Raw genomic sequence first — 113,717 nt, 5'->3', positions numbered from 1 at the left:
TGTAATCATTGTAAAAGCGAGCGTCGATAGCATCGCTACAATAAAGAGCATGTTAATGTTTGTCCGAATACGTGATGCTAGATCGGAAATCCAAAGCATATTAATTCGTTTCATATAAAACGTTCTTCGCGTTTTTAAAATACGAATAAGTAAAAAACTAATTTGTGAAAAGAAAAAGTATGTTCCAGCTGCAATAAGCGATGGGATGACAAATATACTAGAGACGGCATATAAAAGCCCAATGATGTCACCTAGCGACATAAAATACAACGGATTTGCGGCTAACGCATATCCACATATTAAACACGTCGCACCAAATAGAGAGATGAGCACGGATGCTTTTCTTTCTTTTTGTTGTGTTCCTTCTTTTAAAAGACGTACGGCTTTTCTCGTACGAATGAGCATCGGTGTAAAAGATGATACGAGAATGAAGAGCCCAAGAAAGATGATGATAGTTAAAACGATAGCACTTGTAGGCGGATATAAATATAAACCAGGTACGTGTGTAATTTTGGCGGTAACTAATAAAAAGAACTGTGAAAAGACAACTCCAAGTTGAATGCCAAAAAATATAGAAAGAGCACCAATTAACATATTTTCTATAAATATGAGTCGCTTTAATTGTTTTTGAGATATGCCAAGTACTGTTAAAATCCCGAACTGTTTTTTTCGTACTTTTAAAAACGTCCCGATTGAATACAGTAAAAAGAAAAATGAAAAGAACACAATGACAACTTCTGAAATTGTCATTAATATGTTCAGAGAATAATTTACGTCTGTCATATGCAATTTCGGATGAAATAAATAAACTGCAAATGAGAAAAAGATTGCGATGGAGAACGCACTGCTTACAAAATAGGCGAAATAAGCTCTGGCGTTCCGCGTCACGTTTTTAAATGCAAACTGCCAAAATGTCATTCACCTGAACCTCCTGATAGGGTGAAGATGAGAAGAGCATAAGAAATACTCTTTTCATCAAGTTTGTTTTAAATATTTTGTCCACTCGTGTATTGTGATAATTTTTGCATATAAAGTGAACGAATGAATATGAAAAATACGATTTCAACGAATCCAAAAATAATAAGAACGGCTGAAACCTCTTTGAACAGAGATAAACCAATTACATCTTGTAGCATTTTTGTTGCAAACATTGTATGAATGGATGCCATAATGTACGGAATGAAAAATAAAATACTAAGTTGAATGGTTGCAGATCGTTTCATCTCTGTATCTGTTACACCGATTTTAGAAATCGTTATATATTTCTCTTGTTCGTTCGTCAAATCCGTATACATTCTAAAGTAAAGAACGCTACCAGCTCCAATGAAGAAAATAACTCCTAAAAATGTCCCAATTAGGAAAAATGCAGCACTGCCTGATGTTATTTTGTATAACGATCCTGCTGATTCAAAGGAACGAATAAGAGGTCCTTCATACTGGGATTTATTTCGATCTTTTTGCACTTTTTCTATAAAATTATCAGCAATTTCATATGTCTGTTCCCAGTTTTGAATTTTGTAATTGTATGCTGATATATGCTTTACGGTGCTAGGTAAGTTATTTACGATAACATCAGGCAAAACTATCGTTTGATATGAAAAGCCAGATGGAATTGCATTCACATGCTCATAGCCTTTCACTCGTAATTTCGTATTTGTACTAGAGAGTGTAATGTAATCTCTTTTGTAGCTTTGCTCAAATTCGTTGAATATGGTGTTATAAGATGTCCCTGTTAGCACATATGCTTCGTTATCATCCATAAATAGTTGTTTCATTCGTAAAGAATCTGCAAGTTTGTTATAGTCACTTTGCTTAATTGCGTATACGTCATTATAAATAGCTATATCTTTATCTTCTTTTAGTGGTGTTTCATATATATCAGCTTTTATTTTTTGATAGGGGAAATGCTCTTTTTGTAATTGTTGCTCAAGCCAATTTAAATGCTCTGTAACAAAAGGGTTCGCATCATAAGAAAAATAAGAAATTGGAAAAGGAGAAGTTCTATTCACCTCTAGCTTAATAAATTTCCCGAATCCATATAGAAACGTAATCATTGTGAAAGCAATTGTAGATAGCATCGCTACAATAAACAGCATATTAATATTCGTTCGAATACGGCTCGCTAAATCCGAAATCCAAAGCATATTAATCCGTTTCATATAAAACTTCCTTCTTTTCTTTAAAATATAAATAAGTAAGAAACTAATTTGTGAAAAGAAGAAATATGTTCCAATTGTAACAAGCGTTGGGATAACGAAAATACTTGAAACCATATATATAACACCGATTTGCGGGCTTACTGATACGAAATATTTAGGATTTCCAGCTAACGCATAACCACCAAATAAACAAATCGCACCAAATAATGAAACAAGTATGGATGGTTTTCTTTCTTTTTGTTTTCCACCATTTGTTTTTAAAAGGTGTACTGCTTTTTTTGTACGAATAAGCATTGGTGTGAATGCAGATACAATGATAAAAAGACTAAGGAAAACAATGGTTGTTAAAATAAACGCGTTAGTAGGCCCGTATAAATATATTCCTGGAACATGGGTAAGTTTGGCTGTTACTAATAAGAAAAATTGAGAAAAAACAACTCCAAACTGCATGCCGAAAAAGATAGATAAAATCCCGATTAACATATTCTCCATAAAAATAAGACGATGTAATTGTTTTCTCGATATTCCTAAAATGGTCAAAATACCAAATTGTTTTTTTCTAACTTTTAAAAAAGTACCAATGGAATATAGTAAAAAGAAGAAAGAGAAAAATACAATTACTACTTCTGAAAATATCATTAATCCTGAAATTTCAGAGGTCATGTCAAAGTTTTGTAATTTCGGATGGAATAAGTAAACAGCAAACGAAAAGAACACAGCAATGGAAAAGGAGCTACTTACAAAGTAAGCAAAATAAGCTCTTGAGTTGCGCGTGACGTTTTTAAATGCAAATTGCCAAAATGTCATAGATTATACCTCCGGCTAGAAGATATAGAAGTAGTTGTATTGCAAAAAATGTATGAGAGTGAGTTCTCATACATTTTGCTTGCATATGTTACGATCATGCTTCGGTCACCTTCTCCGTATGTTCTGCTTGATTATTTGCAGCGTTGTGGAAGATGATTTTAATCGTCGTTCCTTTACCAACTTCAGAATCTAGTTTGACAGAGTGACCTAAATAATCACAAATTTTACTTACAATATAAAGGCCCATACCAGTAGATTCTCCGAATGCGCGACCGTTTTTCCCAGTGTAAAATGGTTCAAATACTCTTCGAATATCTTCTTGCGGAATACCAACACCTTCATCGCGAACTTCTAAAATAATATCTTTTCCGTTTCGGTAAGCAGATAAGAATACCTTCTTTCCGCGTTCCCCAGAGTAACGAACAGCATTTGTCATTAACTGATAGATGATAAATTTTAGCCATTTCGCATCAGAAGCAACTTTTAAATCAGAATGGACTTCTAAAACAGGGAAGACACCATTACGAATGAATAGTTCTTTTAATCCGTTAATATTTTTTGTTACCGTATCTTTTAATGAAATCGTCTCGACATGGAAATCTTCATGGAAGTTATTTAACCTAGCCATGTATAAAGCCATATCAAGTCCTTGGTTTAGACGCTCTAATTCTTTTTTAAACTTTGGAATTAAATGCTCGTCTTCCATTTCTAGCACCATAAGCTGCATAACAGAAACAGGTGTCTTCATTTGATGTACCCAATGGTTAATGAATAATTGATGTTCTTGTTGTTTTACTTCATACGATTGTAGTTCTTTTTGGAATAAACGGTACTGCGTACGTACGAGTTCATTGACACCGTGAGGCATCGGAGCAGTTGCTCTTTCAATAAACGCATCTTCCATTTTTTCTGGTTGCTCACTTAATCTATGGTACATTCTACGATTGCGAACGTAACGATAAGCGAGGAAACAAATAAATAAGTATAGGCTTAAAACGACGAAGTAAAATTTATTATTTTGAAATCCGTCTACTGCATCATAAAGAACGAAAATGATACCGAAGTTTAATACGTACAGTAGAAAAAATGCAAAATGATCACGTAAAAATAGCTTCATGCTTATTCACTCCAAGTTGCGTTAAAGCGATATCCAAGTCCACGTACTGTTTCAATAGAGTTCTCAATGCCAAGCTCATTAAACTTTTTACGAAGACGTGTAATGTTTACGTTTAATGTATTTTCCTCAACGAAACTTTCGTCATCCCAAAGCGCAGCTAATAAATCTTCACGGCTCGCTGTACGAGGGAATTTAGATAATAACATTTCTGCTAAAATTGCCTCTTTCTTCGTTAAAAGAACTTGTTCAGATCCAAAATGAATTTCTGGACGTTCAGGGAATAGTTTTAAACCTTCTACTTCAACGATACGTTCAGAAATATTTGGTGCATAATCACCGTAAATACGGCGTAATTGTCCTTTAATTTTTGCCATTACAACGTCGTAGTGGAATGGTTTTGTAATGTAATCATCCGCACCGCTTTCAATTGCCATAATTTGTTCCATCTCACCAGCACGCGCTGAAATGAAAATAATTGGACAAGTAGATTCATGACGAATTTGACGGCACCAGTAGAAACCATCGAATTTCGGTAAGTTTACATCAAGTAAAACAAGATGTGGTTTCACTGCGTTAAACGATTCCATAATATCATCGAAATTCTCCGCTACCACAGCCTCATAACCGTACTTCTGAATGTGAGATTGCAGTAATGATGAAATATTTGGATCGTCTTCAACGATTAAAATTTTATACATATGTATATTCCTCCTCAAAAAAACAATTGTAGCTATAGTGTATCATGTGTTTCAAGTCTTTTCATTATGTTGAAAGATAAGCTAGTAAACAGTATAGGTTAAAAGTGAGAAAAGTAAAAAGGGCGCTGGATGAAATTGACAAATAACGGTAATTGGTTTAATATTTAGATAAATATCTAAATGTCTAATTATCGAAAGGAAGAAAGACATTGAATCAAGCATTCAAAGCATTAGCAGATCCAACAAGGCGAAAAATTTTAGACTTATTAAAAGAAGGCGATCTAACCGCTGGTGAGATTGCTGAACATTTCAATATGACAAAACCAAGTATTTCACACCACTTAAATGCACTTAAAAATGCTGAACTTATTCAAGATGAAAAGAAAGGGCAATTCGTTATGTACTCTTTAAACACAACGGTCTTTCAAGATTTATTGACTTGGGTGTTTACATTTACGAATAAGGGGGAAGAGGGGAAATGAAAAAGCATCTTTTTGCAATCTTATTAATTGTTATAACTTGTTTAGCTTGGGCGTTTGCTTGGCCACATTTACCGGATACAATTGCAACGCATTGGAGCGGCGGTAAAGTAGATGGATATTCTTCTAAATTGTATGGAATGCTTTCTATGGTTGGAATTATGATTGTTTTATATATTTTTCTAAACGTGTTACCAAAGATTGATCCAAAGAAAGCGAACTACGAGAAGTTTTCTAAAGCTTTTATGATGATGAATAACGGGATACTACTGCTACTATTTGTAGGGAATATAGATATTATTACAAGTGGATTAGGATACAATTTATTCATTAATCGCGTGCCGGAATTATTAGTGGGTATTTTATTTATAGTCATCGGAAACTATTTACCACAATGTAAACCAAACTACTTTGTAGGTATAAAAACACCGTGGACATTAAGTAACGAAGAAGTGTGGAGAAAAACGCACCGTTTTAGCGGAAAGGTGTTTGTTGCATTGGGGATCATTATGATTTTAAGTGTTTTTGCACCAGTGGCGTGGAAATCTTTCGTAATGGTTGGAATTATTATTGGTGCAGTAGGATTAACGATGGGATATTCATATATTGCTTATAAAAAAGAAATAGGGGCCTAATAAAAAATTATGGGGGAGAGAGGATGAAAAGACACGTAGTACCATGGAGTTTAATTATTGGCATTGCAATTGGATGGTATATTGTATGGACATATTTACCAGAACAAATTCCACGCCATTATAATGCAGCAGGAGTAGTAGATGGATATTTTTCTAAAATAGAAGCAAGTTCATTCTCGATAGGTAGTATGGTAGTGCTCTATATGATATGGCTAGTTTTTGGATTCATAAAAGATAAGTCTACACAGCAATCCAAAGTTCTTTCAGCGATTAATTATGCCATTCTCTTTATCGGATTTGGATGTAACATATTTGCACTATTAGCAGCGTCTAATTATATTGCATCGGGCTCAATTGCATTTAATTTTGGACTTGGAACATTGTTTCTTGTACTAGGTAATTACATGCAACAAACGAAGCCGAACGGGTTAGTAGGCATTCGAATGGACTGGACATTAGAAAATCCTGTAGTTTGGAGAAAAACACATAGATTTGCTTCGAGGGTATTTGTAATAGGTTCACTTTGTATATATGCCGGGGCTTTGCTTCCAGATCCATTTAATATTTTTATGGGGATTGGAATCATATTAATATGTATTATCGTATCAACAATAAAGTCATATAGTATTTATAAAGAAGAGTTGAAAATGTAAATAAAGCTGCTTTTCCTTTTAGGGAAGAGCAGCTTTGTTTTTTTTATCACTTCTTCAAAACCGGTATCCAAATTTCACTTTTAAAGTTTGGAGAAGATATATCTTTCTGTTCATTCCACAATATTTCCGGTCCTTCCGCTAGTTCATAGTTCGAAGAAGGGAACCATTCAGAATAAATACGTCCCCACACATTTTGTAATGCATCAGGAAATAGACCGACAGCTTCAAATATAGCCCATGTTGAAGCTGCGACTTCAAGTTGCGCGAATTGCTCTGGACAATCCTTTGTTGTGGCTACTCCAATATAGTAATCAAGTTCTCCTTTTTCCTCCATTCTTCCTTCAGAAAAATTAGTAGAAGCACTAATAATTCCAGTAGGTTCAATGTTCGAAAGGGACTTTAATGTTTGAATAGACTCTGGGTTTAAACTTTTCCACATAGAAGCAATTTCTTTATTTACACCGTTAAAAACGATTGGTACTCGTTTTGTAATACCTATAATTCGAAATGGCTCTTTTTCTTCAATTCGATAATTCATTTCATTTCCTCCTTGAATGGATAATTGGAAGGTCATTGGTGAATAAGCCTTCAAAGAATGGCTACTATTTCGGGCTTCTGAAGGTGTTATATCGTGCAAGTTTTGAAATGCACGAGCGAATGAATCTGGTGAGTTGTATCCATATTTTATAGCGATATCAATGACTTTTACATTGCTGTTTTTTAGTTCAAAGGCAGCGAGAGTAAGACGTCTACAGCGAATATAATCAGATAGTGATATACCTGCTAAAAACGAAAACATTCTTTTAAAGTGATACTCAGAACAAAGAGCTAGCCTCGCAACTTCTTTAAAATCAATTTCATTCGTAAGGTTATCTTCAATATAGCGCATTGCAGCATTCATATTTTTAAGTGAATCCATATTATGACCTCCTCTGTACATAGAATAGCAGGAACGAAATAGCTCCATCCGACATTTCGTGCACAACTTTGTAGGTGCATTTTTCACCTTACAAAATTGTAATGTTCCTGTAAGGAGAATGAATGGATGGTATGATATCCCAATGTTATAGTAACAAAGTACTTTAATTCATTACGTTAACTTTTTGATTTCTTTACTTATGTGCCTTACATAACTGTCATGTTTGTGTAAGAAACATCGATAGTGGCAAGAGTAGAGAGTGTATATAGTTGAAAATAGAGAATAGAAGAAATGAGGGATGTCGAGATGAAAACAGTATTAGAAGCAAAAAATATTGAAAAAGTATATGACACGGGTGGTAATAAATTTGCAGCGTTAAAAGGTATTAACTTACAAGTAAAAGAAGGTGAGTTCGTTGGAATTATGGGACCTTCTGGTTCTGGTAAGACGACTTTACTAAATGTTCTTTCTACAATTGATAATGCGACGAACGGTGAAATTTTAATTGATGGAAAAGATATTGTGAAAATGAATGATGATAAGTTAGCATTATTCCGCCGCGATCATTTAGGCTTCATTTTCCAAGATTATAACTTATTAGATACGTTAACAGTGAAAGAGAATATTGCTTTACCACTTGCGTTATCAAAGGTGAAAGCGAGTGAGATTGATCGCCGCGTTCTTGAAATCTCAAAGAAATTTGGCATTGATCATATTTTAAGTCAGTTCCCATATCAAGTATCTGGTGGACAGAAGCAGCGCTGCGCAGCATCACGTGCAATCGTTACGAATCCAAGTATGATTTTCGGGGACGAGCCAACTGGAGCGCTTGATTCTAAATCTGCAACAGATTTACTTGAAAGTATGAAGTCATTAAATGAATATGATAACTCAACAATTTTAATGGTAACGCATGATGCATTTGCAGCAAGTTATTGTAAACGAGTTATTTTCATTAAAGATGGTGAACTATATAAAGAATTGCACCGTGGTGAATCAACGCGTAAACAGTTCTTCCAAAAAATTGTTGACGTAATGTCTTCTATTTCTGGAGGTATGGCTGATGACCTTATCTAGCATTGCCCTCCGCAACATACAGCGGAACTTTAAAGACTACTTTGTATATTTCGCATCTATGATTTTTAGTATCGTTATTTATTTTACATTTAAAGCACTGCAATATAATTCACAAATGGAAAAAGCAGCAGAAGCTTCTAAAAAGATTAGCGGAGCGTTCCAAGTTTCCAGTGTGATGCTTATCATTTTCGTAGCAGTGTTCATTATATATTCGAACGGATTCTTTACACGTAAACGTAAAAAAGAAGTTGGCTTATATTCGTTATTAGGTATTCGTAAAAGACAAATTGGTAAAATGCTCTTTTATGAAAATATGTTAATGGGATTAATGTCATTAGTAATCGGGATTGCGATTGGTAGTGTCCTTTCGAAATTATTCCTTGAGTTATTAGTAAATATGATGGGATTAAATTTAAATGTTCATTTTGAAGTACCGATGGCTGCTATTATTGATACAGCAATTATTTTCTTTGTGATTATTTTATATACATCACTTCAAGGATATCGTTTAATTTATCGCTTTAAGTTAATTGAACTTTTCCGTGCAGAACGTGAAGGAGAAGCAATGCCAAAAGGATCTGTCATCATGGCATTAATTTCAGTTTTCTTAATCGGTTCAGGTTATTTTTTAGCGCTAATGTACATGAAAGCAGTTATGTATGCAGACTTTATGGTCGTTGCATTATATATTTTATTAGCGACAGTAGCAGGGACTTATTTACTGTTCATGTTCTTCACAGTATTTGTATTGAAACGTGCAAGAAATAATAAGTCAGCATTTTATAATGGTATGAATATGGTAACGACATCGCAGTTACTATATCGTATTAAAGGAAATGCGAAATCATTGGCGACAATCGCTATTTTAAGTGCAGTTACATTAACAGCGGTTGGTACGTCAGTTACGATGTATTACAATACATTTACGCAATCAAAAGTTGCTGCGCCGTATAGTTATTCCTATGAGAAAAAAGATGCAGCATTAGATAAAAAAGTAAATGAAATACTTGCTGGAGAGAAGAATAATCACCCAGTCACATATGAATCAGAAGTTGAAATGATTCCTGTGAAAGGAACATTTAAAGGTGAAAGAGCTGATCAAGTTCTGAACACACACTATAATGTTACGAATCAGTACCAGCTTATTTCTCAATCAAGCTTTAATAAACATGTGAAACATTTAGATGTAGAACCTGTAAATTTGAGTGCGAATGAAGCTTTCGTATATGATAGCTTATATATTGAGAAACTTGATTTTGGTCCTCTTTATACAGGAAATACAGCTGTATTCCCTGTTGGAAATGAGTCAAAAGAATTAAAAATTAAAGGTGTAAATAATAGAAGCCTTACAAATTTAAATGAACTATTTGTAATCGTTCCTGATAAAACATATGAGCAAGTGAAACAAGTAAACGAAACGCGTACTGTAAAAAATATTGATGTAAAAGGTGAGCGAAATAGTAAAGAGTTAACAGCAAAATTAGCAAGCATTATGCCAGCTGGAGAATCAGAAGTTTTAAAACCATTTAACGATTTCTATACAGGATTCCAAATGGGGCTTGAAACGACAGGCTTAATGATGTTTATTGGGTTATTCTTAGGATTAGTATTCCTATTAGCAACAGGCTCAATCATTTACTTTAAACAATTAACAGAAGCAAGTGCTGACCGTGATCGTTACATTGTCCTTCATAAAGTTGGTGTAACGAAGCAAGAAATGAAGAAAGCTATCGCAAAACAAGTAAGCTTTATCTTCGCTATTCCGTTAGTAATCGGTATTTTACACAGTTTATTTGCACTAAAAGGTTTATCAAATATATTACCATTTGAAATTATGATTCCGCTTCTCATTAGTATTGGAGTATACGGTGTCATCTATATTGGATATTACTTCTTAACGGTTCGTTCTTATTATAAGATCGTGAGTGCGAAGTAATAAGGGGCAGCTATCGCTACACGCGATAGCTGTTTTTTTTATTCTTCATAAAATCTTAAGAAACTTCCTCAATTTTTATTAAGAAACGATAGTTATACTTAGACACAAGTTAAAAACTATCGAACGAATGAGGAGAGGTTTACATGCAGCTCATTACATTTTTACATGAATTTATAAAGCATCCAAAACATACTGGTGCAATTGCGCCAAGTTCAAAAATATTAGCAAAGAAAATGGTCGATGTAATTGATTTTAATAAAGCGAAATGTATTGTAGAGTTAGGGCCTGGCACAGGGGTTTTTACGAAAGAGATTATGAAGAGAAAAAAGAAGGAAACGATATTTCTTCTTATTGAAATTAATGAAGTATTTTTCAAAGAATTAAAAAGAAAGTTTAAAGATGAGCAGAATGTCATTGTTGTACACGGTTCAGCTGAAAATATAAAGAAGTATATGGGGGAGCACAATATAGAATGCATTGATTACGTTTTATCAGGGTTGCCTTTCACTTCTTTACCAGAAGAAGTTTCAAAGCGCATTTTAAATAATGCGATGGAAGCGATACATGAGAATGGTGAGTTCATTACATTTCAATATTCACTTGTGAAAAAAGGGTTTATACAGCATTTCTTCCCTGAAATTACACTAGAAAAAGTATGGCTTAATTTCCCGCCAGCCTACGTCTTTAGTTGCAAAAAAGAACTAAGGAGAGCATATGCATAATGGAATTACATGAATTATTATCTTATATTGAACAATACGGTTATTGGGCTTTATTTTTCTGTTTATGGTTAGGGATTATCGGTATGCCAATTCCAGATGAAATGATTGTTATGAGTGGTGGTTTCGTATCTTCAGTAGGTATATTAAGTGTTGTTCCTTCATTCGTATTAACATATTTAGGTGTTGTATCAGGGCTTTCTTTAGGATATATATTAGGGAAGGTTTTTGGAACGAAGGTACTCCATAAATTAATGAAAAAGAAAAAAGCGAAGTATTTGATGAAATCACAAGAAATGGTTGATAAATACGGACAGTACGCGTTAGTTACAAGCTATTTCATACCAGTTGTAAGACATATCGTACCGTATTTAGTTGGGATGAATAACATGTCATTTCGGATATATGCTTTGTATTCCTATACGACAGGATTTGTTTGGACACTCGTTTATTTTGTGCTCGGTTCTTTATTTGGACAACATATTGAAAGGATTGTAGCAGCTGCGATAGAGTATGGTTTGTATTTTGGCGGGAGTATTGCATTGATTGTGAGTGTGTTTTATTTTTACAGACAAAAAAGAAATACAGTGATGAGTAAATAAAGGAGGCGGCAGCCTCCTTTTATTATTAATATGGCTTTATTTATCGAAGTGCTGATGCAAAGCCCTGTGACATTAAGAAAAAGTTAAGAAACCGCACGAGTTTTTATTAAGAAATGCTCTCTATACTTAGAAAGGTCTTATAGAAAAACATAATGAAAGGCGGAATATAGATGAAAAGATTTATTTTAGGATCATTACTTGTCATCATAGCAGGAGCGGCATATTTGTTAAATGGGAGTGCTACAGTAGATTCCATGAATCCGTTTCTTAAATTAGAATATCGTTATGCGGTAATTGATAACGATGGAAAAGATTTAGGTGGAAATAAAGGCCGTGCATACACAGTGAACACATATGATAAGGATGGAAACGAAAAAGAGATAACAATTGATGGAGTGGATACATTACAAAAAGGTTCCTACTGGCATGTAATTACGAGAGGAAAGTCTGTGCACGATAAGGTACAAATAGAAGAAGAAATAATTCCTGATGGCGCGAAGGTGAAGTTAGGATTGTAAGTATAAACCCGGTTCTAGATGAGAGAATCGGGTTTGTTATTTTATGGTAAAATGATAAAGGGGGAGGGCGAGAGGTATGCTACTCATTGTTAGCCTTATATTAATTGGGATTATGTGCAGTATGAGAATAGTATCCTTACATATGATAGAGCGACAAATGATAGAAGAGCGATATGTATATTGCCCAAAATGTGATGCGAAAATTAGAAAAGGGAATTCGGCTCCTTTTTGTTCGAAATGTAATTTAATATTTTAACTATATTAAATCCAAAATCAATTCTTATGATTTTGGATTTTTCTTTTTAAGAAAATATTAAGAAACCCCATTACTATTTGTTAAGAAAATGTATCTATACTGAATTCTGTTGCTTAAAGAGAACATCACGAATTATAACAGGAGGTACAAATAGATGAAAACAATGTTAGAAGCGAAAGGGATTTCGAAAATATATGATACAGGCGGGAATACGTTTGAAGCGTTGAAAGATATTCAACTGCAAGTGAAAGAAGGAGAGTTTGTCGGTATTATGGGACCGTCTGGTTCTGGTAAGACGACACTTTTGAATGTTCTTTCTACTATTGATACGGCTTCAAAAGGTGAGATTTTAATTGATGGAAAAGATATTGTGAAGATGAATGATGATGAATTGGCACTTTTTCGCCGTAATCATTTAGGATTTATTTTTCAAGATTATAACTTATTAGATACGTTAACAGTGCGAGAAAATATTGCATTGCCACTTGCTTTATCAAAGGTGAAGGCGAGAGAAGTAGAATCTCGCGTTGAGGAGATTGCAAAGAAGTTTGGGATAGATCATATTTTAAATCAGTATCCGTATGAAGCTTCAGGCGGACAAAAACAACGCTGCGCGGCATCAAGAGCGATTGTAACAAATCCAAGTATGATTTTTGGAGATGAGCCAACTGGTGCGCTTGATTCGAAGTCAGCGACGGATTTATTAGAAAGTATGAAGACATTAAATGAAAAAGATCTTGTAACGATTTTAATGGTAACGCATGATGCGTTTGCGGCAAGTTATTGTAAACGAGTTGTATTTATTAAAGATGGAAAGTTATATAAAGAATTACATCGCAAAGAGATGACAAGAAAACAGTTCTTCCAACAAATTATTGATATGATGTCTTCAATCTCTGGGGGTGCGGCAAATGAGCTTATCTAGCATCGCCCTTCGTAATATAAAACGAAATTTTAAAGATTATTTTATATACTTTGCTTCCATGATTTTTAGCATCGTCATTTATTTTACGTTTAAGGCGTTGCAATACAATTCACAAATAAGTGAAGCTGGAGATAACATTGGACGAGGATTCCAGCTTGCGAGCGTAATGCTCATTATTTTCGTTGCAATATTTATTATATATTCGAATGGTTTCTTTACACGAAAGCGTAAGAAAGAAATAGGTCTTTATTCTTTACTCGGTATTCGAAAAAAAGAAATAGGTAAAATGCTGTTTTATGAAAATATGTTAATGGGTTTATTATCATTAGTAATCGGAATTGTAATTGGTAGTTTACTTTCAAAAGGATTCCTAAAGCTACTTTTAAATATGTTAGAGCTACATGTAAATGTTCATTTTGAAGTACCAGTTGGAGCGGTTATAGATACAACAGTTATTTTTTGTCTCATCATTTTATACACATCGTTTAAAGGATACCGCGTTATTTATCAATTTAAGTTAATCGAGCTATTCCGTGCAGATAACGAAGGCGAAGTCATGCCAAAAGGTTCGAAAATAATGGCTTTCATTTCTTTATTATTAATTGGATCAGGTTATTTCTTGTCAGTAACGGCTATTAAAAATGTGAGCGGTGATAACTTTATGCCCCTTGCACTTTACATTTTATTAGCGACAGTACTTGGAACGTATTTATTATTTATGTTCTTTACCGTTTTTGCATTAAAAAGAGTGCGAAATAAAAAATCCGCATTTTATAACGGAATGAAAATGGTTACGACGTCTCAGTTACTATACCGCATTAAAGGAAATGCAAAATCGTTAGCAACAATTGCCGTATTAAGCGCAGTAACGTTAACGGCGGTTGGAACTTCTGTAACGATGTATTACAACACATATATGCAGGCGAAGAAATATCATCCAGTTAGTTATTCTTATGAAAAGAAAGATATGGAATTAGATCGTAAAGTAAATGAGATTTTAAAAGAAGGACAGAATGAAGTCATTCATCAATATGAATTAGAGACGGTAAAAGTAGTAGGAGAATACGGTGATGGCACTTCATTACAATCAAGAACAACAGAACTTATCGCGCAATCATCATTTAATACAATCGCAAAATATTTAAATGAAGAAACTCTAGATTTAAAGAAGAACGAATTGTATGCATTTGATGGCATGTACAGTGAAGGTAAGAGAGATAGTGGCGTATATAAAAATCGAAAAGCTACATTCCCAATTGAAGAAGTAGCACCAGTACAAGTGAAAGATGTACAAGCAAAAAACATTACAAACTTATATGAACTTCTAGTTGTCGTTCCGGATGAAGTGTATGAGCAAGCAAAGAAGACAATTGGCTCTCATACTGTGAAAAATATTGATGTGAAAGACGAAAGAAATAGTAAAGTGTTAACGGAGAAATTAAAGAAAGTAATATCGGAAGAAGATGCAGAAGGAAGAGAGCAATTCAGTGACTTCTATACAATATTCCGCAGCGGTATTGAAACGTCAGGGTTAATGATGTTTAGTGGTATATTCTTAGGACTTGTATTTTTACTTGCAACAGGCTCTATTATTTATTTCAAAAAATTAACAGAAGCACATGCAGATCGTGAACGTTACATCGTTCTTCGAAAACTCGGTGTCACGAAAAAAGAAATGAAAAAAGCCATTGCGAAGCAAATGAGATTTATCTTCTTTATTCCTTTAGTAGTTGGTATATTACACACTTTATTTGCGCTCAAAGGATTAGCGACAGTTATTCCGTATGAAATTGCAGTTCCGTTACTAATTAGCATCGGGGTGTATAGTGTTATTTATATTGGTTATTATTGCTTAACAGTTCGTTCTTATTTCAGGATTGTTAGTAAATGAAAATAAGGTATACAGTTTTTGAAAAAGCGAAAGAGAGCGTAGTGAAAATTATGTTCTCTTTCGCTTTTTTTAGTTAAAATGAGGTGTGCATGAAAATGGTATTTAAATGGAGTGTTATTTCTTTCTATGGGAATGGGTTGGCTTGAAATTGATTAAGGCGTATTAACAAAGATGTTTCATCATGTTAGTGAAGTGGCTTGGAAGTTAAACCATAAAGTGCTACTGATGAACGATAAAGGAAAAACTGTATGGATGTTAACCTTTTTAGAGAAAGATATCCCATTATTATGAAGTCTTTCGCAGAGATGGATCGAGAAGTTTTGAGGGTTTTATTACCTGATGAAAGAGGGATTCTTCCTACGAGTCCAGAGTGTGATAAATGTTATAAGACTCAATTGGATGATATCGAGGAGAGTTGATAAAAAAGAGCTTGAAACTATTCAAGCTCTTTTTTTATCACTATTTATGTCCTAAAATATGCTCAATCTCATGCAAACTTAATTTACTTGCCTTAGCAATCGTTTCAAGTGGTATACCAAGATCATACATATTCTTAATCATTTGAAATTGCCCCTGTTGGACTCCCTCTTTTCGACCTTTTTCAATGCCCTGTTGAATGCCTTTTTCAATACCCTTTTCAAGCCCTTTTTTAATTCCTTGTTCCATTCCTCTTTTAATTCCTTCTGTCTCTGCATGGGCGAATTTTGCTGCTTCATCCATTAAAACTTTCTCCCTTGCGTCATAGGCTTGTCGGAAAGAAGAATCCTGACTCATACGTTCCCATTTATTTATTGCTTTTTGTAAAATAGGGTCTTGGTTCATAGCAATATCCTCCAATAGTTTAGTTAAGTGCTCATCCTCATTTGCTGAAAGCAATAAAAGCCAACGAACAAATGGATCTTTCCACGGATTTACTTTTTCTTCATGCCATTGTTCAGTTAACTTTGGAATTTCTATAATGCGGATTTCTATGTCTTCACTCAGGATTTTTTTTTGTTGTGTATTCCATAATATGCTCGTTGTATGGAAGGCTGGGTGTTCCGAAAACATTACGAAGTTTAGTAAGTTTATGGTGATGGTTTTGTGAAGTGCACTGTAGGGCATCCCTTTTTGTAGTTGAGATGTGTATAGTCTTCCCCAATAATATAAACTGCGTTTAACCATATCGTGATTATTATTGAGTTGTATTTCTACATTGACTTTTGTTCCTGTGTCTAATGTCGCTGAAATGTCTAAAATAGATAACTTATCCTCTTCATATTCCCTGTGTAAATGTGGATCTTCTAGTTGTAGAGAAGCAATGGGCGACTCTAAAGACTCTTGTAACATAGCATTTAAAAATGCAATTAGAATATCTTCGCTACCATTCGTACCAAACAATTGTTTAAATGCAAAATCAATGCGTAAATTAACTAACTGTTGGTTGAACAAAGTTTGTCCTCTCCCTTATATGAAGGTGCTTCTTTCCTTCATTGTACATAAAAAGAACTAGAGTATGCAAACAAGCCATTCTTCTATTTTATTAGAGGTTGTTTAGAGCTTCCTATCATTGATTACCACGAAAATTTCATATGGACTGTGTGGGTATCACTTAGTAAAGAAAGTTATGATGAAGTATTAGAAAAGTGGGATGAGAGAGGCCGAGAAAATAGTGATCCTTATTTTGGTTGGTTATCTGTAGAAATACCAGTTTATCCAGAAACATTAAATTTAAAAACAAATGTACATATAAGAGAAGTTGGAACGGCACCGTATGTTGAATTAGAGCCAACCGAGCATCCTTTAGCAATCGAACAAAGAAATGGAATTACTTTAGAGAGAGTTAAAGAAATACAAGAAATGATTCAAAGACATAGCTAGATTAGAAGAGAAAAAACGAGTGCTAGCACTCGTTTTTTTCTTTACACAACCGCAGGATTATAAATCATCGTAAAGTGTCCTGGTAATAATTCAATGTGACAAGGTGTATGAAGCGAACTTTCTCCATCTGTATCTACTTCTTTTTCTTCTTTCGTTTCAATATGAATGGATTTTGCTTTTACGTGGAAGATGTCATTTTCATTTGAATCCTCGAATAGTTTCTTTCCGATGTAATCTTTAAATGCTTGAATACCTGTTGATTTGACTACGAAAATATCAAGTGTTCCGTCATCACATTTTACGTTCGGAATAAAGGATGGAATACCACCAAGATATTCACCATTTCCAACCATGACAAGGACAGCTTCGTCTTCATATACTTGTCCGTCATAAGTAATTTTTACTGGGAATGTTTCAGCATTTTTTACAGTTCGAATTGTGCTTAAATAGTAACCGATTTTACCAAGCTTTGCTTTTTCATCTGCATCGATATTGTTTGATACTTCAGATACGAGACCAATCCCCCAGAAGTTTAAGAAATGTTGTCCATTTGCTTTTGCAACGTCAACTGGTTTTATATGTTCTTTTGTAATAAGTTTTGCCGCTTCTGCAATGTTTTGCGGAACGCCAAGTGTGCGAGAGAAGTCGTTGCAAGTTCCGCCTGGAATGATTGCAAGTGTAGGTCTAGTTTCAAGAGGTGCTAAGCCATTTGTGCATTCAAATACAGTGCCGTCACCACCAAAGACGATAATTAAATCTACTTTACTAGCAAACTCTTGGCAATATTTTGTTGCATCACCTTGCTTTTTCGTATGAAGGATATGTAAGTCAGGAAAAGCTGCGGCAAGAGATGGTACGATTTTCGTTAAATTTGTATGTAAGTCACCTTGTCCAGCTTTCGGATTTACGATGAGGAGTACTTTTTCAAATTTTGTCTTTGTCATTTTTTTCTCTCCCTTTGTCTTTTACGAATTGTGATAGAAAATAAACTTCCACCAGTAATTGATGAAAGTTTATTTTATTATATTATTCCGTTACAACTGAAGCGATAAATGGTAAGTTACGATATTTTTCTGCACAGTCGATACCGTAGCCAACGATAAATTCGTCTGGAATTTGGAAGCCAACATATTCAGCTTTTAAGTCCACTTTACGACGCTCAGGTTTATCAAGTAGCGTACAGAATTTTAACGCTTTTGGTTTATGCATAAAGAAGTGATCTTTTAAGAAGTGAAGTGTTAAACCAGAATCGATAATGTCTTCTACGACAATTACGTTTTTGCCAGTAATGTTTACGTCGATATCTTTTAGTAGTTTCACTTTTCCTGTTGTTTCTGTTTGATTTCCGTAGCTAGATGCAGAAATAAAGTCAATTGTTACATCATTTTTGATGTGACGAATTAAATCAGCAGCAAATACGAATGAACCTTTTAATACTGCGATAACTACGATTTCTTCTCCTTCAAAGTCACGTTCGATTTGAAGTGCTAATTCTTTAACTTTTGCTTGTAATTGTTCTTCAGAAATTAAAGTGTCTTTTATTTCAATATTCATTGTAATCCTCCTACAGTGTAAAACTTGCGAACATTTCGACTGTAAAGGATAGAATAGAAAAAGTCAAAGGAGATAGTAATTTTTTACAAAGATAACGACAAAATCATCTGATGATATGATATACTAAGTATATTAAGAAAACGCTTCCATAAAGGGTGAATATGATGAAGAAGAAACAGTACACAAGTGTAACATTTATAAAAGCATTACTTTTAACAATTGTTCTTGGCCTGTTGGCTTACGTAATTGATGTACCTGCGATTCGTATTTCATTAATTGGAATGACTTTAGTGTTAGGAGCAATTTCGCACGGTATGATGTCGCAGCTAAAAGAAGCTGGACTTGATGATATGAGAGATCATATAGATAAAAAGTAAGAAACCTTCATTATATAGAGTGAAGGTTTTTTTGTTTCTTACAAAAATGTAAGGTAGTTGTAAGGCAAATCGATAGTTGCATAATAGCATTTTGGATAAACTATGGGTGTAAGGTAAAAGGCAAGCATATTTTAGGTAAATTAAGTTTTAGGCACTCTATATGTGAAAAAGGAGTAGGAGGGCATGGAGAAACGTTGGACGACCTTTTCTTTTTTAGCGACTAGTAACACCGTAATGCTAGATGGAAAAATGGATTTTTTGCACTTGTTTGATCGTGAAGATGATCATTCTTCTTCTAAATTTACAATGAAATGGAATAAATGGAGCGAGAGTTGTAGGTTTGAAGAAGAGGCCCCTAACGAAGAGCAAAAGATTATTTTAACAAACCCTATTAAAGCGTGGGTTGTTCAACGTCGTAAGTGTAACGTCAAAAATCACTTCAAGAAAACTGAGCCGAGACAATTAGTTATCGCTCCAGCCCGTTCTACTTCCAAATCACGCGAAAGTAACATGTAAATAATTGAGACACACACCCGAAAAAAACATCGTACATATTGCGATGTTTTTTTCTTTTTCTACAATGAAATCTTTAAATGAAATATATTTCATCTGCATCTTATATTTATATCTCTTGCTTATTCTAGTAATACATCCGGTGCGAGTTGATGTGAATAAAATATAAGGAGAGAATGAAAATGAAAAAGAGACTATTACCAATTTGTGCAATGGCACTTTTAACAGTAGGATATTCTTCAGTAGCGAGTGCAGATACTGGAACAGTAACAAAGGAAGAAGCGCAAGTGCAACAAGATAAAGCTAAAAAAGAAGAAGCAATTAAGGAACAGCAAAAGAGTGATGAGGAGAAAAAGCAAGCAGCGCAAGTACAAGAAAAAAGTGATATGGCTAAAAAAGAGGAAGCAATAAAAGCTGAGAAAAAAAGTGAAGAAGAGAAAAAGAGAATAGCGCAAGAACAGTTAAAAAACGATATGGCAAAAAAAGAAGCAGCGATAAAAGCCGAGCAAAAGAATGAAGTAGCTAAAAAAGAAGTAGCAAAGCCAGTTGTACAAGGTGAAAAATTACCAAATACAGCATCAAATAATGTAGCAATGATGGGATTAAGTGCATGTCTTGTAGCGGTAGGTACATTATTTGGTTTGAATCGTCGCAATAAGATTAAAGCGTAAATAAAATATTTTCCTATAAAGAATGGGATAATTTCATATATTAAAAATGGTAGGTTACTCCTACCATTTTTGGCATGGAGGAATGAAGAATGAAGTTACTCAATTATATCGGTATCATATTGATGGCTATAGGGCTATTCATGGGATCCTATTATGCTGTGGAATGGTATAAAGGAAGAAGCTCTGCCGGGCAATTAACTGCAGAAGAAATAAAGAGTCTTAAAAATATACAAGATACTCAACTTTCTCGTGAAACACCTGTAACTTCTCAAGTGCCTTCTTCTCAAACAGAACATAAAGAAGGAGAAAAGGTAGCGATGTTAAACATACCAAAAATAAAGAAGAAGTTTTCTATATATTGGGGAGCGGATGATACGACTTTGAAAAAAGGAGTGGGTATGTTCGTTAGTGATTTAACGACAACTCCATCTGGAGGGGGACATACTGTACTAAGTGGACATCGAGATACTGTATTTACAGATTTAGGAGAGTTGAAAGAAAAGGATACCCTTGTTTTAGAGTATGATAATAAAACGTACACATATGAAATTCAAAAGACATGGATTACTCATGCGGATGATCGTACTGTTATTATAAAAAAAGAAGAACCGATATTAACACTGACAACTTGTTACCCATTTAATTATATAGGGAATGCACCAGATAGATATATTATCGAGGCGAAGTTAACTGGCAGTTATTCAAAGTGAAATTATAGTTTCTGAAAGCGGGAGGGGGATATATAAATTATGTCAAAAAATATTTTAATTGTTGAAGATGAAGACATATTACGTGAAATATTAAAAGATTATTTTTTAAGTGAGCAATATGTAGTGTTTGAAGCGAGGGACGGGAAAGAGGCTTTAGTTGTATTTGAAGAAGAAGAGGTTGATTTAGTTATTTTAGATATTATGTTGCCAGAACTCGATGGATGGTCTGTTTGCCGAAGAATTCGAAAGACGTCCGAGGTGCCTATTATTATGCTGACGGCGCGCGTAGATGAAGACGATACGTTACTTGGTTTTGAACTTGGGGCAGATGACTATGTGACGAAGCCGTATAGTCCGCCAATTTTATTAGCAAGAGCGAAAAGGTTATTAGAAAGCAGAAAAGTGACAAAGCAACTTTTAGAGAATGAAGATGATACATTATCAATCCACGGTATTCACGTTCATTTTCCGTCTCGCACTGTTACGGTAGATAGAACCGATATTAATTTAACGCATACAGAATTTGAAATATTAGCGTATTTCATGAAAAATCAAGGAATTGTTTTAACGCGAGAGCAACTCATTTCAAGAATTTGGGGATATGAATTTGCTGGCGATGATCGAACGGTGAATAGCCATATTCGTAATTTAAGAAATAAATTAGGAGAGAAAGCAAAGTATATTACAACTGTAGTACGAACTGGTTATAAATTTGAGGGGAATATATGAGAAAAGGGATTGTTCTAAAATTATTTACTCTTACAACAGCATTATGCATGTTAATTTTAGCGACGATATTTATTGGACAAACGATATTTTTTAAACAATATTATGCGAATCGAAAAGTGGAAGATATTAAAGTGAATTTAAATTCCTTTGAGAAGAACTATTTAAATCATGCAGGAAATGCAGAAGAAATTCAGAAACTAGAGCAAGACTTTTTAAGAGAAAATAATACGTGGATTACGACATTAGATAAGAACGGGAATTTAAAACATGCAGATGATTTTTATTTTGAGGTAACGATAGATCGTAGGCAACAAAAGAGCTTTGGACAACAAATATTTAAAATTCCTTTAGGCAATCTCGTCAATATAGAGGAGATTGATAATAAATTATCGGAGCATTTTTTAGGGCAAGAAATTTATTTTTCTGGATTGAGAAAAGAAGATAGTTTTATTCCATTCTCTTTTTCTTTATCTAAGCAGAATTTAAGCGGATCTAATAAACCGTTAGAAAAAGCATTTAATGAGAAAATGAGTAAATTAAATGAGGAGAAAAAGAAAGCAGCTGTGGAACAAGTTGGTAAGGAAAAGAAGCCGGCTGTTCGGGAGCAAGCTGCTCAAGAACCAGATGTTTACATAGGAGGGCGTGTTACGAAAGTACAGTTTCCAGATGTAAAAGGCCCCGTAAATCCAATTTATAAAAACACTTTATTTTTGGATAGTATAAAAGAATTTCAAACGGATGTGTTACTAAAAGAGAGTAATCAAATAGAGTATTCAACAAAGACAATGGACTACGAAAAGAATGATATAAAATATAAATTATTAATGAAACCAATAAAAGAAAAAGACGGATCGGTAACATATATTTATGCGATGGCTTCTTTACAGCCGGTAGATGAAGCTGTACAAATGGTGCAAGATTATTATATCTATATCATTGCATTTGTAGTCGTTCTTATTTTTTTAGCTTCGTTCTATTACTCAAAACAAATTGCAAAGCCATTATTGAAAATAAATGATACAACAAAGAAAATAGCGCATTTAGACTTCACAGAAAAAATACCGATTACTTCGAAAGATGAAATTGGAGATTTATCGAAAAATATTAATGTGCTATCAAATAAACTCCATTCGCATATTGGACAGTTAGAAGAAGATATTGAAAAGGAAAGAAAGTTAGAAAAGACGCGAAAAGAATTCATTTCTGGTGTTTCACATGAATTAAAAACACCGCTAAGTATTATGAAAAGCTGTATTTCTATTTTAAAAGACGGGGTAGCTGAACATAAAAAAGAGTATTATTTTCAGGCAATGGAGAGAGAAGTAGACAAAATGGATACGTTAATTTTGGATATGCTTGAGTTAGCTAAATTTGAATCTGGTACATATAAAATGAAAAAAGATTCGTTTTATATTGATACAGTAATTGAAGGTATATGTGAACATCTATCTGTGGAAATAGAGAAAAAAGAACTTCATATTCATAAAAATATAAGTTCATTTGAAGTGATTGCAAATCAAGGCCGGATTGAACAAGTCATCGTGAACTTCATTACGAATGCTATACGATATACACCAAATAAAGAGGATATTATTATTTCTACAATAGATGAGAAGAATCGTATAAAAGTGTGCATTGAAAATAAAGGTACTCATATTGAAGAAGAGCAATTAGATAAAATTTGGGATCGTTTTTATCGCGTGGATACAGCTCGTCAGCGTTCACAAGGTGGGACGGGGCTTGGGCTTGCTATTTCAAAGAATATTTTAGAACTACATGATGCTGAATATGGGGCAGAAAATACAGAAGATGGTGTATTATTTTATTTCTATTTACCGAAAAAAGCGTAGACAATATGATCTATGCTTTTTTAATTTATTTTCATATTATCTTTACCTAATCTTTATTTTTAATCAGTATAATTTGTTTAGAAAATGAGGTTATGTAAGGAGTCGATGAACCGTGCATAGCAATTGGCTAAGTATAATGGTATTTATTTTCTTTTGCGCATTTATTGTATTTTTAATTGATATTACGATATGAAAAAAGAGCGCTCATTAAGCGCCCTTTTTTTGTGTATTCATTTGATAAGCACTGATGCTCTTGAATAATCGTGGTGAAGTGATAAATAAAAATATAAGTAAAACGGTACATAAAATAAAAGAACCAAGCATTGTACTTCCATTTACGATTAATGAATATAACACAGCTGATTGACCTTTCGGCGCATATTGTCCCCAGAAAATAATGCCGGCAATAAAGTGGCAGAAATAGCGAGCAAAGCTACCGATAAATGTAGCAAGGATAATATAAGCAAGGACTTTCTTACCCTGATTTTGTTTTGATGAAGGTTTGTCTTTACGGTTACCTAAATTTGATTGTTCTAAGCTATTTTCATTGGATGTTAAAAGTGCTTTTTGAATTGGACGATAGAATAAGCCAGCAAATCCGATAAAAGCAAAGGCAATGAAGTACTCAATGAATGCTTGAACAGGTGTTAAAATATAAGCATCTCCCACGACAATTTGTAATAGTCCCCAAACTAAACCGCCTAAGAAAGCTGATTTAAAGCCCCAGCGGTAAGCAATAATAAAAATAGGAATCATAGCGAATGAGATAGAACCGCCTGTTGGAAGTTTAAGTGATAATGGTAAAATATCGATAATCATGGCGAAGGCTGCAAGAATAGCAGATTCGATCATCGCTTGTAAATTGGTGTTACGCATGTTGTCTCCCCCTAAATCCAAGTTGTACAAAAAAGAATAGATATCATAGGAGGATACGAAATACGTAAATAAAAATGAGGTATGTATTTCGGACGTTTGCACAATCCCTGCGTTAGCATTAACTAACAGGTTCGAAGGGTCGGAACGAAGTGTTCCCTCTCAGCGGCATGGCTCCCCCAGTGATAACGAAATTCTTTATTTGTTATTGTTTATTGTAAGCGAAATGGATGAGAATGGCAAACGAATACAGTATGACAATAATTGAAATAGAATTGTAGCGAAATGTTAATAAATATGAAGCAAAAGGGTATAGTACAAGAGAAATTGGGTGTGGTATAATTTTTTTGAAAATAATTATCATTCTCTTCTGAGGGGGAAGGTTATGAGCTTAGTAGATATTAAAATTGGAGAGAAAGTGTTAGTAAAAAGTATTCAGTCTTTAGATCAGCTATTAAAGCGTAGACTAGCTGCTTTCGGTCTTGCTGAAGGAAGCGAACTTCGCCTGAAACAGAAAGCGATGTTCAAAGGTCCTTGTACATTGGAGTGTCGTGGACAGTTAATTAGTATTCGTCATTGTGACGCGAAAATGATAAAGGTGGAATTAGCGTGAATAAGGTAGCTTTGCTAGGGAATCCGAATACAGGGAAGACATCATTATTTAATGCACTTACTGGTTCTTATGAATACGTAGGAAACTGGAGCGGTGTAACAGTAGAAAAGAAGATTGGTAAATTAAAAGATAGACAAGGAACATTAATTGATTTGCCAGGTGTGTATGATTTAAATCCAGTTTCACGTGATGAAGGTGTTGTAACAAACTTTCTATTAACAGAAGAATTTAATCATATGTTAAATATCGTAGATTCCTCGCAGTTTGAAAGAAATATGCATTTAACGTTGCAGTTAATTGAATTTGGTAAGCCAGTCTCAATTGGTTTAAACATGGTTGATGTGGCGAAGCAAAGAGGAATTGTCATTGATGTAAAACGATTATCAGAGCTATTAGGTGTAACAGTCGTTCCTGTTGTTGCAAGAAGTGGAAAAGGCTGTGAAGAACTGCTTACGACTCTTAAAGAAAATGACAAAAAAGAGAAAAAGCCATTCCTTATTTCATATGGTGTACAAATGGATGAAGGAATTGGAGAAGTAATTGCTCTTTTAGAGACAGCGAATTACGAGCATCCGAGATGGTTAGCACTTCAATTTTTAAGCAATAACGAAGTAGTAGAAAAAGAAATGAAAGCATTACCAATTTATAAGGAACTCATAGCCATTCGATCTCGCTTAGAAGGAAGACTTGATTGTACGTTAGAAGAGCACATTTACAAAACTCGTGAAGCGTATATTGAAAAGTTAAAAACAAATGTTATGAAGCATGAGAAAGAAGGGAAAATTCCTTTTTCAGAAAAAATTGATAGATTAATTACACATAAAATTTTAGGACTTCCAATCTTTTTAGCAGTTATGTTTTTTATTTTTCAGGTTACGTTTACGTGGATTGGTACACCTTTATCGGATATGTTAGATGAGTTTTTTGGTGGCCAGCTTACGGATTGGGTGACGGCTGGACTTACAAGTATTGGAGCTTCTGATTTTATTCAAGCACTAGTTACAGAAGGTATTATTGCCGGTGTTGGTGCTGTATTAGTATTCGTACCACAAATCTTTGCACTATTCTTTTTTATTTCATTATTAGAAGACTCAGGGTATATGGCGCGAATTGCAGTTGTTATGGATAGAATTATGGAGTTTTTCGGCTTAAACGGAAAAGCTTTTATTCCGATGATTATCGGTTTTGGATGTAACGTTCCAGGTATCATGGCTGCGAGAACGATTGAACAGGAAAAAGAACGTTTACTTACCATTTTAGTAACACCATTTATGTCTTGTTCAGCACGATTACCTGTATATGCATTATTTGCGGGCGTATTTTTCCCGCATAGTCAGGCGACTGTTGTATTTTCTTTATATGTTGCAGGGATTGTTCTTGCGTTATTAGTTACAAAAATTATGTCTCTTACAATTTTGAAAGCGGAAAAGTCTATTTTCGTAATTGAATTACCGCCTTACCGTGTGCCACAAGCAAAAACATTATGGCTAAGCACGTGGGAGAAAGGAAAGGGATTTGTTCGTAAAGCTGGTACATTCATCTTTGGTGGTTCGGTTGTTATTTGGTTATTAAACTATGCAGGTCCATCAGGATTCGGCGTTGATATGGGAGATAGCTACTTAGCGATGATTGGTGGATTTATCGCACCATTATTTGCACCGCTCGGCTTCGGAACGTGGCAAGCTGCAGCATCCCTTTTAACAGGATTTTTAGCGAAGGAAGTTGTCGTTTCTACAATGGCAATTATTTATGCAGTTAAAGAAGATGTGCTTGGAAATGTAATGGGAGCACATTATACAGCATTATCAGCTTATGCATTTATGTTCTTTATTTTATTATATGTTCCGTGTTTAGCGACGGTAGCTGTTATTAAACGTGAAACAGGATCAGCGAAGTGGACGATTTTCTCAGTCGTTTATCCACTCGTAGTTGCTTATGTATTAACGCTCATTATATACCAAGTTGGATCCTTACTCGGATTCTAGAAGGAGATGTATTGTGATGATGGTCAATATTATAATTGGAGCTATCATTTTTGGTTATGCAGCATATACGTTAGTTAATTTTGTAAAGAGAAGTAAAAAAGGAAAATGCGCGGCATGTTCTTTAAATAAGTCATGTCAGTCGCAAACTTGTAGCCCGGATATGGAGCAAATTGCTCATAATAAATAGAAAAAAGCTTTGCGAATTTCGCAAAGCTTTTTTGTTTTACTTTTTAATTTTTACAAGTTGAGAAGCTTCTACGCCTTTGTAACCAGGGAATTCTTTACTTGGGTCTTTATCAAATTTTAATACACCTACAGATTTTTCATCACCTTTTACATTGCTGTAAGTTGCGTCATCGACAATCGCATACATATCTGTATATGCACGACCACTTCCGATAATTGTGTTGCCTTCATATTTTAATTTTGCCCCATCAAGTGCAGCATTTTCTACTTTTTCTTTTGCAAATAATACACCTTGTTCTGTTGTTACAGCTGGTAATTTATCAAGTGGTTTCGTGTTGTCTTTTTCATCAACTTTGTTAAGTAACTCTTTTTTCACTAGTTCTTCACCAGTTTTCTTATCCATTACAAGAACTTTTTTACCATCTAATGTTGTCATTTTCATTTTATAGAAGTCTTTTTCTTTCACTTCTTTTTTGTTTTTATCTGTAATTTGCTGAACTTGTTCTTCTGATCCGTACAGTACAAAGCCGTTCGCTTTCTCTCCTAATAAAGAACAACCTGATAATGCTCCAAGTGAAATTGCTGCTGCTAATCCGATTCCTACTAATTTTTTCATGATGATTTCTCCTTTTATATGTTTTATAGTAAATACAATTTTTGTATTAGTGCTTACATGTGAAGAAGCTTGTTTGTTGCTTCTGGTATTAGTGTATAAGAAATATCGGAATGCAACTATCGAGTTAGCTTACAGTAACATTACACTTATGTAATTTAGTGAAATTGCACAAAAGTAAGTTAATTTCAAAGAGGGATAATGAGAATATATTAGAAATACAATATTGTATATAGAATGTCATATTATAATGGATGTATTTTGGAAATAACATGTAAGGACATATTAGTTTTGTTATAATAAACACATAGGCTGTAAAATGAATATTCTTTACTGTAAAGGGAGATTTTTCAGTTTTCCAAGTAGTGAATTTGAAATATGAGGTATATCATAGGAGGAATTTAGATGTCTGTATTTAAACGATTAAGAGATTTAACAATGTCAAATGTGTATTCGTTAATTGAAAAAGCGGAAGATCCAGTTAAGATGACTGATCAATATTTACGCGATATGCAAGCCGATGTACAAGAGGCTGAGAAAAGTGTAGCAGCTCAAATCGCACTTGAGAAGAAATTCAAAATATTATTTGAAGAGCAAGAAGCACTTGTGAAAAAACGTGAAGAGCAGGCTCATACGGCTGTTCAAGCTAATAACTTAGATCTTGCGCGTCGTGCATTAGAAGAAAAACAAAATGCAGAGCAAAAAATGAATGAGTATAAAGCAAGCTACGAGCAAAATAAAGCTGCTGCTGATAACCTGCGCCTAAAGCTAGAAGAAATGCGTAAGCAATTAAATGAGCTGAAAAATAAACGTGAAACACTTGTAGCGCGTGTAAATGCGGCGAAAGCACAAAAGAATATTAATCAGGCGATGTCTGGATTTGATTCAAACTCAGCAAAAGCTGGTTTAAGCCGTATGGAAGAGAAAGCCCTTCAATTAGAGGCTGAAGCGGAAGCAAGCGGTGAAGTTTATAAGAAAGAAAAATCATTAGATGATGAATTCGCAAGCTTAAACAAAAATTCTGCTGTTGACGATGAATTAGCTCGTATTATGAAGCAGTATGAGAAATAATATAGAATAAAGACAAATGAACCGACATGTCTAAATATATTCATGTCGGTTTTCTATTATATTTTAGAGGAGGTTTTGCAATGACATGGATGAATGTAGTTGCCATGCTTGTATGGACTGGAGCGAGTGCAGTACTTTTATTTGCAATTATGTGGGTTGATTCAATTTTTACAAAATACAATGATTTAAAAGAAATCAAAAATGGAAATACAGCTGTAACAACTCGTTTTATTATGAAATTATTTGCACAAGGGTACATTTTATCTCAATCGATAACGAAAGCAAATGATTTATGGCAAGCACTTCTTGCATCAGCAGTTTCTTTCGTTATTTTATTAGTGGTAGAAATGTTTATCGAATTCGTATTAAAGAAAATGTCTGGTCTTGATTTAGAAGAAGGTACGAAAGAAGGTAGCGTTGCACATGCGATGTTAGCCGGATCATTACATATTGTTGGTGCACTAATTTTAGGTGCTTGTTTATAAAGAGAAAAGGAGGGGTAGATCATGAGTTTATTTAAACGAATTAAAAATATAATGAAAAGCCCAGAGCCACCGAAGCCGGAAAAGAGTCTTTTAACGTTAGCTCCTGGCGATATGATTGAAGTTTCATTAGTTATGTATGAATTAATTGGGAAAACGAGTATGCATTCGCGTAAGGAAATTGTTTTGACATTGCAAGATGGAAAAGATATTCGTTATTTAAAAATTGAAGACCGAGAAAATACGTATTACAAATTATATACTCCAATTGATGGTCGCTTAGATTCAATTGATGAAATTCCGACGACAATTGAAATGGATGATACCGAGTATCATATGGAAGAACAATATAACGGACGTGTTGTTGTGATGGGAAAAACTCCATTCTCAGCTTCAGAAGAACAGTATATATGGGAATTCCAATCAGATAATCGGAAATTATTGCGTATTGAATGGCAAAATGGTCGCACAATGATGTATGAGGGAGAAGCAATCATTCCTGCTGATGTACAAATTATAAGAGCAACGTAAGGGGGCGTAATCATGTCAAACCGATTGTTTACCATGATTAAATCGTTTGTGATCCCTATACTTGCTATCGTTATATTACTTGTTGTTGCTGGTTATGCCTTATCAGGTTGTCAAGGCGGGCAGACAAAGTCGATTCAAGACCGTTATCCACTTGAATCTGTTGCCAAGGAAGGTAAACAAGAATCTTACGTGTATAGGGCCGCCAATCGGTCAGTTCCTGAAGTCGCAAAGGAACTCATTAATGAAAGAGAACCGCAGCAAGCATCTAAAGAAGACGAAAATCAAATGTTCCTCGTTTATTCTGATAAGATTTATAACCTGCAAAAGGATAAAGAGAAACCATCTGATACGTTAATTGAAATAAGTAATAAAGAATTTGTCCGTCAAAATTACCAACCGTCCTTCTTGCAAGGATATATTATGGGTAGCATATTAAACGATATATTCGGTTCACGAAAATCATCATACGGTGATTATCGAGGATATAACGATAGACAAAATCATAAACCAGTTATTCCAGAGAGACCACCTACAAAAGAAGAAAAGAAAACCCCACCTCCAATTACGAAGGAAGGGAAAGGGTCTATCATTAAGCGAGGCGATAATGTAGATTCGAAACCATCAGTAGGTGATAAGGGAAGTATTACTGAAAAAGGAAGTAATACGACGCCCCCACCTTCTACTGGAAGCAAGGGTAAAATTACAAAAACACCAGGCGGTTCAAGCGGATCAGATGTGAAGCCAAAATCATCTATTAAAACGCCGCCAAGGAATACATCTCCTCCGAAAACGAGGGTCGGTGGTTCAGGAAAAATTACGAAGAGAAGATAGTGTAGAGACCGAAAAGTGGAATTTGCTTTTTGGTCTTTTTTTGTTATGGGAATTAATTCCTCTCATGTGGTACGATTTAGGCATAAGGGAGGAAGTAAAAATATATCAGCGATTATTGAAATATATCGACTTACCGACAAAAACTGACAACGATAGCAACTTAATAATAAAAAGAGGGTGTGCCAAAATTTTGGCACACCCTCTTTTTCATAACGATTAATGAATATCACGTTTCTTAAAGTTACCGCCTTTTACTTCTGCTACGTCATAAACTGTAATAAAGGCGTGTGGATCGATTTCATTAATAAGTTCTTTCATTTTACTTTCTTCTAAACGGTTAATTACACATGAAATTTCTTTAAACTTCTCTCTTGAATAACCACCGTATACTTCGTTATATGTTGCACTTCGGCCTAAACGATCGCGAATTGTTTCTACCATTAATTCAGGCTCTTTTGTAATAATTTTAAATGCTTTTGAACCACTTAAACCAACTTCAACGATATGAATCACTTTCGAAGCGATAAAGTAAGCAATTGCCGAAAGGATAGCTCCTTGCAGGCCGAATACCGTTGATACGAAAATAAATACGAACATGTTTAAGAATAAAATAAGGTCACTCGTTCCAAATGGTAACTTACGAGAAAGCAATACAGCAAGCATATCGATTCCATCTAATGCCCCACCGTTACGTAATGCTAGTCCCATACCAAAACCGATGATAATACCACCAACAACTGTAACTAATAATGTATCGCCTTCAATAATAGCTGGTATTCCGTGCATGACAACGGTACCTACTGCTAATGAAGCAATTCCGATAATAGAATAAATCGCAAAGCTTTTACCGATTTGCTTATACCCTAACCAAACGAAAGGAATGTTAATAACTGCGATTAGAGCTCCTAATGGCAATCCAAATAATCTTGAACTAACGATACTTAAACCAGTTACACCACCGTCTGATACGTTATTTGGAATTAATACTGCTTCTAATCCGTACGCTGTGATAAATGCCCCAATAATAATCATCAAAGCTTTTGAAGCAATTCTTAGCTTATTGGGCTTGTTTTTGATAATTTTCTCCATGTAATTTCCTCGTTTCAAACTAGTTTCTTATTTGTTACGTAATTCACACCTAAATTTTATTTTAACATTTAATTTGAAAAAATTCTCCTTTAATGGATGTATGCAGGGAATATTATCACCATATTATCTTTAAAATATTTTTGAAATCAGTATAAGAAATCCCATCCTTTCAAAGGATGGGATGCTATTAAGAAAATATAAAACTAAGTACTGATACGAATAAAGCGAAACCTAAAATAGTTCCACATATTTTCATATGGCGCTTGCGTCCCATTACGACAATCGCAACATATTCACGGATCATTGCGTTAGGCCAGTAATAAAATGCAGTTTTTGATCCAATACCTTGGCTATTAAGACCGGCTTGTCTTGCATATATACCAGCACGGAAAAGGTGGAAATTATTCGTTGTAAAAATACTTTTATATTTACCTTCTGGTTTTAAAGAATCCATAATTTCTTTAGAGAACAGCATATTTTGATATGTGTTTACAGAGCGATTTTCCTGGACTGTATGTTCAAGAGGAATTCCTTTTTCAACAGCGTAACTTTGCATCGCTTCCGCTTCTGGAAGACCTTCATCTGGACCTTGTCCACCAGAAAAAATAATTGTTGGTGGTGTATTAACAGCGGCTTGTTTCCAATAGAAGTCAATCGCTTTATTAATGCGGCTTGCAAGTAAAGGTGGTACTTTATCATTAATTAAGCCGCTACCAAGAACGATGATGAAATCTTGATTACGTCTTGGTCTGTTGAATTGGTATAAAAAATATGCACTTAAGAAGTTAGATAAGTGTATAAAGAAATATATGCTTATAAGAGAAATAGCTGCAAAAATAGGCTCTAAATGCGATGAAACCAAACTTGCTGGATTTATAATAGGGAGTAACATAAAGAATAACATCCCTAAAGCAGCAAGGAGTGTTAAACAGTTAGTGAACCGTCGTCCTTCTCGCTTCATTAAAATTCTAGCATTAAGAAATAGCCCAAACATTAAAGCAACAATACCGAAAGGAAGCATAATGAGAAGTGCTAAAAAAGGTAAAAATATAATGTAGCGTAGGACATCACTATCTGAGTTCAATGATACAATCACACAAAAAAGAAGGAAAAAACAGATAAAGGCATTAAATAAAAAGCCGTTTATTATTTTTCGCGGATCTTTTAAATATGAGATAAGAAAAATAATAAATAATATAAGAGGAATAATTCCGAAATACATCATAAATATAGTACACCTCAACTTGTATAAGAATTTGACATACCTTTTATATTACATGATTTTATAAGTGAAAATGAAAGAAAAAGGATTTTGAATTTTCTCAATAAAATATATAGATACGTATGTTACAATATATTCAAAGCGATATATTAAAAGTAAAATGGTTGAAAAGGCACTTAGTAGAGTGCTTTTTCTTTTTGTATGCAATTGTGCATATTATATTTTTTTTCAAATGAAGAGGATTACAATATAAGTTGTAGACAGACTTTATAAAGCAGAATTTCATACAAACATTTCCCTCTACTTTTTGTATCTAACAATCGTATAACAATAAATAATTCTGTTTTATAGTGTCTGTTTTTGAAAGGTGTCTTTTTTGAAGGCACCTTTTTTTATTAGTATAGATAGTTTACACTGTTAGCATAGTGTAAACTATCTATACTAAACATTAGCAATCTTCCGTATAAACATTATCAATTTACTATATATTCCAGTGGTGTTAACCTACATATGAAAGGCTTTCTTTTTCAAAATATTACCCCTAATAAAATTTTGAAGAAGTCAACTGTCTCCAAACTTGTCTTTATGCTTAAAGAAAAAGCACTCAAATTGAGTGCTTTTTCTTATTGAAACATGCTATTTTTCTAGGCGATTTTCATAAAATAAAAGTAAAGAAATGAAAGTGGGTGACAAAATGCCGGCAGTTGTGGAAGGTGTTATTATTGAAAACTGCAATGGAACAATTAATGTAGGTGACAAATATAACGTACAGCCGATTGAAAAGACGAAGGCTTATAATGGATCGGGATCATCAAATACAGGAATGAAAGTACAAACGTTTAGCGGGATTAGTACAGCTGATGTATGGGATAATGATGCGAATGATCAGGGGATACAGTTTACTTTATAGTACAGTATGTAAAATTGCATAAAATGATGAAGTTGCCCTATGATACAATCTAGCTGTGAGCTGTTAATGATTCTTCTGTAGTATAGTTGTTAGATTAGGAATATAACATCTTATCGAAAATCATACGTATAAAAAAGACACTTCAAATGAAGTGTCTTTTTTTACCTTAGTGATACCCTTTAGCAGAGTCTTTATGAATTTTATTTTTAAATATACTGTAGCTCCAAAGCTGATATCCAATAACGATTGGTACCATGACCATTGCAACGAAGAACATAATTTTTAAGTTTAATTGACTACCAGCTGCGTTGTATAACGTTGTACTGTATGCATCGTTAATACGAGATGGTAACATTCTTGGGAACATACCTGCAAAGCCAGTTGTCATAAACATTGCGATTGTTAGGCAAACGAATGTGAATGCAAGGCCAATTTTATGTTTGTACACCATAATTAGTGCGAGTACACTCATTAGCATTGCAAGTACTGGAAGAATGAATAGTACCGGATATTCCGTAAAGTTTTGGAATAAGTTTGTTCGATTAGCAGTCGCTACATAGAAAATAGCTAAAATGATAGCAGCTGCCATTGAAAACGGTCTTGCGATTTTATAAGCACGGTCGGATACTTCACCAGTCGTTTTAATCATGACCCAAAGGGCACCGGATACGACAAATATAGCAGTGAAGAAAAGACCACCTAATATACCGTAATGGTTTAGTAAGCTAAGTAAATTTCCTTCATAGCCATTTTTTCCGATTTGTAGTCCGTAATACAAGTTAGCAAATGTAACACCGAATAAAAAGGCGATTAAGAAACTGCCAATTGCAAATGCCCATTTACAAGTTTTTTGCCAAATTGGTGAATCATCTTTATGCATGAATTCCAGTCCAGCGGCACGAGCAAATAGTGCAAGTAATACTAAGAATAACGGTGTATATAAATAACTAAACATATTAGCATATGTGACTGGGAAGGCAGCAAATGTTGCGCCACCAGCTGTAATTAACCATACTTCATTACCGCCCCAGAACGGGCCAATTGCTTCTTGTAATTGATTTCGTTCTTGTCGATCTTTCGTAACGAAAGGAAAAATCATTCCGTTACCAAGTGCATACCCGTCAAGAATGAAGTAAACTGTCCAAATCACGCCCCATAAACCGAACCAGATGATTGCAAGCATATCATGAGACATGAGCCACACCTCCCTCAGTAGCAGGTTCTTCTAATGCGGCAGGTCCTTTTTTCGCGAACTTCAGCATTAAGTATACGTCTGCGATTAAAAGTAAAGTGTAGAATAAAATTAAACTAATTAATGAGAACCAAATTTGTGGAACAGATATAGGCGATACAGATTCTGCTGTACGCATTAGTTTATATACTGTCCATGGTTGGCGACCTACTTCAGCGACAATCCATCCTGCGTTAATCGCAATATAAGGAAGTAAGACAGACCATATTGTAATTTTTAAATAACGTTTTGAGTTTTCTAGTTTTCCTTTTCGGTTTAAATAGAAGCCATACCAAGTTAATGCCATAAAGAACATACCGAGTGCAACCATTAAGCGGAAGCTATAATACACGAGGTTAACATTTGGACGTTCATCTTTCGGAATATCCTTTAAACCAACAATTTCGCCATCAAATGAGTTTGTATAGAAGAAGCTTCCGAGTTTTGGAATCGTAAGGAATTCAAAGTTCTTCTCATTTTTTACATCAGGAATTTGAACAATTGAGAAGCCTTGTCCTTTTCCAGTTTCCCAAACTGCTTCCATCGCAGCTCCTTTTGCGGGTTGATATTTAGCTGCTGATACACCAGATTGATGTCCCATAAACGGTGTAATTGTTGCGGCGAATAAGCCTAACATTAAGCCGAACTTAAATGATTTTTTGAAGAATTCAACTTCATTTTTACGTAATAAGTGATAGGCACTAATTGCCATAACGAAGAAAGCACCAACAATATAACAACCAACTACAGTATGGAAGAACATATTCCAAGCGTATGGATTCGTAACGAGTGCCCAGAAATCATTTAATTCAGCGCGGCCGTTACGTACTACGTAGCCAACAGGGTTTTGCATAAAGCCGTTTGCTGTAATAATCCAAAGGGCGGAAATATTTGTTCCAAGTGCAACCATCCACATGCAGAAGGCACGGAACTTTGGTGAAATTTTGTCTTTACCGAATAACCATATTCCCATGAAAGTAGATTCTAAGAAGAAGGCAACAAGTGCTTCGATTGCGAGAGGTGATCCGAAAATGTCTCCCATATATTTGGAGTACTCAGACCAGTTTGTTCCAAATTGGAATTCCATTGTAATCCCGGTTATAATCCCCATTACGAAGTTAATTGTAAATAATTTACCCCAGAAATTTGCCATTTTGCGGTATGTTGGATTCAATGTGCGGGCGTATTGAGTTTCCATACATGCCACCAAAATAACAAGTCCGATTGTCAAAGGTACAAATAAAAAGTGATAAAAAATAGTAATTGCAAATTGAAAACGACTCAGTAACAGAACGTCGGACATAATAAATATTCACTCCTTTTTTACATTATCTACAATCAGTTTATAGTGAAAATACGTTTAAAGTATGTGAAACTTGTTACAAAGCTGTGTGTATATTTTGAAAGAATTATGTCGATTATCTGAAAATATCTTGTTTTTACTATAAAGCGATATCCTTTTTGAGTTTTTCATATTTTGGTACACTATTTATGTAGTGTAAACGAGAGAAAAGAGGGTCCTTTACTATGAAGTCATTAGAAGAGATTTTGCAGTACAATGAGAAATTTGTTGAAGAGAAAAAATACGAAGAGTATGAAACAGGAAAATTCCCGAATAAAAAAATGGTAATTATCTCTTGTATGGATACTCGTCTTGTTGAATTATTACCAAAAGCAATGAATATGCGTAACGGTGATGTGAAAATTATTAAGGTAGCAGGAGCTGTTATCTCACATCCATTCGGAAGTATTATGCGTAGTATTTTAGTTGCTGTATATGAACTTGGTGCTGATGAAGTTTGTGTAGTTGGTCACCACGATTGCGGTATGGCAAAAATTCAGGCAAGCAGTACAATTGAGAAGATGAAAGAGCGCGGTATAACAAATGAGAAATTAGATACACTCCGTTATTCTGGAATCGATTTAGAAAGATTCCTACAAGGGTTCTCTAGTGTAGAAGAAAGTGTAGAACATAGCGTATCGATACTTCGCAACCATCCGTTACTTCCAGAAGAAGTACCTGTTCACGGTCTTGTTATCGATCCTGAAACAGGAAAATTAGATTTAGTTGTGAATGGTTACGACAATTAAGAATTTACTTTGTCATCCTTTTTATCTGGGACAGGATCAAATCCTCCCGGGTGGAAAGGGTGACATTTTAATATACGCTTACAAGTAAGCCAAAAACCTTTGAGTGCACCATGTTTTTGAAACGCCTCTAATCCGTAATGAGAACAAGTCGGATAAAAACGGCATGTTGGTGGTGTCATCGGAGAAATGAATTTTTGATAAAAGCGTATAATCCCAATAAAAATCTGTTTCATAACGGTCTCCTTTTCAGCATATTCTTAAAGTATTATAGCACGACTGTACATAATACTTTACTAATGTGCATTTCCGTTATATCATATTGGATATAACGGAATTAAATTAAAAGCGGGAGAGATGTTGTATGCCATCAGTAGAAAGCTTTGAATTAGATCATACGATTGTAAAGGCACCTTATGTAAGACATTGCGGAGTTCACAATGTAGGTAGTGACGGTATTGTAAATAAATTTGATATTCGTTTCTGCCAACCGAATAAACAAGCAATGAAACCAGATGTTATTCATACGTTAGAGCATTTATTAGCATTTAATTTACGTAAATATATTGATCGTTATCCGCATTTTGATATTATCGATATTTCACCGATGGGCTGCCAAACAGGATATTATCTTGTAGTAAGCGGAACACCGACAGTACGAGAAATCATTGATTTATTAGAACTAACATTAAAAGATGCGGTTCAAATTACAGAAATTCCAGCTGCAAATGAAACACAATGTGGTCAAGCGAAGCTTCACGACTTAGAAGGAGCACAACGCTTAATGAACTTCTGGTTAAGCCAAGATAAAGATGAACTTGAGAAAGTGTTTGGATAAAAAGGAAAACTGCCTGTGAAAGGGCAGTTTTTTTATTGTACTAAGAGCGAACATACTCTTCTTTTTTATGAAAATATATTAGATACTCCAACATATAAAACAAAGGCAGAACCGAGAAAATAAACAAATGCTTTTGCTTTTTCCCGTTTCTTCATTTCATCAATTCCAAAAAGGATAAACATAATACTTAAAAGGATAAACACGTAAGGTAAAAGAATAGTGAAGTTTGCAAAGAAGCTAAATAGGGCGAGAGAAAGAGCGATAGTGGCGATTATGATTTGAATGTTTTTTAACATGGAATCCCCCTTAAGTAGAAAGAAATAGTTACTGAGAGAAAATAATTATAAATGCTAAATTGATCGAAATTTTATTCTACATGTAGCGAAAGAGTTTGATATTAAAAAGAAGAATATGAGACTAGAAACGAAAAAATACGGGATACTCATTAATTCCTAGAAGAATAAAGGAACAACTGAGAATAAATTGTACGTATGGGAGAAGTGAAAAATTATCGGTAAAATGGACATAAGTGCTTAGAGTGAGTAAGAGAAGCATGAAAAATGCTAAAAAAATCCGTAATATAGTTAGAGTTAGCATCGTATAGCCCCCTTTAGACCATTTACTAGAATATTTCTGTGAAACCAATAAATAAAGCAGCGGCTCCTGCTAGTAGAGCGAGCACACTACCTCCTGTTTGCTGTTTTCCTCTAAACTTATGGTGAGGGCCATACCTCCTAAAAAGATGAACATATAAGGGATTATTTCTCTATTACCAGTAAAAAATCCATAGATTGCTATAGATAAGGCAATAAGTGATAAAGTAATCCGTCCCCATTTTAGCATAAAAGACCTCCTCTATTTTATGTAGGTAATAATGAGAACAATCCAAATGAAAGCACCGGCAATAATACAAATAAGTCCAGTTGCTGATTCCCTTTTCTTTATTTGTTCAAATGCGATGAGAAACATTAAAGCCCCTAATAGAAATTGTGAAAGAGGTAAAGAATTATTTTGACCTGTATATAATCCAATTGCCGACATAACGATCACAGTGAGTGCTACTATGATGCGAAGTATACGAAGCATATTAGGAATTCTCCTTATTCTTTTTTGTATAAGGATTGTCTTCTAGTTTATCGACGGAATGTTTATAAGCATAGCCTTTATTAATTGTCATGACGGAGAGTACGAGGATGATTAGGACGATGATAATACCGATAATTAATATTTTGAACATAAAATCCCTCCTTTTCTTTATTTTACATAATTTTGTAATTGATGAAAACAATAGAAAATAAAAGGATGAAAGAAGGGTGTTACATGGAGACGAAAAAAACATATTATATATCAATAGGAAACGGTCAAATTTCACAAGTGAAGACGGCGGATACGTATAATTTTGAGATTTCCGCAAATGATGAGGAAATTACGGAATTAAGAGAGCACTTTGATCAAGCATATGTAGAAGATTTAGGGTCATTTGTACGCTCCCACGTTCCATTTGTTGAGTATCATCACGATTCAAATAATGACCGATATGATGAACAACTACAAAAAGCATATAAAATGATTTACGATTTAGGAAATCATGAGACGAAAGAATTAGTCGCACAAATGGGAATAATCAATGGATTGTAATTGGATAATATTATGCAGAAAAGCGAGAATATGCTACAATTTGTGGTAGGAAAAACTTGTAACCATCAATAGGGGAGTAATGGCATGTACAAATTTAAAGATTATTACCACAACACTGTACAATTATCGTTTGAACGTTATCCATTTTCTCCTGAGCCAAAGCATGTTTGGGTTGTATGCCGGTACGGGGATCAATGGTTATTAACGCATCATTTACGTCGCGGTCTTGAATTTCCAGGTGGTAAAGTAGAACTAGGGGAAACACCGGAAGAAGCGGCAGTTCGAGAGGTTCATGAAGAAACCGGCGGCATAGTTTCTGATTTAACTTACTTAGGACAATACAAAGTATCTGGAAAAGACAAAATAATCATTAAAAACATTTATTTTGCAACAATTAGTGCGGTAGAAGAACATACGCATTACGAAGAAACGAAAGGGTCTGTTTTATTAAAAGACATTCCTGACAACATTAAAACGAATAGAAAATTTAGCTTTATAATGCGCGATGACGTATTAGCGCGTACGATGAAACATATAGAAGAAATCGGCTGTTTTACGAAGTAAAGTAGCCGGTTTCTTTTTTTGTATGTAAGAATAAATGTAAACATATCTTTACATTATTTTGGGGATATTATACAATTTTGTAAAGATATATTTACATTTTAGGAGGGGGAAGATGGATAAAAGAAAAGAAACGACTGTTACTGTTTCGATGGTTAAATTAAACTTTTCTTTATTTTTTATAATAATTGCTTTGTCGTTTGGAATTGGTTATTTGCATATATTTCTTTCAGGTGGGGTTCAAGTCGAAGTTACATTATTAACGATGTTTCTTTTTATTATCGCAATGATTGTTCTCGTTTGTATTCATGAAGCGATACATTTAATTGGCTTTCGCTATATCGGAGGTGTTCCGTGGAGTGAACTAAAATGGGGCGTTAATTGGAAATTAGGTGTTGCATATGCTCATTCTAAACAGGCGGTTACAGTAAAGCAAATGAAGAAAGTGTTAATGCTTCCGTTTTTACCAACTGGAATTTTGCCAATTGTATTGGGATTAGCTATGAATCTGGAGCCACTCTCATTTTTAGGAATTCTACTAACAGCAGGGTGTATCGGCGACATTGCCGTATATCAAAAAGTTTCAAAGTTTCCAGATGATGCGCTAGTAAAAGATCATCCGAGTAAACCGCAGTTTACAGTATATGAATAATAAGAGGAGGCGTTTTTGAACAACTGCCTCCTCTTATTATTTTTTGTCGGTAAATCAATATATTGTGAAAATTGTTGATATAATTTAATTACTATTATTGTATTTTTATCTCCATCTCCACCTCTAAAAACGAAAGCACCTCCAACAAATCATCTACGATACGTGAATGCTTAAAATCACCCCAAAACGAATCTTTTTTCCAAACACCAAGAATCCCTACTTGTTCAGAACCAAGCACATCGTTTTCTGGATGATCTCCAATATAAAGACATTCTTCTGCCTTCACATCTAGTCTTTGCAAAGCACGTTCGAAAATTTCAGGGTGAGGTTTTTTAATTCCTTCAGCTTCTGAAACGAGAATGGTGTTTGTATACGTATGTATATGTAGTGCTCGAAGGTTGCTCATCTGAAATTCAGTAAAACCGTTTGTGATAATACCAATTTTAATGTTTCGCTGTTTTAACTGTTGAAGTAGTTCATGCGTGTTTTTGAAAGGAATACAATGATGTTGGAAGTTTGTAATATAGTCGTGTAGTAGTTGCTCTTGCGTTAAAGTAGTAATGTTGTATTCGGAAAGGAGAGTAGCATATACTTTATCCTTCCACGTATAGCCATTATTATCGAGTTCAAGAAATCGAGAACAATACTCTGATTTCTCTATACTCATCAAATGTGAGGAGAAGCGATTATATTGCTCACAAATAAATTGTTCTAAAGATTGGCGTCGATCTAATAGTGTTCCATCTAAGTCGAATAAGATTGCACGAATCATGAGAAGCCTCCTTGCAGTTTTTATAATTAATTATCGCATATTCGCAAAAAAATGATTATGATATTTTGTAGAATGGAATAATGGGGGATTGTATGAAGAAACTGTATGGCAAGTTAGTGTGTTGTATTATAGCAAGCGGTTTAGTTGCAGGATGCGATAGTGCTATCGAGGTTACAAAAGAAAAAGAAATTTGTAAAACAGAAGAAGAGTGCACGCAAATAGGAGATAAAACATTACAAAAAGTATATAAAAAGATAGAGGGACTTTCAGAACTTGAAAAAGTAGAGGATTATGACATAGAAGAGTATGAAAGTATGAATATGAAAGAGGCGGAACAGAAAAAAGAAGAGGATGACAATTACTTCTTTTTAGCTTCTTATTATATCGATGATGAAGAAATTGTAGATCCTTATTTTGAGAGATTGGATCGTAAGAGATTGAATAAAGTTTTTGCAGATGACGAAGTAGCAAAAGATGATTTGTTAAGTCAGCGACAAGATAGAGAGTATCATGAAACCTTATGGGACATGTATCGCACTCTCGTCCCAGTGAAATATCGTGAGAATATAACAGGATTTGGTCTAATAACGGATGGTTATGATGGCGTTGTTGCCCATGTCATGCCAAGTATAGATGATCCGAGAGATTGGGTGCTTAGTTTAGACGTGCTTGATTCTGGGGTGAATATAGATGAAGTGATGAAAACATTAATTCATGAAACGGCTCACGTATTAACGATTGGACATAAACAAGTACCAGTGGATAGAAAGTATTTAGAGGCGTTTGATGAAGAGAAAGACATTTCATCATATCGAAATAAATGTAAAACGGTGTTCGTGAAAAATGGATGTGTGAGAAAAAGTTCGTATATTAACCAATTTTATAATGAATTTTGGAAACCAATTGAGCAAGAGTGGACAGAAAAGAAAGTAGAAGAAAGTGAAGAGGCACAAATTGAATTTTATAAAGAAAAGCATGATGAGTTTGTATCGCTATATGGAACAACAAATGTAACGGAAGATATCGCAGATACATTTACAGCGTTCATTTTACAAGATTCAAAAAAAGTGAAAGAAGGAACAGAGTTAAAATATAAGAAAATTGCTTTCTTCTATCAGTTCCCTGAGCTTGTAAAAATGAGAGCGGAAGTGCTGTCAGGATTATATGATGTTTCGAAAACGATAGAACAACAAAATGGAGACTAATGTGAGTTATGCTTTCGATATAGTTTCATTAAAGAAAAGCGTGAAGAATTTTTAATTCTTTGCGTTTTTTCTTATGTTGATAAAATTGAAAATTCTGTATTTTTATCAAAAAGAAGAAGGAACTGGAGGCACAAAAGAGAATTAGTATAAAAATGTCACAATTTAGACACAATTATAATGCGCGTGTTGTAGGGACTATAAGTTTACTCTCGAGGAGGTAATGAAACGTATGAAAACGATTCTTGCTGTTGCTGGTCTCATTTGGGTAATGTCTCACGGTTTTCCGATTTTTGAAGGGGAGCAAATTCGTAGTGCTTTGAATGAAAAGTTTAATGATTATCATGTGATAGATCGAAAAGATAATGTCGTTACAGTACGTGTGAAAGACTGTTTCCATACAGTTACGGTTGCGGATGGAAACATTACAAATGAAACGAAAATGTGTGATAAAAGGTAAAAGAAAGAAGCTGACTATAGCGCACTGTTTTGAGTCAGCTTCTTTTTCTTTTTCCAATTAGAATTTTTTCAAATGCCTCAACAAATACATACATAAGAGTTGCAAGAACACATGTGAGTAGTACGCTAAGTAAGACGAGTGTGAAGTTAAAGACTTGGAATCCGTAGCTAATTAAGTAGCCAAGTCCTTGTTTGGAAACGAGAAGTTCTCCGAAAATAACACCAACCCAGGATAAACCAACATTTACTTTTAACGTTGAGATAATTGCTGGAAAGGATGCAGGGAGAACGACTTGCTTATAACATTGCCATTTATTTGCGCCAAATGTATCCATCACTTTTATATAGTTAGAATCGACTTCTTGAAATGCACTGTAAATAACGAGAATGGTAATGATGATGGAAATGATTACTCCCATTGCGATAGAAGATGAAATGTTTGGACCGAAAATAACGATGATGATTGGACCGAGTGCAACTTTTGGCATTGCATTTAGGACGACGAGGTAAGGATCAAGTACGCGGGCTAGAAGTGGCATCCACCAAAGAAACGTGGCAATAATAGCACCGAGTACCGTTCCGAGAATGAAGCCTACTCCTGTTTCCAGCAATGTCGTCCATATGTGGACCCAAAGTGAACCGTCGATCCATTTCGTTAAGAAGAGATCCCAAATACTCGAAGGAGAGCTAAAGAGTAAAGGATCAATCCATTCTTTTTTGCTAGCTATTTCCCATAGTGCAAAGAAAAGAATAAGTAGTAAAAGCTGTAATGAGCGAGCAATCCAAGCACGCCTGCGTTCTTTCTTTCGAAATTGTTCATGTAGTTGTTTTATATTATCCAAGTCGTTCCAGCTCCTTCCATATATCTTGAAAGAGGGCTGGGAAATCGTAGTGATGGCGTGCTTCTAACGGTGATAAAGAACGGATACTTTCCGGGACGATAAAGATTTTCGCGATTTTTCCAGGATTCGCTTGAAGTAAATAAATACGATCACTCATCGCAATCGCCTCTTCAATATCGTGAGTAACAAGTAGTGATGTTTTCTTATATTTATTTAGTAAGTTGAAAACGAGTTCTTCTAGTTTTAATTTCGTTTGATAATCGAGTGCGGAGAATGGTTCATCTAGTAATAAAATTTTCGGATCAGTTGCTAACGTTCGAACGAGAGCGGCACGTTGACGCATACCACCGGATAGTTCACGAGGATATTGTCTTTCTACCCCATGTAGACCGACTTGCTTTAAAAGATTTAAAGTATGTTCTTTCATTTGTTCATCATAAATCCTTCGAATATGAAGTCCAAGCATAATATTTTCTTCAATCGTTTTCCACGGGAATAAGTAATCTTGCTGCAACATATATCCCATAGATGATGTTTTCGTTGTAATTGGTTCACCATCTAAAAAGACAATACCATCAATTGGATCAAGTAACCCAGCAATGATTGAGAGGAGCGTTGTTTTACCGCAACCACTTGGGCCGAGTATAGAAATAAATTCGCCTTCTTCCACTTGTAAGCTCATATCTTCAAGAATAAGTTTGGCATTCTCTTTTGCAAAAAAGCAGTGAGAAACGTTACGTATTTGTAAAAAACTCATACACTTCGCCTCTATTTCTTAATAACGCTTTCGGCAATTTTTGTATTGACGAGCGCTTCATGTGGGACTTCTTTTTGTAATTCACCAGCGTCTTTCATAATCGTTTGGAGCTGTTTCCATTCTTCCGCATCTAGTAGTGGATTTGTCGAATAAGAATGTTGCTTTTTATACCGTTCAATTACTTTTACTGTAATGTCTTTTGAAGTGTCTTTAAATAGCGGGGAAACAGCATCAGCAATCTCTTCTGGACTATGTGTATCAACCCATTGCTGTGCTTTATAGAGCGCACGTGTGAACTTTTCAGCAGCAGCTTTATCTTTCTTTAAGAAACTTTCTTTTGCCATGAATGTTGTATAAGGAACAGTACCAGATTCATTTCCGAATGAAGCGACGATATAACCTTTACCTTCTTTTTCGAATATGCTTGCAGTCGGTTCAAAGAGCTGGACAAACTCTCCTGTACCAGATGCAAAGGCATTTGCAATATTAGCAAATTCGATATTTTGAATTAAGTTCGTATCTTTACGAGGATCAATGCCATTTTTCTTTAAAACGTATTCCCCAACCATTTGCGGCATGCCGCCTTTACGCTGTCCTAAAAATGTAACACCTTTTACGTCATTCCAATTAAAAGAGTCTAGTTTTTTACGTGAAACTAAAAATGTCCCATCTGTTTGTGTAAGCTGTGCAAAGTTAATGACAGGGTCTTTCGCTCCTTGTTGATGAACGTAAATAGACGTTTCAGAACCGACGAGAGCAATATCAATTCCGCCAGATAATAGGGCGGTCATCGTTTTATCGCCACCAGCTGTTGTTTGTAGGTCAATATTTAGTCCTTCATCTTTAAAAAATCCTTTTTCAATCCCGACATATAATGGGGCATAGAAGAGAGAATGGGTAACTTCGCCGACGCGAATGTTTTGGGTTTGTTCTTTCGTACTTTCTTTTTTACTACTACAAGCAGCAAAAGTAAAAACAGCTAGTAATATGATGCAAAAAATCGCGATTAATTTTTTCACTATATAACACCTCCCAGAAGTCACTCTACAAGCATGATATGTAGGTAAGTGCCCATATGTGAGTGTAGATAGCAGGAATTTTTTTGGAGGTAAAGAAGTACAAATATAAGGGGTGATAAAATGGAGTACGAATACGATGATAGCGTACATTTACATCTTGATTATTTCGGGACAGAATGTGATATGGAATCGATTGCTTATAAGAGGAAGAATGAAGACGTATGGGATGTGTATTTTAATTTTGGAGTATACGGTATTCAGAAAGACGATGTAGAGTTAGGTAGGTTTATGGATGAATATGCCGGTTATTACGTTTTTTCTGTACATGCTCGCGACCTTAGTTGGGAATTTGGAAGTGCCCAGTTTGAAGAGTGGGTTTTGAAAAATCGGATAGTAGAAAAAACGCTACAAAAATAGGAGGGATTTTGTGATTGGATTTCTCATCTTATTATTTATTTTTGTGGCCGGATTTTTTATTATGCAAATGCTTATTTACCGATTTGCAAAGAAAAACATCCATAAATATACAAAAATAAAGTGGCTACATATGAATATGAAAAAAGGTCCGAGATTAGATTTTTTTGATTTTGTAGTTACAGTACTCGTATGTATCGTATGGAAAATATGGCTGCTTCCTTTTATATAATACACATGCTAATCATCTTCTCTTTTATCATAAAATAACGAAAAGAACCTGTCTTGTGGCGGGTTCTTTTCGTTATAGTAATAGTTGTTAAAAACGTACAACGCTTGTTTATTAATTCTTTCGTATTTTCATGTCGAATCTTTAATAGCATTAAGGATTTCTAAAAAATAGTTATTATATCATAAAGTGGAGTGCTGAAATTAAGTTTTTCAAGAATGAGTAATTTGTATGCCACAATTTAACTATTGATTAAGGAAGTATTAAGGAAATATATTTATAGTAGAAGCAAGTTTGCAGACGAAATATAGGATATATGTTATTTTAATACAAATAGTTTTTTCGATGCGAGGTGAAATTAATACATAGAAAAGAGGGAATGAATTGAAGTTTGGTTTTACACTTTTTCATCTTCCAAAAAGAAATATATTAATTTCTAGCATTATAAGTAGTATGGTGACTTTATTAGTAATAACTATGCTGTTTATGATTTTAAAGGTTTTCAATTTAGACATGATGAAAGATCATTTAAATCAAAAGCTTGTTTTAAGTGTTATGATGATTTTCATATGGGGCATAACGTTTTATATTACGCATTTCAATAAAAAAGAGATGCCTATACTTAGAGCATCCCTACGAGTGCATTTTATATTATTTTTGCTAGCTCATACAGTAGCGTTATTTTATATTGTCATGCAAGTTAATATGAGTTTCATAGAGGCAATGAATTGGATTTACTTTTATAATATGCAGTTTATATTAAGTTTTGCAGTAATTTATGCAATATATATTCTTGTATATAATTTAATAGGTAAGGTTTTTCTAAGTATGGTTTTAACGAGCTGTACGTTAGTCATTTTATGTATTGTGAATTATTTGAAGCTTATTTTCAGAGGTGATCCGTTATATCCTTCTGATTTTACACAAATTACGCATATGCAATCTGTTATACCGATGGTGATGGACTATTTTAGTTGGAGTTATATTTTTGTCATTATCTTAAGTATCGTAGCTTGTATTGTAGCAGGGATATATATGAGAAGGTATATTCAAAATGTAAAGATTCATCTAGGAATAAGAGCCTTATTAGTAGTAGGGTCTATTTTTGTTCTATATGCGTATGGTAATTTTGCGAATACATTTATGAATAAAGTATTTCAAAAATCAGGTGTAGATTTTGTTTTGTGGAATCAAAATGAGAACTATGCTTCAAATGGTTTTGTACTTGGGTTTATTAGCAATTTAGATACAACAGTTATGGAAAAACCAAAAAATTATTCTAAAGAAAATATGCTTCAAATAGCAAACGATATAAAAAAACAATATAGTGGAAATATAGGGAGCCAAAAGAAAAAAGAGAAACCGAATATTATTTTTGTAATGAGTGAATCGTTTTGGGATCCGACGAAAGTAACTAACCTTTCTTTTAGTGAAGATCCTGTACCAAATTTACATCATTATATAGAAAACTTTCCTGGTGGACAAACTATTTCTCCTACATTTGGGGGAAATACGGCGAACGTTGAATTTGAGGCATTAACAAGTTATTCAATGAGTTTGTTAAAGCCAGGTTCTATACCATATCAGCAGGTTATTACAAATAAGAAAGAAATTCCATCAATCCCTACGGCGTTGAAAAAAGAAGGTTATTATACAAGTGCAATTCATTCATTTGGTCGCACATTCTTTAAACGTGACGATGTATATAAGGTGTTAGGATTTGATAAGTTTAATGCAGAGGACACGATGGAAAATGTGGATATTGATGGAGATTATATTAGTGATTTAGCGATGAGTAAAGAGATAATTGCTGAGTTAGAGGAACAAAAACAACCTACATTTATTCATGCAGTTACGATGCAAAATCATTTTCCATTTACAGAGGGCCGATTTGGTGAAAACCTAATCGAAATTAGCGGTCTAGAAAATGAAGATTCAAAGGGAGAATTAGAGACGTATACAGAAGGATTAAGACGTTCAGATGAGGCTCTTCAATATTTAATAGAGCAACTAGATAATTTAGATAGACCTACATTATTAGTATTCTTTGGAGATCATCTTCCATCATTAGGAACAAATAAATCTTTTTATAAAGAAAATGGGTATATAACGAATGAAAAAACACCGAATGAACGTTTAGCGATGGCGCAAACGCCGTTATTAATGTATGCAAACTTTGATATGCCAAATGATAATTTAGGTTTAGTAAGCCCAATTCATTTTTCTAATCTTATTTTTGATTATGCAGGATTAAATAAATCCTTATTTTATCAATTTTTATCGGAATTTTACAAGGAAATACCAGTGCTTAGAGATGAATTAAAAGTTGATAAAAATGGAGAAGTAATCAATGATTTAACAAAGAAACAAAAAGAAATGTTAGAGCAATATAAAATGCTCCAATATGATTTACTCGTCGGAAATCAATATAGTAAAGATATCCTCTTTAAATAAAAGAAACAAAAAGAACTTGTATAACGATACAAGTTCTTTTTTCATAGTATTTAACGGGGTAACCAGACAAGCTGGGTTTAGGGAGTCTTACCTGTACATTTAGTATATATGAAAATGTAATCGTTTTATTTGTGTATTTGTGAGAAATATGTGAATTTTATGTTTTATGAAAAATCGATTATATTAACTTTCGTTCTTGTATTGCAGTTGTTATGCATGTAAAAATTTTATCAGTTCTTTATTTAATTCATCCGCTTGATCGATTGGTGAACCATGACCACTATTTGTAAGAGCATGTAACTGAGAATTTTTAATTCGTTGTTGCGTAAGCTCAGCACTTTTGTAAGGAATTAGTTGGTCGTGAACGCCGTGGAAGATTTTTGTTGGGACGTTAATTTTATTTAAATCTTTCGTTACATCTTCATTTGCAGCTGCTTGTAAAATTTTTATAAGGGCATAAGAAGCGGACTGCATACCGAGATAAGAAAACCATTCAAGGGTTGCAGCCCCTAAGTTTCTATTAAAAAAGGATAAAGATACATCATTTAAAAATTTTGGTAAATTAGCATACATTTGATTAATGAGAGCATCTGCTTGTTCTTTCGGTACACCGTAAGGGGACTCTTGATTTTTAACGAAAGAGGGGGAGACAGCGTCAATTAATGCGAGCTTAGAAATGCGGCGCCCATTATAGCGAGACATATAGCGAATAGAAAGAGCACCACCAACTGAGAAACCGACTAATGTAGCGTTCTCTACTTGAAGTGCTTCCAGAACAATTGCGATATCATCGGCTAATCGATCATACGTGTAACCAGTCCATGGCTTATCAGATTGTCCATTCCCTCGTATATCCATGGCGATACAGCGAAAGCCATGCTCAGGTAAAACATTGAGTTGATATTGGTACATTTGATGATTTAAAGGCCATCCGTGAACGAAGAAAACAGTCTTACTATCTGGACCAGGATTAACGTCTTGCACAAAAATATGCACATCTTTCTCGACAGTAACAAACATAAATGTCCCCCTATTCTATGAATATACTCGATCCCAAAAGCGTTGTTTTGTCATAGCTTTAATAAATTCATTTGCTAGTCGCGTAGAGTCTTGTTCTATTAAAACACCAGGCTTTCCTTCGATATTTAAAGATTGAATAATAGAAGAGCCGTTTTGGAAGGAGCCAATCGGCTTAAAGTGATTATATGATTCTACGACAAATGAACTTGCGTTGTTAAGAAAATGATCATCCATCTTTCCGCCGATAAGAAGTAATCCATCATAAAAGAGTTGTGAGCCTGTTAAGAAAGTATCATTTACTTCCCACTGTCCATTTGGCGTTCCCTGCACTATGCCTAATCGTTCGGAAACGATCACTGGTTGAAGACCTACTTGTTTGAACTGATTTATTATATATTGTGCGCTTGGTCCATCATATCCATTTGCAACAATGACACCTACTCGTAATGTATTAGGACTAAAGGTTGTATTTGCCATACTTAGTGCTGGAGATGATTTTGTAACGGTGGATTCTTGCATATTTGGGACTTTTGCTCCGAGAGATTCTGCAACTAAAGTAGCCAATTCTGTACTAATATGTCCAATCATATCCACGACTTGTTGGCGGACAGATTTACTTTTGACTTTTCCTAATTCAAAGGAGAAAGCCTGCATAATATGGATTTTTTCGACGTGACTCATACTATTCCAAAATAAACGAGCTTGAGAGAAGTGGTCTTTGAAGCTAGCAGCAGTTTCTCTTGTTTTATGACCAGATACAGTAGAAGGATATGTAACGAATCCCCCATTTGTTCCAGGTACAGTATAAGGAGAATTATTTGCTAAGGAATTGTTATGGTAGGCAACTTTTCCTTTGTCGATTATATATTTAGACGCACCATCTCTTTGGTTGTTATGAAATGGGCATATTGGACGGTTAATCGGTAGTTCTTGATAATTTGTACCAACGCGTGCTAATTGTGTGTCTGTATAAGAAAAGAGTCTACCTTGTAAGAGAGGGTCATTGGTAAAGTCAATACCACGGACGATACTTCCAGGGTGTAGTGCCACTTGTTCAGTTTCAGCAAATACATTATCTACATTGCGATTTAAGGTCATTTTCCCAATGATTTTAACGGGAAAATCTTCTTCAGGCCAAATTTTCGTTGCATCTAATATATCGAAGTCGTATTTAAATTCGTCCTCTTCTTCTAAAATTTGAATGCCAAGTTCGTACTCAGGATAGTTTCCAGCATTAATATTTTCCCACAAATCACGGCGATGGTAATCTGGGTCAGCACCACCTAGTTTTTGTGCTTCATCCCAAATTAACGAATGAACGCCAAGCTTTGGCTTCCAGTGGAATTTCACGAATCGTGACTTTCCATTTTTATTAACTAGACGAAATGTATGAACGCCAAATCCTTGCATCATTCGAAAGCTTCTTGGAATTGCACGATCGGACATAATCCACATCATCATTGCAGCTGATTCTTGATTGTTGGCGATGAAGTCCCAAAAAGTATCATGTGCTGTTTGGCCCTGTGGAATTTCATTATGTGGCTCTGGTTTAAGGGCGTGAATAAGATCAGGAAATTTAATGCCATCTTGAATAAAGAAAATGGGAATATTATTTCCTACTAAATCAAAATTTCCTTCTTCTGTATAAAATTTAACGGCGAATCCTCTTACATCTCTATTCGTTTCATTTGCTCCTTTTGATCCAGCTACTTCAGAGAAACGAATAAAAAGCGGTGTTTTTTTTGAAGGGTCTTGTAGAAAGTGGGCCATTGTTAGCTCTTCTAAAGATTCATATAACTCAAAAATGCCATGTGCTCCGTATCCTCGTGCGTGAACGACTCGTTCTGGAATTCGTTCACGGTCAAAGTGAGAAAGTTTTTCTCGCATAAGGAAATCTTCTAGAAGGGTAGGGCCACGATCACTGGCAGTTAAAGAGTTTTCATCGTTTGAAATTTTAATACCTGTATTTGTTGTCATCTCCTTTCCTTCATTTTCACGCATGAAAGATTGGAGTTGTTCGGTCTTTTTATTTTTTTTGCCATCCATAAAAAACACCTCCCATAATATACGTATTATTGTTTATGTTTTTTATGCTTGTATATAGCATGAAGATATTGCATAGTTGGCATGATTTTCCTCAAATGTTCGATTTATCTTTGTTTGTCTATGAAAATCATTTATTATAATAAATGGTATTCTTCGAGATATTATTTTGAAGGGGTGTTGAAGTGAAAGAAAGTTTTCTATCATATAAAGAAGAAGAAAGAAATGCAAAAATCCTTTTATGGGTGTTATATGTCATTGTTATTGTATATCAAATTTTCTATGCAATCGTATTAGAAGATAAATCAATAATGGATAAGGGATACAACATAATATGGCAAGTTATTTGCGGAGTAGCAATACTGTGCGTGAATATATATTTAATGAAAAAAGAGAAGGCAAACCTTGTTAAATATGCATGGATATTTGCATACATAGGGATAGAACTCGCTAATATATTTTCGTATGTTTTTTATAATAAGGCGGCGTTTGATGCGACAAATATAATAGAAATTATTCTCATTTTCTTTGTACCTATATTTTTAAATAAAAAATTCTATGTGTTTTTACTTTCCTCTATTGTAGGAAAATATTTAATTTATTTATTTGTATTAGAGGAAGTAAAAGCATTTATGTTCCTTATTATGTATACACTTATGTTAATAGCTGCATATATCATTTTAAACCGATTTTTACAATATCTTTCAGCTGTAAAGGAAAGTATTGCGATTGCTAGTGAATCACAGAAATTAGCAGTAATCGGAAAAATGGCAGCGACGGTTGGACATGAAATTAAAAATCCACTTGCTTCATTAAAAGGATTTACGCAATTACAACGAGAGAAGCATGAAGAGGATCCTATTTATAAACGTATGATTTTTGAAATAGAAAATATGAATAATATGATAAGTGAGTTAATGGAAGTTGCTACATGCAAACCTTCTATTTATAAGAAACATGATGTAGGAAAAATTGTATTACAAGTAATAACAAGTCTTCGTGAAAAAATAGATGAATTAAACATTCAGTTTATTTCTAATGTGGAAGAAAAAACAATAGAAGTTGAATGTGATGAACGAAAAATAAGAGGAGTCTTTTTATATACGATAAAAAATGCTTTAGAGGCAATGGGACAAGGTGGTATATTACATTTACAATTAGAAAATAAAGGGAAAGAATTTGTAATGATCAGTGTGATCGATAATGGTCATGGTATTAAGCAAGAAAACTTACCCCGTGTTACAGAGGCCTTTTATACAACGAAACAAGATAAAATTGGTCTGGGACTGACGGTAGCGAATCGAATTGTCGCCGAGCACCTTGGTGAGTTGCATATTTCAAGTGAAAAAGATACTGGAACGAGAATAGACATCATTCTCCCAAGGAAGTGTGGAAATACTGAAATCCAAGTGGAAGAAAAGCTAGGAGTTACCATATGAATAAAGGCTATATATTTAAAACTGAAGAAATAAAGGCGCTGAAAGCATTTTTAAGTTTATTTTTTATTATATTTTTCGTATATGATCTTGCCTATGAATTTATCGTACCGTTAATCGGTGGAGAGCAAGAAGGTGTAGGAGAGTTTGAAGATGGTTTAGGTTTATGGCTTTACTTTTTGATGGTGGTATTGTTTTGCATTGGAATATACTTTATGAAATGGAAGAATGCTTTTGCGGTAAAGTATATTATTCTAATTGGCTATAATGTATTAGATTGTATCCATAACATTATGATTTATTATGGTAGCGATGCAGAATTTGACGGTGGAAATATAGTAGAAGGATTTTTTATTTTGTTTGCACCAATCTTTGTGAATAAAAGATATTTCTGGTTAGTTCCAGCGATACTTATCGGAAAGTATGCTCTTACAGGAATCATTATTCAATCTTCTCTCGTTTTAATCCCAATGGCATTATATAGCGTATTTACTATCATATGTTGGATTATATTTTTAAGGGTTCAGTCTTACGTTCGTACGCTTGAGATGATGGACAAAGAAATAAAACAGACAGAAAAACTAGCAGCTGTTGGAAAGATGGCAACGGTTATTGGTTATAAGATTAGAAGACCTTTAGCAAACTTAAAAAAACTTGTGAATAAACAAGCAGACAAGCATCCAGAGGATAAAATTTATAGTGATATTATGAAACAAGAAGTAGATCGGATTCATATAATTGCTACAGAACTTAGTGGATTTGAGAAATCTAAATCACTAGAATCAGAAACTCATAACATACAAGAAATTATTTCTTATGTTATTCGAGTTATGGAAAAGCCAGCTTTAAAACAAGGAGTTTACATACAAGGTATTTACAGTAAAGACTTACCATCAATTACATGTGATGAAAAACGATTAAAACAGGTCTTTTTTAATTTAATCAAAAATGCAATTGAAGCAATGTCAGTTGGCGGAACAATTACGATTAAAGTTACTGTAAAAGATGGAATCATCGTTCAAGTGAAAGATGAGGGATGCGGCATTCCGAAAGATAAAATTCCAAAGTTAAATGAAGCCTTTTATACAACGAAAGAAACAGGAACTGGTCTAGGTTTAGTAGTTACAGAAAAAATTATTAAAGACCACAACGGTAAAATAAGTTTTGAAAGTGAAGTTGGGGTTGGAACGACGGTTGAAGTTATGTTACCACTGCATTAACTACAAAAAACATCACTTATTTGGAAGTGATGTTTTTTTATTTTATCTCGCTATTTGTGTATAGTAAAAATCTCATTTTATCGATAAAGAATGTATGATGTGTTTCTAGCATCAAAATGTTTTTTGAAAGTTTTCAATATGGATTTCCTAGAAAAAATTCAGATTATAAAAATTAATAGTTTTTTTCTAAAAAAACTATTTTCTTTTTTGGGTTTTAATGGTATATTCAAAACACGATAAATAAATACCTATATTTGGCACACTATTCGAAAGGATAGGTCGCAAAGCTAAGAGTCTAAAGTAATGAAAATTACTATGATAGTCTGGTTGCAGTTTGGATTTTCACACATAGTTGTATGTATGAAAATCGAAGAGGCAACCGGATTTTTTTATTGTCTCAAAAAGAAAAAATAAATGGGCACACTATTCGAAAGGATAGGTCGCAAAGCTAAGAGTCTAAGGTAATGAAAATTACTATGATAGTCTGGTTGCAGTTTGGATTTTCACACATGTTGTGATGTATGAAAATCGAAAAGGCAACCAGGCTTTTTATTTTCTAGGAATATACACTATGATTGTAAATTTAGCTAGAAAATAAATTTAATGTTCGAAATATTCGGTATATAGGAAGCGAGGGAGGGAAGTACATTGCAAAAACAAATAGGGAAATTTGGGCGTATACTTCTCGCTGGAGGAATATTATTTACACAAGTTGGTGTGCTAGACTACTCTGCAACGAAAGTTTATGCGGTTACAAACGACGAGCAAGGACGTTTTATCGTTCATATGGATAAACAAGAAATAAAAGTTGATGAAAATGTAGTATTAAAGATTACAAATACAAATAAACAAGATGCTAATATCGAGCTGAAATTATCTAATGAGCAGCTGTTTAATGAAGCAGAAACGAAAAAAATGAATGAAAACAATAAAGCGATTCAAAACATTTCAGTAACAGAAGATCACATTGTAAAAATTGAAAAGAATGAACAAAGTAATTCTATCGGTGACGTATATGTAGTCATTCAAATGAAAAAAGCTGGAGAGTACAAATTTGAACCGATAGTGAAGTTTGAAGGGAATGAAAAGAAAATTGAATCTCCTTCTCTACATGTTGTAGAGAAAAAAGAGGCTTTACATGTAGCTATTTCTGATGAAAATCGAAAGGTTTCAGAGGAAGTTGTGAAAAAAGAAATCAGTGAAACAGTGAAAGTATCGGAAGAAAATAAAAAACAAGAAATAAATGCTACTAATGCTGAAATTCCAAAAGAAACGAAGACTTTAGCGAAAGAAAAGGTTAATGAAGAACTCGTATCAAAGGAAAATGAATTAAAAGAGAGCAATAAGGTCAACGAAAATAATCAGGAATTACCTGCTATTCAAGCTGAGAAGGTATTAAAGAGCCAATCTCTACTAGCTGCTAGTCCTGTTACAAGTATTCTTAAATATCCAAATGTAAAGGTAATAAATAATAGAACAGGTGAAGGGCCTTCTATCTCGGGTAAATATGCTTTTAGATTTGTTTGGAGCCCACAAGTAACATATGAGGTAAAGGGTAGTAGCGATGACAGAACTGGTCAAAGTCAATATACATTTAGAAATTCAAATAGAGAACAGTACGTATTAGTAAAAAAAGCTGGTGAATATCAAGGGAAATGGATTGATGTCCGTATTAATATTCACTCTATGACAGCTTCATCTGTAGATGTTAAAACACCAATAACTAAAGGTGATGCAAAAAACTTTTTACAATTATATGGGAACGGAAGGTCAGGACAAACTTATAATGCTTCCTTTGAATTTTATGAGCACGGAACAAGTAAAAAAGTACCATTAACGGCAATGTGGAATTTTAAAAGGATAAATAGTTATAAAAATGTTACGTTGCGTAATGATGGTAGTCATTTAACGAATTTATACGTGTATGATACGAGTTCAATTAGGTATCAAGATAAAGGGAATAATAAAATAGAGTTTTCTGGAACAGCAGGCCCAGTAGCTACTCCAGAAGCAGATATGACAATTACATTTGATAATTTAACAGAATTACCGCTAGAAGTTAGATTAAATGCTTCAGGTGTTAATGTAGCATACGACCAATTAGCGATCGCACAAATTGAAATTCCAGCTCCAAGTGTAATAGGAGATATTGTGGAAGATAATTCCCGTCAACTTTCTTATAAGGTATATCAAAATATGCCTGCTCAATCGAAAGATATTCACTATGCGAAATCTTTTGTATTAGAAAGTGAAGTGAATAAGGATTTTACTGTGAATGATGTTTCCATTCAAGATGTGGAGAGTGGAGATGATGTAAGTAGCTTCTTTGATATTAATAGGAAAAACAATAAAGTCACTGCAGTTGCGAAAGAAAATGCGCTAAAAACAGAAGAATTCAACGGGAAAATTTACGAGATGACAATTACAGGTTCTCCTGTAAAAGGTGCCGATGTAATGAAATATTACAAAGGTGGTTATCTTGAAATACCGGTGTCAGCTAAAAATTATTTAGATGGCGATAAGAATGGGCAAGATAGTAATCGAGATGGAATCGCAAAAATAAGGTATAAAGGTATTCCAATTGGGAAATCAGTCCCACAAAAAGTAGTGCAAGGAACAGATTTAACAAAAATGGATATTTCTAAATTTGTGACAGATTTATCTGTAGATACGAATTTGGATGTAGATAAACCAATATCAGTAGTGAAGTTAATCAATATTCCGGATACCAAAATAATAGGGAATCATACTGTAACGGTTGTAATTGAAACGAAGCAAGGTGTACAAGCGGAAATTCAAGTTCCAGTTACTGTTGTTGATGGAACTTTAAAGTTAGTAGACGTACCAAAAGAAATTACCTTTGGAGATTTAACAATTCCATCGAAAACAACGACATACGCACCGAAAGCGATCTCAAATCCTTTAAAGGTAACCGATGATCGTGTTAAAAAGCAAAAATGGAGTGTATATGTAAAGGAAATTACACCGTTAACTTCAGCACAAAATGACACATTGACAGGAGCATTGATTTACAAACGAAATGGAAAGGATACACTTTTAAGTACTTCTAGTATAGAAGCATTCTCGTATACTTCTAAAAACGACGAGGAGGTTTCATTAAATTGGAAGGAAAACGAGGGAATTCATTTACAAGTAAAACCAGGGCCGAATGTCAAAGCAAATACAAAATATGTCGGACAGCTAGAATGGACATTAACCGATGCTCCTCTCTAAAAATATATGAAATATATAAATTTTAGAAAGGAGAGAGTAATGAAAAAAATAGTTGGTATTATCGTTTCCACATTTATATGTGTGCCGTTTCTTATGGCAAATGTAGTAACGGCTACAAGTGCGAATTCAAAAGCAGGTATTACATTTTCGAATAGCTATACACCAAATACATCAACTGATCCGACAAAGATAAATCCAAAAAAAGAGACAGTTGATAAAAATAAAAATGGAGATAAATATTTACCGAAAACAGGAGGCCAGACACGGGACTTCAAACAATATATAGGATTGTTTTCTATTGTTTTATCTCTATATGTATTCAAAAGAATTAGGGGAAAGCAAGTGTATTCAAAATAAAAAATAGATGAAAACAGAGAAAAGGGGAAGGTACATATGAAACTAGCAAAATTAGCATTAATTGGTGCAGTGTCATTAACATCAGTTGCAGCAGTAGGAACTTCAGCATTTGCGGAAGAGAAAGCAAATATGAAATCTAAAACAGATGTAATGTTTATTGAAGATACAAGCATAACAGATCCAAATAATCCAGAAAATCCAAATGAAAAAGTTACACCAGAGAACCCTGGTGACCATGAAAAAGGAACAAAAGGTCCATTAAGTATTAACTACGTTTCTAACTTACACTTCGGCGAGCAAGTTATCTCTGGTAATGATCAAACGTACTTTGCAAAATTGGATAAGGTGAAACAAGGGGGCAAAACAGTTGAAGTACCTAACTTCGTATCTGTAACAGATAACCGTGGTACAAATGCAGGATGGAAATTGAAAGTAAAGCAAAATGCACAATTTAAAAGTGGTAATAGTGAGTTAACAAATGCAGCTTTAAGCTTAAGTAACCCAGCTGTAAATTCTGTAACTGATGCACAATATGCACCTACCACATTTAAAGATAAAGTAACACTAGCTCCAGGTGGAGATGCGGTGGAAATTGCTACTGCCGCAAAGAATAAAGGTATGGGTGATTGGACGACTGCATTCGGTAAAGGAGCAGAACAAGGTAAGCAGAGTGTGAGCTTATTCGTGCCAGGTACGACAGCAAAAGAAAAAGGTGCGAAATATTCAGCTGAGCTAACTTGGACTTTAGAAGATACACCAAACTAAGCTTGTATAAGATTGAAAATTAAGAATAAATGAATTTTAAAAAATAAAGGAGTATAAAACTATGAAACTAGCAAAATTAGCATTAATTGGAGCGGTAACATTATCATCAGTATCAGTAGGGACGTCTGCATTTGCAACTGAGAAAGATGGCGGGAAATTAGATTCAAAAGCATTCATTAAATTCGAGAAAAATACAGATAAAATTGATGTTGTTAATCCAGAGAATCCAGATGAAACTGTAGATCCAGTTGATCCAGATAAAAAAGGTACAGATGGTCCACTAAGTATTGATTATGTATCTAACTCCAACTTTAAAACACAAAAAGCATCAGGGAATAACGAAATCTACTTTGCAGAATTAGATAAAGTAAAGAAAAAAGTAGACGGTTCTGTAATTGACGTGCCAAACTACGTTCAAGTAACAGATAACCGTGGTACAAATGCAGGATGGCATTTAACAGTAAAACAAAATGGTCAATTCAAAACTGCAGATGATAAAGCGTTGGATGGCGCGGCATTAACATTAAAAAATTCAGCTTTGAAATCAAATGCAGGTAGCGATGCACCAACAGCAGAGCAATCTATCACATTAAATCCAAGTGGTGCAGCATCTGATTTAATCGATGCAAAAGAAAATCAAGGTATGGGTACGTGGGTAAATACGTTCGGTAAAGATGCAACAGAAGCGAAACAAAGCGTAGAGTTATCTGTACCAGGTAAAACGAAAAAAGAACAAACACAATACACAACTTCACTAACTTGGGAACTAACAGACGCTCCTATGTAGGTAAGAGGAATTTTAAGATAAAAGAGGAAAATGAGAAGAGATAAGGGAATGGCTTTAACCTTATCTCTTTCTTGTCTATAAAATGGATATGAAGGGGACTACATAAGAGATGGTAAAAAAACTATTTACTAGCTTACTATTAATTACATTCTTCATGATAAACGCTTTTTCAGTATATGCAGCTGAAATGAAATTTGCTGTGACAGCAGTTATACCAGAAAATCAAATTGATAAAAATCAAACGTATTTTAATTTGAAAATGCAACCTGGACAAAAGCAAACAATTCAAGTCCAAATGAAAAATGATACGAATAAAGAAGTTGTGGTAGAATCGTTTGCTAATACAGCAATTACGAATAGCAATGGTATTACAGATTATAGTACAGTAGAACCAAAAACGGATTCTACTTTGAAATATCCGTTTTCTAAAATTGCTAAAATGCCCAAAGAAACGAAAGTCCCAGCTAACAGCATAGTGACAGTTGATATAAACTTGGAAATGCCAAGTGAGTCGTTTGATGGTGTTATTCTAGGTGGTTTATACTTTAAAGAAAAAGAAGATGAGAATGCAAAGAAAAAAGATGAAGGTGTGCAAATTGAAAATAAATATGCATACGCAATTGGTGTTGTTTTAAAAGAAACAGATGCTGAAGTAAAACCAGACATGAAATTAAACGAAGTAAAGCCAACACAAATTAACGGGCGTAACGTCGTTACTGCAAATTTACAAAACGTAAAGCCAGCAATGTTAAAAAATTTAAGTGTTGATGCAAAGATATATAAAGAAAAAGGTACGGACGTTTTATTTGAAGCGAAAAAAGAAAATTTAAGAATGGCGCCAAACTCAAACTTTGATTACGCTATTAGCTGGGAAAACAAAGCATTTGATCCAGGAACGTACCGAGTAGAAGTGAAAGCTACTGATGGCGATCAAAAATGGGAATGGACGAAAAAATTTACAATTGAAGGCAAGACAGCTGATAAGTTAAATGATACAGCGGTAGAAGCGAAAAAAGACTACACACTATATTACATTATCGGCGGAGTACTACTGTTAATTATATTATTAGTTCTTGTGTTCTTCTTAGGTAGACGTTCTAAAAAAGAGGACGATAACGAAAAATAATATATTGATAGTGTAAAAAGAAAATAATGGATGTTTTACTATGAAAAATATATAATGGCTTTGTCTGTTATTTGTTGTAGTTCATTTATATTTCTATTTGTTGACCCGAATTTCGGGTCTTTTTTTATGAAATGAATTGCTATATATCGGTAATTAGAAAAATAGAATATACAGCACTTGCAGTAATTCCAGGGGTAATATAAAGGGATATAGCATCTCCTCTTGCAACTGGGTTTCCAGTTGTAATACTAGTCCAAGTTACAGTAGCGGGACCTACTGCCGGAGTAGGATTAAATACTTGAATTTGTCCTGCTCCGCTATCCGTTGGTTTAATGGAAAATACCATAGTTCCGGTAATTTTGTCAGTAGTAGTTAAGGTAATAGTAGATAGGATGTAGCTAGAAGAAGGGGTTGTGAGGTTTGTTGGGACATTTCTGCAAATATTAATCGTATAAATAGCAGCAGGTAAATTATTTATATTTATAGACGCAGAAAAGCCGACAATACTACCGGCTCCAGCAGTGACATATGGAATAACATTGGAGTCAATTCCAGGAGAACCCGCTATACGTTGAAAACCAGCATTTGTTCCTTGAAAAACAATACTTTTTGCTGAAGCGCTATCGGCAGATCCCGTAGGTCCAGTAATGCCCGTAGGTCCAGTGTTCCCCGTAGGCCCAGTGATGCCGGTAGGCCCGGTACTACCGGTAGGTCCACTTTCTACTAATACGATATAATCTGGAGATATATTAGGAAACCCTTGAGGTGCATCTTTTTTTACAACATAGCCACTGCCCGTATAAGTGACAACTTGTCCTTTTTTATAGTTGGGAGCCGCTGCTAGACTAAAGGTGGTAGTACTTTGGAAACCAGCTCCGGAAGGTCCAGCATTACCCGTAGGTCCGGTGTTCCCCGTGGGTCCAGTGTTCCCCGTGGGTCCAGTGTTCCCCGTGGGTCCGGTGTTCCCCGTGGGTCCGGTGTTCCCCGTGGGTCCAGTGTTCCCCGTGGGTCCAGTGTTCCCCGTGGGTCCAGTGTTCCCCGTAGGTCCGGTGTTCCCCGTGGGTCCAGTGTTCCCCGTAGGTCCGGTGTTCCCCGTGGGTCCAGTATTTCCGTTAGAACCGCTGTTGCGTCTGCCATCGCAACTAAAAAAATTACGTGGGTACATATATGTTCTCCTTTCTATATTTTCAAAATCTAGTTTTTAAAATAGAACTAATATATATATATTATGAATTCTATAATTTTGTGTGGCAGATCGTCTTTTGTGTCTAGATTTCAAAAGATAGCGGGAGGAGAATTAAGTAGTGTTAGAGCCACCATTTTTCCTGAGGAAGTAAAATAACATCCACATCAAAATTCTCTTTAAACCAATCATACATCAATGTCTCTTTCACTAAATATTCAGAGGCAGAGTGTGACACACCAATTAGAGACATATTCGTTTCTTTTACATAATCCATAATGAGCGAGTATTTATGTCTGCCGTAATCATTGTCGATATGGCAATGGATTTCTCCTGTAATATATGCGTCAGCACCTTTTTCTTCTGCTTCCTTCATTAAAGATACAACATCGCCACATCCAGCGATAATTGCGATTTTTTTGATGGAATCATGTCGTTTACCTTCGAAGTCTGTGTAAGGAATCTGGAAGAGTTGTTTTAGATGTTTTTGGAGTGCTTCTGTTGATGTTTCATCTATTTCACAAATAAGGCCAACTGGTTCTTGTTCTGGACCTCCATATGCAAAGTCGTCCACTACAGTAGCGTTTAATGCTTTTGCAATTGAAATACTCGTTCCATGTGTTTGATGAAAATCCATTGGTACGTGACATGTATATATAGAAAGTTGTTTTTCTTTTATTCCTTGCAAATATTTTTCAGGAATTGGTATGAAACCGCGGCCTGATCTTCCAAGCGGATCACCGCACTCCATTACAAGGGGATGGTGCATAAAGAGTAAATCACCGGGTGTGGATTGTGAAATGAATGTTTCAAGAACGTCATCTGTAGGGAATACAGCTAAAAATACTTTGTTTACATTTTCAGATCCGTGCATCATAAGGCCGTTAAATAAATCTACAAAATTTGCTTCGAAAAATTGTTGCCAAGGAAATTTGATAGGATCATATACGGCTGGGATAAATCGACTAAAGGCACTATCTTTTCCGTATTTTTCAATTTGGAATAAGTGATCGAGTGATTGCTCTATTTTTTTTAAGGCTGGCATGTTTGATAATCCTCCTTAAGATGATTCTTGCTTTATGAGTTGTTTGTATTCTTCGTAGCAAAATAAGAAGCGGATAGGAAACAAATAAAACCTAGAATCCAGCTAATAGAAGGAGAATAGGGAAGTACATGCTGTAATAGCATTCCGCTAGAAATGAAGAAACTACTAAATACACCTAATAACATGGGATATCGTTGTAGTTTGAACACAGATAGTAAACGTCCTTTCTCCTGCATGAACTACTCATAAAAGCTCGATTGCTGAAACTTTATCACATACATTGTATATTAGTCTTAATTTTCTGTATATAAATTTTAAGAAAAATGATGATACAATATATGAATGATAAGAGAAGAGAGGATGAAGATTAACATATGTACGTTACTGTAACAGAAGCAGCATATAAAAAGATTATGGATACGATTCCAAGTGAAGCGAAATATATAAAGTTATTTTATGATAATGAAGGTTGCGGTTGTGTTATGAGCGGAATCATCGATTTAGTAGCTGTAGCAGAGAAAGATGAGCGCGATGTGGATATTGAATCAAGCACAATGAACTTTATCGCTGATCGTACAAAGCTTGTATTTATGGACGATAAGTTAACGGTTGATTGGCATGAAGGTGGAGGAACTTTTCAGTTGAAGAGCCCAAGCCAGTTTTATAATCCAAATATGAAATTACACGTTCTAGTATAGTAAAGGAAGGGTGAGTCCAAAATGTATTTTGGACTCACTTTTTTTATTTTATAAGTCGATATATTGAAAAAATCGCTGATATAAATGGAGTTGCGCTGATATATTTGGGAAATCGCCGATATAAATGGAGTTGCGCCGATATAATTTCATTTACCAAAACGTTTCATATAATAAAAAGATTTTTTCACATAATGAAATGTACATTTGATTGAATTTTCTGTATAATCTTCTTTGCGGAGGGGATACGCATGAGAAGATGGGGAATTGAGTTATTAATTTTAAGTGTTGTTATTATTTGGGGGATTAACTATACAATTGCGAAGTATGGACTTTTAGAATTTACAGCAATTGAGTTTACTGCACTTCGTATGATGGCGGCGGCACCGCTTCTGTTACTCCTTACCTTTTTTATTGAAAAGTCGGTTTATATGGAGCGAAAGGATATACCTAGATTAATTATCGTTAGCGTTGTAGGTATTGTACTGTATCAAACGTTATTTATGGAAACTGTCAAATATACATCCGCTACAAATGCCTCTTTACTCATTTCTATTTCACCTATTTTTACAACTGCATTTGCGATTTTCTTGAAACAAGAAAAGTTTTCTTCTCGAAAGTTAATCGGTTCTATGACTGCCTTTGTTGGTGCAGCCTTAGTTTTAGTAGCAGGACATTCACTTACTAGTTCTTTTTATGGCAATGGAATTGGCCTTATTACATCAATATGCTGGGGGCTTTATCCTGTTTTAGCAGGACCATTAATTAAAAAATATTCAGCATTACGTGTTACTGCATGGTCTGCATTAGTGGGTGCGATTCCGCTATTATTGTTAAGTGGTCCGCATGTGTTTGTCATGCCATTTCACATTACTCACGGAATGACACTATTTGCTTTACTATATTCTATTTTCTTTGTAACAGTATTCGGTTTAGTAATGTGGTATGTTGGAGTTCAAAAAATTGGGGCGTCACATACGATGGTATATATGTATATAACGCCGCTTGTAGCGGTTCTATTTGCAGCTGTCTGGGCAAATGAATATGTATCGTTTCAACAAATCATCGGTGGAATTATCATTTTTGTCGGTCTATGGTTTGTGAAATCGGAGAAAGTAAAAGTTCATTCTATTGCAGGGGAACCTATATCAAAATAGGAAAACAGATCACCTATGATCTGCTTTCCTATTTTTTTATTTTTGGTAAGAAGATGAGAAATAAGATAGCAGTAATAAGTGGAATTAAGTTTAAAAATGGAATACGGAAGAGTGTAATAAGAATAATACCTGGAAGAAGAACACCGAGGACAGCGTAAAAAATGCTATGATTTTTCGTGTACCAATACAATGAAAGTCCAATAAGTGCAGGGATAATGAGGTGAATGAGAGCCATTAAAAAATAAATCATTAGACGCCCCCTTTATTTGTGTGCTTATTACATCATATCCGTATGTTCATAGATTGATATCATTTTTTTCATAAATGGACGAAAAAAGTTTGAAAAACCGTCACAAAATATGAGAATATGATGTTTGAAATCTTGTATAATATTATTTTCTAAAAACATTTAAACAACATAAACATACTGTTTATGTTGTTTTTAATTTGAATGAAATGAATGTAAGGAATATGAATTTGAAAGAAATTTTTTGTTGGATAGATAAGAACGAATGAAGAGAGGTACAGCATGATTAGTATGTCACTAAGATCATTTAAAATCCAATCGTATTATATACTAGGTATTTTGTTACTAGGTTGGATGTTAACACCGTTTTCAGCACATTTTTTAGGCGCTGGAATTGGGCTTATTGTAAGTATGTATTGCGTTTGGCTTTTAGGCAGAAGAATTGAGAAGCTTGGAGATAGTATTGTAAAGAAGACGAAAGCACCGACACTCGGTATGTTTAACCGTTTTGCAGCTGCCATTTTGGGTGCTATTATTATGTACGAAATTGAGCACCACATGGTTATGTGGGCGTTTGCAGTAGGGATTATGGGTGGGTATTTCTTAATCGTTGTGAATTTAGGTTACTATAGCATGAAAGATGAGAAAGAACTAACAAAGAGCTAAAAAGATAAAAGACTTCTTTTTAGATGGAATAGATGATCCAGTCACGAATAGAAGCGGTCAGGGCCTTTTTTAGCCCCATACGATGTGAAACCCGAGAGATGTAGTGAGTAGGGATATAATGTATATATTCGAAGCTGTAATTTTATAATCTAGGTCACAGATGAAGAGATTAGCGTTTCACTTTATATAAGATATAGAAAGAAGCTTACGTTTTCACGTAAGCTTCTTTTTTATGTAAGTGTGTGTAACCGTTAAGCCGCATTGGGTTTTGTCGGTGAGTACGCGAAACTTTACGGTTACACGACACTTATTCATATGAGTAAAGGGTTATTCCAACAGAAAGTTTTAATTTAAGCGATTGGACCGCCTAAGTTAATAATGTCTTCAGATACGCTGTCGAACTTTTTGAAGTTAGCTTTGAATTCATTTGCAAGTTCGATTGCTTTTGCTTTGTAAGCAGCTTTATCAGCCCAAGTTTGTTCAGGCATTAACACTTCGTCAGGTACACCTGGTACGTGAAGTGGAACTTCAAGACCGAAGATGTCATGTTTAGCTGTTTCAGTTTTCGCAAGTTCACCGTTTAATGCTGCTTGAATCATTGCACGAGTGTAACCTAAGTTCATACGTTTACCAACGCCGTATTCGCCACCAGTCCAGCCAGTGTTTACTAAGAATACTTTCGCATCGTGTTTCTCGATTTTTTCACCAAGCATTTCAGCATAGCGAGATGCATCAAGTGGTAAGAATGGTGAACCGAAGCAAGTTGAGAATGTTGCTTGCGGAGATGTAACGCCGCGCTCTGTTCCTGCTAGTTTACTAGTGTAACCACTTAAGAAATGATACATAGCTTGCTCTTTTGATAACTTACTGATTGGAGGCAATACGCCAGATGCATCAGCAGTTAAGAAAATAATTGTATTTGGGTGTCCAGCAACACTTGGCAGTACGATATTGTCGATCGCATGCATAGGGTATGCAGCACGAGTATTTTCTGTTAAAGTAGTATCGTTGTAGTCGGCGATACGTGTTTGGTCATTAATGATAACGTTTTCTAAAACAGATCCAAATGTGATTGCATCGAAAATTTGTGGTTCTTTCTCGTGAGAAAGGTTTACACATTTCGCGTAGCAACCGCCTTCAATATTGAATACACCGTTATCAGACCAACCGTGCTCATCATCACCGATTAATTTACGGTTTGGATCAGCAGATAATGTTGTTTTACCTGTTCCAGATAAACCGAAGAATAGTGCTACGTCGCCTTCTTCACCTACGTTTGCAGAGCAATGCATAGAAAGAATATCTTGTTCAGGTAGTAAGAAGTTCATAATAGAGAAGATTGATTTTTTCATTTCTCCAGCGTATTCTGTACCACCAATTAGTACAATACGTTTTTCGAATGAAACCATAATGAATGCTTCAGAGTTTGTACCGTCAACAGCTGGATCAGCTTTGAAGTTCGGTGCAGAAACAATTGTGAACCCTGACTCATGAGTTGTTAATTCTTCTTCAGTTGGACGAATGAATAATTGATGTACAAATAAATTGTGCCATGCATATTCGTTAATAACTTGAATTGGTAGGCGGTAATTGCGGTCAGCGCCTGCAAATCCTTTGAAGACGAATAACTCTTCTTTTTCTTTTAAGTATTCTAAAACTTTAGTATATAATTTATTAAAATGTTCTTCAGAAATCGGTTGGTTCACAGCTCCCCAAGCAATTTTGTCAGCAACCGATGCTTCTTTCACAATAAATTTATCTTTAGGAGAACGTCCTGTATATTTTCCAGTTGAAGCAGAAACGGCACCAGTCGAAGTTAATTTCCCTTCATTTCGCATTAATACTTTTTCCACTAATTGCGGAACACTTAGTTGAATCTGTGCATTGCTTCCGTTCAATAATTCGTGTAAACCAATTTGGACATTCACAGTACTCATATTTATATACCATCCTTTTCATTTAATGAAATATTTCTCGTAATCCCCAACAAGAGTATAACACAATTATATAAATAATGTATACTATTTATTTCTTTTTGTTTGTGTGAATGCATTATTTCCCTATTAATATTTCATTTCAGGCGTATTGAGAAAAACTTTCAGGAAAATGTGAATATTAATTGACAAATGAATATCATTTCTTTAGTATAGGTTGGGACGGATACTCTCTTATCCCGAGCTGGCGGAGGGACAGGCCCGATGAAGCCCAGCAACCTCACTTGTAGTGGTAAATACAGGTGAATAGGTGCTAAAACCTGTGCGAGGCTACAGGTCTCGAACGATAAGAGCGAAGGGCAAAAAGCAGTATGCAAGTAGCAAATTAAACCTTTCCTCTATGTAAAGTAGGAAAGGTTTTTCTGTATGCTTGTGTGGGAGAATAAATGTATGTCGCAGTTTGTGGCAAATTAAGGATGAGTTCCGTACAATATATACAATTACTGTAGGGAGGTTTACCACATGACAAAAAAACGTCATCTGTTCACATCTGAGTCTGTAACTGAAGGACATCCAGATAAAATTTGTGACCAAATTTCTGATTCAATTTTAGATGCGATCTTATCAAAAGACGCAAATGCACGTGTAGCTTGTGAAACAACTGTAACAACTGGTTTAGTATTGGTAGCGGGGGAAATTACGACTTCTACTTACGTAGATATTCCAAAAATCGTTCGTGAAACAATTCAAGGCATTGGTTACACACGCGCAAAATACGGATTCGATGCAGAAACTTGTGCAGTTTTAACATCTATCGATGAGCAATCTGCTGACATCGCTATGGGTGTTGACCAAGCGCTAGAAGCACGCGAAGGTCAAATGACTGACGCTGAGATTGAGGCAATTGGTGCAGGAGACCAAGGTTTAATGTTTGGTTTCGCATGTAATGAAACACAAGAGTTAATGCCACTTCCAATCTCGCTTGCTCACAAATTAGCTCGCCGTTTAACTGAAGTACGTAAAGATGATACATTATCATACTTACGTCCGGATGGAAAAACGCAAGTTACAGTTGAGTATGATGAAAATGGTAAACCAGTACGTGTTGATACTATCGTAATTTCTACACAACATCACCCAGATGTTACATGGGAAGAAATCGATCGCGACTTAAAAGAGCACGTAATTAAAGCTGTAGTACCAGCAGAATTAATGGATGGAGAAACGAAATTCTTCATTAACCCAACTGGCCGCTTCGTAATTGGTGGACCACAAGGTGATGCTGGTTTAACAGGACGTAAAATCATCGTTGATACTTACGGTGGATACGCTCGCCACGGTGGCGGTGCATTCTCTGGTAAAGATGCAACGAAAGTTGACCGTTCTGCAGCATATGCAGCTCGTTATGTTGCGAAAAACATCGTAGCAGCTGGTCTTGCTGAAAAAGCAGAAGTACAACTTGCATACGCAATCGGTGTAGCACAACCAGTATCAATTTCAGTTGATACATTCGGCACTGGTAAAGTATCTGAAGACGTACTAGTAGAGCTAGTTCGTAACAACTTCGATCTTCGCCCAGCTGGTATTATTAAAATGCTAGACTTACGTCGCCCAATTTACAAACAAACAGCAGCTTACGGCCACTTTGGACGTACTGATGTAGATCTATCATGGGAACGTACAGACAAAGCAGCAGCTTTAAAAGAGCAAGCTGGTCTATAATATATGAAAAAAAGCTTTGCGCGGTGAGCGCAAAGCTTTTTTTATTTATAATTACGTTGGAATAAAGCGAAGAGTTCAATGTCATGCCAATTGCCATTGCGGAATATAGCTTCTTTACAAGTTCCTTCATGTTGAAAACCGAGTGATTTATATAATTTAATTGCTCTATCGTTAAAAGAAAATACTCGTAAAGAAAGGCGATGTAAATTTAATTCTAAAAATGCATAATCCAATAATAAGGTGAAAGCTTCCTTCCCATAACCTTGCCCCCAGTAACCCTTGTTACCAATATCAATAATACATTCAGCGTTTCGGTTATACGAATCAATATGAATTAAAGAAGTAATACCAATTGAAAGATGCGTAGATTTTTCTTCAATGATATAGCTCTTAGAGTCCGAAGAATGAATAAATTGCTGGCAAAGTTTTTCTGTGTCTTGAAGGGAATATTTATCAAGAGTGAGAGTGGTTGAACTCATAACGTCTATATCATTATGCCATTTATAATATGTTAGAATATCATCTTCGGAAAACTTTCGTAACTGGATACGGTTTGATTCAAACAATGTAAGTCCTCCTCTTGTATTTCCTTTTCACATGATTTACAAAGGATTGATTTCTTCTGGAACATATGTAATCAACCTTTCATTTGACGTGCTTTACCTGCGCAAAAGGCACTACTTAGTAAAAATAGTGTCGCGAATATAATGCTTACTAATGTAGCGTATGGAATTGCGCCTTTTAAGGAAAAGCCGACAGTGATTGAAGCGATGAATAAGAGGATAAATGTTGTTGTTAATTTTTTATAAAGTTCCATACTATGTAGACCTCCAATTTATTTTTTAGTATAAGTTTTAAAATTGAATTCTATTATGTAGAAAATATAAAGAGTAGCTAAAGATGTGTAGTCTAGGAGTATAAGAAAGGGCACTTTCCTTTTTGTGGGTTAGTATACTTATATTGTATCATGGCGCATGATTGGCTTCATACATAATTGTGTAAAGGTATGTATGATAAAATGAAGAAAAGTCTTTAAGAAAGGAAAGATAAAAAATGAGTGTAACTGAACATAAAAAACAAGCTCCAAAAGAAGTGCGTTGCAAGATCGTGACGATTTCCGATACACGTACGGAAGAAACAGATAAGAGCGGACAACTATTACATGAATTGTTAAAAGAAGCGGGACATAAAGTAACTTCTTATGAAATTGTAAAAGATGATAAAGAAAGTATTCAGCAAGCAGTGTTAGCTGGTTATCATAAGGAAGATGTAGATGTTGTATTAACAAATGGCGGTACTGGTATTACGAAACGCGATGTCACAATTGAAGCAGTATCAGCGTTATTAGATAAAGAAATTGTTGGATTTGGTGAGCTGTTCCGTATGATTAGTTATTTAGAAGATATCGGAAGCAGCGCAATGTTAAGTAGAGCGATTGGTGGTACAATTGGGCGCAAAGTAGTCTTCTCGATGCCAGGGTCTAGCGGAGCGGTTCGCCTTGCGATGAATAAATTAATTTTACCGGAATTAGGTCATATTACATTTGAGCTGCATCGCCAATGAGTAAGTATGCTGGAATTGTATTAGCAGGTGGTATGTCGAGTAGATTCGGTGAGCCGAAAGCGTTAGCAATTTGGAAGGGAACTACTTTTGTTGAGCATATTGTGAAAGTGATGGGAAATACTTTGCAAGACATTGTAGTAATTAGCCATACTGATATAAAAGAGCGAGTAGAGCAATTCGTACAAGTACCTGTTATAGAAGACATTCCGCACTATAAAGGGAATGGACCGCTGGCCGGCATTGTATCAGGAATGGAATACATAGAAGCAGATTGGTACGCTATTATGCCTTGCGATGCACCAAACGTGTCGCATGAATGGTTTACCATTTTACTAGAGCAAACGAACAATGAATATGATGCGGTTGTACCTATTATTAATGGAAGAAAACAACCGCTACTTGCGGCGTATCATAACCGCGTGAAAGAAAAGATTTATGCTTTACTTCAGGAAGAAAAAAGAAGTATGGGGCAGCTTTTATCACAATGTAATGTGAAGTATGTTTCTGGAGAAGATGTACAAGCGAATGCGGATTGGTTTATAAATGTAAATACGAAAGAAGAATATGTGCAGGCTCAAAAAGACCTTTCAAATGAATGAAAGGTTTTTTTGATATACAGAATTGGGGAACAATTGCTGTATAAAGGTATGTGAGTGAGTTGATTTTAAGGGGAATTCTTAAAATCATTATACAGTTAAAACACTGTATAACCATATATTAATTTTTATGGGTTTTTATTACAAGTCTGTTTAGTTATGTTTATTTTTGATATAATTAATATAGAAATAAAACAATGCTTAACCTTATGTATCATTTATTAAACTAAAATTTATGACCATGTAATAAACTCCCTTCGTTTTTTGAAGGGAGTTTTTCTATTTAAGCAAGCAACTCTGATGCGTTATGCTGAAGGACTTCTTCATATTGGTTAAGCAAGCCACGAAAGACCTCATCCCAGCTCTTTGATTTCGCAAAAGAGGAAGATTCTATTCCCATCTGCTCAAGTTTTTCTTCATTTTGTAATAAAAAATAAATGGATGATAGAAATGCATCTTCATTTTTAGGCGGACAAAGAACTCCCGTTTTTCCATCTGTAATAATATTTTTAACCCCGCCACTATTTGCACCAATAACAGGTGTACCGCATGCGAGTGATTCAAGTACGACATTTCCGAATGTTTCAGTAGCTGATGGAAACACCATTATGTTAGAACAAGCATATGCTTCAGCTAAATCCCCGCCTTGTAAATAGCCAGTAAAAGTGATATTTGTTTTCGGAACAGCTTCACGTAAACTTGTTGCTAGAGGACCGTCTCCTGCGATGAGCCAATGAATATCGTTTCGAGTATGTGCTGTTTTAACGATAAGGTGTTGCAGCGTATCAATATCTTTTTCAGGAGCAATTCGTCCAACATAGGAAAGGACATACTTCGCTGTAATATTATATTTTTTTCGGAATAGGTCTGTATTGTAAGCTGGATGAAAGAGTGTGCAATCTACACCACGTCCCCATATAGAGAGGGTCTGAAAGCCTTTATTTTTTAATTGATGTAATGTTTCAAAGGAAGGTACAAAATTTTTTTGCATATGACTATGAAACCATTTTAAATAGTTCCACAGCATATTGGAGAGGAATTCGATTTTGTAATAACGTAAATAGGCATCGAAATCAGTATGATAAGAACCGACAACTGGGATGTTTAACTTTTTTGCATAATACAATCCACAAAGTCCCATGTTGAAAGGTGTGGCAATGTGAATAATGTCAGGTTTAAAGGAAAGTAGTTCCCGTTTAATACGCGGAGTAGGAAAAGAAAAACGACATTCTGGATATAATATTGTTAACGGGATACTTCTCATCTTATTCACATTCGCTACAAAATTATCTTCAGCTGTATGCTGAGGGGCGAAAACAGAATAGGCGATCTGTTCTTTCTGAAAATATCGTGTTAATCGCTCTAACGTTTTCGCAACCCCGTTAACTTGTGGCGTAAAAGTATCGGTAAAAATGGCGACTCTCATCATATCACTCCTTTATGTGAAAAGTGGGATGAATTGATAAAAAGAGATGATGCCAGAGCAAGTGCCAAGGCACATACCGACGAATACATCTGACGGATAGTGAAGTCCTAAATAAATACGTGAAATACCGACGCATAATGCTAACGGTAATAGGAAAGCAAGTAAGCTTGGATTATAGCAAATAAATGGAATGAAGACAGAGAAAACGGCTGTTGTATGACCAGACGGGAAAGAGTGGTCTTTTAATGGATGGACTGGATATTTTGCATCCTGAATTGTTAAATAAGGACGTTTTCGTGGATACCATCTTTTTAATATTTGTACAGGAATATGGCTAATTGCTAAAGAAATAGCAGTTGCAATTGCTGCTTGATGTAAAGTACCTTTTGCAAAAATTAAAAAGAAAAGTGTGAGTGCGATGGAGAAAGTCGCGCCACCGATATGAGTAATATTGCTGAAAAAGATATTTAATGTTTTTTGATCAAAGTAGCGATTAATTCCTTTGAAAATGTAACATTCTATTTTATATAATCCACTGACCTTCATGAAAATTCTCCTCCCTCGTTTACATATATATGGAGATATTAGCTTTTATTTTAATAAGATTTTGTTGAGGGAGTAATAATGTTTTGTAAAGAAAAAGTTAGATTTTATATAAAAAAAGCTGCCAATCTTATGGCAGCGGAAATTTACTTCTGTAATGATTTATAATATTGACCTTTTTCAACGTATTGCGTGCGAATACGCTCCATATCTTTACGGTCTTCTGCTGTTAATTCACGAATGACTTTCGCGGGACGACCGAAAGCTAACGTGTTTGGTGGAATTTTCTTTCCTTGTGAAACGAGGCTTCCAGCGCCGATAAAAGCTCCTTCGCCAATTTCAGCACCATCTAATATAATGGATCCCATTCCAATTAAAGCATCTTTTTTAATATGACAACTATGTAAAATAACTTGATGCCCAACTGTAACATCATCTTCTAAGATAAGAGGATACTGAGGGCTTTGATGGAGTGTACATTGGTCTTGTACATTTACTCGGTCTCCAATGATCGTTGGTGACACATCACCACGGATGACTGTATTAAACCAAATACTTGATTCCTCGCCAACGTAAACATCGCCTGTAATCGTAACATAGTCAGCGATAAAAGCACTACTCGCAATTTTCGGTTTTTTTTCTTTGTAAGGATATATCATGTAAAGTCTTCCTTTCCTAGAGACTAGTTTTAGTGTATCAAATTATGAGAAAGAGTGAAATGGAGGAGAGCCGTATGTGGAATTATGAAGCGGAGGAAGCAAAGGCTGTCATTGTTATTGTGCACGGCGCAATGGAATATCACGGACGTTACGAAGCCGTTGCGGAAATGTGGAATCATATCGGCTACCACGTCGTGATGGGGGATCTTCCGTCACATGGAACGACTTCAAGAAATAGAGGACATATTGATTCATTTGATGAATACATAGAGGAAGTTAAACTATGGGTGAAAGAAGCAAGAAAGTATAGGTTACCTATTTTTCTATTCGGTCATAGTATGGGTGGTCTTATTGTCATTCGTATGATGCAAGAAACGAAGAGAGAAGATGTAGAGGGTATTATTTTGAGTTCGCCTTGTTTAGGGGTAGTGACTGGACCCTCTGCTCCGCTTCAATTTGCTTCAAAAATATTAAATGTTGTGGCTCCAAAATTGCAATTTGCAACGAATCTTACGGTGGAAATGTCAACACGTAACCACGAAGTGAGAGATGCAATGGAGAATGATTCTTTGTTCTTGCGCAAAGTATCAGTACGTTGGTATAGTGAATTGATTAAGTCTATCGAAATCGCTCATAAAAAAATAGATGATTTTCCAGATGTTCCGCTCTTGCTAATGCAAGCTTGTGAGGATAAACTTGTAGATAAAACACGTGTCCGCACTTGGTTTGATAATGTTAAAATAAGTGATAAGGCTTTTAAAGAATGGCCGAATTGTTATCACGAGTTATTAAATGAGTATGAGCGTGATGAAATTTTGAGTTATATTCAGTCATTTACTGAAATGCATGTCAATAATATAGTAAAAACAAACAAATAAATCATTATTTGTACATTTAATAGAGGAGATGAAGGAAGAAGTGAACGTACCGAGTAATCCCATAACGCTCATGGCGAAAGTATACCGTGATGTGTTTCCGGTTGTACACCATGAGCTAGCGATGTGGAAAGAGCGTGCCTACCATATTCCGAATGATGAGCTTCATAGTCAGGCAATCGCAAGTATTGAGCATAAAACGTTTCATTGTGAGGGCGGTGGCATTTTAGCTCTGCTAGCAAATGAACACCGAGAAGAATGTATTCGTTTTATCGTAGCGTATCAAACGATCAGCGACTATTTAGATAATTTATGTGATCGCAGTACATCACTTGATCCAAATGATTTTGCCGCACTGCATGAATCGATGTTAATGGCATTATCACCTGAAGTAGAAGGTGGCGGTAATTATTATCGTTATCGTGATGATCAAGATGATGGTGGTTATTTAGATGAACTTGTTGAAACATGCCAAGATGTTTTAAAGAAAACGAAGCACTATGACAAAATTGCTCCTGTTCTTCATGAACTTGCTTGTTATTATTGTGATTTGCAAATTCATAAACACGTGAAGTTAGAAGAAAGAGAGCCGCGCCTGAAAAATTGGTTTGAAGCACATAAAGAAAACTTACCTGAGATGAGTTGGTTTGAATTTTCAGCATGTGCCGGTTCTACACTTGGAATTTTCTGTCTTGTAGCATATGCATTTCATGATGAATTACATGATGAAGATATTGCGAAAATTAGACAAGGGTACTTCCCTTACGTACAAGGACTTCATATCTTACTTGATTATTTCATTGATCAAGAAGAAGACCGTATAGGCGGAGATTTGAATTTCTGTAGTTATTATGAAAACGAGCAAGCGATATTAGATCGGATGAAACACTTTGTAGAAGAAGCGGAGAAGAGCATTGATGATTTGCCTCATGCGAAGTTTCATCGCCTTATAAGCCGAGGGTTACTTGGTATTTATTTATCAGATCAAAAAGTATCAGCACAAAAGAATATGCACAAAATGGCACGGCGCATTGTAAAGTACGGAGGCCTCACTTCACGATTCTTCTATTGGAACGGGAAGATGTACCGAAAGAAAACAGCGCAGTGATGAAGAAAACCACTCATGTAGAGTGGTTTTTTGTTATAATATGGTAAAGGTGGTGGTGGAAATGAAGCGATTGTTTCAAAAGCTATATGACAATATTGAAGTAACATTACTTGTGCTACTTTCCATTTCATTTGTAATTGGAATGTATATGATGATGAAGAAAACCGGCGGTCCTACAACGATGGATTATGTAGCTCAAATTATCATTGCATTGATTATTATAGTAGATATTGTTTTTTTAATAAGTGGTAGAAAAAAAGAGAACAGTAAATAAAAAGCATTTGTACACGATGGTACAAATGCTTTTTCATTATGATCGTATTTTTAAAAATACATATATGAGAAGTTCAATTGCAAAAATAACTAAAACAGATAGTCCAAATAAAGGCATGACAGCGCCTAGTATCACCATCATGATAAAGAAAACGAATATACTTTTCTTATCTCTTTGTTTTGGAGGTGCTGCTAATTTTCCTTTCGGCTTTCTTGCTAACCACATTTTTATTCCGTAATAAATGAGAAGTAGTAGAGATAATGTCGTTAGTAAGCATAATATTTTATTTGGCCATCCGAATAAATGTCCTTCATGAAGCGGGATACCGTAAGTGAACCATTGTGCAAGTAATCCATAATCACGATAGTCCGTTTTTGAAATGAGCTCCCCGCTATATTGGTCAAAGTAAGCTGTTATCTCTTCATTTGGTGCAACATGCATACCTGTAATACCAGAACCGCTCGATTTCGAAACAGTGAATACACCTTTCGGATCAGCTGGTAGTGAAATAACATATGGCTTCTTTATTTCAATTCCTTTTTGTAATTCATCGACAGAAATTGCTTTCGGTTCATTTGAATTTGATTCAGGCGGAGCTTCTTTTCTTGTTGCCCACGGCAATTCTTTTACCTTTGATTCAGGCGGAGCCATGTACAATTTTGGATATCCGAGTGATTCATTTGACGATGCGATTTTATAAATTTGGTTCCCCATAAATCCTGACCATGGCAATCCAGATGCGACTAGCAGAAAGAGAGGAATTGTAAATATAATACCGATAATAGAATGACGTCTTTTTGCTTTTTCTCGCTTATTGGATGATGGTGTGTTTTTGAATTGTCGTATACTCATGTACAATCCGGTTACGATTAAAAAGATTGTCCAGCATGCCGCGAGTTCTACAGTATAGTTTACGACAGTGCCACCAACTAAAAGAGAACTATGTAATTCCCTCATTATATTGGCAAATGTTTCACTTGCGTTTTGATCCCCAACAATTTGATTATTACTATCTAAATACACATATTTTTGTTGCCCAGTATACTCATTTGCAATTGTAAGTCTCGTATTATAATCCCCATTAAACTCACTAATTTTCGCCACGCTATAATGTGGATATTTTTTCTCTGTTAAGGAAATAGAATCAGACATCGAAATAGATTCTGTTTGAGCACTCTTCCCAAAATATAAATCTTTATAGATGAAATCTTCAACTTCCTCCCGAAATAAATACCCAATTCCGCTCAGTGACAACGTAATAAGAAGCGGCGTAATAAAAAGCCCAGCATAAAAATGCCAACGCCAAAAAATGTAATGAAGCGAACGATTTACTTTCATACTTTCAGTTCCCCTAACCTTCCCTATATGAATAACTACTTATTTAATATAGCGAGATTAAGTGTGATTACTTTGAAAGAATTGTGAAGAAAGTTAAAAGTTTTTAGGATGATTTTCATAAAACATAAAACACATTTCAAAAGGGATGTTTTCTATGTTTATGAAGATTTCTTTGTATTTGATAGATACATCCTAACAACCGCATTAGCAAGACATTGAGAGGAATCAACAAAATCCTCACTCGCCACCACATTCAAATCGGTGCATGCGATAATTACCGTATCAACTTCCTCTCTCAATTGTAAAACGAGCGCATTCCACAATTCGCGAGCTTCTTCAACCTCCCCAGATTTAATATAAGTAATGATTTGATTAATCATTTCCTGCCATTTTTCATGATGAATGTACTCTATATTACGTTTTGCAATCCCATCTTGGTAAATCCCAGCTTGAACAGTTGCTTCTGTTGCGAGAAGAGCGACTCTTTTTGTATTTTCAGGAATTGCTTGTAACGTTTCATCGACTATATTTAAAATCGGGATAGAAAGCGAACGCTGTAATTCTTCAAAATAAAGATGCGCCGTATTGCACGGCATAGCGATAAAGCTTGCGCCAGTACTTTCAAGTTTTTGTGCTCCGTCAATAATCGCCTTTTTCATCGCTTCGTGATCAATAGGGCGATCCATGTAAAACGGTGTTGGGCACGAATAGATCATCATATGAGGAAAGTCCATATCATACTTTGCTCCGTATATTGTTTGGCACCTTGCTACAACTGTATCGACGAATGGCCCAGTTGATTTTGGTCCCATTCCTGCTAGTATTCCGATCATTGTTTCGTCTCCTTTAAGAATGTTTACATCCATTATATAGGAGAATAACAAAAAGACGTGCAGTGAGTACACGTCTTTTTTTGTTATGTTTTGTCGAACAATCGATATATCCGAGAAATCGTTGATATATTGTAAGTTATGATAGATATATCGAAAAAATCGTTGATATATCCCGGGTTACGATAGATATAATTGAAAAATCGTTGATATATTACCCCGCATTAACGGGCAGTAAAACTCCCACCTTAAAATTCGCCTGGAGCAAAGAGGTTAGGTGGGAGATAAACTGCCCATAAATGCCCGATTGGTTCAACTAATAATCAGTGGGGATGCCCCCACTGATTAAAGTTTCACTTTATCGCTTCTCAATCGCCACAATAAATGGCGGGTTATTTTGTTGATTAATGAAGCCATATCGCAGTACGTGTGCTTGTTTTTGGTCTAGTTCTTCGGCAAATTTAAGTACAGCGTCGCGTTCTACTTGTCCTTCTGGGTGTCCGTGGTAAATAACAAGGACGATGATACCTTCAGGTGCCATTACTTCTAATAATTGTTCGATCGCTGAGATTGTTGAGTTCGGTTTTGTAACGATATGCTTGTCTCCGCCTGGAAGGTAACCTAAGTTGAAAATTGCGCCTGTTACTTTTCCTTTTGCATCTTCTGGTAATACGGATAGAAGTGTATCGTGACTATCGTGAACTAAAACAGTACGTTCGAAAAGTTCTTTTTCTTTTAGACGAGTTGTTGAGCTTTCAATTGCCTCTTTTTGAATATCAAATCCAAATACTTTTCCGTTATCTCCAACGATTTCAGCTAGGAAGCAAGTGTCATGCCCATTGCCGAGTGTTGCATCTACAGCGTAATCGCCTTCTTTTACTGCTGTTTGCAAGAGAGTGCGAGCAAACGGTAATACACGTTCTAATTTCATTTTTGTTTCTCCTCATTTGCATATTTTCCTTGCCAGCTTCCGCGGCGTACAAATTCTGCATCAATGGAATTTAATACTTCCCATTTATTTAAGCTCCACATTGGACCAATCATTAAATCAGGCGGACCGTCACCTGTGATACGGTGCACAATTACGTCTTCTGGAATAATTTCAAGTTGGTCAACAACGAGACTTACGTAATCCTCAAGAGAAAGGAACTCGAGTTGTCCTTTTTCATATTGCTTCACCATTGGCGTTCCTTTTAATAAGTGAAGTAAGTGGATTTTAATTCCTTGTACATCAAGCTTCGCTACTTCACGAGCTGTTTCCATCATCATGTCGTAATCTTCAAGTGGAAGGCCGTTAATAATATGAGAACAAACTTTAATGCCATGCTTACGTAATTTATTTACACCTTCAACGTAAGAAGGATAATTGTGAGCACGATTAATAAGATTTGCAGTACGTTCATGGACGGTTTGTAGTCCGAGTTCAACCCAAAGGTAAGTGCGTTTATTTAAGTCCGCTAAATATTCAACAACATCGTCCGGTAAACAATCTGGACGAGTCGCAATAGAAAGACCGACAACGTCTTTTTCTGCTAGAAGCGGTTCGAATTTTTCTTTTAACACTTCAAGTGGTGCATGTGTATTTGTGTACGCCTGGAAATAAGCGATACATTTTCCATCTTTCCACTTTGAGCGCATTTTTTCTTTCATTTCATGATATTGCGTTATAACATCATCGCGGCGATCGCCAGCGAAGTCACCAGATCCAGCAGCACTGCAAAATGTACAACCGCCATAAGCAACTGTACCGTCACGGTTCGGGCAATCAAAGCCAGCATCTAATGAAACTTTAAAGATTTTTTCACCAAATTCATTTCGTAAATGATAATTCCATGTATGATAACGTTTATTGTCGTTTGTATATGGAAAAGGGTTTTGAACCTTCATTACTTTCCCTCCTAAGCCGAGTCAAAATGAAACAAAATCCATTATAACATACTCATAAGGTTCAGATGGAAGGGACACACTAAAGGGGAATTGAAGCAAGGAGGGACAATTATGGCAGAGCGTCAATCACTTGAATCGTATATTACACAAGCGGAACAAGCGGTGGAATATGCGAAAGAACAATTAGACCAAGGTATGAGACAAGAGCATTATAATACGATGGAGTATTCGGATGCGCAGTTACAATTAGAACAAGCGTATAACGATTTACAAACGATGCAACAACATGCAAATGATGAGCAACGTGAGCAATTAAATAGAGCACGTATGGCAATTCGCCAATTGCAACATCAAATGATTATTACACCGCACTAATAAGGAGTGAATGTAATGGCGAAACGTTCAGATCAAAATAACCCAGAACAAAAAACGCAAAATGGACATAACGCTGAGTTTTCGAATGAACTTGATCCGATTGTTCAAGTAAAACAGCGTAATAGTAAAAAAGGACAACCTCAAAAATCGAAACAATCAGAGTAGACCAGGTCGCAATATGACCTGGTTTTATTTTGCTATATGACAATAATGTAAGATTCCTGTAAGGTTTGTCGATAGTTGTGAGCAGCTTTCTCCAGTAGAGTAAGAAAGGATTAAGTTTTATACAAGGAGTTGCTTTATGGGGAACAATATTATAAACAAGCGAATTGATGAGTTAGATTACATTCGTGGCTTTGCACTACTAGGGATTATTTTAGTAAATATTTTAGCACTACTTAATATTAAAACTCCAGATCCTAATACAGTAGATGCTAGCTATCAAAGGTTTCTATACTTATTTGTAGAAGGTCGTTTCTTCTCGATTTTCTCATTCTTATTTGGAGTGGGATTCTATATATTCATTACAAGAGCGATTGCGAAAGGGAAAAATGGATATGTTCTATTTTTCCGCCGCGTAGTTGCATTATTTATTTTTGGTTTGATTCATTACATGTTTCAGCCTGGAGAAGCGTTAACGTTATATGCAATTTGCGGATTAATCGTTTTACCGTTTTATAAAGCGAAAAAACAAGTGAACTTAGTAATTGGTCTTATTTTGACAATAGCCTTTAGTGTAATGGGTGTTAAAGAACTATTACCACTTGGTTTAATTTTATTAGGTCTTGCTGCAGGACAATATCGTGTATTTGAAAATCTTTCGCAAAATATAAAGAAAGTCGCTATTTTTACAGGCATTATGTTTGTTTTAAGTGTCATAGCTGTATGGTATCAATATGGACACGTGCCTGCTGGCCCATTTGTAAATATGATATTGATGAATGAAGACGGAACAATGGATGCTGCAAGCCAGTTTCTAAAAATTGGTATTACTGTTGGACCAATTATTTCAGCTTTCTATGTAGGAGCATTAATTTTATTACTTCAGTTAAAACCAGTTCAAACATTATTAGCACCATTGAAATACTATGGTCGTATGGCTTTAACAAATTATATCGGACAAACGGCAATGATTTTAATTGCCGGTAGTGTATTTAACTTTGCAGGTAACTTAACTTACATGCAGACTTTATATGTATGTATTGCAATTTATGCAATTCAAATTGTATTTAGCGTAATTTGGATGAAAATCTTTAAAATGGGTCCATTAGAATGGATTTGGCGTGTTATTACGTACTGGACGGTAACACCTTTAAAGAAATAGAGAGAGAAGTGGGCTGTTCCTTTTGTGGAGCAGCCTATTTTTATTTTCAGCTTTTGTAGTTGCGCCGATATATTTGAAAAATCGCCGATATAATTTCATTTACCGATTCGATATGTCACTAATATTCAAAGTAGTAAAAGCCAAACTTACACGCCCACCTTCTTTATATTACAAAAGTGTAAGGTAAATGTAATGTTAACAAATAGCAGTTCACCTCCAAAAGGCGCAAAATAGGTAATGGAAAAACAAGCGTAGGAGGATATATATGACGAAACCAGTTGTAGACGTGAAAAACGTTCAAAAAGTGTACGGTAAAAAAGGTGAGAACCAATCACACGCGTTAAAAGGTGTGTCATTCTCAATTCAAGAGGGTGAGTTTGTTGGAATTATGGGACCATCTGGTTCTGGTAAAACGACATTATTAAATGTAATTTCAACATTAGATAAAGCAACGGGCGGCGTTGTTGAAATTGCGGGTACGGATATTACAAAAATGAAGCAAGGTGAGCTTTCTGATTTCCGTTCACAAAAATTAGGATTCATCTTCCAAGATTTTAATTTGTTAGAAAACTTATCTATTTATGAAAACATTGCACTTCCACTTTCCTTGCAAGGTGTTCCATCACGTAACATTGGACCAAAAGTCGAGAAAGTAGCGGATATGTTAGGGATTACAGAAATACTTCAAAAGTACCCATCTGAAGTATCTGGTGGGCAAAAGCAACGTTCGGCAGCAGCGCGTGCTTTAGTGCATGAGCCGGCAATTATTTTAGGGGACGAGCCAACAGGAGCGCTTGATTCTAAAAATGCAACGAGTTTACTTGATGCGATGACAAACTTAAATAAAGATCAAGGCGTATCTATTATGATGGTTACACATGATCCGTACAGTGCAAGTTACTGTCAGCGTATTTTATTCATTCAAGATGGTGAGCTATATAAAGAAATTCACCGCGGCGGTACACGTGAAGAGTTTTATAAAGAAATTTTAGATGTGCTTGCGGACTTAGGCACACAAAAAGCGTAAGAAGGGAGGTTCTAGAGCATGTTATTTAAACTTTCCATGTCAGGGCTAAAAAGTAAGCTGAAAGATTATATCGTCTTACTTGTTGGTCTTGTCATGTCCATTTCAATTTTTTATATGTTTCAAACATTAGCGTTAAACGAGGCCTTCCTTAAGGAAAATTCTACTATTGGTCAAATTGGATTTGTATTCCAAGCAGGTTCATTTTTACTAGCTATTATAACGTTCTTCTATATTTTGTATGCGAACTCTTTCTTACTATCTCTTCGTCAAAAAGAGTTTGGTATGTATATGATGTTAGGAGCAAAAAAGCATAAAGTTACATTACTTATGTTTATTGAGACAATTGTATTAGGCGCCGCGTCTCTTGCAATTGGAATTGCAGTTGGTGTAGGACTTGCAGAAGGTATCGGTCAATTATTAATGAAACAATTAGAATTTGCTGGTGAAGGCTATAAAGCATTTTATCTGCCATCTATGACTGTTACGTGCATCTTCTTCTTTGCACTATTTGTATTATCGGCAATTATGAACAGTATTAAATTATCACGTATTTCTGTCCTGCAACTTGTACATGCAGACGCACAAACAGAACGTGTTGCAGTAAAAGGAAAAATGACAGGTGTAGTTGCATTCCTTGCGGTTATTTTATTAGGAATGGGCTATGCATCAATGATTTACATGGAAAAACTAAGAGAAATGGGAATCATTATTGCATTAATTACAACGACAGCTGGTACTTACATGCTGTTTGGATCACTTCTCCCGGTCTTTATTAAAAAGTTAAAGAGTAATAAAAAGCGTAGTGAAAAAGGACTTAACGCTTTTACATTTGCACAATTAAATTTCCGTATTAATAGTTTAACGAAGGTGCTTGCGACGGTAGCAATGTTAGTTGCGCTCGGAGCTGGTGCAATTTCAGGCGGTATGGCGTTTAAAAATAACGTTATAAAAATGGTTGATGGATTTGAAATTTATGATTCAGTAGTTCATAATCCAACGGCTGAAGAAAAGAAAATTTTAAATGGTATTACATTTAAAGAGAAAAATGAATATCGTTACAAAATCGATGATAAATACGTTTACTATGTAAAAGAGGATTTAGAGAAAAATCGTCCTGTAATAAGAGATATGGAAAATATGAAGTCGATGAAGGATGGCGTGAAAACGAAAAAAGTCTCAGAGGAACTACCAGTAGGTGCAGTTGCTAGAGAAATGAATGAAAAAGATGCGAATGCGAAAGAACTTCCACAAGAATGGGACGAGGCTTTCAGAACAATCCAACCATTCTATGTACATCAGGATCATGCAATTAAAATTGTAAATCAAAAAATGTACGATGAGATAAATGGTAAAGAAGGTATAGCATTTATCGGAAAAGTAGATGATTTCTTAACATATGAAAAAGAATGGAAAAAAATTGACGAGTTGCAACTAGATAAATATAAAAATGTAAAAGCTGAACAAATGAATAGTAAACATCAAATGTATGACATGTTCTACGGCTTTGCGAGCGGAACAGTGTTTATGGGATTCTTCCTTGGAATTGCGTTCTTAGCAATGATGGCAAGCTGTCTTATGTTTAAAATTCTTTCTGGTGCATCAAAAGATATTACGCGTTATCAAATGCTCCGTAAAATCGGTGTGCGCCGTGAGTTATTAACGAAATCGATTTATAAAGAGTTATTCTTAGTATTCTTATTCCCAGCAATTGTGGGTATCGCTCACGTATTAGTTGGTATGAATATTTTCGGATTTATTTTAATCGATCCGTACTTCCGTATTTGGGTACCAATCGTAATTTTCGTAGTTATTTATGCGATTTATTACTTCATTACAGTTCAATTGTATAAAGGAATTGTTCTTCCGAAAGAAGATTAATAATAAAAACCGAGCAAAAACGCTCGGTTTTTATTATTTTCAGAAAAAACACTTTAATGTTACTGATATATATAATATAATGCAAGTAAGTAACGTAATATAAAAGTAGAAGTAGCTGTATAAGGAAAGGAGGAATCCAATCTGTAGAAAGAAGCTGAACTTTTATCCCCACATTTTTTACCGCAACGTATTTATACAATCGTAAGTTTCCACATTGAAAGTTTTCAGAACCACCTGAGTATATTGTGAAAATAATGGATAACACATGGAAATCTCATAGCATGATAAGGTAAAATGGACAACATAATGAGAAAATTACCGTTCATAAGATGAGGAGAATACATGTATGGAAGTTGTAGAGGCATTAAAAGATATAAGCCAAATTGAGGCTATGAAAAAATATTTAAAAGAGCACTCCCAGCGAGATTATCTTTTATTTGTTATTGGAATTAACACAGGATTAAAAATTACAGAATTACTTAGCATGAAATTTGAAGATGTATTAAATGAAGATGGGACTGTTAAAGAGTTTTATACTCTTCCTGTGAAAGATGAAAAATTCAAACAAGATATTTATTTAAATACAAAAGTAAAAGGAGCGCTTTTAGATTACGTACAATCTATTGGCGTTAAAAGAGAAAATTACGTATTTCAATCTAATAAAACGCCAAATTCAATTACGCGCCAACAAGCGTATCGTGTAATTCATAATGCTGCAGAAGCAGTTGGAGTTGTTGGTAAGATCGGAACGAATTCAATGCGAAAAACATTCGGATTTCATGCGTACAAAAGAGGGATAGCGATTGCGCTGTTGCAAAAACATTTTCATCACGCGACTCCATCAGAGACGCTAAAGTATTTAGGTATTTCAAAGGATGAGACCTTTAAAACGGAGATTGATGTCGATTTATAAAAGCCGTAACTAAAAGAATTAGGAGGCAGAAAATATGAATATTAGAGAGAGTGAACTGCCGGGTATTGGATGTAAGTTTGAAGTGATTACAAAAGGTAATGAAAAGATGGTTATCGTTATTCATGATGATGGCCGAAGAGAAATGTACCATTTTGATGCTGATCATGAGGAGAGTATTTCAAGCGTCTCTCTTCGTGATTCCGAAGCGAGACAAATTGCAGCTATATTGGGCGGAATGGTATATAGACCACAAGCTTTAGATACGATTGAAATGGCCTTTGAAGGATTATCAATTGAGTGGTTTAAGGTGGAAAATAATGCACCAGTCGTACAAAAAACAATTGGTAGTTTACATGTCCGAAACACATATAACGTAACGATTATTGCCATTTTGAAAAAGAATATGAAGAAGTTCTTTAATCCAGGCCCAGATTCTATCATTGAAGCTGGCGATATGCTCGTACTATCAGGTGAAAGACATGAAGTAAAAAGAATTATTAATGAGTTGCTTTCAGTAGGAGGGGATTCATAATCGATGGATACTTTAATCTTTGAAGTTGGGACTGCGTTAGTATTAGTCGCTTTTGCAGCTATTCTCGCTGCAAAGTTAAAGTTCTCGATTATTCCGTTTCTCATTATACTCGGTATGCTAGTGGGGCCCCATGCCCCAGATTTAGGGCTTATCGATTTAAGATTTATTGAAAGCGGAGAAGTTATTTCCTTCCTCGGCCGTGTTGGCGTTATATTCCTCTTATTCTATTTAGGCTTAGAATTCTCAATTAAAAAATTAATTAAATCAGGAAAGTCAATTGCTTTTGGGGGAACTGTTCATATATCGCTTAATTTTATATTAGGTTTACTTTACGGATATATAATGGGTTTCCCCTTATTAGAAACATTAATTATTGCTGGGATCATAACAATTTCATCGAGTGCAATTGTTGCGAAAGTAATTGTTGATTTAAGAAGATCTGGTAATAAAGAGACGGAGCTAATTTTAGGAATCATTATGTTTGATGATATCTTTTTAGCCGTATATTTATCAGTCGTTTCAGGATTAGTACTCGGAGGGGCAACGTCACTTGTAGGGGCTCTTACATCTATTTTAATCGCAGTAGGGTATATGCTACTATTCTTTGTAGTTGCTAGAAAAGCTACACGATTTTTAAATAAAATGTTAGATATTTCGTCCAATGAAATTTTTATTATCGTAATATTCGCTATTTTGTTCTTTGTAGCAGGATTTTCAGAAACGATTCATGTCGCGGAGGCGATTGGAGCATTATTATTGGGGCTCGTCTTTTCTGAAACAGAGCATAGTGATCGAATTGAACAGCTCGTTGTTCCGTTTCGTGATTTCTTTGGAGCTATATTCTTTTTCAGCTTCGGTTTAAGTATAGACCCATTTTCACTTGGAGGAGCAGTGTGGTTGGCATTAGGAGCAGTTTTCATTACTCTTATCGGTAATTTTACTGCTGGAATGGTTGCGGGGCGTAAAGCTGGGTTATCGCATAAGGCTTCTACGAATATCGGTTTAACACTTGTATCACGCGGAGAATTTTCCATTATCGTCGCGAATATTGGAATTGCGGGCGGCTTAATGGCAACTATTAAACCATTCTCAGCTTTGTATGTTTTAATATTAGCATCGTTAGGACCTTTGTTAACGAAAGAATCTGGGAGAATATATTCCTTATTAGATAAAATATTTAAATGGAGCGCTAAAGAAAGTGCGAAGCGAGAAAAGGAAGTTGGATAGTATAAAGAGGCTGCATGAAGTTCATGCAGCCTCTTTATACATTGTTACTGTTGTCATTTTTTGTCGGTAAGTCGATATATTTTAATAATCGCTGATATAATCCAAGAAGCAATCAGTATAATTTCATTTACCGTCGAACCATTATCTGAATTTCATCAACTATTAATCAGTTGCCTTCCTATTTAAAAACGACTACAATTTTACTGTTATATATATGAACGAAAAAAATAGAATAGGAGGGGAAACTATGCCAAGGAAAGTATGGCTATTAGTAGCTGGGATGATTATTAATGTCACGGGTGCTTCTTTTTTATGGCCTTTTAATACAATTTATTTGCATGATCACCTAGGAAAATCTTTATCTGTGGCCGGAATGGTATTAATGATCAATTCGCTTACTGGTGTAATCGGAAACTTGCTCGGCGGTGTTTTATTTGATAAATGGGGCGGTTATAAATCAACTTTAGTAGGGATTGTGATTACACTTGTATCGATTTTAGGTCTTGTGTTCTTCCACGGTTGGCCGTTATATGTTGTATGGCTAGCGTTAATCGGCTTCGGTTCTGGAATGGTCTTCCCATCGATGTATGCGATGGTTGGTACGGTTTGGCCAGAAGGCGGAAGACGGGCATTTAATGCGATGTACGTTGGACAAAATGTTGGTATTGCGATCGGAACAGCATGTGGTGGATTAGTTGCATCGTATCGTTTTGATTATATTTTCTTAGCGAATTTTATTTTATACTTTGTTTTCTTTTTAATTGCTTTTATTGGATTCCGCGGTATGGAAGACAAGAAAGAGCCAGGAGTGCAAAAAGAAGTCGAAACGAAAAAAGGGTGGTCACTTACACCTGGATTTAAAGCACTTCTTATCGTGTGTGTAGCATATGCTTTATGCTGGGTTACATACGTACAGTGGCAAGGAGCGATTGCAACACATATGCAAGAATTGAATATTAGCCTTCGTCACTATAGTTTACTATGGACGATAAACGGAGCGATGATTGTTTGTGCGCAACCACTTGTTAGTATGCTAATTCGTTGGATGAAGCGTTCTTTAAAACAGCAAATTATGATTGGAATCTTCATTTTTGCGGCGTCATTCATTGTGTTAAGTCAAGCGCAGCAATTTACGATGTTCCTCGTTGCGATGGTAACATTAACAATTGGTGAGTTATTTGTATGGCCTGCGGTTCCAACGATTGCAAATATACTTGCACCAAAAGATAAATTAGGATTTTATCAAGGTGTCGTAAATAGTGCGGCGACTGTAGGGAAAATGTTCGGACCGGTCGTTGGCGGAGCAATTGTGGATTTATACAATATGGAAGTATTGTTTATAGCAATCATGGTAATGCTTGTAGTAGCGCTTATAGCAACGAGCATTTATGATAAACGAGTAAAAGTAGAAGAAACAGTTGAAGAAAAAATTGCAGTTTAGTTTGACGGAACATGTAACATGTTTTAGAATATATTTAAATAAAACAACCTTTAGAACAAGGGAGATAGCTCGGCTGTCTTAAGATGAATTCGTTAGTTATTAAGAGTAACGATTAACCGAGAAGTCCTCGCTTTAAGTAAGCTCTTAAGAGATACTAGGTGAAGGATAGTTCACTTAACTTATATGTGTAATAACAGTGAGAAGGAGTAGTAGTAATAGAAGCTGGTTTAGAGAGTTGACGGTCGGTGCAAGTCAATCCACGTTTCGTTATGAACTCGCCTTTGAGTTGCAGTTGTGAAACTAATAGTAGCAATTGCCGTTAATCCACGTTACGGATCTAAGCGAATGTATATTTGTACATTAATTTAGGGTGGTACCGCGGGAATCTATAACCTCTCGTCCCTTTCTAGGGATGAGAGGTTTTTTGTATTTTGGGCGGTGAAAATAAATAGAATTTCAAGGAGGGTATCTCATGAGCTTTAATCATCAAGAAATTGAGAAGAAGTGGCAAGGGTACTGGGAAGAGAATAAAACATTCCGTACGCCAGATGAGACAGAAAAACCAAAATTTTATGCACTAGATATGTTCCCATATCCATCAGGTGCAGGCTTACACGTAGGACATCCAGAAGGTTATACAGCGACAGATATTTTATCTCGTATGAAGCGTATGCAAGGATATAACGTTCTGCATCCAATGGGATGGGATGCATTTGGTCTTCCAGCAGAGCAATATGCACTTGATACTGGAAACAGCCCAGCTGAATTTACAGAGCATAATATTAATACGTTCCGTAACCAAATTAAATCATTAGGTTTCTCTTACGATTGGGACCGTGAAGTAAATACAACAGATCCAAACTACTATAAGTGGACGCAATGGATCTTCCTAAAACTATTTGAAAAAGGCTTAGCTTACGTTGATGAAGTACCTGTAAACTGGTGCCCAGCACTTGGTACAGTACTTGCAAACGAAGAAATCATTGACGGTAAGAGTGAGCGTGGTGGACATCCAGTTGAGCGTCGTCCGATGAGACAGTGGATGTTAAAAATTACAGCTTACGGAGATCGTCTATTAGAAGATCTAGATGAGCTTGATTGGCCTGAAAGCTTAAAAGATATGCAACGTAACTGGATCGGTCGTTCTGAAGGTGCAGAAGTACACTTCAACATCGATGGTACAGACGAGAAATTCACAGTTTTCACAACGCGCCCTGATACATTATTTGGTGCAACATACTGTGTACTAGCTCCAGAACATGCACTTGTTGCAGAAATTACAACAGCAGAACAAAAAGAAGCGGTAGAAGCTTACATTAACGCTGTAAAAATGAAGAGTGACCTAGAGCGTACAGAACTTGCGAAAGAGAAAACTGGTGTATTCACTGGTGCTTACGCAGTTAACCCAGTAAACGGTGAGAAATTACCAATCTGGATCGCTGACTATGTTCTTGCAACTTACGGAACAGGTGCTGTAATGGCAGTTCCAGCTCACGATGAGCGTGACTATGAATTCGCATCAGTATTTAATCTTCCAATGAAGGAAGTTGTAAAAGGCGGAGATATTACGAAAGAAGTGTACACAGGTGATGGTGCACACGTAAACTCAGCATTCCTTGATGGATTAAATAAAGAAGAAGCAATCGCAAAAATGATTGAATGGCTTGAAGCAACGAGCGCAGGAAATCAAAAAGTAACGTACCGTCTACGTGACTGGTTATTCAGCCGTCAACGTTACTGGGGTGAACCAATTCCAGTAATTCACTGGGAAGATGGTACAATGACAGCTGTGAAAGAAGAGGAATTACCATTAGTTCTTCCGAAAACAGAAAACATCCGTCCTTCAGGTACAGGTGAATCACCACTTGCTAACATTGACGAGTGGGTAAATGTTGTTGATCCTGAGACTGGTAAAAAAGGTCGTCGTGAAACGAACACAATGCCGCAATGGGCTGGTAGCTGCTGGTACTACCTACGTTACATCGATCCAAACAATAGCGAAGCACTTGTAGATCCTGAAAAAGTAAAACAATGGCTTCCAGTTGATATTTATATCGGTGGTGCAGAACATGCCGTACTTCACTTACTATATGCTCGTTTCTGGCATAAAGTATTATACGATATCGGTGTAGTTCCAACGAAAGAGCCATTCCAACAATTATTCAACCAAGGTATGATTCTAGGTGAAAACAACGAGAAAATGAGTAAATCAAAAGGTAACGTTGTAAATCCTGATGATATCGTAGCAAGCCACGGTGCAGATACACTTCGTCTATACGAAATGTTCATGGGACCATTAGATGCTTCAATTGCTTGGTCTGAAAATGGTCTTGACGGAGCTCGTCGTTTCCTAGACCGCGTATGGCGTCTATTCGTTCAAGATAACGGTGAATTAAGTGAGAAAATTACTGACGCACCAAATAAAGAGCTTGAAAAAGCTTACCATCAAACAGTGAAGAAAGTAACAGAAGACTATGCAGAGCTTCGCTTCAACACAGCGATTTCTCAAATGATGGTATTCATCAACGATGCATACAAAGCTGAAACACTTCCGAGAGAATATGTAGAAGGTTTCGTAAAAATGATTGCACCAGTTGCACCTCATATCGGGGAAGAGCTATGGAGCAAACTTGGATACAATGAAACAATCACATATGCAAGCTGGCCAACATTTGATGAGTCTAAACTTGTAGAAGATGAAGTTGAAATTGTTGTTCAAGTTATGGGTAAAGTTCGCGCAAAACTAACAATGAGTAAAGACGCATCAAAAGAAGAAATGGAACAACTTGCACTTGAAGCAATTCAAGACCAAATTGAAGGGAAAACAGTTCGTAAAGTAATTGTTGTTCCTGGAAAACTTGTTAATGTTGTTGCAAATTAATTTATTCTAAATAAAAGCTCAGAGTATGTATACTCTGAGCTTTTTTGTGTAGAAAATAATCTCTGGATCACCCTAGTCTAAGTTTTCAATTATTCCAATACGTACAAATAAAAGAGCGGAATTCCAATACAGACAAACACCTATTTTTCTATAGGAAATATGATAAAAAAGGTAGGCTAAATTGAGTAGAAGAGGTGAAAGGAATGAAAGGGATGGACAATAATGCACCACATGGCTTTTTCGGAGGTGGATCGGATAGTTATGAACAAATGATGTTAATGGGAGGCGGACAACAAGGATATGGCGGAATTCCGAGCTGGATGGGTGGAACACCTGGAGGATTTTCCACATCAGTAGCTGGAGCGCAAACTGGAATTCCAACATTAACAGGAGGATTTCCATCATCAGTAGCTGGAGTGCAAACAGGAATCCCAACATTTGTAGGCGGAGCAGCGGGAGGAGTACCAGTAGGCGTACCAACTACATTCCCATCTTTCGTTGGAGGAGTAGGTGGTTATCCACAAGGTTTTTACGGTCAACATGGCCACCACGACGGTCATCATGGACACCATCATCAAGGTCACCATGGCCATCATGGACATCATCACCACCAAGGTCAACATGGCCATCATGGCCACCATCACCACCAAGGACACCATGGCCATCATGGCCACCATCACCACCAAGGTCACCACGGTCATCATGGACATCATCAACAACAAGTACATCACCACGGCCACCATCATATACATCCGCAGGCTGTTCTTTATCAAATTCATCAAGATCACCATGGTCACCATGGCCACCACGGCCACCAAGGTCAACATGGTCATCATGGCCACCATCACCACCAAGGTCACCACGGTCATCATGGACATCATCAACAACAAGTACATCACCACGGCCATCAAGGCCACCACGGTCACCAAGGTCAACATGGTCATCAAGGTTACCAAGGCCAACAACACCAACAACACCAACAATACCAACAGTATCAACAACAACAATCTTCTCCTTGGACAGGTGGAATTGGAGCAGGAGGAGCGGGGGCAGCAGCAGGAGCGGCTAGCATTAGTGGAGCTGCAGGACATGCGGGACACGTGGGTCATTAATGATTGCCAGAAAAAAAGACATAATAAAAAACTGCTAGGAAATCCTAGCAGTTTTTTTCAGCTTCTTGACGCTGACGTTCAATTTCAGCACGAAGCTGTGGTTCTGGTGCTTGCCAGCCTTCTGGTTTTAGAATTTTACCGTCGCCTTCACGGAATCGAGGTTTCCCATCAGGGAATAGTTTTGCCATGTTTGCGTTATTTACAATTTCGAATCCTTTATCTGGACGTACGCCCATTTCGGCAAACGTTCCGAATGCAAAGTAAATAAGGTCAATTAGTGCATCATATTGATCTTCAACAGTCGTTGCTTCTAGAAATTCTTCTAGTTCTTCTTGCATAAAACTCGCACGAATTTTTGCACGCTCTTCTGTTAATTTCGTTGGAATATTTGTTACAGGATGTCCGAATACTTCATGCATTTTCGCAACAAGTTCATATCCTTTATCTAAACCTTTTTCGTTTGTCATGTTGTTTCATCCTTTCTCGCTTAGTGCCGAATCTCATTGTAACATAAGGTGATTATGAAATGAAAAGAACATCTTATCGAAATAAGATGTTCGCTCGTTATTCTTCTTTTTTTATTAAAAGGGATAAAATAAGGTCGATGCCAAACATACCAAGGAGTAACATTGGTATAACGACAAGCAAGTAACGTGTGAAGGAAACATTTTTTAAGTATGTATGAGCAAATAAAAAGACGGCGAGAAATAAAATACCATTTAAAATAGGCTTTACTAATTTTTTAGACATAAGCTCCCCCATAAATATCTTCTCTCTATTTGATAATAAAAACTCCTCTCTCCGTTGTATCATGCTGGAGAGAGGAGTTCAATCATTTCTCATTCAATTACACCAGAATTTGTAATATTTACGGTGTATTTTATATGAACCGGAACATCTTTATACATTTGTCGCCACTCTTCTAATTTGAATGGGCGATAATGTTGTCTATATTTTGCTCCTAGTGCAAGAGGATCAACATTTAGAGATTTAAACTGTTTAATTAGTTTTGTAGCTTTTGCATCTAATTGTTTTTCGATTGATTTGGCTATTTTTGTTGTGTTTTTTTTGTTTTCTAAATTAAATTTTCTAGAAAGCTCCTGAATACGAGCATCCATCTTAACGTGAATATAGAAAGAAGGTTTCCCATCTTTTATGTTTATTTCGTAGGTAGGAACGGAACGAATGTTATTAATCATTGTATAGCCAGGATTGGTTTTAAATTCATGTGAGTCCAAACGGTGCTTTTCTAGCAGTCCTTTGAAAACAAACATATCGTGGTACTTAATTGTTCCAACTAACTTATCCTTTTTCAAGAGACCAATACCAATAATTTTTATTTTATCTCCATGTTTTTTGAGGATAGGCATATAGGAATCTTGTCCTTCACGGTAGTATCTGAAGGCACCTAAATATAAATTGTCAGTTGGCAAAGGGCCAGTGTCCATATTATGTTCTAACATTTTTTTTATATAAATCGCAACATTGTAAGAGGTACTATATTTTCCTTTAAATAGTTCAGTACCACTGCCTTCTAATAGTCCAACATACAGTGAGTTACCAATATTCACATCACGAATTAATGTGTCAAAAGAATTGGATAATCCTTTTTTAGCAATCTTTGTTGTGAATAAGGCAACACGCATTTGACCGCTTGCGAAAGGTTGTGAAGATTCTAAAGATGTATCTGCCTTTACTTGTTTTACTGCGTTTCCTGTTCCTTCATAAACTTGAACTTTATTTCCCTTTTTTTGTATAGGACAAACGAATGTAACTTTTACTTTATTATCTTTTGCTGTATCGAAGGCAGTTCCTTGAATGAGTTGAACATCATCAATAATATTTTTTTGTAAGCAACCAGTTAGACTGAAGATACTGATGCAAACAAGAAGTATTAACTTTCTTTTTGTTTTGTCCATTTTCTTTTCACCCACACAATAATAAATAGAATTGGAATGTATATATATATAAGCCAAAAACTAACTTTAGATACATTACTAATAAAATCATTGATATCATGCCTGTTCGTTAAAAGTTGTGAAACAACTAAGGTGATAAGCATCAAGGCAATTAAAATCCCACGTTGTTTAACACGAAAAATTTCATGAGTTCCTCTAGTAGCGGCCCATAAAGGTAGGATAAAGCTTGTAATAATAACGAGAGCATAACCAGAAATAGCGATATACTCAAGTCGCTCTATAAAAGGAAGTTTGATAACTTGTGTCATGGACAGTTGAGACCAAATTGTTTTGAGTAGTTGTTTTTCGCTAAAGAATGTAAAAGCGAGAATGGTACTAAACAAATATAGAATATTGGAAAATAATGCCCCATATTGCGCAAATTTATGGGATTTCTCTGGCTCTTTAACAAATGGATAAATCATAAGGAAAATTTCAAATCCTGTCATACTATAAATAGATAGTTGAGCTGCTTTCAAAATATCGGTAAAAGGATGTGAAAATATTGGAAGTAAGTTATCCCAATGTGAGAATTTCAAAATGAAAAGACTTAGAAAAAGATAACCTAATGTTCCACCAACGGAAATAACACAAATTCCTGTAATGACTCGAAATCCTGATGAAATAATGTAATAACTTATTAAGCATAAAAAGAATGTGAGCATCCAGGTGGATGCACTAGGAAACATCCATACTTGAATAATTTCGACATATGTTCTAACAACAGAAATGCTTACAATAAAAAAATAAACCATAAAAATGATATTAATACCATTTCCAATCCATTTTCCAAAAAGTTGTTTGTGTAAATCAATTAAGTTTCCCTCTACATTTTTTAATGAATAATACATCATCCAAATTAGAGTATGAATGATGATTCCTGTGAGGAGAACTCCCATCCAGCCGTCGTATCCAGCAGCTTTTGCGATAATTCGAGCGAAACCTAGAACGCCAGCTCCAAATTGCGCACTGTGAATTAAGAAGAAAACAAAGATAGGAGATATTTGATATTTTTCTTGAACTTTACTCATCAATGCACCTCATTTCTTAATCATCAAAGTCAGAGCTATGTTTCGTCGAAATTCCTTTCGCTGCTTTTTTTACATGTTGTGGCCTTGCTTGCACATCCCTTGTATCAATCATTGTTAAAGGAAAACGAATCCAAGAATCTTTAACAGATTGTTGTCTTGTCGGATAAAACAAAGCGTATGGCTTACGTAAAGAAGTAAGTCTAAATAGATGGGTAAATAAAAAGATAAATCCAAGTGAAATTCCGAAAAGTCCACCTATTTCTGCAAATATGAGAAACGGGAAGCGTAGTAATCGAACCGCATTACCCATTTTATAAATGGGGGTAATAAAGGAAGCGAGTGCTGATAGTGCAACGATAATTAATAAAATGTTACTCGTTAAACCTGCTTGTACAGATGCTTGTCCGATTACGATACCGCCTACAATACCGAGTGTTTGACCGACTTTCATCGGTAACCTTGCGCCAGCTTCTCTTAATAAATCGATAACTAATTCCAAAAAAAGTGCTTCAATTAAAGGTGGGAACGGTACTTGCGCCCTTGATAAAATTAAAGTTTCAAGTAAATCACTCGGAATGAGTTCGTAATGATAATTTAAAACGGCAACATATAATGGAGCTGCACAAATTGAGAAAAGGACAGCGATAAGCCGTAAAACTCTTGAAAATGTTGCATATAGCCAAGAGACATTATAATCTTCTGGTGAAATAAAGAAATCGAAATATGATACGGGCGTTAATAGAACATTTGGTGAACCATCAACGAAAATTGCAATTTTCCCATCAATTAGTGCTTTTGTAACTCTATCAGTGCGCTCTGTATTGATATAGAGAGGGAAAATCGATTTTTCACCCATTAATTCTTGTAAATAAGCACTATCATTAATTTGATCATATTCAAGAGCGCGTAATGACTCTTCTAGAAAATCTACATTATCTTTTTCAGCGAGATTGTCTAAATACATCATGACAACTTTCGTTTTAGAAAACTCACCGACAATCATTTCTTTTGTTTGTAAATCTAAAACAGGAAGACGTTTTCGAACTAAATTAATGTTTGTATCAATATCCTCTACGAAACCTTCTTGCGGACCAATAACAGTTGATTCGTTTAAAGGAGGAGTTGGTGCACGATAATTATCAATTGCAATGTTTGCAAGCATACATTTTTGATCTTGCTGATTTAATTGAATGATTGCATGTCCCTTTAAAACCATGTCCTCAATTTTTTGCAAGTCGTTCGTAATTGTAATGCCACTCATCGGAATATGTTCTTTTAGTTCTTCTAGCGAAGTACAAGGTCTCTCTAAAAGAGTAGGCATTAAATACTTCTGTAATTTCTCCCCATCAAGTGAAGGGCGATAATAAGAAATCCAATAAGGCATCGTTTCATCGTCAGATGTGTGATAATTAACAAAATCACTAGACTTTTTAAGTTTCTCTATTAAATCTTGTAGAGAATGAATACGTTCTTTTTCTGGTTTTGTAAAGTCATAAATACTATTACCTCCAGAGCTTTGGTGCTTACTTTGAGAAGGTTCATCGTGTTTAGCACTTTGCTGCTTATCCTGAGAGGAATCCTCTTGTTTAGAGTTTTGTTGTTTATCTTGAGACGAATCACCTTGTTTAGCACTTTGTTGCTTATCTTGAGAGGAATCCTCCTGTTTAGAGTTTTGTTGCTTATCTTGAGAGGAATCCTCCTGTTTAGAGTTTTGTTGCTTATCCTGAGAAGAGTCCTCTTGTTTAGCACTTTGCTGCTTATCCTGAGAGGAATCCTCTTGTTTAGCACTTTGCTGCTTATCCTGAGAGGAATCCTCTTGTTTAGTACTTTGTTGCTTATCTTGAGAGGAATCCTCCTGTTTAGAGTTTTGTTGTTTATCTTGAGACGAATCACCTTGTTTAGCACTTTGCTGCTTATCCTGAGAGGAATCCTCTTGTTTAGAGTTTTGTTGTTTATCTTGAGACGAATCACCTTGTTTAGCACTTTGCTGCTTATCCTGAGAGGAATCCTCTTGTTTAGCACTTTGTTGCTTATCTTGAGAGGAATCCTCCTGTTTAGAGTTTTGTTGCTTATCCTGAGAAGAGTTCTCTTGTTTAGCACTTTGCTGCTTATCCTGAGAAGAATCTTTTTGCTCGTTCTTTTTACCTTTATTATGTTTCATACTTCTAGTCTGTTCTTTGTTATCATCCTCTTGATTGTTAGAATGCTGCTCCTGATTATCTGTTTCGTTTGCTTCTAGTTTATTTGATTTTTTTTTCTTACGTAGCCAATTCCAAATCATGTGTATGCCCTCTTTAATCTTGTAATATAGTGCTATTTTGTGGCTAATTTTGTATATTATTCATTTATTTATGAAAAGAAGAAGGAGATTAGTTTGCATAGAAAAAAATTTTTAGTAAGCAGTTCATACTATAACGGGGAGAGGAAGAGTCTGTGCAAATTGTAAAAAAGGAGAAGTTTGTTTTAAAAGAGTTTACGTTTGAAAATGGCAGGGAAATTCCTGTTCAAATGGGATACGAGACATATGGCACTTTAAATAGAGAAAGGTCAAATGTGATTTTGGTTTGTCATTATTTTAGTGCAACAAGTCATGCGGCAGGAAAATATACAGTGCATGATGAGGAGTCTGGTTGGTGGGATGGGCTCATTGGAGCTGGAAAAGCAATTGATATAAATAAGTATTTTGTTATATGTACAGATAATCTTTGTAATGTGCAGGTAGGAAATCCATATGTGATTACAACAGGACCGAAATCGATTAATCCAGAAACTGGAGAAGAATATGCTATGGATTTTCCGGTTTTTACATTTCTTGATGTAGCTCGTATGCAATATGAGTTAATAAAAGGTATGGGAATTTCAAGGTTACACGCTGTAATCGGACCATCGGCAGGGGGAATGATTGCACAACAATGGGCGGTTCACTATCCACATATGGTAGAGCGGATGATTGGCGTTATTACGAACCCACAAAATCCAATTATTACGTCAGTAAACGTAGCGCAAAATGCGATTGAAGCAATTCAACTGGATCCAAGTTGGAAAGGTGGAAAATATGGAGAACAGCAGCCGATAAAGGGGCTTCATTTAGCAAATAGAATGATGTTTATGAACGCGTTTGATGAGTATTTTTATGAAATGGCATTTCCTCGTAATAGTATAGAGATAGAACCTTATGAAAAGTTTGCTACATTAACATCATTTGAAAAAGAGATAAATAAAGCGACATATAGAAGTATGGAGTTAGTAGATGCAAATTCATGGATATATACTGCGAAGGCAGTTTTATTGCATGATATTGCACATGGGTTTTCTTCACTAGAAGAATCTCTTTCTAACATAGAAGCGAATGTACTTATGATTCCATGTAAACAAGATTTGCTTCAGCCGTCTCGTTACAACTATAAAATGGTAGATATTTTGCAAAAACAAGGGAAGTATGCGGAAGTGTATGAGATAGAAAGTATAAATGGGCATATGGCGGGAGCATTTGATATTCATTTATTTGAAAAGAAAGTTTATGAATTTTTAAATCGGAAAGTATCTAGTTTTGTTTAGAAGACAAATGATGGGGAAAAGGTGCAATGTTTGTAGTAGGCACCTTTTTTTACATGATTTGTAGACGGAAAATATATGTGGCAATTGCTATACCGAAGAATGCGATACTAAGCAATAGAAATAAGAATGACATTTCTTGGGTTGATTTTATTTTTTTAGTATTTTTCATACTAAGAGTAATAATTGCAGCGATTAAGAAAATGATGCCCATTATGAAAAGGGAAAGTGTCATTTTCATTGGCTCCTTTCATAAGACAAGTATATTGAGGATACAATGCAAGAGTTATGTTTGTAAAGAATAAGTTTTGCGAGAAAATTGAGAAATAGTTTTTCGATTCTTTGCGTTCTTTCTTTTGCGTGCTAAAATTGGTAGAGAATGTTTGTGAAAAAGAAACTAAAGGTTTTATTGTATATAAGGAGGAACTACATATGACAGAAGTTAAAACAATTACTACAGAAGAGGTACAAGAGCGTTTAGAAAATGGAGAAACGTTATTTTTAGTAGACGTAAGAGAAGATGAAGAAGTAGCGGCAGGAAAGATTCCAGAAGCTGTACATATTAAAATGGGCGATATCCCACATAAAGTAGATTTCTTTAATAAAGAGAATGAATATATCTTTATTTGTCGTTCAGGAATGCGCAGTGAAAATGTATGTCATTATTTAAATGAGCAAGGATTTAAAACAGTCAATATGGTTGGCGGTATGCTTCAATATGAAGGTGAAACGAAATAGTTAATAGTTAAAAACTTGAAACGAGTCTGTTTCAAGTTTTTTTCTTTTGCATACAGTATAAAAAAGGAGGAGGGGTCAATGGGGATTAACTTGCGTAAAGTAAAAATTATGAATAATACAGGAGCTGTTAATGTCGGCGACTGTTATGATATCTCGCCTTTAGCTGTAGCAAAAGTATATGCAGGTGCTGGAGGGTCGAGTGCGGCTATTTTTTTAAATGGGAAAAGACAGCCAGAAGCAGTTATTAGAACATCAGTGTTTCTTCCGCCATTAGCAACGAGTACACGTACATTAGGTTCATAGAGGAAAGGTAGAGTGTAATTATGCCTGCTCATATAAAAGAATTTGTTATTGTGAATAACACTGGAAATATATTTACCGGTGATAATTTGAGTGATACTTCATTTACTGCTTCGAAATCATATAGTGGTTCAATGGGGTGCACTTGGATTGATGTTGTTACAGTAATAGGGACGGAGACAAAGCTTTGTTTACAGCCGGGTGATTCGGTGACGACAACATATACAAGAGGCACTCCTGCTGGTACTGTAACAGGAACAAATATGGGGCAAAGTGTAAATGCATCGGGTATAGCACAAGCTGTCCCTAATACAGATAATATGGATTCAATTGCAGGACTCCCTTAAGAAATTAAGGGAGTTTTTATTATTTAAAATAAAAATAGTCTTGGAAATTATTTTTGTAAATAGATTAAGAAGAGGCTTATTTATTATGAAAAAGATGGTTTGTAGGGGGTGAAAGTGTGAAGAATCGTGATAATAATCGGAAGCAAAATTCGTTAAGCTCTAATTTTAGAATTCCACCCGAACTTATTGGGCCTACTTTCTCCCCTGTTCCAACTGGATTTACAGGTATAGGGATTACTGGTCCAACCGGTCCACAAGGCCCAACAGGACCTCAAGGGCCAAGAGGATTACAAGGTCCGATGGGGGAGATGGGCCCGACAGGACTTCAAGGTGTGCAAGGGATACAAGGATCAGTTGGGCCAATAGGTGCAACTGGACCAGAAGGACAGCAGGGGCCACAAGGATTGAGAGGACCACAAGGAGAAATTGGAGCGACAGGACCTCAAGGGGTGCAAGGGTTACAAGGTCCGATTGGTCCAACGGGAGCGACTGGGGCACAAGGCATACAAGGGATACAGGGATTACAGGGGCAAATTGGAGCGACGGGACCTGAGGGACCTCAAGGAATTCAAGGCGTCCAAGGGTTACCGGGTACAACTGGTCCACAAGGAATACAAGGAGCACAAGGGATACAAGGAACACAAGGACCGAGTGGAAATACAGGTGCAACCGGAGCGACTGGTCAGGGGATAACAGGTCCGACGGGAGTAACCGGTCCAACAGGGATCACTGGCCCGTCAGGAGGACCTCCTGGTCCGACGGGGCCGACTGGTGCGACAGGTCCGGGTGGTGGACCGAGTGGAAGTACAGGTGCGACTGGAGCAACGGGGAATACTGGGGCTACAGGAAGTACAGGGGTAACAGGAGCAACGGGAAGTACAGGTCCGACTGGAAGCACGGGAGCACAGGGCTTGCAAGGAATCCAAGGTATTCAAGGGCCAATTGGGCCAACAGGTCCAGAAGGTCCGCAGGGTATTCAAGGTATTCCTGGTCCGACGGGAGTAACTGGTGAACAAGGAATACAAGGAGTTCAAGGTATTCAAGGGGCAACGGGAGCAACAGGAGATCAAGGTCCACAAGGTATACAGGGGGTTATAGGGCCACAAGGGGTAACAGGGGCCACAGGAGATCAAGGTCCACAAGGTATACAAGGAGTACCAGGGCCATCAGGAGAAACAGGGCCACAGGGAGTTCAAGGGATACAAGGTCCGATGGGTGATATAGGACCAACAGGTCCAGAAGGCCCAGAGGGACTGCAGGGCCCGCAAGGAATACAAGGTGTGCCAGGGCCAGTTGGAGCGACGGGTCCAGAGGGTCCACAGGGGATACAAGGCATTCAAGGACCGGTAGGAGCAACAGGCCCACAAGGCCCACAAGGAATTCAGGGAATACAAGGTGTGCAAGGGATAACGGGAGCAACAGGAGTACAAGGAGCAACTGGAATTCAAGGGATACAAGGGGAAATAGGAGCAACGGGTCCAGAGGGGCCACAAGGAGTGCAAGGTGCTCAAGGGGCGATTGGTCCAACCGGTCCGATGGGGCCACAAGGAGTGCAAGGAGTACAAGGAATTCAAGGAGCGACGGGTGCACAAGGAGTGCAAGGTCCACAAGGAATTCAAGGAATCCAAGGTCCGACGGGGGCAACAGGAGATATGGGAGCAACTGGGGCGACAGGGGAAGGCACTACAGGCCCAACAGGAGTAACTGGTCCAACAGGGGGAACAGGCCCGTCTGGAGGACCAGCAGGACCGACCGGCCCAACGGGGCCATCAGGTCCGGCGGGAGTAACTGGTCCATCTGGTGGACCACCTGGCCCGACAGGAGTAACAGGAGATACTGGGGCGACAGGCTCAACTGGAGTGACAGGAGCGACAGGAGAAACGGGAGCAACCGGAGTGACGGGTTTACAGGGTCCGCAAGGAATCCAAGGTGTGCAGGGAGAGATAGGTCCAACAGGGCCACAAGGTGTTCAAGGTCCCCAAGGAATTCAAGGAGTAACGGGGGCCACAGGAGATCAAGGTCCGCAAGGGATTCAAGGCCCACAAGGCGACATAGGTCCAACTGGCCCACAAGGAATTCAAGGCCCACAAGGTTCTCAAGGAATCCAAGGAGCGACAGGGGGAACAGGAGCACAAGGCCCACAGGGAATCCAAGGTCCGCAAGGTGACATAGGTCCGACTGGGTCACAAGGTCCAACTGGAATCCAAGGGATACAAGGAGAGATAGGTCCAACCGGCCCAGAAGGCCCAGAGGGACTGCAGGGCCCGCAAGGAATACAAGGTGTTCAAGGGCCAGTTGGAGCAACGGGTCCAGAGGGTCCTCAGGGAATACAAGGCATTCAAGGAGTGCAAGGAGCAACCGGCCCACAAGGTCCACAAGGAATACAGGGAATACAAGGTGTGCAAGGGATAACGGGAGCAACTGGAGCACAAGGAGCAACTGGAATTCAAGGGATACAAGGGGAAATAGGAGCAACCGGTCCAGAGGGGCCCCAAGGAGTGCAAGGAATACAAGGGGCGATTGGTCCAACAGGTCCGATGGGCGCACAAGGAGTGCAGGGAATACAAGGGATTCAAGGAGCAACAGGTGCACAAGGAGTGCAAGGACCACAAGGAATTCAAGGAGTGCAAGGTCCGACGGGAGCAACAGGAGATACGGGGGCAACCGGAGCGACGGGAGAAGGAACTACCGGTCCAACAGGAGTAACCGGTCCAACAGGGGTGACTGGCCCGTCAGGAGGACCAGCAGGACCGACCGGCCCAACGGGGCCATCAGGTCCGGCAGGAGTGACAGGTCCATCAGGTGGACCACCTGGCCCGACAGGAGCAACAGGTGCGACAGGAGTAACAGGAGATACCGGGGCGACAGGCTCAACTGGAGTGACAGGAGCAACAGGAGCAACGGGAGCAACCGGAGTGACGGGTTTACAGGGCCCGCAAGGAATCCAAGGTGTTCAAGGAGAGATAGGTCCAACCGGTCCACAGGGTATTCAAGGTCCCCAAGGAATCCAAGGAGTAACGGGGGCAACCGGAGCACAAGGTCCCCAAGGAATTCAAGGCCCACAAGGCGACATAGGTCCAACCGGCTCCCAAGGAATTCAAGGTCCACAAGGTCCTCAAGGAATCCAAGGAGCGACAGGGGCAACCGGGGCACAAGGCCCACAGGGAATCCAAGGTCCGCAAGGAGAGATAGGTCCGACCGGCCCACAAGGCCCCCAAGGAATTCAAGGCCCGCAAGGAATTCAAGGTCCAACGGGAGCTACAGGAGCAACTGGAGCGACAGGTCCCCAAGGGATTCAAGGTCCCCAAGGAATTCAAGGCCCGCAAGGAATTCAAGGTCCAACGGGAGTTACAGGAGCAACCGGAGCGACAGGTCCACAAGGAATTCAAGGCCCACAAGGAATTCAAGGCCCGCAAGGAATTCAAGGTCCAACGGGAGCTACAGGAGCAACCGGAGCGACAGGTCCACAAGGGATTCAAGGTCCCCAAGGAATTCAAGGCCCGCAAGGAATCCAAGGTCCAACGGGGGCTACAGGAGCAACCGGTTCACAAGGTCCAACTGGAGATACAGGTCCAACCGGAGCTGGAGCCACTGGAGCGACCGGGGCGACTGGAGTTAGTACAACTGCAACGTATGCGTTTGCGAATAATACATCAGGAACCGCTATTTCCGTTTTATTAGGGGGTACGAACGTACCGTTACCGAACAATCAAAATATTGGCCCAGGAATAACCGTTAGTGGTGGAAATACTGTATTTACAGTTGCGAATGCAGGAAACTATTATATAGCCTATACAATTAATTTAACGGCAGGTTTACTTGTAAGTTCTCGTATAACTGTAAATGGCAGTCCGCTTGCGGGAACGATAAATGCCCCGACAGTGGCTACTGGTTCATTTAGTGCAACAATAATCGCTAACTTGCCTGCTGGAGCCGCTGTTAGCTTACAGTTATTTGGAGTAGTTGCAGTAGCTACATTATCTACAGCAACGCCAGGGGCTACCCTAACTATTATTAGATTAAGTTAATAAGCAGAAAACCTTGAAACTTTTATGTTTCAAGGTTTTTTTATCTTTGTATTTGTAAGTAAACCTCGTTAACCAGGGGAGTGGATCCCCTCTAATTATTTAAAGTTTCACATTATTCTCTTGAGCAAAAACATCGCAGTTCGAAAATATATTATAATAGAATGAAAAGAAAGAAATTTGGCAGAAAGGGAGGGTGGCGATGCAGGAGATGGTTAAAGATTTTTTTGGACGCCCACTTCAAGATTTACGTATATCTGTCATTGATCGTTGCAATTTTAGATGTACATATTGTATGCCAGCGGAAATATTTGGGTCAGATTATGCTTTTTTGAAAGATGAGTTTTTACTAACTTTTGATGAAATTGAGCGTTTGGCAAAATTATTTGTTAACATTGGTGTACGAAAAATTAGAATTACTGGCGGTGAGCCACTACTTCGTAAAGATTTAACAAAACTTATTGCACGTCTTGTGAAAATTGATGGGCTAATAGATATAGGGTTAACGACAAATGCCGTACATTTAACGAAACAAGCGAAGGCATTAAAAGAAGCTGGATTACATAGAGTGAATGTTAGTTTAGATGCAATAGATGACGACATATTTAAGAATATTAATGGTCGAAATATTAATACGAAACCGGTAATTAAGGGAATTATAGCAGCTAAAGAGGCGGGGCTGGAAGTAAAGGTAAATATGGTTGTGAAAAAAGGGATGAACGATCATCAAGTACTTCCGATGGCTGCGTATTTTAAAGAGCAAGGAATCACGCTTCGGTTTATTGAGTTTATGGATGTTGGTAGTACAAATGGGTGGAATTTTGATCAAGTCGTTACAAAACGAGAATTGATTGAGATGATTCATAAGATGGATCCACTTGAGCCAGCTGAAGCGCATTACTTTGGTGAAGTTGCGAAGCGATATCGGTACGTTGGAACAAATGTTGAAGTTGGTTTTATTACATCTGTTTCTGAGTCATTTTGTGTCTCTTGTACGAGGGCGAGAATTTCGGCAGATGGAAAGTTTTATACGTGCTTATTTGCGACAGAGGGTTTGGATGTAAGAGAACTTCTTAGAGGAAATCTTTCGGATGAGGAGTTATTAAGTGTTATACAAGATGTATGGATGAATAGAAAAGATAGGTATTCGGATGAACGAACAGAAGAAAGTGCAAAAAATCGTCCGAAAATCGAAATGTCTTATATAGGAGGATAAGAAAGGGGGCTATCGCATGCAGGAGCGATATTCAAGACAAATATTATTTTCTGGTGTTGGAGAAGAAGGACAGAGAAAAATAAGAGAGAAGCATGTGCTTATTATTGGTGCTGGTGCTCTCGGTGCGGCAAATGCAGAAGCGATTGTTAGAGCAGGTGTTGGAAAAGTAACGATTGCTGATCGTGATTATGTAGAATGGAGTAATTTACAAAGACAACAACTATATACAGAAGAAGATGCAAAGCAGTATAAACCGAAGGCGATAGCGGCTGCAGAACATTTAAAAGCGATTAATTCTGAGGTGGAAATAAATCCGGTTGTGACGGATGTAACGGTGCAAGAAATGGAAGAATTAGTGAATGATGTAGATTTAATATTAGATGCGACAGATAATTTTGAAACGCGTCTTCTTATTAATGATATTTCACAAAAGTATAATATTCCGTGGATATATGGTGGGTGTGTCGGAAGCTACGGAGTAACGTATACAATTTTACCAGGGAAAACACCGTGTTTTCGCTGTTTAATGGAGCATCCAGCGAGCGGTGCAACATGTGACACAGCTGGTATTATACAACCGGCAGTACAATTAGTAGTTGCGCATCAAATTACGGAAGCGCTGAAAATATTAGTAGAAGACTTTGGTGCGCTTCGTGAAACGATGTTATCGTTTGATCTTTGGAATAATCAACAGATGGCATTTAAAGTGAATAGGCAGAAAAAAGATACTTGTTTATCTTGCGGAAGGTTACGTACATATCCGAGTTTAACATTTGAAGGACAAACGAAAACAGAAGTGTTATGTGGGCGGAATACAGTACAAATTCGCCCGGGTGTGCGGAAGAATTTTAATTTAGAAGAAATTAAAAAACGCTTACAAAGAAGCGTAGAGATAAAGGCGACACCTTATTTATTATCATTTCCGGTAGAAGAATATCGTTTTGTTTTATTTACAGATGGCAGGGCGTTCATTCATGGGACGAATGATATGAATGTAGCGAAAAGTTTATATGCAAGATATATAGGTTGAACCTAAAGGAAACCCTTTAGGCTCAACGGAGAGAGGATTATGAATTTCTCGTATAATCTCCACTTTTTCCACCTGTTTTTTCAAGTAAGTACGTTTCACCGATAATCATACCTTTATCGACAGCTTTACACATATCATACACAGTAAGAGCGGTAGCGGAAGCAGCTGTTAAAGCTTCCATTTCAACACCGGTGCTACCTTCTGTTTTAACTTTTACTTCAATGAGTAAACGATATTGTTCTTCTGATTGTTTCCAATCGAAAGAAACGTCAACACCTTTTAATAATAAAGGGTGGCACATTGGGATAATATCAGAAGTACGTTTCGCGGCCATAATGCCTGCGATTTGCGCAACTGCTAATACGTCACCTTTCCCAATTTCATTGTGAGAGATTTTATCGTAAATTTCTTTCGTAACGACAATGCTAGAGCACGCAATTGCTGTTCGAACGGTTGCTTTTTTTTCGCTTATATCAACCATTTTTGCGCGTCCTTGGTCATTGAAATGTGTAAATGAAGACATGGAATTCCTCCTTGAAGTAATTTCTATTGAATATATAAAGTTTAATCGAGATAAAAAAAATTGCAAATATGAGGTGAGAAACGATGGTAGAAAAACGAATTCCAATTCAAGTTGCTGAGGCAGTAGAACGGGTAATGAAATATGCGAAGCATGGTGAAGTAGAAGAAATTTCTATTACGGAAAGTTACGGGAGAATTCTCGGGGAAGATGTTGTCTCAGATCATGACGTTCCTCATTTTGATCGTTCCCCTTACGATGGTTTCGCCATTCGAGCAGAAGATACGAAAGAAGCAACTCAAGAGAATCCAGTTGAATTTGAAGTAATAGGAGAAATCGGGGCGGGTTCCGTTTTTTTAGAGGAAGTAGGAGCTTTTGAAGCAATTCGCATTATGACAGGAGCAGCTATTCCAGAAGATTGCAATGCAGTCGTAATGCTAGAGCTGACAGAAGGGTTTGAGAAGAACGGGAAAACATATATGAAGTTAAAACGCCCTTTTAATAACGGTGACAATGTGTCGTTTAAAGGAGAAGATATAAAACAAAATCAAGTTCTCGTTAAGAAAGGTGTTGCAATTAATCCAGGTGTTGCGGCCTTACTAGCAACGTTTGGATATAGCACGGTGAAAGTTGTAAAACAGCCTGTTGTCGGTATTGTAACGACAGGAAGTGAATTATTAGAAGTACATGAGCCGTTAGAACCGGGGAAAATTAGAAATAGTAACTCGTATATGATCGCAGCTCAAATTATGAAAGCTGGCGGGAAAGTTCGTTATTATGGTCAACTCGCGGATGAGTTAGATGCATGTTTTACAGCTGTTCAATCAGCGATGGATGAGGTCGACATTTTAATTACAACAGGCGGTGTATCAGTAGGAGATTATGACTACTTACCAGCTATTTATGAAAGATTACAGGCAAATGTACTCTTTAATAAGATAGCCATGAGGCCCGGAAGTGTAACGACAGTAGCTGAAGTTGATGGAAAGTTACTCTTTGGTTTATCAGGAAATCCGTCTGCTTGTTATGTAGGCTTTGAATTATTTGTGCATCCAATTATAAAAACGTATTTGTATGCGAAGGAACCTCACGTATATAGAGCGGATGCTATTTTACAAAAAGATTTTCCGAAGCCAAATCCATTTACTCGTTTCGTAAGAGCGAACGTAACAATTGTGCATGGGGCGTTACAAGCGATGCCGGTTGGTTTAGATAAATCGAGTGCGGTATCTTCACTTGCAGATGCGAATGCTTTTATCGTGTTACCCGGAGGAACGAGAGGATTTGAGACCGGAATGAAAGTATCCGTATTATTGTTAGAGCACTCTGAGGGATGTGAGTGGCCATGGGCGAAGCCCCTTCAATCTTACAAATAGTAGGGTATCAAAATAGCGGAAAAACGACACTTGTAGAGAAAATTGTGCATGCATTAGCCGAAAGCGAAATGAAAGTTGCTACAATTAAACATCACGGGCACGGAGGTTTTCCAGAAGTAGCGCAAAAAGATAGCGAAAGACACCGTAAAGCTGGTGCTGTCGTAAGTAGTGTAGAAGGTGCTGGATTACTTTCACTTTCTTCACTAAGAAAGAAATGGTCCTTGCAAGAAATTATTTGCTTATATGAGTTTTTTAAAGTGGATACAATTTTAATAGAGGGCTATAAAAAAGAGAACTACCCGAAAGTAGTGTTACTTCGTTCTGCGGAAGATGCTGAGCTTTTACATAAAGTAGAAAATATAGTGGCGGTTATTACGTGGTATGATGTCCCAGTAAATATACGAGAAGAATATAAAGTATTTCATATAACAGAAGAAGAGTTGTACATAGACTGGTTTTTACAAACGGTTAGGAGTGCGAAATGACAAATACATATTATGAAGTAATTGATACAGAAATCTCGATTGAAGAGGTAACGAAGAAAGTAATTCGACGTGAATGCGGTGCTGTTACAACATTTATTGGAACGGTTAGAGAGTTTACGAAAGGGCGTCGTACATTATACTTAGAATATGTCGCTTATAAAACGATGGCAGAAAAGATGCTAGAGAAAATCGGATTAGAAGTGAAAGAGAAATGGCCAGGTACACACGTTGCGATTACACATCGCATCGGTACGTTGCAAATTTCTGATATAGCGGTTGTTGTTGCTGTTTCAACACCACACCGTAAAGCGGCTTATGAAGCGAACGAATATATTATGGAACGCATAAAACAAATTGTTCCGATTTGGAAAAAGGAGTTTTGGGAAGATGGTGACTCATGGATTGGTGATCAATTAGAAAAAACACCATATCCGGCGGGAGAGCCTGGGAAGGAGCTATAAGTATGATTCGAGTATTGTTATTTGCGCACTTGCAAGAAGAAGCAGGGACAAGTGAATTACAAATAGAGAAAGAAAATATTACGGTTGCACAGTTAAAAGATGTTGTTGCGAACGAATATAATGTACCAGTTTCAGAGCCAATTATGGTTGCGATTAATGAAGAATATGCAAATGAAGATGACAGGGTCCAATCTGGTGATGTTGTTGCACTAATCCCACCAGTGAGCGGTGGTTAATATTGGATTCATTAAAACGACTTTCCTATATAGGGAAAGTCGTTTTTTTATGGCAGTTTTGAGAACACTAATCTATAGAACAAGGAGGGAATTATGAAAAAAATATGTGTAGTTATGACAATGCTATGTGCGTCTTTTTTCTCTTCTCCAAGTGATTCTTTCGCGAAAGAATCAAGAGAACAGCTTTTAGAGAGTGCATTATCAAATAGGTACTATTCAGTTATTAGACAAGTGACAGAAGATCAATATGAATGTGCTTCAGTCATAAATATAAAGCGTCTCGGCAAGAAAGATGAATTTGTTCCTAGGTATGAAGTGAAGCTACAATTTCTTACATTTCAAGGAGCGCATAATCCCCCGAACGATAAAGTTACGCTTACTTTGGAAGACCATTTAGATCACGTAAAGATAAAGAAAGTGGAGCGAGAAAAGAATGTTTCTGACGCTATTGCAGAAAAAGTTTGTGAACGGGAAAAAGAAAAAATAAAAGCTCACTCTAATGACTTAGAGTGATAACCTATGCATTTAGTAAAGAAAGGTAATGAGTGATGGATATATTTTTAGCGATTTTACCAGCTATATTTTGGGGAAGTATTGTGCTATTTAACGTAAAACTGGGCGGGGGACCGTATAGTCAAACGCTCGGAACAACGTTTGGAGCACTTATTTTCTCAATTGTTGTTTATATTTTTATGAAGCCAGTATTAACACCTACCGTTATCGGAGTTGGAGTTGTGTCAGGTTTATTTTGGGCGCTTGGTCAGGCAAATCAATTGAAAAGTATTGATTTAATGGGTGTTTCGAGGACGATGCCAATTTCAACAGGACTTCAATTAGTCGCGACGACTTTATTTGGCGTTATCGTATTTCATGAATGGTCCACGACAATATCGGTCGTCCTTGGGGTTTTAGCGCTCGTTTGTATTATTATCGGTGTTATTTTAACATCGCTTCAAAGTGAAGAAGAAAAGAATGCAGAGCAAGCAGCAAACTTTAAAAGAGGTATCGTAATTTTATTAATTTCAACAGTCGGCTATTTAGTTTACGTAGTAGTGATTAGACTATTTAACGTAGATGGTTGGTCAGCTTTGTTGCCACAAGCAGTTGGTATGGTGTTAGGTGGGATTTTGCTTACCTTTAAACATCATCCATTTAATAAATATGCAATCCGAAATAGTATTCCAGGATTAATTTGGGCAGCTGGAAATATGTTTTTATTCATTTCGCAGCCGCGTGTTGGAGTCGCAACAAGTTTCTCGCTATCGCAAATGGGAATTATTATTTCCACGCTTGGTGGGATCCTTATATTAGGTGAAAAGAAAACGAAACGTCAATTAACGGGTATCGTTGTCGGTATTGTTTTTATTATCGCAGCCGGAATTATGTTAGGTATAGCCAAAAGTTAAAGGAGGTATGGAAATGTATAGTGATTTAGCAGGGAAAGTTGTCGTTATTACAGGATCAGCAACTGGTCTTGGAAGAGCGATGGGAGTGAGGTTTGCTAAGGAAAAAGCGAAAGTTGTTATTAATTATCGCTCACGAGAATCAGAAGCGAATGATGTGTTAGAAGAAATTAAAAAGGTAGGCGGCGAAGCGATTGCTGTAAAAGGTGATGTAACCGTCGAATCAGATGTTGTGAATCTCATTCAATCTGCTGTGAAAGAGTTTGGTACGCTTGACGTTATGATTAATAATGCAGGGATAGAAAACGCGGTACCGTCGCATGAAATGCCGCTTGAAGATTGGAATAGGGTAATTAATACAAATTTAACAGGTGCTTTTTTAGGAAGTCGTGAAGCGATTAAATATTTTGTAGAACATGATATTAAAGGTTCTGTCATTAATATGTCTAGTGTTCATGAGAAAATTCCGTGGCCACTATTTGTGCACTATGCAGCGAGTAAGGGTGGTATTAAACTGATGACAGAAACGTTAGCGCTAGAATATGCGCCAAAAGGTATTCGAGTAAATAATATTGGACCAGGTGCAATTAATACGCCGATTAATGCAGAAAAGTTTGTTGATCCTAAAAAACGTGCTGACGTAGAAAGTATGATACCGATGGGCTATATTGGAAACCCTGAAGAAATTGCAGCAGTAGCAACTTGGCTCGCTTCTTCAGAGGCGAGTTATGTAACGGGCATTACGCTATTTGCAGATGGTGGAATGACGTTATATCCATCGTTTCAAGCTGGGCGTGGGTAATATAAAAGGACGAAGAGATAAAACTCTTCGTCCTTTTTTTACAAAAAAAATAGCGGCCAGCTATTTTAAATTTAGTGATTAATTGTATCTTGAAGAAATTCTGTTGCTTGATGTTCAGTAACATTTTGTACGAGCGCGACTTCGCTAATCATCATTTTTCGTGCATTATCTAGCATTTGTTTTTCGCTCGCATTTAATGCTCTCTCTTTATTGCGGCGAAGTAAATCCCGAACAACTTCTGCGCTATCTTGTAAATTGCCATTTTTCATTTTTTCCATATTCATTGTATATCTTTGTTTCCATGAGAGTGATGGGTCTGACCCCCCGTTTTGAAATTCAAGAAGTATATCATCTAACGTACCTCGATCAACGATATAACGAATACCCGATTTTTTTAATTGATCCATCGGAAGCATTACTTGCATATCTTTACTAATGATGCGTATCACACAATATTGACGTGAAGTACCTAATATTTCTTTCTCTTCAATTGCTTCAATGATTCCTGCACCGTGCATTGGATAAACGATTTTATCACCAATTTGAAACAAATCATCCACCTCCATATGTG

122 protein-coding genes, 2 pseudogenes, 4 riboswitches and 1 other annotated feature (1 of these 129 only partly in view) are annotated in these 113,717 nt (G+C 36.2%); of the genes and pseudogenes, 77 read left to right on the top strand and 47 right to left on the bottom strand.

The features are described from left to right. From ACTFN4_RS06600 to ACTFN4_RS06585, 4 genes are all read right to left on the bottom strand, one after another. Window positions 1-918, bottom strand: partial view of an FtsX-like permease family protein gene (locus ACTFN4_RS06600; protein WP_439962155.1) — the 5' end (the start) only. It extends 1,038 nt beyond the left edge of the window; the window shows 918 of its 1,956 coding nt (coding positions 1-918); it begins with the start codon at window positions 916-918; its stop codon lies beyond the left edge, outside the window. Between the two features lie 68 nt (window positions 919-986). Further along, window positions 987-2,966 (bottom strand): ABC transporter permease, encoded by a 1,980-nt coding sequence (locus ACTFN4_RS06595; protein ID WP_000145051.1) that lies wholly within the window; start codon window positions 2,964-2,966, stop codon window positions 987-989. Window positions 2,967-3,060: 94 nt separating this feature from the next. Then, entirely contained in the window at window positions 3,061-4,083 is a 1,023-nt protein-coding gene (locus ACTFN4_RS06590) for a sensor histidine kinase (RefSeq protein WP_000765341.1), read from the bottom strand. Window positions 4,084-4,085: 2 nt separating this feature from the next. Beyond that, window positions 4,086-4,781 carry a response regulator transcription factor gene (locus ACTFN4_RS06585; RefSeq protein WP_000276738.1) on the bottom strand — a complete coding sequence of 232 codons (696 nt, stop codon included), beginning with the start codon at window positions 4,779-4,781 and terminating at the stop codon, window positions 4,086-4,088. A gap of 209 nt (window positions 4,782-4,990) precedes the next feature. Here ACTFN4_RS06585 and ACTFN4_RS06580 point away from each other — a divergent pair, with 209 nt between their 5' ends. Genes ACTFN4_RS06580 through ACTFN4_RS06570 form a run of 3 tightly spaced genes read left to right on the top strand, consistent with a single transcriptional unit; the run spans window position 4,991 to window position 6,548 of the window. Then, a complete protein-coding gene (locus ACTFN4_RS06580; RefSeq protein WP_001070523.1) occupies window positions 4,991-5,263 on the top strand; it encodes an autorepressor SdpR family transcription factor in 273 nt (90 codons plus the stop codon). Continuing rightward, window positions 5,260-5,895 (top strand): SdpI family protein, encoded by a 636-nt coding sequence (locus ACTFN4_RS06575; RefSeq protein ID WP_000716355.1) that lies wholly within the window; start codon window positions 5,260-5,262, stop codon window positions 5,893-5,895. The genes ACTFN4_RS06580 and ACTFN4_RS06575 overlap by 4 nt, the downstream gene beginning before the upstream one ends. 23 nt (window positions 5,896-5,918) lie before the next feature. Then, window positions 5,919-6,548, top strand: coding sequence for an SdpI family protein (locus ACTFN4_RS06570; RefSeq protein WP_000820685.1), 630 nt, complete (start codon window positions 5,919-5,921; stop codon window positions 6,546-6,548). 46 nt (window positions 6,549-6,594) lie between these two features. Here the strand turns inward: ACTFN4_RS06570 and ACTFN4_RS06565 are convergent, their stop codons facing one another. Further along, window positions 6,595-7,467, bottom strand: a complete 873-nt coding sequence (locus ACTFN4_RS06565) for an AraC family transcriptional regulator (RefSeq protein WP_439962154.1) — start codon at window positions 7,465-7,467, stop codon at window positions 6,595-6,597. A 306-nt stretch (window positions 7,468-7,773) separates the two neighbouring features. On the opposite strand from ACTFN4_RS06565, the gene ACTFN4_RS06560 reads away from it, so the two are divergent. The 8 genes from ACTFN4_RS06560 (at window position 7,774) to ACTFN4_RS06525 (ending at window position 15,391) form a co-directional block, all read left to right on the top strand. Continuing rightward, on the top strand, window positions 7,774-8,544 hold the full coding sequence (locus ACTFN4_RS06560) for an ABC transporter ATP-binding protein (RefSeq protein ID WP_000859655.1): 771 nt from the start codon (window positions 7,774-7,776) through the stop codon (window positions 8,542-8,544). Then, window positions 8,531-10,480 (top strand): ABC transporter permease, encoded by a 1,950-nt coding sequence (locus ACTFN4_RS06555; protein WP_000176150.1) that lies wholly within the window; start codon window positions 8,531-8,533, stop codon window positions 10,478-10,480. Before ACTFN4_RS06560 ends, ACTFN4_RS06555 begins: the two co-directional genes overlap by 14 nt. A gap of 143 nt (window positions 10,481-10,623) precedes the next feature. Further along, window positions 10,624-11,202 (top strand): class I SAM-dependent methyltransferase, encoded by a 579-nt coding sequence (locus ACTFN4_RS06550; RefSeq protein WP_001176066.1) that lies wholly within the window; start codon window positions 10,624-10,626, stop codon window positions 11,200-11,202. Then, window positions 11,202-11,801 carry a DedA family protein gene (locus tag ACTFN4_RS06545; protein WP_000418943.1) on the top strand — a complete coding sequence of 200 codons (600 nt, stop codon included), beginning with the start codon at window positions 11,202-11,204 and terminating at the stop codon, window positions 11,799-11,801. Before ACTFN4_RS06550 ends, ACTFN4_RS06545 begins: the two co-directional genes overlap by 1 nt. Window positions 11,802-11,971: 170 nt before the next feature. Further along, a complete protein-coding gene (locus tag ACTFN4_RS06540) occupies window positions 11,972-12,319 on the top strand; it encodes a YxeA family protein (protein WP_000819387.1) in 348 nt (115 codons plus the stop codon). 76 nt (window positions 12,320-12,395) lie between these two features. Next, a complete protein-coding gene (locus ACTFN4_RS06535) occupies window positions 12,396-12,575 on the top strand; it encodes a hypothetical protein (protein ID WP_000924676.1) in 180 nt (59 codons plus the stop codon). A 154-nt stretch (window positions 12,576-12,729) separates the two neighbouring features. Then, window positions 12,730-13,500, top strand: coding sequence for an ABC transporter ATP-binding protein (locus tag ACTFN4_RS06530; RefSeq protein WP_000855633.1), 771 nt, complete (start codon window positions 12,730-12,732; stop codon window positions 13,498-13,500). Then, window positions 13,487-15,391, top strand: coding sequence for an FtsX-like permease family protein (locus ACTFN4_RS06525; protein WP_439962153.1), 1,905 nt, complete (start codon window positions 13,487-13,489; stop codon window positions 15,389-15,391). The genes ACTFN4_RS06530 and ACTFN4_RS06525 overlap by 14 nt, the downstream gene beginning before the upstream one ends. 459 nt (window positions 15,392-15,850) lie before the next feature. On the opposite strand, the gene ACTFN4_RS06520 is transcribed toward ACTFN4_RS06525, so the two are convergent. Next, a complete protein-coding gene (locus ACTFN4_RS06520; RefSeq protein WP_430530686.1) occupies window positions 15,851-16,822 on the bottom strand; it encodes an Rpn family recombination-promoting nuclease/putative transposase in 972 nt (323 codons plus the stop codon). An 84-nt stretch (window positions 16,823-16,906) separates the two neighbouring features. Between ACTFN4_RS06520 and ACTFN4_RS06515 the strand changes: the two are divergent. Next, window positions 16,907-17,251 (top strand): annotated as a pseudogene (locus ACTFN4_RS06515) (DUF2199 domain-containing protein); the annotation flags it as partial. A 41-nt stretch (window positions 17,252-17,292) separates the two neighbouring features. Here ACTFN4_RS06515 and ACTFN4_RS06510 read toward each other — a convergent pair. Both ACTFN4_RS06510 and hpt read right to left on the bottom strand, forming a co-directional pair. Continuing rightward, entirely contained in the window at window positions 17,293-18,195 is a 903-nt protein-coding gene (locus tag ACTFN4_RS06510; RefSeq protein ID WP_439962152.1) for a diacylglycerol/lipid kinase family protein, read from the bottom strand. Window positions 18,196-18,277: 82 nt separating this feature from the next. Next, on the bottom strand, window positions 18,278-18,805 hold the full coding sequence (gene hpt, locus ACTFN4_RS06505; protein WP_001019294.1) for a hypoxanthine phosphoribosyltransferase: 528 nt from the start codon (window positions 18,803-18,805) through the stop codon (window positions 18,278-18,280). A gap of 161 nt (window positions 18,806-18,966) precedes the next feature. On the opposite strand from hpt, the gene ACTFN4_RS06500 reads away from it, so the two are divergent. The 6 genes from ACTFN4_RS06500 (at window position 18,967) to ACTFN4_RS06475 (ending at window position 23,655) form a co-directional block, all read left to right on the top strand. Beyond that, window positions 18,967-19,182, top strand: a complete 216-nt coding sequence (locus ACTFN4_RS06500; RefSeq protein ID WP_002001286.1) for a hypothetical protein — start codon at window positions 18,967-18,969, stop codon at window positions 19,180-19,182. A 183-nt stretch (window positions 19,183-19,365) separates the two neighbouring features. Then, the gene (locus ACTFN4_RS06495) at window positions 19,366-19,698 is read left to right on the top strand and encodes a hypothetical protein (RefSeq protein WP_000415613.1); all 333 of its coding nucleotides are present in this window, start codon (window positions 19,366-19,368) and stop codon (window positions 19,696-19,698) included. Window positions 19,699-19,877: 179 nt separating this feature from the next. Further along, complete coding sequence (locus ACTFN4_RS06490) at window positions 19,878-20,366, top strand: LPXTG cell wall anchor domain-containing protein (protein WP_000746708.1); 489 nt, start codon at window positions 19,878-19,880, stop codon at window positions 20,364-20,366. Window positions 20,367-20,455: 89 nt separating this feature from the next. Beyond that, window positions 20,456-21,076 (top strand): class D sortase, encoded by a 621-nt coding sequence (locus tag ACTFN4_RS06485; RefSeq protein WP_000771595.1) that lies wholly within the window; start codon window positions 20,456-20,458, stop codon window positions 21,074-21,076. Between the two features lie 39 nt (window positions 21,077-21,115). Beyond that, window positions 21,116-21,805 carry a response regulator transcription factor gene (locus ACTFN4_RS06480; protein WP_000041856.1) on the top strand — a complete coding sequence of 230 codons (690 nt, stop codon included), beginning with the start codon at window positions 21,116-21,118 and terminating at the stop codon, window positions 21,803-21,805. Further along, complete coding sequence (locus ACTFN4_RS06475) at window positions 21,802-23,655, top strand: sensor histidine kinase (protein ID WP_439962151.1); 1,854 nt, start codon at window positions 21,802-21,804, stop codon at window positions 23,653-23,655. The genes ACTFN4_RS06480 and ACTFN4_RS06475 overlap by 4 nt, the downstream gene beginning before the upstream one ends. A gap of 207 nt (window positions 23,656-23,862) precedes the next feature. On the opposite strand, the gene thiT is transcribed toward ACTFN4_RS06475, so the two are convergent. Then, window positions 23,863-24,531 (bottom strand): energy-coupled thiamine transporter ThiT, encoded by a 669-nt coding sequence (gene thiT, locus ACTFN4_RS06470; protein ID WP_001246588.1) that lies wholly within the window; start codon window positions 24,529-24,531, stop codon window positions 23,863-23,865. Window positions 24,532-24,617: 86 nt separating this feature from the next. Further along, window positions 24,618-24,719, bottom strand: a riboswitch (TPP riboswitch). A 194-nt stretch (window positions 24,720-24,913) separates the two neighbouring features. On the opposite strand from thiT, the gene ACTFN4_RS06465 reads away from it, so the two are divergent. The 3 genes from ACTFN4_RS06465 to ACTFN4_RS06455 are packed head-to-tail and all read left to right on the top strand — an operon-like array spanning window position 24,914 to window position 27,313. Then, window positions 24,914-25,141, top strand: a complete 228-nt coding sequence (locus ACTFN4_RS06465) for a FeoA family protein (protein ID WP_000060512.1) — start codon at window positions 24,914-24,916, stop codon at window positions 25,139-25,141. After that, window positions 25,138-27,126 (top strand): ferrous iron transport protein B, encoded by a 1,989-nt coding sequence (gene feoB / locus ACTFN4_RS06460; protein ID WP_439962150.1) that lies wholly within the window; start codon window positions 25,138-25,140, stop codon window positions 27,124-27,126. The genes ACTFN4_RS06465 and feoB overlap by 4 nt, the downstream gene beginning before the upstream one ends. Window positions 27,127-27,142: 16 nt before the next feature. Next, window positions 27,143-27,313 (top strand): FeoB-associated Cys-rich membrane protein, encoded by a 171-nt coding sequence (locus ACTFN4_RS06455; protein ID WP_000989598.1) that lies wholly within the window; start codon window positions 27,143-27,145, stop codon window positions 27,311-27,313. A gap of 36 nt (window positions 27,314-27,349) precedes the next feature. Here ACTFN4_RS06455 and ACTFN4_RS06450 read toward each other — a convergent pair whose 3' ends face one another. Further along, on the bottom strand, window positions 27,350-27,928 hold the full coding sequence (locus ACTFN4_RS06450; RefSeq protein ID WP_439962149.1) for a lipoprotein BA_5634 family protein: 579 nt from the start codon (window positions 27,926-27,928) through the stop codon (window positions 27,350-27,352). 402 nt (window positions 27,929-28,330) lie between these two features. On the opposite strand from ACTFN4_RS06450, the gene ACTFN4_RS06445 reads away from it, so the two are divergent. The 4 genes from ACTFN4_RS06445 to ACTFN4_RS06430 all read left to right on the top strand — a co-directional run bounded on the left by ACTFN4_RS06445 (window position 28,331) and on the right by ACTFN4_RS06430 (window position 30,840). Next, complete coding sequence (locus ACTFN4_RS06445) at window positions 28,331-28,996, top strand: PspA/IM30 family protein (protein WP_000110290.1); 666 nt, start codon at window positions 28,331-28,333, stop codon at window positions 28,994-28,996. Window positions 28,997-29,076: 80 nt separating this feature from the next. Further along, the gene (locus ACTFN4_RS06440; protein WP_000220087.1) at window positions 29,077-29,481 is read left to right on the top strand and encodes a DUF350 domain-containing protein; all 405 of its coding nucleotides are present in this window, start codon (window positions 29,077-29,079) and stop codon (window positions 29,479-29,481) included. A gap of 21 nt (window positions 29,482-29,502) precedes the next feature. Then, window positions 29,503-30,009, top strand: a complete 507-nt coding sequence (locus tag ACTFN4_RS06435) for a DUF4178 domain-containing protein (protein ID WP_000051745.1) — start codon at window positions 29,503-29,505, stop codon at window positions 30,007-30,009. 12 nt (window positions 30,010-30,021) lie between these two features. Beyond that, complete coding sequence (locus tag ACTFN4_RS06430; protein ID WP_000071199.1) at window positions 30,022-30,840, top strand: DUF4247 domain-containing protein; 819 nt, start codon at window positions 30,022-30,024, stop codon at window positions 30,838-30,840. A 216-nt stretch (window positions 30,841-31,056) separates the two neighbouring features. On the opposite strand, the gene ACTFN4_RS06425 is transcribed toward ACTFN4_RS06430, so the two are convergent. Both ACTFN4_RS06425 and ACTFN4_RS06420 read right to left on the bottom strand, forming a co-directional pair. Next, on the bottom strand, window positions 31,057-31,929 hold the full coding sequence (locus ACTFN4_RS06425; RefSeq protein ID WP_000411246.1) for a YitT family protein: 873 nt from the start codon (window positions 31,927-31,929) through the stop codon (window positions 31,057-31,059). 187 nt (window positions 31,930-32,116) lie between these two features. Next, window positions 32,117-33,154 (bottom strand): YdcF family protein, encoded by a 1,038-nt coding sequence (locus ACTFN4_RS06420; RefSeq protein ID WP_000990094.1) that lies wholly within the window; start codon window positions 33,152-33,154, stop codon window positions 32,117-32,119. 673 nt (window positions 33,155-33,827) lie between these two features. Here ACTFN4_RS06420 and ACTFN4_RS06415 point away from each other — a divergent pair. Continuing rightward, window positions 33,828-34,061, top strand: a complete 234-nt coding sequence (locus tag ACTFN4_RS06415; RefSeq protein ID WP_002001299.1) for a spore germination protein — start codon at window positions 33,828-33,830, stop codon at window positions 34,059-34,061. Window positions 34,062-34,227: 166 nt separating this feature from the next. On the opposite strand, the gene cydB is transcribed toward ACTFN4_RS06415, so the two are convergent. Together cydB and cydA are read right to left on the bottom strand one after the other, a co-directional pair. Next, window positions 34,228-35,256: a cytochrome d ubiquinol oxidase subunit II gene (cydB, locus tag ACTFN4_RS06410; protein ID WP_000017662.1), complete on the bottom strand. Its 1,029-nt coding sequence runs from the start codon at window positions 35,254-35,256 to the stop codon at window positions 34,228-34,230. After that, window positions 35,246-36,595, bottom strand: coding sequence for a cytochrome ubiquinol oxidase subunit I (gene cydA / locus ACTFN4_RS06405; RefSeq protein ID WP_001286188.1), 1,350 nt, complete (start codon window positions 36,593-36,595; stop codon window positions 35,246-35,248). Before cydA ends, cydB begins: the two co-directional genes overlap by 11 nt. A 224-nt stretch (window positions 36,596-36,819) precedes the next feature. Here cydA and ACTFN4_RS06400 point away from each other — a divergent pair, with 224 nt between their 5' ends. Beyond that, a complete protein-coding gene (locus ACTFN4_RS06400) occupies window positions 36,820-37,383 on the top strand; it encodes a beta-class carbonic anhydrase (RefSeq protein WP_000838169.1) in 564 nt (187 codons plus the stop codon). On the opposite strand, the gene yidD is transcribed toward ACTFN4_RS06400, so the two are convergent. Continuing rightward, complete coding sequence (gene yidD / locus ACTFN4_RS06395) at window positions 37,380-37,616, bottom strand: membrane protein insertion efficiency factor YidD (RefSeq protein WP_000809334.1); 237 nt, start codon at window positions 37,614-37,616, stop codon at window positions 37,380-37,382. The genes ACTFN4_RS06400 and yidD overlap by 4 nt on opposite strands. 128 nt (window positions 37,617-37,744) lie before the next feature. Between yidD and luxS the strand changes: the two genes are divergently transcribed. Further along, a complete protein-coding gene (luxS, locus tag ACTFN4_RS06390; RefSeq protein WP_001141371.1) occupies window positions 37,745-38,218 on the top strand; it encodes an S-ribosylhomocysteine lyase LuxS in 474 nt (157 codons plus the stop codon). 65 nt (window positions 38,219-38,283) lie between these two features. Here luxS and ACTFN4_RS06385 read toward each other — a convergent pair whose 3' ends face one another. From ACTFN4_RS06385 to ytzI, 4 genes and pseudogenes are all read right to left on the bottom strand, one after another. Further along, window positions 38,284-38,514, bottom strand: coding sequence for a YczI family protein (locus ACTFN4_RS06385; protein WP_000916668.1), 231 nt, complete (start codon window positions 38,512-38,514; stop codon window positions 38,284-38,286). 326 nt (window positions 38,515-38,840) lie between these two features. Then, a pseudogene (locus tag ACTFN4_RS06380) lies at window positions 38,841-39,061 on the bottom strand (DUF3953 domain-containing protein). A gap of 12 nt (window positions 39,062-39,073) precedes the next feature. Next, window positions 39,074-39,304, bottom strand: coding sequence for a DUF3953 domain-containing protein (locus ACTFN4_RS06375; protein ID WP_000944458.1), 231 nt, complete (start codon window positions 39,302-39,304; stop codon window positions 39,074-39,076). Window position 39,305: 1 nt separating this feature from the next. Beyond that, window positions 39,306-39,455, bottom strand: coding sequence for a YtzI protein (gene ytzI / locus ACTFN4_RS06370; protein WP_000472794.1), 150 nt, complete (start codon window positions 39,453-39,455; stop codon window positions 39,306-39,308). An 83-nt stretch (window positions 39,456-39,538) separates the two neighbouring features. Between ytzI and ACTFN4_RS06365 the strand changes: the two genes are divergently transcribed. From ACTFN4_RS06365 to ACTFN4_RS06355, 3 genes are all read left to right on the top strand, one after another. Then, window positions 39,539-39,856: a hypothetical protein gene (locus ACTFN4_RS06365; RefSeq protein WP_000448409.1), complete on the top strand. Its 318-nt coding sequence runs from the start codon at window positions 39,539-39,541 to the stop codon at window positions 39,854-39,856. A gap of 84 nt (window positions 39,857-39,940) precedes the next feature. Next, a complete protein-coding gene (gene mutTA / locus ACTFN4_RS06360; protein ID WP_000276385.1) occupies window positions 39,941-40,420 on the top strand; it encodes an antimutator 8-oxo-(dGTP/GTP)ase in 480 nt (159 codons plus the stop codon). A 112-nt stretch (window positions 40,421-40,532) separates the two neighbouring features. Then, window positions 40,533-41,069 carry a DUF3267 domain-containing protein gene (locus tag ACTFN4_RS06355; RefSeq protein WP_000361288.1) on the top strand — a complete coding sequence of 179 codons (537 nt, stop codon included), beginning with the start codon at window positions 40,533-40,535 and terminating at the stop codon, window positions 41,067-41,069. Between the two features lie 94 nt (window positions 41,070-41,163). Here ACTFN4_RS06355 and ACTFN4_RS06350 read toward each other — a convergent pair whose 3' ends face one another. Next, the gene (locus tag ACTFN4_RS06350; protein ID WP_439962148.1) at window positions 41,164-41,841 is read right to left on the bottom strand and encodes an HAD family hydrolase; all 678 of its coding nucleotides are present in this window, start codon (window positions 41,839-41,841) and stop codon (window positions 41,164-41,166) included. Between the two features lie 92 nt (window positions 41,842-41,933). Here ACTFN4_RS06350 and ACTFN4_RS06345 point away from each other — a divergent pair, with 92 nt between their 5' ends. Then, window positions 41,934-43,046: a recombinase family protein gene (locus ACTFN4_RS06345; protein ID WP_439962147.1), complete on the top strand. Its 1,113-nt coding sequence runs from the start codon at window positions 41,934-41,936 to the stop codon at window positions 43,044-43,046. Window positions 43,047-43,275: 229 nt separating this feature from the next. Further along, entirely contained in the window at window positions 43,276-43,503 is a 228-nt protein-coding gene (locus ACTFN4_RS06340) for a hypothetical protein (protein WP_000849112.1), read from the top strand. A gap of 34 nt (window positions 43,504-43,537) precedes the next feature. Here ACTFN4_RS06340 and ACTFN4_RS06335 read toward each other — a convergent pair whose 3' ends face one another. From ACTFN4_RS06335 to ACTFN4_RS06325, 3 genes are read right to left on the bottom strand one after another with little or no spacing between them, the layout of a single operon-like run. Next, the gene (locus tag ACTFN4_RS06335; RefSeq protein WP_000368771.1) at window positions 43,538-44,344 is read right to left on the bottom strand and encodes an ABC transporter permease; all 807 of its coding nucleotides are present in this window, start codon (window positions 44,342-44,344) and stop codon (window positions 43,538-43,540) included. Then, window positions 44,337-45,101 (bottom strand): ABC transporter ATP-binding protein, encoded by a 765-nt coding sequence (locus tag ACTFN4_RS06330; RefSeq protein WP_439962146.1) that lies wholly within the window; start codon window positions 45,099-45,101, stop codon window positions 44,337-44,339. Before ACTFN4_RS06330 ends, ACTFN4_RS06335 begins: the two co-directional genes overlap by 8 nt. An 11-nt stretch (window positions 45,102-45,112) precedes the next feature. Next, window positions 45,113-46,120, bottom strand: coding sequence for an ABC transporter substrate-binding protein (locus tag ACTFN4_RS06325; RefSeq protein ID WP_439962145.1), 1,008 nt, complete (start codon window positions 46,118-46,120; stop codon window positions 45,113-45,115). Window positions 46,121-46,240: 120 nt separating this feature from the next. On the opposite strand from ACTFN4_RS06325, the gene ACTFN4_RS06320 reads away from it, so the two are divergent. The 3 genes from ACTFN4_RS06320 (at window position 46,241) to ACTFN4_RS06310 (ending at window position 49,217) form a co-directional block, all read left to right on the top strand. Continuing rightward, complete coding sequence (locus tag ACTFN4_RS06320; protein WP_000455580.1) at window positions 46,241-46,537, top strand: DUF3986 family protein; 297 nt, start codon at window positions 46,241-46,243, stop codon at window positions 46,535-46,537. A gap of 10 nt (window positions 46,538-46,547) precedes the next feature. Continuing rightward, window positions 46,548-46,766, top strand: coding sequence for a hypothetical protein (locus ACTFN4_RS06315; RefSeq protein WP_439962144.1), 219 nt, complete (start codon window positions 46,548-46,550; stop codon window positions 46,764-46,766). A gap of 381 nt (window positions 46,767-47,147) precedes the next feature. After that, window positions 47,148-49,217, top strand: coding sequence for an LTA synthase family protein (locus ACTFN4_RS06310; RefSeq protein WP_439962143.1), 2,070 nt, complete (start codon window positions 47,148-47,150; stop codon window positions 49,215-49,217). 210 nt (window positions 49,218-49,427) lie between these two features. Here ACTFN4_RS06310 and ACTFN4_RS06305 read toward each other — a convergent pair whose 3' ends face one another. Continuing rightward, window positions 49,428-50,237: an alpha/beta fold hydrolase gene (locus tag ACTFN4_RS06305; RefSeq protein ID WP_439962142.1), complete on the bottom strand. Its 810-nt coding sequence runs from the start codon at window positions 50,235-50,237 to the stop codon at window positions 49,428-49,430. A gap of 15 nt (window positions 50,238-50,252) precedes the next feature. Continuing rightward, window positions 50,253-52,283: a catalase gene (locus ACTFN4_RS06300; RefSeq protein WP_439962141.1), complete on the bottom strand. Its 2,031-nt coding sequence runs from the start codon at window positions 52,281-52,283 to the stop codon at window positions 50,253-50,255. Between the two features lie 182 nt (window positions 52,284-52,465). On the opposite strand from ACTFN4_RS06300, the gene ACTFN4_RS06295 reads away from it, so the two are divergent. From ACTFN4_RS06295 to ACTFN4_RS06265, 7 genes are all read left to right on the top strand, one after another. Then, the gene (locus ACTFN4_RS06295) at window positions 52,466-53,719 is read left to right on the top strand and encodes an ATP-binding protein (protein ID WP_439962140.1); all 1,254 of its coding nucleotides are present in this window, start codon (window positions 52,466-52,468) and stop codon (window positions 53,717-53,719) included. After that, window positions 53,716-54,936 (top strand): ATP-binding protein, encoded by a 1,221-nt coding sequence (locus ACTFN4_RS06290; RefSeq protein WP_439962139.1) that lies wholly within the window; start codon window positions 53,716-53,718, stop codon window positions 54,934-54,936. Before ACTFN4_RS06295 ends, ACTFN4_RS06290 begins: the two co-directional genes overlap by 4 nt. Window positions 54,937-55,182: 246 nt before the next feature. Next, window positions 55,183-55,271, top strand: a riboswitch (cyclic di-GMP riboswitch). Window positions 55,272-55,343: 72 nt separating this feature from the next. Next, window positions 55,344-55,432, top strand: a riboswitch (cyclic di-GMP riboswitch). Window positions 55,433-55,584: 152 nt separating this feature from the next. Next, window positions 55,585-58,170 carry a WxL domain-containing protein gene (locus ACTFN4_RS06285; protein WP_439962138.1) on the top strand — a complete coding sequence of 862 codons (2,586 nt, stop codon included), beginning with the start codon at window positions 55,585-55,587 and terminating at the stop codon, window positions 58,168-58,170. Window positions 58,171-58,209: 39 nt separating this feature from the next. Continuing rightward, window positions 58,210-58,527: a hypothetical protein gene (locus ACTFN4_RS06280; protein WP_025710008.1), complete on the top strand. Its 318-nt coding sequence runs from the start codon at window positions 58,210-58,212 to the stop codon at window positions 58,525-58,527. A 36-nt stretch (window positions 58,528-58,563) separates the two neighbouring features. Next, the gene (locus ACTFN4_RS06275) at window positions 58,564-59,292 is read left to right on the top strand and encodes a WxL domain-containing protein (protein WP_439962137.1); all 729 of its coding nucleotides are present in this window, start codon (window positions 58,564-58,566) and stop codon (window positions 59,290-59,292) included. A 61-nt stretch (window positions 59,293-59,353) separates the two neighbouring features. Next, window positions 59,354-60,079 carry a WxL domain-containing protein gene (locus ACTFN4_RS06270; protein WP_439962136.1) on the top strand — a complete coding sequence of 242 codons (726 nt, stop codon included), beginning with the start codon at window positions 59,354-59,356 and terminating at the stop codon, window positions 60,077-60,079. 109 nt (window positions 60,080-60,188) lie between these two features. Further along, on the top strand, window positions 60,189-61,205 hold the full coding sequence (locus ACTFN4_RS06265) for a DUF916 and DUF3324 domain-containing protein (RefSeq protein ID WP_439962135.1): 1,017 nt from the start codon (window positions 60,189-60,191) through the stop codon (window positions 61,203-61,205). Between the two features lie 139 nt (window positions 61,206-61,344). Here the strand turns inward: ACTFN4_RS06265 and ACTFN4_RS06260 are convergent, their stop codons facing one another. From ACTFN4_RS06260 to ACTFN4_RS06250, 3 genes are all read right to left on the bottom strand, one after another. Continuing rightward, window positions 61,345-62,370: a collagen-like protein gene (locus ACTFN4_RS06260; RefSeq protein WP_283746263.1), complete on the bottom strand. Its 1,026-nt coding sequence runs from the start codon at window positions 62,368-62,370 to the stop codon at window positions 61,345-61,347. A 142-nt stretch (window positions 62,371-62,512) separates the two neighbouring features. Next, on the bottom strand, window positions 62,513-63,433 hold the full coding sequence (locus ACTFN4_RS06255; RefSeq protein ID WP_224201024.1) for a Nif3-like dinuclear metal center hexameric protein: 921 nt from the start codon (window positions 63,431-63,433) through the stop codon (window positions 62,513-62,515). A 32-nt stretch (window positions 63,434-63,465) separates the two neighbouring features. Then, entirely contained in the window at window positions 63,466-63,669 is a 204-nt protein-coding gene (locus tag ACTFN4_RS06250; RefSeq protein WP_439962169.1) for a hypothetical protein, read from the bottom strand. Window positions 63,670-63,807: 138 nt separating this feature from the next. Between ACTFN4_RS06250 and ACTFN4_RS06245 the strand changes: the two genes are divergently transcribed. Together ACTFN4_RS06245 and ACTFN4_RS06240 are read left to right on the top strand one after the other, a co-directional pair. Further along, window positions 63,808-64,131, top strand: coding sequence for an iron-sulfur cluster biosynthesis family protein (locus ACTFN4_RS06245; protein ID WP_439962134.1), 324 nt, complete (start codon window positions 63,808-63,810; stop codon window positions 64,129-64,131). A gap of 248 nt (window positions 64,132-64,379) precedes the next feature. Further along, on the top strand, window positions 64,380-65,285 hold the full coding sequence (locus ACTFN4_RS06240) for a DMT family transporter (protein WP_439962133.1): 906 nt from the start codon (window positions 64,380-64,382) through the stop codon (window positions 65,283-65,285). 28 nt (window positions 65,286-65,313) lie between these two features. On the opposite strand, the gene ACTFN4_RS06235 is transcribed toward ACTFN4_RS06240, so the two are convergent. Beyond that, window positions 65,314-65,535: a hypothetical protein gene (locus ACTFN4_RS06235; RefSeq protein WP_000639042.1), complete on the bottom strand. Its 222-nt coding sequence runs from the start codon at window positions 65,533-65,535 to the stop codon at window positions 65,314-65,316. Between the two features lie 279 nt (window positions 65,536-65,814). On the opposite strand from ACTFN4_RS06235, the gene ACTFN4_RS06230 reads away from it, so the two are divergent. Beyond that, the gene (locus ACTFN4_RS06230; RefSeq protein ID WP_000624926.1) at window positions 65,815-66,198 is read left to right on the top strand and encodes an ATP synthase subunit I; all 384 of its coding nucleotides are present in this window, start codon (window positions 65,815-65,817) and stop codon (window positions 66,196-66,198) included. 350 nt (window positions 66,199-66,548) lie between these two features. Here the strand turns inward: ACTFN4_RS06230 and pckA are convergent, their stop codons facing one another. Beyond that, window positions 66,549-68,135, bottom strand: a complete 1,587-nt coding sequence (gene pckA, locus ACTFN4_RS06225) for a phosphoenolpyruvate carboxykinase (ATP) (RefSeq protein WP_000108815.1) — start codon at window positions 68,133-68,135, stop codon at window positions 66,549-66,551. A gap of 228 nt (window positions 68,136-68,363) precedes the next feature. Further along, window positions 68,364-68,485, top strand: a riboswitch (SAM riboswitch). 169 nt (window positions 68,486-68,654) lie between these two features. Here pckA and metK point away from each other — a divergent pair. Continuing rightward, the gene (gene metK, locus ACTFN4_RS06220; protein WP_000163123.1) at window positions 68,655-69,854 is read left to right on the top strand and encodes a methionine adenosyltransferase; all 1,200 of its coding nucleotides are present in this window, start codon (window positions 68,655-68,657) and stop codon (window positions 69,852-69,854) included. A gap of 41 nt (window positions 69,855-69,895) precedes the next feature. On the opposite strand, the gene ACTFN4_RS06215 is transcribed toward metK, so the two are convergent. Then, window positions 69,896-70,420: a GNAT family N-acetyltransferase gene (locus tag ACTFN4_RS06215; RefSeq protein WP_017656642.1), complete on the bottom strand. Its 525-nt coding sequence runs from the start codon at window positions 70,418-70,420 to the stop codon at window positions 69,896-69,898. A gap of 71 nt (window positions 70,421-70,491) precedes the next feature. Continuing rightward, window positions 70,492-70,671, bottom strand: coding sequence for a hypothetical protein (locus tag ACTFN4_RS06210; protein WP_000424797.1), 180 nt, complete (start codon window positions 70,669-70,671; stop codon window positions 70,492-70,494). A 236-nt stretch (window positions 70,672-70,907) separates the two neighbouring features. Here ACTFN4_RS06210 and ACTFN4_RS06205 point away from each other — a divergent pair, with 236 nt between their 5' ends. Continuing rightward, entirely contained in the window at window positions 70,908-71,417 is a 510-nt protein-coding gene (locus tag ACTFN4_RS06205; protein ID WP_000117124.1) for a MogA/MoaB family molybdenum cofactor biosynthesis protein, read from the top strand. Continuing rightward, window positions 71,414-72,016 (top strand): molybdenum cofactor guanylyltransferase, encoded by a 603-nt coding sequence (locus ACTFN4_RS06200; protein WP_000049596.1) that lies wholly within the window; start codon window positions 71,414-71,416, stop codon window positions 72,014-72,016. The genes ACTFN4_RS06205 and ACTFN4_RS06200 overlap by 4 nt, the downstream gene beginning before the upstream one ends. Before the next feature lie 280 nt (window positions 72,017-72,296). Here ACTFN4_RS06200 and ACTFN4_RS06195 read toward each other — a convergent pair whose 3' ends face one another. From ACTFN4_RS06195 to ACTFN4_RS06185, 3 genes are all read right to left on the bottom strand, one after another. Then, window positions 72,297-73,439, bottom strand: a complete 1,143-nt coding sequence (locus ACTFN4_RS06195; protein ID WP_001261642.1) for a glycosyltransferase family 4 protein — start codon at window positions 73,437-73,439, stop codon at window positions 72,297-72,299. A 12-nt stretch (window positions 73,440-73,451) separates the two neighbouring features. Next, complete coding sequence (locus ACTFN4_RS06190; RefSeq protein WP_000868582.1) at window positions 73,452-73,985, bottom strand: phosphatase PAP2 family protein; 534 nt, start codon at window positions 73,983-73,985, stop codon at window positions 73,452-73,454. Between the two features lie 143 nt (window positions 73,986-74,128). Continuing rightward, the gene (locus ACTFN4_RS06185; protein WP_000640188.1) at window positions 74,129-74,641 is read right to left on the bottom strand and encodes a gamma carbonic anhydrase; all 513 of its coding nucleotides are present in this window, start codon (window positions 74,639-74,641) and stop codon (window positions 74,129-74,131) included. Between the two features lie 74 nt (window positions 74,642-74,715). On the opposite strand from ACTFN4_RS06185, the gene ACTFN4_RS06180 reads away from it, so the two are divergent. The 3 genes from ACTFN4_RS06180 to ACTFN4_RS06170 are packed head-to-tail and all read left to right on the top strand — an operon-like array spanning window position 74,716 to window position 76,898. Then, window positions 74,716-75,519 (top strand): alpha/beta hydrolase, encoded by an 804-nt coding sequence (locus tag ACTFN4_RS06180; RefSeq protein WP_000267421.1) that lies wholly within the window; start codon window positions 74,716-74,718, stop codon window positions 75,517-75,519. Between the two features lie 40 nt (window positions 75,520-75,559). Next, window positions 75,560-76,624 carry a tetraprenyl-beta-curcumene synthase family protein gene (locus ACTFN4_RS06175; RefSeq protein ID WP_439962132.1) on the top strand — a complete coding sequence of 355 codons (1,065 nt, stop codon included), beginning with the start codon at window positions 75,560-75,562 and terminating at the stop codon, window positions 76,622-76,624. A 40-nt stretch (window positions 76,625-76,664) separates the two neighbouring features. Further along, entirely contained in the window at window positions 76,665-76,898 is a 234-nt protein-coding gene (locus ACTFN4_RS06170) for a hypothetical protein (protein WP_439962131.1), read from the top strand. Between the two features lie 36 nt (window positions 76,899-76,934). Here the strand turns inward: ACTFN4_RS06170 and ACTFN4_RS06165 are convergent, their stop codons facing one another. The 4 genes from ACTFN4_RS06165 to ACTFN4_RS06150 all read right to left on the bottom strand — a co-directional run bounded on the left by ACTFN4_RS06165 (window position 76,935) and on the right by ACTFN4_RS06150 (window position 80,953). Next, on the bottom strand, window positions 76,935-78,236 hold the full coding sequence (locus ACTFN4_RS06165) for a PepSY-associated TM helix domain-containing protein (RefSeq protein ID WP_048538442.1): 1,302 nt from the start codon (window positions 78,234-78,236) through the stop codon (window positions 76,935-76,937). A 158-nt stretch (window positions 78,237-78,394) separates the two neighbouring features. Next, window positions 78,395-79,069 (bottom strand): aspartate/glutamate racemase family protein, encoded by a 675-nt coding sequence (locus ACTFN4_RS06160; RefSeq protein WP_071740521.1) that lies wholly within the window; start codon window positions 79,067-79,069, stop codon window positions 78,395-78,397. Between the two features lie 355 nt (window positions 79,070-79,424). Next, the gene (locus tag ACTFN4_RS06155) at window positions 79,425-79,997 is read right to left on the bottom strand and encodes a class I SAM-dependent methyltransferase (protein WP_000764489.1); all 573 of its coding nucleotides are present in this window, start codon (window positions 79,995-79,997) and stop codon (window positions 79,425-79,427) included. After that, entirely contained in the window at window positions 79,994-80,953 is a 960-nt protein-coding gene (locus tag ACTFN4_RS06150) for a TIGR01212 family radical SAM protein (RefSeq protein ID WP_439962130.1), read from the bottom strand. The genes ACTFN4_RS06155 and ACTFN4_RS06150 overlap by 4 nt, the downstream gene beginning before the upstream one ends. 111 nt (window positions 80,954-81,064) lie before the next feature. Between ACTFN4_RS06150 and ACTFN4_RS06145 the strand changes: the two genes are divergently transcribed. The 11 genes from ACTFN4_RS06145 (at window position 81,065) to ACTFN4_RS06095 (ending at window position 93,663) form a co-directional block, all read left to right on the top strand. Beyond that, a complete protein-coding gene (locus tag ACTFN4_RS06145) occupies window positions 81,065-81,328 on the top strand; it encodes a YtzC family protein (protein WP_000840869.1) in 264 nt (87 codons plus the stop codon). A gap of 15 nt (window positions 81,329-81,343) precedes the next feature. Further along, window positions 81,344-81,493, top strand: a complete 150-nt coding sequence (locus tag ACTFN4_RS06140) for a hypothetical protein (protein WP_001129340.1) — start codon at window positions 81,344-81,346, stop codon at window positions 81,491-81,493. Window positions 81,494-81,629: 136 nt separating this feature from the next. Beyond that, window positions 81,630-82,652, top strand: a complete 1,023-nt coding sequence (locus tag ACTFN4_RS06135; RefSeq protein WP_000527695.1) for a DUF418 domain-containing protein — start codon at window positions 81,630-81,632, stop codon at window positions 82,650-82,652. 265 nt (window positions 82,653-82,917) lie between these two features. Continuing rightward, window positions 82,918-83,679, top strand: coding sequence for an ABC transporter ATP-binding protein (locus ACTFN4_RS06130; RefSeq protein ID WP_000165844.1), 762 nt, complete (start codon window positions 82,918-82,920; stop codon window positions 83,677-83,679). A gap of 18 nt (window positions 83,680-83,697) precedes the next feature. Then, window positions 83,698-85,557 (top strand): FtsX-like permease family protein, encoded by a 1,860-nt coding sequence (locus ACTFN4_RS06125; protein WP_000897745.1) that lies wholly within the window; start codon window positions 83,698-83,700, stop codon window positions 85,555-85,557. Between the two features lie 346 nt (window positions 85,558-85,903). Next, entirely contained in the window at window positions 85,904-86,470 is a 567-nt protein-coding gene (locus ACTFN4_RS06120; protein WP_439962129.1) for a tyrosine-type recombinase/integrase, read from the top strand. 34 nt (window positions 86,471-86,504) lie between these two features. Beyond that, window positions 86,505-87,002 carry a cation:proton antiporter regulatory subunit gene (locus ACTFN4_RS06115; RefSeq protein ID WP_001026053.1) on the top strand — a complete coding sequence of 166 codons (498 nt, stop codon included), beginning with the start codon at window positions 86,505-86,507 and terminating at the stop codon, window positions 87,000-87,002. 3 nt (window positions 87,003-87,005) lie between these two features. After that, window positions 87,006-88,229: a cation:proton antiporter gene (locus tag ACTFN4_RS06110; protein WP_000380179.1), complete on the top strand. Its 1,224-nt coding sequence runs from the start codon at window positions 87,006-87,008 to the stop codon at window positions 88,227-88,229. 247 nt (window positions 88,230-88,476) lie between these two features. After that, window positions 88,477-89,670: an MDR family MFS transporter gene (locus ACTFN4_RS06105; RefSeq protein ID WP_001137561.1), complete on the top strand. Its 1,194-nt coding sequence runs from the start codon at window positions 88,477-88,479 to the stop codon at window positions 89,668-89,670. Between the two features lie 187 nt (window positions 89,671-89,857). Then, window positions 89,858-90,077: a binding site (T-box leader), on the top strand. A 65-nt stretch (window positions 90,078-90,142) separates the two neighbouring features. Further along, the gene (gene leuS / locus ACTFN4_RS06100; RefSeq protein WP_000009461.1) at window positions 90,143-92,551 is read left to right on the top strand and encodes a leucine--tRNA ligase; all 2,409 of its coding nucleotides are present in this window, start codon (window positions 90,143-90,145) and stop codon (window positions 92,549-92,551) included. A gap of 203 nt (window positions 92,552-92,754) precedes the next feature. Beyond that, window positions 92,755-93,663 carry a hypothetical protein gene (locus tag ACTFN4_RS06095; protein WP_439962128.1) on the top strand — a complete coding sequence of 303 codons (909 nt, stop codon included), beginning with the start codon at window positions 92,755-92,757 and terminating at the stop codon, window positions 93,661-93,663. Between the two features lie 44 nt (window positions 93,664-93,707). On the opposite strand, the gene ACTFN4_RS06090 is transcribed toward ACTFN4_RS06095, so the two are convergent. The 5 genes from ACTFN4_RS06090 to ACTFN4_RS06070 all read right to left on the bottom strand — a co-directional run bounded on the left by ACTFN4_RS06090 (window position 93,708) and on the right by ACTFN4_RS06070 (window position 98,933). Further along, window positions 93,708-94,130, bottom strand: a complete 423-nt coding sequence (locus tag ACTFN4_RS06090) for an HAD family hydrolase (RefSeq protein WP_063548816.1) — start codon at window positions 94,128-94,130, stop codon at window positions 93,708-93,710. A 97-nt stretch (window positions 94,131-94,227) separates the two neighbouring features. After that, a complete protein-coding gene (locus ACTFN4_RS06085; protein WP_135278027.1) occupies window positions 94,228-94,413 on the bottom strand; it encodes a hypothetical protein in 186 nt (61 codons plus the stop codon). A gap of 89 nt (window positions 94,414-94,502) precedes the next feature. Next, window positions 94,503-95,582 carry a Ger(x)C family spore germination protein gene (locus tag ACTFN4_RS06080; protein ID WP_439962127.1) on the bottom strand — a complete coding sequence of 360 codons (1,080 nt, stop codon included), beginning with the start codon at window positions 95,580-95,582 and terminating at the stop codon, window positions 94,503-94,505. Beyond that, complete coding sequence (locus ACTFN4_RS06075) at window positions 95,558-96,652, bottom strand: spore germination protein (protein ID WP_088338308.1); 1,095 nt, start codon at window positions 96,650-96,652, stop codon at window positions 95,558-95,560. The genes ACTFN4_RS06080 and ACTFN4_RS06075 overlap by 25 nt, the downstream gene beginning before the upstream one ends. A 16-nt stretch (window positions 96,653-96,668) precedes the next feature. Beyond that, window positions 96,669-98,933 (bottom strand): spore germination protein, encoded by a 2,265-nt coding sequence (locus tag ACTFN4_RS06070; RefSeq protein ID WP_439962126.1) that lies wholly within the window; start codon window positions 98,931-98,933, stop codon window positions 96,669-96,671. Window positions 98,934-99,085: 152 nt separating this feature from the next. Between ACTFN4_RS06070 and ACTFN4_RS06065 the strand changes: the two genes are divergently transcribed. Next, window positions 99,086-100,210 (top strand): alpha/beta fold hydrolase, encoded by a 1,125-nt coding sequence (locus ACTFN4_RS06065; RefSeq protein ID WP_439962125.1) that lies wholly within the window; start codon window positions 99,086-99,088, stop codon window positions 100,208-100,210. 49 nt (window positions 100,211-100,259) lie between these two features. Here the strand turns inward: ACTFN4_RS06065 and ACTFN4_RS06060 are convergent, their stop codons facing one another. Next, window positions 100,260-100,442 carry a hypothetical protein gene (locus ACTFN4_RS06060; protein WP_439962124.1) on the bottom strand — a complete coding sequence of 61 codons (183 nt, stop codon included), beginning with the start codon at window positions 100,440-100,442 and terminating at the stop codon, window positions 100,260-100,262. A gap of 197 nt (window positions 100,443-100,639) precedes the next feature. On the opposite strand from ACTFN4_RS06060, the gene ACTFN4_RS06055 reads away from it, so the two are divergent. From ACTFN4_RS06055 to ACTFN4_RS06030, 6 genes are all read left to right on the top strand, one after another. Then, window positions 100,640-100,945 carry a rhodanese-like domain-containing protein gene (locus ACTFN4_RS06055; protein WP_000141207.1) on the top strand — a complete coding sequence of 102 codons (306 nt, stop codon included), beginning with the start codon at window positions 100,640-100,642 and terminating at the stop codon, window positions 100,943-100,945. A 78-nt stretch (window positions 100,946-101,023) separates the two neighbouring features. Further along, the gene (locus tag ACTFN4_RS06050) at window positions 101,024-101,248 is read left to right on the top strand and encodes a spore germination protein (RefSeq protein ID WP_000512468.1); all 225 of its coding nucleotides are present in this window, start codon (window positions 101,024-101,026) and stop codon (window positions 101,246-101,248) included. Window positions 101,249-101,268: 20 nt separating this feature from the next. Next, complete coding sequence (locus ACTFN4_RS06045; RefSeq protein WP_001110852.1) at window positions 101,269-101,592, top strand: hypothetical protein; 324 nt, start codon at window positions 101,269-101,271, stop codon at window positions 101,590-101,592. A gap of 116 nt (window positions 101,593-101,708) precedes the next feature. Continuing rightward, entirely contained in the window at window positions 101,709-105,620 is a 3,912-nt protein-coding gene (locus tag ACTFN4_RS06040) for a BclA-related collagen-like exosporium protein (protein ID WP_439962123.1), read from the top strand. A gap of 199 nt (window positions 105,621-105,819) precedes the next feature. Beyond that, window positions 105,820-106,833 carry a GTP 3',8-cyclase MoaA gene (gene moaA, locus ACTFN4_RS06035; protein ID WP_001157119.1) on the top strand — a complete coding sequence of 338 codons (1,014 nt, stop codon included), beginning with the start codon at window positions 105,820-105,822 and terminating at the stop codon, window positions 106,831-106,833. 16 nt (window positions 106,834-106,849) lie between these two features. Continuing rightward, window positions 106,850-107,863: a molybdopterin-synthase adenylyltransferase MoeB gene (locus ACTFN4_RS06030; protein WP_001158098.1), complete on the top strand. Its 1,014-nt coding sequence runs from the start codon at window positions 106,850-106,852 to the stop codon at window positions 107,861-107,863. 37 nt (window positions 107,864-107,900) lie between these two features. Here ACTFN4_RS06030 and moaC read toward each other — a convergent pair whose 3' ends face one another. Further along, window positions 107,901-108,386, bottom strand: a complete 486-nt coding sequence (gene moaC / locus ACTFN4_RS06025) for a cyclic pyranopterin monophosphate synthase MoaC (protein WP_000094159.1) — start codon at window positions 108,384-108,386, stop codon at window positions 107,901-107,903. Window positions 108,387-108,469: 83 nt separating this feature from the next. On the opposite strand from moaC, the gene ACTFN4_RS06020 reads away from it, so the two are divergent. From ACTFN4_RS06020 to ACTFN4_RS05990, 7 genes are all read left to right on the top strand, one after another. After that, window positions 108,470-109,759 carry a molybdopterin molybdotransferase MoeA gene (locus ACTFN4_RS06020; protein ID WP_439962122.1) on the top strand — a complete coding sequence of 430 codons (1,290 nt, stop codon included), beginning with the start codon at window positions 108,470-108,472 and terminating at the stop codon, window positions 109,757-109,759. Further along, window positions 109,729-110,244 (top strand): molybdopterin-guanine dinucleotide biosynthesis protein B, encoded by a 516-nt coding sequence (mobB, locus tag ACTFN4_RS06015; protein ID WP_000503323.1) that lies wholly within the window; start codon window positions 109,729-109,731, stop codon window positions 110,242-110,244. Before ACTFN4_RS06020 ends, mobB begins: the two co-directional genes overlap by 31 nt. Continuing rightward, window positions 110,241-110,705, top strand: coding sequence for a molybdopterin synthase catalytic subunit MoaE (gene moaE, locus ACTFN4_RS06010; protein WP_000185942.1), 465 nt, complete (start codon window positions 110,241-110,243; stop codon window positions 110,703-110,705). Before mobB ends, moaE begins: the two co-directional genes overlap by 4 nt. Window positions 110,706-110,707: 2 nt before the next feature. Beyond that, window positions 110,708-110,941, top strand: a complete 234-nt coding sequence (gene moaD / locus ACTFN4_RS06005; protein ID WP_000621778.1) for a molybdopterin converting factor subunit 1 — start codon at window positions 110,708-110,710, stop codon at window positions 110,939-110,941. Between the two features lie 93 nt (window positions 110,942-111,034). Next, on the top strand, window positions 111,035-111,454 hold the full coding sequence (locus tag ACTFN4_RS06000; RefSeq protein WP_000717684.1) for a DUF3888 domain-containing protein: 420 nt from the start codon (window positions 111,035-111,037) through the stop codon (window positions 111,452-111,454). 35 nt (window positions 111,455-111,489) lie between these two features. Then, window positions 111,490-112,347 carry a glucose uptake protein GlcU gene (gene glcU, locus ACTFN4_RS05995; RefSeq protein WP_098887067.1) on the top strand — a complete coding sequence of 286 codons (858 nt, stop codon included), beginning with the start codon at window positions 111,490-111,492 and terminating at the stop codon, window positions 112,345-112,347. 13 nt (window positions 112,348-112,360) lie between these two features. After that, a complete protein-coding gene (locus tag ACTFN4_RS05990; protein ID WP_439962121.1) occupies window positions 112,361-113,146 on the top strand; it encodes a glucose 1-dehydrogenase in 786 nt (261 codons plus the stop codon). A gap of 71 nt (window positions 113,147-113,217) precedes the next feature. Here the strand turns inward: ACTFN4_RS05990 and ACTFN4_RS05985 are convergent, their stop codons facing one another. Beyond that, on the bottom strand, window positions 113,218-113,712 hold the full coding sequence (locus tag ACTFN4_RS05985; protein WP_439962120.1) for a CarD family transcriptional regulator: 495 nt from the start codon (window positions 113,710-113,712) through the stop codon (window positions 113,218-113,220). Between the last annotated feature and the right edge of the window lie 5 nt (window positions 113,713-113,717).

Source organism: Bacillus cereus group sp. MYBK95-2, from assembly GCF_051915225.1.
Lineage (GTDB): Bacteria > Bacillota > Bacilli > Bacillales > Bacillaceae_G > Bacillus_A > Bacillus_A cereus.
This window is presented reverse-complemented; position numbering and strand designations above follow the sequence as displayed.

What these genes read in the sequence shown, in the direction of transcription:
- ACTFN4_RS06240 (WP_439962133.1), top strand. Translation starts at nt 64,380, where the DNA reads ATGAGAAGATGGGGAATTGAGTTATTAATTTTAAGTGTTGTTATTATT.
- ACTFN4_RS06255 (WP_224201024.1), bottom strand. Translation starts at nt 63,433, where the DNA reads ATGCCAGCCTTAAAAAAAATAGAGCAATCACTCGATCACTTATTCCAA.
- ACTFN4_RS06200 (WP_000049596.1), top strand. Translation starts at nt 71,414, where the DNA reads ATGAGTAAGTATGCTGGAATTGTATTAGCAGGTGGTATGTCGAGTAGA.
- ACTFN4_RS06190 (WP_000868582.1), bottom strand. Translation starts at nt 73,985, where the DNA reads ATGAAGGTCAGTGGATTATATAAAATAGAATGTTACATTTTCAAAGGA.
- ACTFN4_RS06400 (WP_000838169.1), top strand. Translation starts at nt 36,820, where the DNA reads ATGAAGTCATTAGAAGAGATTTTGCAGTACAATGAGAAATTTGTTGAA.
- ACTFN4_RS06110 (WP_000380179.1), top strand. Translation starts at nt 87,006, where the DNA reads ATGGATACTTTAATCTTTGAAGTTGGGACTGCGTTAGTATTAGTCGCT.
- cydA (WP_001286188.1), bottom strand. Translation starts at nt 36,595, where the DNA reads ATGTCCGACGTTCTGTTACTGAGTCGTTTTCAATTTGCAATTACTATT.
- ACTFN4_RS06230 (WP_000624926.1), top strand. Translation starts at nt 65,815, where the DNA reads ATGATTAGTATGTCACTAAGATCATTTAAAATCCAATCGTATTATATA.
- ACTFN4_RS06345 (WP_439962147.1), top strand. Translation starts at nt 41,934, where the DNA reads ATGAAGAAACTGTATGGCAAGTTAGTGTGTTGTATTATAGCAAGCGGT.
- ACTFN4_RS06235 (WP_000639042.1), bottom strand. Translation starts at nt 65,535, where the DNA reads ATGATTTATTTTTTAATGGCTCTCATTCACCTCATTATCCCTGCACTT.
- ACTFN4_RS06560 (WP_000859655.1), top strand. Translation starts at nt 7,774, where the DNA reads ATGAAAACAGTATTAGAAGCAAAAAATATTGAAAAAGTATATGACACG.
- ACTFN4_RS06415 (WP_002001299.1), top strand. Translation starts at nt 33,828, where the DNA reads ATGAAAGTGGGTGACAAAATGCCGGCAGTTGTGGAAGGTGTTATTATT.
- ACTFN4_RS06350 (WP_439962148.1), bottom strand. Translation starts at nt 41,841, where the DNA reads ATGATTCGTGCAATCTTATTCGACTTAGATGGAACACTATTAGATCGA.
- ACTFN4_RS06075 (WP_088338308.1), bottom strand. Translation starts at nt 96,652, where the DNA reads ATGAGTAAAGTTCAAGAAAAATATCAAATATCTCCTATCTTTGTTTTC.
- ACTFN4_RS06430 (WP_000071199.1), top strand. Translation starts at nt 30,022, where the DNA reads ATGTCAAACCGATTGTTTACCATGATTAAATCGTTTGTGATCCCTATA.
- ACTFN4_RS06500 (WP_002001286.1), top strand. Translation starts at nt 18,967, where the DNA reads ATGATGAAGAAGAAACAGTACACAAGTGTAACATTTATAAAAGCATTA.
- ACTFN4_RS06135 (WP_000527695.1), top strand. Translation starts at nt 81,630, where the DNA reads ATGGGGAACAATATTATAAACAAGCGAATTGATGAGTTAGATTACATT.
- ACTFN4_RS06050 (WP_000512468.1), top strand. Translation starts at nt 101,024, where the DNA reads ATGGGGATTAACTTGCGTAAAGTAAAAATTATGAATAATACAGGAGCT.
- ACTFN4_RS06290 (WP_439962139.1), top strand. Translation starts at nt 53,716, where the DNA reads ATGAATAAAGGCTATATATTTAAAACTGAAGAAATAAAGGCGCTGAAA.
- ACTFN4_RS06150 (WP_439962130.1), bottom strand. Translation starts at nt 80,953, where the DNA reads ATGAAGGTTCAAAACCCTTTTCCATATACAAACGACAATAAACGTTAT.
- ACTFN4_RS06245 (WP_439962134.1), top strand. Translation starts at nt 63,808, where the DNA reads ATGTACGTTACTGTAACAGAAGCAGCATATAAAAAGATTATGGATACG.
- ACTFN4_RS06180 (WP_000267421.1), top strand. Translation starts at nt 74,716, where the DNA reads ATGTGGAATTATGAAGCGGAGGAAGCAAAGGCTGTCATTGTTATTGTG.
- ACTFN4_RS06450 (WP_439962149.1), bottom strand. Translation starts at nt 27,928, where the DNA reads ATGAAAAAATTAGTAGGAATCGGATTAGCAGCAGCAATTTCACTTGGA.
- ACTFN4_RS06330 (WP_439962146.1), bottom strand. Translation starts at nt 45,101, where the DNA reads ATGAGTTTTTTACAAATACGTAACGTTTCTCACTGCTTTTTTGCAAAA.
- ACTFN4_RS06030 (WP_001158098.1), top strand. Translation starts at nt 106,850, where the DNA reads ATGCAGGAGCGATATTCAAGACAAATATTATTTTCTGGTGTTGGAGAA.
- ACTFN4_RS06125 (WP_000897745.1), top strand. Translation starts at nt 83,698, where the DNA reads ATGTTATTTAAACTTTCCATGTCAGGGCTAAAAAGTAAGCTGAAAGAT.
- glcU (WP_098887067.1), top strand. Translation starts at nt 111,490, where the DNA reads ATGGATATATTTTTAGCGATTTTACCAGCTATATTTTGGGGAAGTATT.
- metK (WP_000163123.1), top strand. Translation starts at nt 68,655, where the DNA reads ATGACAAAAAAACGTCATCTGTTCACATCTGAGTCTGTAACTGAAGGA.
- ACTFN4_RS06085 (WP_135278027.1), bottom strand. Translation starts at nt 94,413, where the DNA reads ATGTCTAAAAAATTAGTAAAGCCTATTTTAAATGGTATTTTATTTCTC.
- ACTFN4_RS06575 (WP_000716355.1), top strand. Translation starts at nt 5,260, where the DNA reads ATGAAAAAGCATCTTTTTGCAATCTTATTAATTGTTATAACTTGTTTA.
- moaC (WP_000094159.1), bottom strand. Translation starts at nt 108,386, where the DNA reads ATGTCTTCATTTACACATTTCAATGACCAAGGACGCGCAAAAATGGTT.
- ACTFN4_RS06130 (WP_000165844.1), top strand. Translation starts at nt 82,918, where the DNA reads ATGACGAAACCAGTTGTAGACGTGAAAAACGTTCAAAAAGTGTACGGT.
- ACTFN4_RS06535 (WP_000924676.1), top strand. Translation starts at nt 12,396, where the DNA reads ATGCTACTCATTGTTAGCCTTATATTAATTGGGATTATGTGCAGTATG.
- luxS (WP_001141371.1), top strand. Translation starts at nt 37,745, where the DNA reads ATGCCATCAGTAGAAAGCTTTGAATTAGATCATACGATTGTAAAGGCA.
- ACTFN4_RS06530 (WP_000855633.1), top strand. Translation starts at nt 12,730, where the DNA reads ATGAAAACAATGTTAGAAGCGAAAGGGATTTCGAAAATATATGATACA.
- ACTFN4_RS06260 (WP_283746263.1), bottom strand. Translation starts at nt 62,370, where the DNA reads ATGTACCCACGTAATTTTTTTAGTTGCGATGGCAGACGCAACAGCGGT.
- ACTFN4_RS06250 (WP_439962169.1), bottom strand. Translation starts at nt 63,669, where the DNA reads ATGCAGGAGAAAGGACGTTTACTATCTGTGTTCAAACTACAACGATAT.
- ACTFN4_RS06140 (WP_001129340.1), top strand. Translation starts at nt 81,344, where the DNA reads ATGGCGAAACGTTCAGATCAAAATAACCCAGAACAAAAAACGCAAAAT.
- ACTFN4_RS06545 (WP_000418943.1), top strand. Translation starts at nt 11,202, where the DNA reads ATGGAATTACATGAATTATTATCTTATATTGAACAATACGGTTATTGG.
- ACTFN4_RS06205 (WP_000117124.1), top strand. Translation starts at nt 70,908, where the DNA reads ATGAGTGTAACTGAACATAAAAAACAAGCTCCAAAAGAAGTGCGTTGC.
- ACTFN4_RS06475 (WP_439962151.1), top strand. Translation starts at nt 21,802, where the DNA reads ATGAGAAAAGGGATTGTTCTAAAATTATTTACTCTTACAACAGCATTA.
- ACTFN4_RS06170 (WP_439962131.1), top strand. Translation starts at nt 76,665, where the DNA reads ATGGTAAAGGTGGTGGTGGAAATGAAGCGATTGTTTCAAAAGCTATAT.
- ACTFN4_RS06265 (WP_439962135.1), top strand. Translation starts at nt 60,189, where the DNA reads ATGGTAAAAAAACTATTTACTAGCTTACTATTAATTACATTCTTCATG.
- ACTFN4_RS06540 (WP_000819387.1), top strand. Translation starts at nt 11,972, where the DNA reads ATGAAAAGATTTATTTTAGGATCATTACTTGTCATCATAGCAGGAGCG.
- ACTFN4_RS06080 (WP_439962127.1), bottom strand. Translation starts at nt 95,582, where the DNA reads ATGGACAAAACAAAAAGAAAGTTAATACTTCTTGTTTGCATCAGTATC.
- ACTFN4_RS06425 (WP_000411246.1), bottom strand. Translation starts at nt 31,929, where the DNA reads ATGGAGAAAATTATCAAAAACAAGCCCAATAAGCTAAGAATTGCTTCA.
- pckA (WP_000108815.1), bottom strand. Translation starts at nt 68,135, where the DNA reads ATGAGTACTGTGAATGTCCAAATTGGTTTACACGAATTATTGAACGGA.
- ACTFN4_RS06420 (WP_000990094.1), bottom strand. Translation starts at nt 33,154, where the DNA reads ATGATGTATTTCGGAATTATTCCTCTTATATTATTTATTATTTTTCTT.
- ACTFN4_RS06090 (WP_063548816.1), bottom strand. Translation starts at nt 94,130, where the DNA reads ATGACAAACGAAAAAGGTTTAGATAAAGGATATGAACTTGTTGCGAAA.
- ACTFN4_RS06355 (WP_000361288.1), top strand. Translation starts at nt 40,533, where the DNA reads ATGGATAAAAGAAAAGAAACGACTGTTACTGTTTCGATGGTTAAATTA.
- ACTFN4_RS06055 (WP_000141207.1), top strand. Translation starts at nt 100,640, where the DNA reads ATGACAGAAGTTAAAACAATTACTACAGAAGAGGTACAAGAGCGTTTA.
- ACTFN4_RS06095 (WP_439962128.1), top strand. Translation starts at nt 92,755, where the DNA reads ATGAAAGGGATGGACAATAATGCACCACATGGCTTTTTCGGAGGTGGA.
- ACTFN4_RS06275 (WP_439962137.1), top strand. Translation starts at nt 58,564, where the DNA reads ATGAAACTAGCAAAATTAGCATTAATTGGTGCAGTGTCATTAACATCA.
- ACTFN4_RS06045 (WP_001110852.1), top strand. Translation starts at nt 101,269, where the DNA reads ATGCCTGCTCATATAAAAGAATTTGTTATTGTGAATAACACTGGAAAT.
- ytzI (WP_000472794.1), bottom strand. Translation starts at nt 39,455, where the DNA reads ATGTTCAAAATATTAATTATCGGTATTATCATCGTCCTAATCATCCTC.
- ACTFN4_RS06165 (WP_048538442.1), bottom strand. Translation starts at nt 78,236, where the DNA reads ATGAAAGTAAATCGTTCGCTTCATTACATTTTTTGGCGTTGGCATTTT.
- ACTFN4_RS06210 (WP_000424797.1), bottom strand. Translation starts at nt 70,671, where the DNA reads ATGGAACTTTATAAAAAATTAACAACAACATTTATCCTCTTATTCATC.
- cydB (WP_000017662.1), bottom strand. Translation starts at nt 35,256, where the DNA reads ATGTCTCATGATATGCTTGCAATCATCTGGTTCGGTTTATGGGGCGTG.
- moaD (WP_000621778.1), top strand. Translation starts at nt 110,708, where the DNA reads ATGATTCGAGTATTGTTATTTGCGCACTTGCAAGAAGAAGCAGGGACA.
- ACTFN4_RS06000 (WP_000717684.1), top strand. Translation starts at nt 111,035, where the DNA reads ATGAAAAAAATATGTGTAGTTATGACAATGCTATGTGCGTCTTTTTTC.
- ACTFN4_RS06060 (WP_439962124.1), bottom strand. Translation starts at nt 100,442, where the DNA reads ATGACACTTTCCCTTTTCATAATGGGCATCATTTTCTTAATCGCTGCA.
- ACTFN4_RS06490 (WP_000746708.1), top strand. Translation starts at nt 19,878, where the DNA reads ATGAAAAAGAGACTATTACCAATTTGTGCAATGGCACTTTTAACAGTA.
- ACTFN4_RS06495 (WP_000415613.1), top strand. Translation starts at nt 19,366, where the DNA reads ATGGAGAAACGTTGGACGACCTTTTCTTTTTTAGCGACTAGTAACACC.
- ACTFN4_RS06525 (WP_439962153.1), top strand. Translation starts at nt 13,487, where the DNA reads ATGAGCTTATCTAGCATCGCCCTTCGTAATATAAAACGAAATTTTAAA.
- ACTFN4_RS06445 (WP_000110290.1), top strand. Translation starts at nt 28,331, where the DNA reads ATGTCTGTATTTAAACGATTAAGAGATTTAACAATGTCAAATGTGTAT.
- ACTFN4_RS06340 (WP_000849112.1), top strand. Translation starts at nt 43,276, where the DNA reads ATGAAAACGATTCTTGCTGTTGCTGGTCTCATTTGGGTAATGTCTCAC.
- ACTFN4_RS06155 (WP_000764489.1), bottom strand. Translation starts at nt 79,997, where the DNA reads ATGAAATTAGAACGTGTATTACCGTTTGCTCGCACTCTCTTGCAAACA.
- ACTFN4_RS06375 (WP_000944458.1), bottom strand. Translation starts at nt 39,304, where the DNA reads ATGCTTCGTATACTTCGCATCATAGTAGCACTCACTGTGATCGTTATG.
- ACTFN4_RS06565 (WP_439962154.1), bottom strand. Translation starts at nt 7,467, where the DNA reads ATGGATTCACTTAAAAATATGAATGCTGCAATGCGCTATATTGAAGAT.
- ACTFN4_RS06120 (WP_439962129.1), top strand. Translation starts at nt 85,904, where the DNA reads ATGGAAGTTGTAGAGGCATTAAAAGATATAAGCCAAATTGAGGCTATG.
- ACTFN4_RS06385 (WP_000916668.1), bottom strand. Translation starts at nt 38,514, where the DNA reads ATGTTAAAAAACATTCAAATCATAATCGCCACTATCGCTCTTTCTCTC.
- leuS (WP_000009461.1), top strand. Translation starts at nt 90,143, where the DNA reads ATGAGCTTTAATCATCAAGAAATTGAGAAGAAGTGGCAAGGGTACTGG.
- ACTFN4_RS06105 (WP_001137561.1), top strand. Translation starts at nt 88,477, where the DNA reads ATGCCAAGGAAAGTATGGCTATTAGTAGCTGGGATGATTATTAATGTC.
- ACTFN4_RS06185 (WP_000640188.1), bottom strand. Translation starts at nt 74,641, where the DNA reads ATGATATATCCTTACAAAGAAAAAAAACCGAAAATTGCGAGTAGTGCT.
- mobB (WP_000503323.1), top strand. Translation starts at nt 109,729, where the DNA reads ATGGGCGAAGCCCCTTCAATCTTACAAATAGTAGGGTATCAAAATAGC.
- ACTFN4_RS06455 (WP_000989598.1), top strand. Translation starts at nt 27,143, where the DNA reads ATGATGGTCAATATTATAATTGGAGCTATCATTTTTGGTTATGCAGCA.
- ACTFN4_RS06435 (WP_000051745.1), top strand. Translation starts at nt 29,503, where the DNA reads ATGAGTTTATTTAAACGAATTAAAAATATAATGAAAAGCCCAGAGCCA.
- ACTFN4_RS06365 (WP_000448409.1), top strand. Translation starts at nt 39,539, where the DNA reads ATGGAGACGAAAAAAACATATTATATATCAATAGGAAACGGTCAAATT.
- ACTFN4_RS06305 (WP_439962142.1), bottom strand. Translation starts at nt 50,237, where the DNA reads ATGTTTGTTACTGTCGAGAAAGATGTGCATATTTTTGTGCAAGACGTT.
- ACTFN4_RS06160 (WP_071740521.1), bottom strand. Translation starts at nt 79,069, where the DNA reads ATGATCGGAATACTAGCAGGAATGGGACCAAAATCAACTGGGCCATTC.
- ACTFN4_RS06320 (WP_000455580.1), top strand. Translation starts at nt 46,241, where the DNA reads ATGGAGTACGAATACGATGATAGCGTACATTTACATCTTGATTATTTC.
- moaE (WP_000185942.1), top strand. Translation starts at nt 110,241, where the DNA reads ATGACAAATACATATTATGAAGTAATTGATACAGAAATCTCGATTGAA.
- ACTFN4_RS06300 (WP_439962141.1), bottom strand. Translation starts at nt 52,283, where the DNA reads ATGGATGGCAAAAAAAATAAAAAGACCGAACAACTCCAATCTTTCATG.
- ACTFN4_RS06480 (WP_000041856.1), top strand. Translation starts at nt 21,116, where the DNA reads ATGTCAAAAAATATTTTAATTGTTGAAGATGAAGACATATTACGTGAA.
- ACTFN4_RS06550 (WP_001176066.1), top strand. Translation starts at nt 10,624, where the DNA reads ATGCAGCTCATTACATTTTTACATGAATTTATAAAGCATCCAAAACAT.
- ACTFN4_RS06020 (WP_439962122.1), top strand. Translation starts at nt 108,470, where the DNA reads ATGGTAGAAAAACGAATTCCAATTCAAGTTGCTGAGGCAGTAGAACGG.
- mutTA (WP_000276385.1), top strand. Translation starts at nt 39,941, where the DNA reads ATGTACAAATTTAAAGATTATTACCACAACACTGTACAATTATCGTTT.
- ACTFN4_RS06555 (WP_000176150.1), top strand. Translation starts at nt 8,531, where the DNA reads ATGACCTTATCTAGCATTGCCCTCCGCAACATACAGCGGAACTTTAAA.
- ACTFN4_RS05985 (WP_439962120.1), bottom strand. Translation starts at nt 113,712, where the DNA reads ATGGAGGTGGATGATTTGTTTCAAATTGGTGATAAAATCGTTTATCCA.
- moaA (WP_001157119.1), top strand. Translation starts at nt 105,820, where the DNA reads ATGCAGGAGATGGTTAAAGATTTTTTTGGACGCCCACTTCAAGATTTA.
- ACTFN4_RS06595 (WP_000145051.1), bottom strand. Translation starts at nt 2,966, where the DNA reads ATGACATTTTGGCAATTTGCATTTAAAAACGTCACGCGCAACTCAAGA.
- ACTFN4_RS06570 (WP_000820685.1), top strand. Translation starts at nt 5,919, where the DNA reads ATGAAAAGACACGTAGTACCATGGAGTTTAATTATTGGCATTGCAATT.
- ACTFN4_RS06585 (WP_000276738.1), bottom strand. Translation starts at nt 4,781, where the DNA reads ATGTATAAAATTTTAATCGTTGAAGACGATCCAAATATTTCATCATTA.
- ACTFN4_RS06440 (WP_000220087.1), top strand. Translation starts at nt 29,077, where the DNA reads ATGACATGGATGAATGTAGTTGCCATGCTTGTATGGACTGGAGCGAGT.
- ACTFN4_RS06465 (WP_000060512.1), top strand. Translation starts at nt 24,914, where the DNA reads ATGAGCTTAGTAGATATTAAAATTGGAGAGAAAGTGTTAGTAAAAAGT.
- ACTFN4_RS06270 (WP_439962136.1), top strand. Translation starts at nt 59,354, where the DNA reads ATGAAACTAGCAAAATTAGCATTAATTGGAGCGGTAACATTATCATCA.
- ACTFN4_RS06195 (WP_001261642.1), bottom strand. Translation starts at nt 73,439, where the DNA reads ATGAGAGTCGCCATTTTTACCGATACTTTTACGCCACAAGTTAACGGG.
- ACTFN4_RS06485 (WP_000771595.1), top strand. Translation starts at nt 20,456, where the DNA reads ATGAAGTTACTCAATTATATCGGTATCATATTGATGGCTATAGGGCTA.
- ACTFN4_RS06280 (WP_025710008.1), top strand. Translation starts at nt 58,210, where the DNA reads ATGAAAAAAATAGTTGGTATTATCGTTTCCACATTTATATGTGTGCCG.
- ACTFN4_RS06070 (WP_439962126.1), bottom strand. Translation starts at nt 98,933, where the DNA reads ATGATTTGGAATTGGCTACGTAAGAAAAAAAAATCAAATAAACTAGAA.
- ACTFN4_RS05990 (WP_439962121.1), top strand. Translation starts at nt 112,361, where the DNA reads ATGTATAGTGATTTAGCAGGGAAAGTTGTCGTTATTACAGGATCAGCA.
- thiT (WP_001246588.1), bottom strand. Translation starts at nt 24,531, where the DNA reads ATGCGTAACACCAATTTACAAGCGATGATCGAATCTGCTATTCTTGCA.
- ACTFN4_RS06590 (WP_000765341.1), bottom strand. Translation starts at nt 4,083, where the DNA reads ATGAAGCTATTTTTACGTGATCATTTTGCATTTTTTCTACTGTACGTA.
- ACTFN4_RS06115 (WP_001026053.1), top strand. Translation starts at nt 86,505, where the DNA reads ATGAATATTAGAGAGAGTGAACTGCCGGGTATTGGATGTAAGTTTGAA.
- ACTFN4_RS06510 (WP_439962152.1), bottom strand. Translation starts at nt 18,195, where the DNA reads ATGACAAAGACAAAATTTGAAAAAGTACTCCTCATCGTAAATCCGAAA.
- ACTFN4_RS06145 (WP_000840869.1), top strand. Translation starts at nt 81,065, where the DNA reads ATGGCAGAGCGTCAATCACTTGAATCGTATATTACACAAGCGGAACAA.
- hpt (WP_001019294.1), bottom strand. Translation starts at nt 18,805, where the DNA reads ATGAATATTGAAATAAAAGACACTTTAATTTCTGAAGAACAATTACAA.
- yidD (WP_000809334.1), bottom strand. Translation starts at nt 37,616, where the DNA reads ATGAAACAGATTTTTATTGGGATTATACGCTTTTATCAAAAATTCATT.